Genomic DNA, 115,343 nt, shown 5'->3' with positions numbered 1-115,343 from the left:
GGTGACCTGCTGCTGTTCACCGACTGGCGCGGCGACGCGAGCCAGCGGGTCAGCAAGAACGGCCCCTCGATCGGCTCGGTGCTGTGCGCCGCCGCGGAGCGTGGGGTCCGCGTCAAGGGCCTCATCTGGCGTTCGCACTGGAACGCGCTGCAGTTCAGCGCGGCGGAGAACCGGCGCTTCGCCAGGAAGATCGAGGCCGCCGGCGGCGAGTGCCTGCGCGACATGCGGGTCCGCGTCGGCGGCTCGCACCACCAGAAGCTCGTCGTGCTGCGCCACCCCGGCCGCCCGTCGCTCGATCGGGCGTATGTCGGCGGCATCGACCTCTGCCACGGCCGCCGCGACACCCCGGCACACGAGGGCGACCCGCAGGCCGTGGAGATCACCCCCAAGTACGGCAAGCGGCCGCCCTGGCACGACGTGCAGCTGGAGCTGCGCGGGCCGGTGGTCGGCCAGGTCGAGGCCACGTTCCGGGAGCGCTGGGAGGACCCGTCGGCGCTGTCCCGCAACCCGCTGCACTGGTTTCAGGGCAAGGTCGAGGACGAGAACCTGGATCCCGACCGGCTGCCGCCGCAGCAGCCCGACCCCGCTCCGGCCGGCGAACTGAGCGTGCAGCTGCTGCGGACGTATCCCTACCGCCGCGGCGGCTACCCGTTCGCCCCGGACGGCGAGTTCAGCGTCGCTCGCGGCTACGGCAAGGCGGTCCGGCGGGCCCAGCGGCTGATCTACCTGGAGGACCAGTACCTCTGGTCGCCGAAGGTCGCCAGCTGCTTCGCCGACGCACTGCGGGAGCACCCCGAGGTGCACCTGGTCGCCGTCGTGCCGCGCCATCCCGACCGGCCCGGCACGTTCGGCAGCATGCCGCAGCTGTACGGCCGTTCCCGCGCACTCGCCATGCTCCGCGAGGCGGGCGGCGACCGGCTGCACGTCTTCAGCCCGGAGAACGCCGCTGGAACCCCCATCTACGTGCACGCCAAGGTCTGCGTCGTCGACGACACCTGGGTCACGACCGGCTCCGACAACGTGTCGCTGCGCTCGTGGACCCACGACTCGGAGCTCACCTGCGCGATCCTCGACCCCTCGGGCACCTACCCCCGAGCCCTGCGCGAACGGCTCTGCCGGGAGCACCTCGAGCTCGACGAACTCCCCGAGGGCCCGATCGAAGAGATCTTCGACGCGTCCGCCAAGGCGCTGCAGGCCTGGCACGACAGCGGTCGGATCGGCCCACGCCCGCCCGGCCGGCTCCTGCCCTACCGTCCGCCCCGGGTCCCCCGCCGCACCGCGACCTGGGCCCGTGTGGTCTACAACACCATCCACGACCCCGATGGCAGGCCACGGGGGCTGCGCCGGGCGGGTGCCTTCTGAGCGTTTTGCGCCGTTCACCAACCCGCCTTGTCCGCGTGGTCGGATAGCGCGATGACAGCGTGGCAGCTCGCCTGCATCGACATGGCGGGGACGACGGTGCGGGACGACGGCCTGGTCGAGCAGGCCTTCACGGTCGCTTTCGCGGGCGAGGGCGTGGCGCCCGGCACCCCGCAGCACGACCGGATGCTCGCCGTCGTGCGCAAGACGATGGGGCAGAGCCGCATCGAGGTCTTCCGGCTGCTGCTCGACGGCGACGAGCGCCGCGCCCAGGCCGCCAACGACACCTTCGAGGAGGCGTACGGCCTGCTCGTCGACGAAGGTGCGGTGCTGCCCATCCCGGGCGCCCTGGAGGCGATCAAGACACTGCGGACCGCCGGGATCAAGGTCGCCCTGACGACCGGATTCGCCCGTGCCACCCAGGAGGCGATCATGGACGCCCTCGGCTGGTGGGGGCAGGTCGACCTGGTCCTCTCCCCCGCCGACGCCGGACGCGGCCGCCCCTTCCCGGACTTCATGCTGGTCGCCGCGCTGAAACTCGGCGTCGAGGACGTGCGCCGCATGGTCGTCGTGGGCGACACGCCGCTGGACCTGATCGCCGGCCAGCGCGCCGGCGCCGGCCTCCTCGTCGGCGTCCTCACCGGCGCCGGGGACCGCCAGGCCCTCCAGGCGTCCGGCGCCCACGAGGTGATCGGCTCGATCGGCTCCCTCCCCCGCCTCCTGGGCCTGGAGTAGCCGCGCCCGCACGGGAGATCTCGCACGGCGAAGGTCACACGCCGGACGGCGATCCTCGCTGCGCGGAGTTCCACGCGGTCGCGCCGATTACTGGCAGGACCCGCACCAAGGCCTGACGATCTTTGGTCGCTTGATCGAAGGCGCCGGGTGGTCGCGTGTGGGCGACCACGGCGCTCTTTCGATCATGAGCGGGGCGGGAGATCGCCGTTTCGACGCGGGGACCGACTGTGCCGTCAATCCGCAACAGCCTCCCGGACAGAGCCTTTTATCCGGTTTGCCCGGCCCAAAGTTGGATCTTCCCGGTGACCGAAGTCGCGGGCCGGCCGTCCACGCAGTCGGCACGCGACTTCGATCACCGACATGACGGTGCCGACGCTGGAACGCGTCCGGCACAACGGACGGAACGGCACCGTCGCGGCCCTGGCGACGGTGCCGTTCCGGATCACGAGAAGCGCGACGGTGGCTACGCCAGGTTCGATGAGCGCGGGTAGGCGTCCTCGGGGTCGGTGAGCACGTTGACCAGGTAGGGCACGCCCGAGGCGAACGCCCGGTCGAACGCGCCCGCGAGGTCGCCCGGCTTCTCGACCGTCTCGCCGGCGCCGCCGAGTGCCTTGACGACATCGTCGTAGCGCAGGCCCGGCTGGAGGTCGGCGGCGACGTCGTAGCCGTAGATGTTGCGCATCGGGTGCTTCTCCAGGCCCCAGATGCCGTTGTTGCCGACCACGATCACGACCGGCAGCTGCTGGCGGACCAGCGACTCGACGTCCATCAGCGAGAAGCCGGCGGCGCCGTCGCCCATGAGGACGCAGATCTGGCGGTCCGGATACGTCACCCGCGCGCCCATCGCGTAGCCCATGCCGGTGCCGAGGCAGCCATACGGGCCCGGGTCCAGCCACGTCCCGGGCTGCGACGGCTCGAGGTACTTGCCGGCGTAGGAGACGAAGTCGCCGCCGTCGCCGATCGTGACCGCGTCCTCGGCGAGGACCTTGCGCAGCTCGCCATAGACGCGGCTCGGCTTGATCGGGTCGGTGTCGGCCTCCAGGGCCTGCTGCTCCCGGGCCCGGCCGGCGTCCTCCGCGGCCCGCAGTGCCTCGATCCACTCCTCGTGGTCGGCGACCAGGCCGGTGTACGACGCGAACGCCGCCAGGATCGCCCGCAGGTCACCCGACGGCGCGGCGGCCGGCGTGACGTGCCCGGCCCGCTGCGACGGGGCGTCGGTGACGTGCACGACCTGGGCGCCGCCGAAGTCGCCGAAGCCGAGCCGGAAGTCCAGCGGGGTGCCGACGACGGCGATCACGTCCGCGCCGCCGAACGCCGCCTTGCGGGCCCGGGAGAACGCGAGCGCGTGCGACGGCGGGAGCGTGCCGCGGCCCATGCCGTTGGCGAACACCGGCACGCGCAGCGCCTCGGCCGCCTCTCGCAGGGCGGCGGTGGCGTGCCCGGCCCACACGTCGGAGCCGGCGATGATCACGGGCCGCTGGGCGGCGGCGAGCAGCTGCACCGCCCGCGCGACCTCGTCCGGGTCCGCCTCCTCGTGCGGCACGGCCGGCGCTGGGGTCGCGTCGACGCCGTCGGCCTGCGAGAACACCACTTCCAGCGGCAGGTCGACGAAGACCGGGCCGCGGTGCGGGGTGAGCGCGGCGAGGGCCGCCGCCTGCATCCTGGAATACACCTCGTCGGTGGCGAAGATGGTCTCCGCGTGCTTGGTGACGGCGCGGACGATCGGCAGGTGGTCCATCTCCTGCAGGCTGCCCGATCCCCAGCGGAACTGCGGCGCCCGCCCGCCGATCACGACCACCGGCGCCCCGTTGAACGAGGCGCTGGTCAGGCCGGACACGCCGTTGGTGACGCCGGGGCCGGCGGTCAGGACGGCCAGCCCGGGGCGGCGCTGCAGCTTGGCGACGGCCTCAGCGGCGAAGACCGCGGACTGCTCGTGCCGCACGTCGACGATGCGCACGCCGTTCTTGTGGGCGGCGTCATACAGCGGGAAGACGTGGGCCCCGGAGAGCGTGAACAGCTCCTCGACCCCGAAGCCCCGCAGCGCCGCGAGCGCCAGGTCCCCGCCGTGCCCGTCGATCTGCGTCATGCACCCTCCTCGATCAGCTCCGGCCGACGCGAATGTTACTCACTTTCACCCGGTTGCGGCGCCTTCACCGCGCATTCGAGTCGAACCACGTGCTGGGCGGCGGAGGCCAACGATCGGCGGTGAAGTAGAAGGAGACATATCCGGCGGCGACCGGGGTCACGATCAGCAGCACGAGCACCAGCAGGGTGAGCATCGCCCGGGCGAACGGCCCCCGCCGCCTGGTCCCGCCACCCGGCCGCCGCTCGTCGGTCCCCTGAGCGGGACGCCCCTGCCCCGGCCGCTGCTGATACGCGGGGCGCTGCTGGGCGCCGCCCTGACGGCTGGGGTTGCCGAACTCGTCATGGCGGGTCGCCGGCTCCACGGGCGGCGCCGGGCTGATCGGCACCCCGCCGCTCGACCTGAAGATCTGCCCCGCCGCCCGGTTCGGCGGCGCGGAGACCGGCGGCCCCCCGTAGTTCGCCGGCGGACCCGACATCGGCTGGTTGTAGCCGGCCGGCGGCCCGGACATCGGCTGGTTGTAGTTCGGCGGCGCCGTCGAAGGCTGGTTGAAGTTCGCCGGCGGCGCCGACGACGGCTGGTTGAAGTTCGCCGGTGGCACCGACACCGGCGGGCCGTAGTTCACCGGCTGGCCGGTGGCCGGCACGCCATAGCCGCCCTGCTGGCTCGTCGCCTGGCTCCCGGCATAGTTCCCCGGCGGCGCCGACGCCGGATAGGCCGGATATCCACCGCTGACGGGAGGCGACGAGACCGGCGGCGCCGACATCGGCACCCCGGACATCGGCGCGGCACTCGCGGCCGACTCCGTGGCGAACGTCCCCGCCTCCGGCCACAACGGCGCGTCCGCCCCGCCCTGCCCCACGGCAGCCTGCTGCCCCGCCCCGGCCTGCTGCGCCACGGCCGGCTGCTGTGCCACGGGAGGCCGCTGGGCGCCGGCCGGCTGCTGCGCCGCGCCGAACTGCCCGGCACCGGGCTGCGGGCCGCCGGACGTCGGGGCCGGTGGCTGCCAGTCGAAGCCCGGCACCCGCGGGATCACCCCCGTCGCCGGCCCCGGGGCAGGAGCCGCCGTCGCCGGGATCTCGGTCGACCCGGTCAGCATGCTGCCCTCGGCGACCACCAGCTCGGGCTGCTCGATCACCACCGGCGCGGTGCCCAGCGCCCGGTGCAGCAGCGTGCCGACCAGCGGCATCCGGCTGGACCCACCGACCAGGAACACGCCGGCGACGCTGCCCTCGCTCAGCTGCGCCCACCGCATGACGCCCTGCGTGACGCGGACCGTCTGCTCCAGCAGCGGCTGCGCGAGCCGCTCCAGCTCGTCGCGGGTGAGGTGCACGTCGATGTTGAGCAGCGGCACCGTCAGGTCCGACGCCGGCTGGCGGGACAGGCGCTCCTTCGCCACCCGGGCGTCGTCGAACAGCAGCCGCCGGGCCCGCCGGTCCTCGACCGTCTGCGGGCTCATCAGCCGCTGCCACTCCTGCGGTGCCTGCGGCTCACAGATCGCGCCGATGTGCGCCACGATCGCGTTGTCGACGTCGATGCCGCCGATGTCGTCGCGGCCGTCGACGGCCAGGACCTCGAAGCCGTCCCTGGTGCGGGCGACCACGCTGGCGTCGAAGGTGCCGGCACCGAAGTCGTGGACCACCACGACGGAGCCGACCGGCACGTCCTTGCCGAGCACCTGGGTGAAGTAGGCGGCGGCCGCGACGGGCTCCGGCACCAGCCGGACCCGGCCGAGCCCTGCGGCGGCCGCGGCATCGGCGACGGCGAGCCGCCGGGTGGCGCCCCACGACGCCGGGAACGTCACCGTCACCTCGGACGCCACGTCGCCGACGGTGCGGGTCCACTCGTCGCGGACCCGCCGCAGCACGGTGGCGACCAGGTCGTTGACCGGGATCTCCCGGTCGCCGAGCAGGACCGTGCCGTCGTCGATGCGGCGCTTCGGGTTGGGCTCGAAGCGGGCCGGCTCCAGCCGGGCGCTGTGCACGGCGTCCCGGCCGACGATGACGGTGCCGCTGGGCTCGGCATAGACGGCGGAGGGCAGCAGCGGAGACCCGTCGAACAGCAGCGCGCGGGACCGCCCGTCCGGCCACCGCACCACGGCGACGGTGTTGGAGGTGCCGAAGTCGACACCGAGCCGGATCCCTGGCGTTGGCATGCCCCGAAGTCTAGGCGCCGGGTACGACCATTCTCACGCCTCGGCGGCTCCGGTCGCGTTGCCGACTGACGGAGACGCCGGCGGCGGGCCGAGCGGCCGGACCCAGGCCCGCGCGCTGGGCAGCAGGAGCAGCAGCGCGGACCCGAGGTAGACCGCGGTGACCGCGAGCCAGGCCGGCTGGTCCGAATCCGCGGCGGTGTACGCGCCCCCGACGGCGAGGAAACCGCACAGCGCCATCGGATACCACAGGTGGCCGTTGCTGCCCCGCCGCAACCGCCGGGCACCGTGCATGAACAGCACCGCGAGCGCGAGGGAGGCGATCGTGGCGTACAGCACGAAATTCCAGTCCGCGTCAGGCATCCCGAGTTCGGACTGCGGCAGCTTGGACACGACGAGCACCACCACGGCGACGGCGGTGAAGATGGCGGAGAGCACGCCGTACAGCTTCAGGAAGCCCGCCGGCCAGCGGATCGCACCAGGCGCGAAACGGCGCATCGGCGGCGGCACGGGTGGCATGACGTATTGCGGCACGTAGACGACCGCCGGCGGGGGCGGCTGGTAGAAGACCGGACGTGGGGGCGGATACGCCATCGGCGGTGGCGGCGGCATCCGGCGTACCGGTGGCACGGGGTTGAACGGCACCGGACTGACCGGCACCGCCCCGGGCGACACCGGCGCCCGCCCACCGGAAACCGGCGCGATCCCGCCCGAAACAGGTGCAATCCCACCCGAAACCGGTGCAGCCCCACCCGAGACGGGTGCGGTCCCACCAGAGACCGGCGCGATCCCACCAGCGGGTGAAACGGGCGACCCGGGCGGGGCGACGCCACCGGAGGCGGGCTCGGCCGGCGCCGGAGCCACGGCACTCCCGGCGGTGACCGGCCAGCCACCACCCGCCGGCACACCGCCGGGCCGGGCGCTGCCCCGTACACCACCCGGAGGCTGACGAGGCACGGCAGCGACCGCACCCGACGGTTTGTCGACCCTCGCGCCGACGAGCACGCTGCCCTCGGCGACCACCATCTCCGGCTGCTCGATCGTCACCGGCGGCTTGCCGAACGCGCGGTGCAACTCGGTCGCGACGAGCGGGATCTGGCTCGCCCCGCCGACCAGGAAGATCCCGGCGACCTGCTCGGCCGTGACCCGCGACAGCCGGACCGTCTCGGTCAGCACCCGCACGGAGCGCTCCACCAGCGGGCGGGCCGCCGCGTCGAACTCCTCCCGGGTGAGCTGCACGTCGACGTCCAGCAGCGGGACCAGGACGGTGACGGCGGAGGTGCGGGACAGCCGCTCCTTGGCCTCGCGAACCTCGTCCCGCAGCGTCCGGGCGGCGCGCGCCTCCTCGACCGTCGAGGGGGCGATCAGCCGCTGCCACCGCTCCGGCGGCAGGGTCCGGCCGATCATCGCCAGGACGACCTCGTCGAAGTCGAGCCCGCCGAGATCGTCCCGGCCGTCGACGGCGAGGACCTCGAAACCCTCGTTGGTGCGGGCCACGACGCTGCCGTCGAACGTGCCGGCGCCCAGGTCGTACACCACCACGGCGGAGCCGACCGGCACCAGGTGGCGCAGCACCCGCACGAAGTAGGTCGCGGCCGCCACCGGCTCCGGCACCAGGGTCGCGTCGGGGAGTTCGGCCGCCCGCACCGCCGCGGCGAGGGCCTTGCGCCGGGTCGAGGCCCAGTTGGCCGGGTGGGTGACGGTGATCGTGGCGGGTGGTCCGCCGGCGGTCCGGATGAACTCGGCGCGCACCCGCTGGAAGACGGCGACGAGGAGGTCGTGGACCGGCACCTCCCGATCGCCGAGGAACACCTGCCCGTCGTCGATGCGGCGCTTCGGGTTGGGCTCGAAGCTGGCCGGCGCGCGGCGGGCGCTGTGCACGGCGTCGCGGCCGACGACGACCTCGCCGTCTTCGAAGAACGTCGCGGACGGCAGCAGCGGCGTGCCGTCGAAGAGCAGGGGGCGGGCCCGGCCGTCGGGCCACCGCGCCACGGCGACGGTGTGCGACGTGCCGAAGTCCACGCCCAGGGCCACCATGCCCGGAATCCTAAGGGTTAGGCGGACTGCTCGACCGCCCGCTGTAAGGCTCGGTAGATCTGACCGAATTTCGGCGAGTCGGTGGTCGAGTAGATCATCGACTCGCCGGACCGGGTCCGGACCCAGATCTCGTGCACGCCCTTGCCGTGGTCGTGCGCCCGGTCGAGCAGGTCGAGCAGGCCTTCGACGCTGAACGCGACGATCCCGCCGATCACGATGATGCCGAGAATCCCGCCGGCGATGTACATCGTGGAGTCCGGCCCGTCGAAGTCGATCCGCCGCGCCGCGATGCCGGCGGCGATGAGCAACCCGATGATCAGCAGCACCGCACCGCCCCGGGTGGCGAGCATGTAGGCGCCCCGCACCAGCCGACCGGATCGACGGTGCCAGATGTAGCTGAGGGTCTCCAGCGGATACCACGTGTCATCGACGCGCACACCGTCGGAGCTGATGTGCACCACGTGGTCGCGGTAGTACGTGGTTGCCATGGCACCTCAGACGGTACGCCGGAATACGCTGCGGGCAACGACAACGACGTTGAGGAGACACTGTGGGCGACAGCAGGCTGGTCCGGCTGGAGATCGAAGATGGTATCGGCACGATCCGGCTGGACCGTCCGCCGGTCAACGCGCTGAACATCCAGATCCAGGAGGAGCTGCGCGAGGCGGCCGCCGCCGCGACGGCGGACCCCGATGTGCGGGTCGTCATCCTGTACGGGGGAGACAAGGTCTTCGCGGCCGGCGCCGACATCAAGGAGATGGCCGGCATGGGCTACTCCCAGATGGCCGCCCGGGCCACCGCGCTCACCGGCGCGTTCGACGCGGTCGCCCGCATCCCGAAGCCGGTCGTCGCGGCGATCAACGGGTATGCGCTCGGCGGCGGCTGCGAGCTCGCGCTGACCGCGGACTGGCGCGTCGCCGCCGAGGACGCGACCCTGGGCCAGCCGGAGATCACTCTCGGCATCATCCCCGGGGCGGGCGGCACGCAGCGGCTGGCGCGGCTCGTCGGGCCGGCCCGGGCCAAGGACCTGATCATGTCCGGACGGTTCGTCAAGGCCCCCGAGGCGCTGTCGATCGGCCTGGTCGACAGGGTTGTCCCGCCGTCGGAGGTGTACGCGGCTGCGAAGGCCATGGTCGAGCCGTACGTACGCGGACCGGCGCACGCGCTGCGGGCCGCAAAGCTCGCCGTCGACGGCGGCCTCGACATGGATCTCGCCTCCGGCCTGGCGTGGGAGAGCCAGCTGTTCGCGGCGCTGTTCGCCACCGAGGACAAGACCGAGGGCATGGCCGCGTTCGTGGAGAAGCGCAAGCCGAACTTCGCCTGACGCCACCGTGGACGGCCGCTACGCCGCCTGGGCGTGGTAGCGGCCGTCCACGATCGACAGTCGCAGCGGGAGACCGAACGCCTTGGACAGGTTCTCCGCCGTCACGGTGTCCCTGAGCAGGCCCTGCGCCACGATGCCACCGTCGCGCATCAGCAGCGCGTGGGTGAACTCCGGCGGGATCTCCTCGACGTGGTGCGTGACGAGCACGATCGCCGGCGAGTCAGGGTCGGCGGCCAGCTCCGACAGCCGCCGGACGAGGTCCTCGCGGGCGCCGAGGTCCAGCCCCGCGGTCGGCTCGTCGAGCAGCAGCAGCTCCGGGTCGACCATCAGGGACCGGGCGATCTGGACCCGCTTGCGCTCCCCCTCGGACAGGGTGCCGTAGAGCCGGTCGGCGAGCGCGCCGACACCGAACTGCTCCAGCAGCGCCTGCGCCCGGGACTCGTCCATCCGGTCGTACCGCTCGGTGAAGCGCCCCACGACCGCCCACGAGGCGGTGACGACGACGTCACGGACCGTCTCGTCGGCCGGCAGCTGCAGCCCCGCGGAGGAGAACCCGAGCCGGGTCTTCAGCTCGTTGATGTTGGTGCGGCCGAGCCGCTCCCCCAGCACGGTCACCGTGCCGCGGGTCGGATACAGCCTGGCCCCGGCGAGGTTGAGCAGCGTGGTCTTGCCGGCGCCGTTGGGGCCGAGCACGACCCAGCGCTCGTCGAGCTCGACCTGCCAGCTCACCGATCGGATGAGGTCGGACCGGTTGCGGGTCACCGTCGCTTTGTCGACCGCGATGACAAGGTCATCAGACACGGCCCAATCCAACCATGTCCCTGCCCTGGCACGGGCCCGGCCCCCCACTCCATGGACAAAAGCCGTATCGTGCGCGGGGATGAGTGCCGTACTGGAAATCGCCGGTCTGGTGAAGACCTACCAGACACTGTTCGGCAAGCCGCGGATCGCACTGGACCACCTCGACATGGAGGTCCACCAGGGCCAGATCCACGGGTTCCTCGGACCCAACGGATCCGGCAAGAGCACGACGCTCAAGACGCTGCTCGGCCTGTTGCGCGCCGACTCGGGGCACATGCGCATCCTCGGCCAGCCGGTCCCGAGGGCGTTGCCGCAGGTCGTGTCGCGGGTCGGCGCGATCGTCGAGGCACCGGCGTTCTTCGGCAACTTCACCGGCCACAAGACGCTCCTGCTGCTCGCCAAGGCGGGCGGTGTGCCGAAGCAGCGCGTCGACGTGGTGCTGGACCAGGTCGGCCTCGCCAACCGCGCCGAGGACATGGTCAAGACCTACTCCCTCGGCATGAAGCAGCGCCTCGCGGTGGCCTCGGCCCTGCTGAAGGACCCCGAGCTGCTGATCCTCGACGAGCCGAGCAACGGCCTCGACCCGGCCGGCATCCGCGAGATGCGCGACCTGCTCCGCGAGCAGGCCGACCGCGGCGCGACCGTGGTCATCTCCAGCCACATCCTCGCCGAGATCCAGCAGATCTGCGACTCGGTCACGATCATCTCCCGGGGTCGCCGGGTCGCCGCCGGGCCGGTGTCGGAGGTGCTCGCCGCCAACGACCGCGGCACCTACCGGGTCCGCGTCGACGACCTGCAGCGGGCCGCGCAGATCCTCGCCGACGCCGGCGCGCAGATCACGGTCTCCGGCGACCAGATCGTCGTGCACGACCTCGCCGATCCGGCCTGGATCTCCCGCGCCCTCGGCCTGCACGATCTGTGGGTCCGCGAGCTGGCACCCGTCGCGCAGCTGGAGGACGCGTTCCTCACCCTGACCGGCGGCGGCCCGCGGCGCGGGCAGTTCCGGCCGGTCGACAACTCAGAGTGGCCACGCCATGACGAGGCTCCGCGTCATGGCGGGCCTCCGCGTCATGGCGGGCCGCCGCTTCATGACGGGCCGCACCGGCCCATCGAGGTCACCGGCCAGATCATCGAGAACGGACGGCAGGCATGACCGCGCTGCTGCGGGCCGAGTGGACCCGCCTGTTCAGCCGCCGGGTCACGCTGGTGACCCTCGTGCTCATCGCGACGCTGCTCGCGTTCCTGACGTTCGGCTTCACACTGACCCGCAGCGACCCGACGGCCGAGGAGATCCGCGTCGCCGGCGAACGCGCCCAGGCCGCCGCGGTCCTCTACGACCGCAACGTCGAGCTGTGCGAGGCCGTGCAGAGCGGCACGCAGGCCGCGCCGGCCGGCGTGGACTTCCCGCGCGGCTGCGACTACGGCCCCCGGCCCACCGCCGACTCACTGCTCGAATTCGGCTTCTCGTTCGCCCGCCAGTGGCCGCAGCTGTTCACGACCGCGGCGATCGTGCTCACGGTCGCCGGCTTCGTGCTCGGCGCGTCGTTCGTGGGTGTGGAGTGGAGCTCCGGTGGCATGCTCAACCTGCTCCTCTGGGCGCCCCGCCGCTGGGCGGTGCTGGCCGGCAAACTGATCGCCGTCTGCGCCGGGATCGCGCTGGTGTCGGTGGTGTACCTGGCTGCCTGGACCGGCGCGTTCATGGCCGTCGACGCCATCGGTGACTCGGTCAGCGTCATGACGTTCGGGGACTGGACATCGCTGCTGATCACCGCGGTCCGCGTGGCGCTGCTGGCGATGGCCGGCACCGCCCTGGGCTTCGCGATCGCCTCGATGGGCCGGCACACGTCGACCGCGCTCGGGGTCGGGATCGCCTACCTGCTCATCTACGAGCTGGGCGGCATCATCCTCTTCCAGCTGATCGGTGGCACCGACTACTCGGCGAGGTACCGGCTGTCCAGCTGGGTGTCGGCCTGGATGAACAAGTCGTACGCGTTCGAGAGCAACCCGGCGTACTGCGACGACAAGGGCTGCGTGGCGGCCTCCACCACGCAGCTGGGCAGCTGGCCGCAGGCCGGTGTGGTCATCGCGCTGGTGGTGGCGATCCTGCTGGCGGGCGCGTTCGCGTCGATGCGGCGGCGCGACACCAACTGACCCCGACCTCATGATCCGGAAGAGCCTGTGTACCCAGGGGTGCACAGGCTCTTCCGGATCATGGGCGTATCAGGCCGTGTCGCCGAACACCTCTTCGCGGACGGCGTCGAGGCCGGTGAGGATCGCGCCGTTGAGGACCGGCTCGCTGGAGACCTCGGTGGCGACGACCCGCGGCGACACCACGGCGATCGCGGCGACCTCGTGCTGCACCCGCTGCGCCAGGTCGGCGCCGCCGGCCTGGCCGATCTCGCCGGCCAGGACGACCAGCTCCGGGTCGAGCACCAGCCCGACCGACGCCACCCCGAGGGAGATCCGGCGGGCCAGCTCGTCCAGGAAGGGGCTGCCGGCCGTCCCGGCGGCGATGGCCGCCCTGATCGCCTCGCCGGCACCCGCGGCCTTGAACCCGTGGGACCTGGCGACCGTCTTGACCGCCGCGGCGTCGGTGAGCATCCGGAAGCCGCTCTTCGCCCGGCGCGACGCGTCGCGGCTCACCTGCGTGCCCGCCACCGGCAGGTAGCCGATCTCACCGGCCGCGCCGACGCTGCCCCGGTGCAGCCGGCCGCCGAGGACGACGGCGGTGCCGACGCCACGGTCCAGCCAGACCAGCACGAAGTCCTTCGCGCCGAGCGCGGCGCCGCTGTGCTGCTCGGCGATGGCGGCGAGGTTCACGTCGTTCTCGAAGGCGACGGGGCGCCCGAGGTCCTCCCGCAGCGCCGTGAGCAGGCCCCGATGCCAGCGCGGCAGGTCCCAGGCGAACGTGATCTCGCCGCTCTTCGGATCGACCAGGCCGGGCGTGCCGAGCACGATCCGGCGGATGCGGTCGATCGGCGCGCCAGCCTCGCCGGCCGCCTCGACGACGGCGGCGTGCACGACCTTGACCGGGTCGTCGCCCTCGCCGATCGAGACGTCGGTGCGCCCGACGATCCTGCCCGTGATGTCCGCCACGCCGGCCACGACGTGCTGCGGGCCGGCCTCGACGCCGACGACGTATGCGGTCGCGGGGACCACGGCGTACATCTGGGCGTTGGGTCCCCGGCCGCCGGCCTGCTCGCCGACGCGCTCCACGAGCCCCCGCTCCTCGAGGCGCTCCACCAGCTGGGATGCGGTGACCTTGGACAGTCCGGTCAGCTCTCCGAGCTGAGCGCGGGTCAGCGGACCCTTGCTGAGCAGCAGCTCGAGCGCGGCGCGGTCGTTGAGCGCGCGCAGCAATCTAGGGGTGCCGGGAAGACGAGCAGAACTCATGGTGACGTACACCCCTAGTATTTAAGAAACTTTCCTATTAGATTGCCTCGGGCAACGTATACCGGAAAGCGTACGGTCACACCACCCATACGACCTACGCACAACTGGTCAAGATGCTCTTACGATCGTGGATAGCGCATCCGACGAGTGTCCAACACTGGTCACGCGCTGAGGGGGGAACACCGTGTCGAACGATCCAGGACTCCGCCGGCTGGCGCTGGGCACGCTGCTCGGCGCATTCCCGGGCGCACAGGCCCCGGCCTGGGCCGTCGACCTGGTCGCCGAGGGGATGGCCGGACACCTGCTGTTCGGCTACAACATCGTGGACCGTGACCAGGTCGCCGCGCTCACCGCCGGCCTGCACGCGGCCCGTGACGGCGTCCTCATCGCCATCGACGAGGAGGGCGGCGACGTCACCCGCCTGGCGCACCGGCTCGGCAGCCCGTACCCGGGCAATGCCGCCCTCGGCGCGCTCGGCGATCCGGCGATCACCCGCCGGGTGTATCGCACCATCGGCGCCGAGCTCGACCAGCTGGGGCTCAACCTCAACCTGGCACCCACGGTCGACGTCAACACCGCCGACGACAACCCGATCATCGGCACCCGCAGCTTCGGCGCCGACCCGCAGCTCGTCGCCGCGCACACCGCCGCCGCCGTGCTCGGCCTGCAGAGCGCCCGGGTGGCCGCCTGCGCCAAGCACTTCCCCGGCCACGGCGCCACGCTCGCCGACTCCCACCTCGAGCTGCCGACGGTCGACATCTCCGTCGACGAGCTCCGCGGCCGCGAGCTGCCACCCTTCGCCGCCGCCGTCGAGGCGGGCGCCAAGTCGATCATGAGCGCGCACATCCGCGTGCCCACCCTGACCGGCGACGCTCCGGCGACCTTCAGCAAGGCCGTCCTCGTCGACCTGCTCCGGACCGAGCTCGGCTTCACCGGCGTCGTCGTCACCGACGCCCTGGAGATGCTCGGCGCCGCCCGCTACGCCGGCAGCACCCAGGCCGGCGCCGTCCTCGCCCTCGCCGCCGGCGCCGACCTGCTGTGCATCGGCGCCGATGTCGACGAGAAGCTCACGCTCGCCTGCGTCGACGAGATCGTCACCGCCGTCCAGGACGGCCGGCTGCCGCTCGCCCGCCTGGAGGAGGCCGTCGCCCGCGTCCAGGCCCTGTCCGACTGGACCCGCCAGGGCGACCGCACCGACCGGGAGGAGCCCGGGCTCGGGTACCCGGCCGCGCTGAGCGCCGTGCGCGTCGAGGGCTCGGTCGACCGCTCCTCCGCTCCGCTCATCGTCCAGCTGGAGTCGGAGTCGTCGATCGCCGCCGGCCGCGTCCCGTGGGGCCTCGGCCCGCACGTCAACGGCACCGAGCAGATCCGCGTGGTGGCCGAGCAGGCCGCGCCGGACGAGCTGCGCACCCGGGCCGGCATCCGCCCGATCGTCGTCGTGGGCCGCAACGTCCACCGCCTGCCGGGCGCCCGCAACCTGGTCGACGCCCTGGCCGCCACCCACCCCGTCACCGTCGTCGAGATGGGCTGGCCGTCCTCCTGGCGCCCCACGGGCGCCCGCGCCTTCATCACCACCTGGGGCGCCAGCCACGCCAACGGCCGCGCCGCCGCCGAAACCCTCGGCCTGGCCGCCTAGCCCCGCTCTCCTTCTCATGATCCGGAAGAGGTTGGGTGGCTATGGGTGCACGGGGTCTTCGGGATCATGGAAGACGTGGCGGAGCTGCCGGCCGGCCGGGCAACCCGGGCGGCGGCAGGGCTGGAGGCGGCCCTTCCAGCCACCGGCGCGGAGCGTGCGAGCGACCTGGATCGCCGTCGCGCACGGGGTCGCGACGTCGGCCCAGCCGTAGCGAAGGGTCCGCTGACCGCCGGCTGCGGTGGCGTTGTCGCGCCGCTGATCCTGGCGGCGCAACTCCTCCGGGTGGTAAGCCCGGCCGTCGAGCTCGACCACGGTGGCGAACGGCCGGTATTCGACGTCCCGGTAACGGGTCGCGCCGGCCTGCCGGACCCGCGCCTGGCGCCGGCCGGCGGGAAGGCCGTGACCCCGCTCGACGTCCCGGAGATACCGCAGCTCCAGCACCGAACGAGCACCTGCTGCGGCATCGCCGACCGTCGACTCCGGCAACCGTCGCCAGCGCATCTTCCTGCGCCGCCGCAACGCGGTCGCCAGCCGATCCGGTGTGGTCAGGCCCCGGCCGCATGCCGTGGTCAGCCAGCCGATCGCCGACTCCAGCCTTCGCTCCAGCTCGGCGAGGTCGAGCGTGGTGTCCTCGACCCGCGTGCGCCGCAACGCGGGTCCCGGTTGGACGGTGGCGGCGAGCCGGGCCCGGTGATGCACCACCACGCCCGGCAACGGCCGCATCCGCCGGTGGCCGGGGATGGTGACGTGCACCAGGTCGGACGGCTGGTCCACGAGCCCGTGCAGCTCGGCCGCGGTGTCATGGCTCAGCGCCGCACCGGGTCCGGCCCGGAGCAGCACCGCCCAGCACGACGCCCGGCGGCTCACGTCGCCGGTGAACGTCCGGAACACCCCGTCGAACATCGGCACCCACCGGCCGGCCTCGACGTGCGACCGGATCGTGCCGAGACTCACCCCTGCCTCGACGGCCTGCCGCCGTGTCACGACGCCGGCCTGCAGTTCCAACAGCTCTTCAAGCACCCGACCAGCCTGGGCACTGCCCGCGCCGGCGGACAGCCCGAATCCCCGCCTGTGGATAACTCCGCCCGGCCGCCCGTGATCCGGAAGAGTCTGTGCACCCAGGGGTACACGAGGTCTTCCGGATCACGGAGGGGTCAGGCGGCGGAGGCTCGGACCAGGGTGCGGATCTGGCGGAGGAGGACGGAGAGGGCGGCGAGGTCGCCGGGGGACTCGCCGAACTCGCCGATGGCGTTGCGGGTGCGGGCGATCGACGTGGCGTTGCTCTGCTCCCACTCGTCGACGCGGGCCTCGGCGTCGTCGGAGGGGGCGGTGCCGTTGAGCACCTCGGCGGTCAGGGCCGCGAGCGCCGCATACAGGTCGTAGCGCAGCGCCATGCGGGCCAGGGTCTGCCAGCGGTCCTCGCGGGGCAGGTCGGAGATCTTCGACAGCAGGTCGTCGATGCGGAAGCGCTCGGACAGCACGTAGTAGACCGTGGCGACCTCGTTGACGTCGCGGCCGGTCTGGGAGGCGACCTCGACGATGTCGAGCAGGCCGAAGCCATACATGATGCGGGTGGTGAGCTCGGCCAGCTCGTCGGGGAGGCCGAGCTCGCGCAGCTGGACGGTGTTGGCGTGCAGGGCCTCCCGCTCGCGGCCCCGGAAGAGGGTGTCCAGCTCCCCGAGCAGGCGCGAGATGCCGGGGCGCAGCCGGGCGATCTCGCCGGGCACGTCGATCGGCAGGCGCCGGTTGGAGACCAGCCAGCGCACCGCGCGGTCGAGCAGTCGGCGGATCTCCAGATAGACCTCGGTCTGCGACTCGGTCGGGATCTGGTTGTCCAGGACCTCGACGGCGGTGCGCAGCGCGTTGAGCCCGTAGACCTCGCGGATGACGACGGAGGCGCGCAGGACGTCGGCCGAGCCGGCGCCGGTCTCCTCCGACGCGCGGTGGAAGAAGGACGTGCCGCCCCGGTTGACGGCCTCGTTGACGACGGCCGTGGTGACGATCTCGCGGCGCAGCGGGTGCTCGGCCATCGCCTCGACGAACCGGTCGCGCAGGGCGGTCGGGAAGTAGGCGACCAGCACCTCGTTGGTCCACTCCTCGTCGGGCAGGCCGGAGTCGAGGATCTCGTGCTCGAGGACGATCTTCACGTAGGACAACATGACCGCGAACTCGGGTGAGGTCAGGCCGACGCCGAGCGCGGCGCGGGAGTCGAACTCCTCGTCGGTCGGCAGCCCCTCCAGGGCCCGGTCGATCAGCCCGCGCTTCTCGAGATCCGCGATGAGCCGCTTGTGCACCGGCAGCAGCGACCGGGACTGGGCGCGGGCGTTGCCCAGCGCGGTGGCCTGGTCGTAGTTGTCGCGCAGGACCAGGTCGCCGACCTCGTCGGTCATCTGGGCCAGCAGCGGGTTGCGGTCGGCCTGCTCGAGCTGGCCGGCGGCGACGGCCCGGTCGAGCAGGATCTTGATGTTGACCTCGTGGTCGGAGCAGTCGACACCGGCGGAGTTGTCGATGAAGTCGGTGGCGATGCGGCCGCCGCCGAGCGCGAACTCGATCCGGCCGCGCTGGGTCAGGCCGAGGTTGCCGCCCTCGCCGACGACCTTGACGCGCAGCTCCCGCCCGTTGACCCGCAGGTAGTCGTTGGCCTTGTCGCCGACGTCGGCGTGCGACTCGCCGGTGGCCTTCACGTAGGTGCCGATGCCGCCGTTCCAGAACAGGTCGACGGGGGCGGCGAGGATCGCGTGCATCAGCTCGTTGGGCGTCAGCGAGATCACCGAGGACGGGATGCCCAGGGCCGCCTTCGCCTCCGACGTGAGCTGGATCGACTTCGCCGTCCGTGGATAGACCCCGCCACCGGCGGAGATGATCGACCTGTCGTAGTCGTCCCAGGACGAGCGTGGCAGGTCGAAGAGCCGCTGCCGCTCCTCGAACGACGCCGCCCGGTCCGGGGTGGGGTCGATGAAGATGTGCCGGTGGTCGAAGGCCGCGACCAGCAGGATGTGCCGCGAGAGCAGCATCCCGTTGCCGAAGACGTCGCCGGACATGTCGCCGACGCCGACGACGGTGAAGTCGGTCGTCTGCGTGTTGACGCCCAGCTCGCGGAAGTGCCGCTTCACCGACTCCCAGGCGCCCTTGGCGGTGATGCCCATCTTCTTGTGGTCGTAGCCGGCCGAGCCGCCCGAGGCGAACGCGTCGCCGAGCCAGAACCCGTACTTCACCGAGATCTCGTTGGCGATGTCGGAGAACGTGGCGGTGCCCTTGTCCGCGGCGACGACGAGATACGGGTCGTCGGGATCGTGCCGGACCACGTCGGCCGGGGCCACGACCTTGCCGCCGTCGAGGTTGTCGGTGACGTCGAGCAGGGCCGAGATGAACAGCTGGTAGCAGGCGACGGCCTCGTCACGGTCGCCCGGCACCTGCTTGAGCACGAAGCCGCCCTTGGCGCCGGTCGGCACGATCACGGCGTTCTTCACCATCTGCGCCTTGACCAGGCCGAGGATCTCGGTGCGGAAGTCCTCGCGCCGGTCGGACCAGCGCAGGCCGCCCCGGGCGACCGCGCCGAAGCGCAGGTGCACACCCTCGAACCTCGGCGAGTACACGAAGATCTCGAACTTCGGCCGCGGCGCCGGCAGGTCGGGGATCGACTGCGGATCGAGCTTGAACGCCGTGTAGGACTTCGGCCGGCCGGCCTCGCCCCGCTGGAAGAACGACGTGCGCAGCGTCGCCTGGATCAGCATCAGGAACGAGCGCAGGATCCGGTCCTGGTCGAGACTGGTCACCTCGTCGAGGTCGGCGTGGATGGCCGTGACCAGCTCCCTGGTCTGCACCGCCCGGCTGTCCTCGGACAGCTGCAGCCGCGGGTCGAACCGGGCCGCGAACAGCGCGACGAGCTTGGAGGCGATCGCCGGATACTGCAGGAGGGTCGACTCCATGTAGTCCTGCGAGAACACCGTGCCGGCCTGGCGCAGGTATTTCGCGTAGGCCCGGAGCACGACCACCTCACGCCAGGTGAGACCGGCCTTGATGACCAGGGTGTTGAACCCGTCGACCTCGGCCTCGCCGCGCCAGGTGGCGGAGAACGCGTTCTCCAGGTGCGGCCGGACCTCGGCGATCGCCCTCGAGTCGGCGGGCAGTTGCAGGCCGAAGTCGTAGAGGTAGATGGTGCCGTCGACGCGGTGCATCTCATACGGCCGCTCGTCGGTGACCCGCACGCCGAGGGAGTGCAGCACCGGCAGGACGGCGGAGAGGATCATCGGCTCGCCGTAGCGATACACCTTGAACCGGATGTCCGACTCGTCCTGGCGGCGCCGGTAGACGTGCATGACGAGCTGGCCGGGCTCGTCGAGCAGCTCCAGCTTCGCGACGTCCTTCACCGCCTCATACGGCGTGTGCTCGTCCTTGTACGTCTCCGAGATCGCGCCGCCGTAGCGCTGGTAGAGCAGCTTCGCCTGGTGCTCGTCGTCGAGCTTGCGCTCCAGGACGAGGCGGAAGTCGTCGTCCCAGAGGCGGGTGGCCTCGGCGAGCCGCTCGGTCAGGTCGTCGACGTCGACGTCGCCGGGCGGGTTGCCGGGCTCGGTGCGCACGATGAAGTGGACCCGCGCGAACTTCGACTCGCTGACCCGGGTCGTGTAGTCGACGCCGATGCCGTTGAGCTCCGCGAGGAGGATCTGCTGGATGCGCAGCCGGTTGGCCGTGGTGAACCGGTCCCGGGGCAGGTAGACCAGGCACGAGATGAAGCGGCCATAGGCGTCGCGGCGCAGGAACAGCCGCAGCTGCCGCCGCCCGGCCAGGCGCAGCACGCTCATCGCGGAGCGATACAGCTCATCGGTGGTGATCTGGAACAGCTCGTCGCGCGGATAGGTCTCCAGCGTCTCCATCAGGTCCTTGCCGGAGTGGGAGCGCGGCGAGAGGCCCGAGCGCTCCACCACCTCGGCGACCTTGCGCTTGACCACCGGCAGGTCCCGCACGCTGGTGCGGTAGGCCGCGGACGAGAACAGCCCCAGGAAGCGCTTCTCGCCGGTCACGTTGCCGTCGGCGTCGAACTGCTTGAAGCCGATGTAGTCCAGATAGGCCGAGCGGTGCACGGTGGCCCTGGAGTTGGCCTTGGTGATGATCAGCAGCCGCTTCTCGAGGGCCTTGGCATACGCCTCGGCGGTCATCGAGCTCAGCACCCGCGGGTGCGGCTGGTCGGCGCGCAGGATGCCCAGGCCGGTGCCGAGGACGGCCTGCAGCAGGTCTTCGCCGCCGTCGCCCTTGATCAGCTTGTATTGCCGGAAGCCCAGGAACGTGAAGTGGTCGTCGGCGAGCCACCGCAGCAGCTCGACGGAGTCGGTGATGTCCTTGTCCGGCACCGGCAGCTGCGCGCTGCCCAGCTCGTCGGCGAGCGCGAGTGCCTGGGTGCGCATCTTCGGCCAGTCCTCGACCGCTTCGCGCACGTCGTTGAGCACGCGGGCCAGGTCTGTGCGGACCGTCTCCAGGTCCTGCTCGTCGCGGATGCGGTCGATCTCGATGCGGATCCAGCTCTCGACGATGTCGCCGGGGCCGGCGTCCTCGGGCTCGAGGCCGACCCGGACCCCCTCCAGGGCGCCCAGCGGCTGCCGGCGCACCACGACGAGCGGGTGGACGAGCAGGTTGACGTCGAGATTGCGCGCCGACAGGGCGCTGGTCACGGAGTCGACCAGGAATGGCATGTCGTCGGTGACGATCTCCAGAGATGTGCCGCCGGTCACACTGAGCCCCAGCCGGAGCTTCAGCTCCCCCGGGACCCGCTGGTCGGCGAGCTCCAGGTGCGACGCCGTGGCCGCGACCATCTTCGACACCTGGCAGCTGGCCAGCTCCTCGTCGGGGACGAGGCGCCAGTAGTGCGCGACCAACTCGGGATCGACGTCCTGCGCTGCGGCCAGGACCACCGCTTCGGCGACGAGGTGCTCAGCGTTGGGCACTGGCTGCGCTAACTCGTCGTCCTCGATCGTTGGCTCGGCGACCGCAGTGCGCACCGTTGCCGTGGGCCGGTTCATCGGTCTGTTCTCCCCTCACCCACGACGCTGTGGGTTGTCCCGCACAGCCTAAGACGTACCCCCGACATTTCTGATCGGCGCATACCCCGGTAACCGGTTCAGCAGCGTCGGTTACCCGATCGACCAGTACGCCCATATACCAATTGTCCAACTTTTCCGATCTTGGGGCGTGCGGATCGTGGCTTTCATGACGCAGAATCGCCCCCATGGCCGTTTCATTTCGTCGCATGATCGCCCTCCTCGCCGGGCTGACGCTGCTGGGTGCCCTGCCAGCCTGCTCCAGCAAGCCACCGGACGACGCGCTGAAGACGTTCCTCGCCGCGTGGGAGCAGGGCAACATCGCCGGGATGAAGTTCGTGGGCACGGACGGCAAAGCGCTCAGTGGCGACGCGGCGCAGAAGCTGTGGACCACGGTCGCCGGTGACCTCGCCGCGACGCCGCCCAAGCTGGCGATCAAGGGCGCGCCCGCCGTCAAGAAGGACGAGGCCAGCGCCGTGGTGACGGTCAAGTGGCCGGTCGCCGGATCGACCTGGGAGTACGACACCACGGTCAACGCCAGGCGCATCGACAAGCAGTGGACCGTCGTCTGGGGCGTCAAGACCATCAACCCGACGCTGGAGGCCACCGACAAGATCGCCGTGCGCAAGTCGGCGGGTCCCCGCGGCAGCATTCTCGACGGCTCCGGCCAGCCGATCGTGAGCAGCAAGCCCGTGGTCATCATCGGCGTGCAGCCACGCTCGGTCACCGACATCAACATCGTGGTGAAGAACCTCGGTGACGCGTTCACCGCGGCGAAGGTCCAGGTCGACCTGTCCGGCCTGCCGAACAAGGTGAAGGCCGCGAAGCCCGACGCGTTCGTCGAGGTCGTGACGCTGCGCAAGGAGGTCTACGACCAGATTGCCAACAAGCTCAACTCGACCCCGGGCGTCGTCACCCGCAACTCGACGCAGACCCTCGGTCCCTCGGCCCAGTTCGCCCGTGCCCTGATCGGCACGTCCGGCGAGGTGACCAAGGAGATCATGGACAAGAACCCCGGCAAGTACAAGGTCGGCGACGTCGTCGGCCTGTCCGGGCTGCAGCAGCGGTACGACACGGCCCTGCAGGGCAAACCGGGCGTCTCCGTCGTGGTGCCGATGCCCACCGGTACCCCGGACAAGAAGCTCTTCACCACCGAGGCGGCACCGGGCGCGGCGATCAAGCTCACCCTCGACGTCAACATCCAGAACGCGGCCGAGGCGGCCCTCGCCCTCGACACCCGCCGTTCCGCCCTCGTCGCGATCCGCGTCAGCGACAACTCGATCGTCGCGGTCGCCAACGGCCCCGGCGCGGCCGGCAACAACTTCGCGCTGGTCGGGCAGACCCCGCCCGGCTCCACGTTCAAGACGATCACCGCGCTCGGCGTGCTCGACAAGGGCACGACCGGCGAGACCGTGGTCCCCTGCCCGAAGAACCTCACCGTCGACGGCCGCACGTTCAAGAACTCCCACGACATGGAGCTCGGCAACGTCCCGTTCCGGGTCGACTTCGCGAAGTCGTGCAACACCGCGTTCGCGTCCCTCGCCCCGCAGCTCGCCCCGGACGGCCTCGCCAAGACCGCGCAGAGCGTCGGCATCGGCATCCCGTGGGACCTCGGCGTCGACGTCTTCACCGGCAAGGTCTCCGCGAACGGCTCCAAGTCCGAGCAGGCCGCGGCCGCGTTCGGGCAGGGCACCACGCTCTCCTCGCCGGTCGCGCTCGCCGGCGCCGCCGCCGCGATCGCCCGCGGCCAGTGGAAGCAGCCGCAGCTCGTGCTCGACCCCGCCCCGAAGAGCCCGGCGGCCGACGGCCCGCAGCTCAACCAGGCCTCCCTGGACGCGTTGCGGCAGATGATGCGCGAGGTCGTCACCTCCGGCACCGCCGACCAGCTCAAGAACCTCCCCGGCGACCTGCGGGGCAAGACCGGCACCGCCGAATACGACAACGACCCGGCGCACACGCACTCCTGGTTCATGGGGTACCGCGGCGACATCGCCTTCTGCGTCTTCGTCGAGAACGGCGGCGCCAGCACCGCGGCGGCCGTCCCGATCGCCGGGAAGTTCTTCCAGACCATCGGCTGACCCACAGCACGCGGCCCCACCCGCCGTCGGCGGGTGGGGCCGTTTTCATCGCTGTTTCGGTGTCCGCTCTTCGTCCGGTGTACGCGCGGCAGGCACCACATCCGTCAACGGCGACTCTGGCGGCTCCACCGGCTCACGGGGTGTCCGGCTCTGCGCCGGCACGAACGGCACGGCACCATCCCGGTCCTGGCCGGGCGCGTCGTCCGGCGCGTCGGCGCGGCGGGCGAGGCGACCCGAGGCCGGCGGTGCCGAGGTCGGCGCGAGCGTCAACGCCAGCCGGGGCGCCCGGCGGCTCTTGCGCCCGGGGCGCCCGAACGGTAGCGCCGCACCACCACCCTCGGCGGCGGCAGCCAGCTCGGCGGCGGGCTGGTCGGCGGGCTGGTCGGCGGGCTGGTCCGGGCCGGCGGGCGGCTCGCCCACCGCGTCCGGCCCGCCGACGGTGACCCAGCCGTCGTCCGCAGGACCGGCGGACGCCACCTCGTCGAGGTCGATCGGCTTGCGGGTGGTGATGCCGATCACAGCGCCACGGCTGTACGCGGGAAGCCGGGGCGTCTCGGCCTGCCCCGCCCGGCCGGCGCCCCGGTCCGCGGCGAGGTCGACCACCGCACCGGTCCGCACATCGACCCAGGCGACCGGCGGCAGCTCCAGCTCGTGATCCTCGGCGGCACCGCCCGGTGCGCTGCCGGCGGGCGAGGCGCCCGCGGAGGCATCGACCAACGGCTCGGTGAGATCGGGGAACGCCGCCAGGTCATCGGCCGGGTCATCCGCCGGCTCGTCCTGCGGCTCACCCGGACCGTCAGCAACGCCGTCCGGCAGGCCGCCAGGAAGGCCGCCAGCAGCGTCGGCAGAAAGGCCTGCTCCGGCGTCGGCAGCAAGACCCGCTCCGGCGTCGGCAGGAAGCGCTTCCGGATCGACGGGCTCGCCCTGCGAGGGGGCATCGGAGCCGGCCGCCGCATCGGTGACCTGGCCGGCCGGGTCGTCGCCGACCGGACCAGCGGCCCATTCGACGTCGGCATCGTCGGCCGGAGGGTCGGAACCGTCGACCGGAGCGTCGGGAGAGTCACCGGCCGGGTCGTCGACGGCAGCGCCGGCCGCCACGGCAGCCGCCTCGTCCGCCTGCTCCCCGACCGGCTCGGACACCGGCGCGGAGACAGCCTCCGACACCGGCGCAGGCTCGAACACCGGCGCGGACGCCGGCTCCGGCACCTGCACGGGCTCGAACACCGGCACCGGCGCGGACGCCGGCTCCGGCACCGGCACCGGCTCGAACACCGGCGGGCGCGCGAACGCCGGCCCGCCGGTGGCCGGTGCCTGCACCGGCGGGGCGGACACCACCGGGGTGAGGTCGGCGGCGGCCAGGGCGGAGGACGTCACGAGGGGCTCGAGGCCGGCGACGAGGACGTCGGTGACCTCCCGGGCGTACTGCCCGTCGGGGTCGTAGTCGGGGTCGAAGACGGTGACCTGGACACCCACGCAGCGCGGGTCGCTGACCAGCCCGCTGAGCAGGATCTCCAGCTCCCGGTAGGCGATCCCGCCGACGTCGGGGGCGTCGACCGCCGGCATGACCGCCGGGTCGAGCACGTCGACGTCGACGTGGACCCAGAAGCCGGCGCAGTCGCGCAGCTGGTCGCGGGCCCACTGCGCGGAGCGGGCGGCGCCGTGGGAGCGCAGCTCCGGCACCGCGCGGGCGACGATGCCGGCGGCCTGCAGGTCGAGGCGGTATTCGTCGTGGGTGCGGATGCCGAGCAGGACCACGTCGACGTCGCGGAAGTAGGGCCGGCGCTGCTCGATCGAGGCGAGGTTGCTCTGCCCGCGGCCGGTGGCCAGCGCCAGGGCCTCCCCGCCGGCGGCCCCGACATACGACGCGTTGCCCTCGTGGCGGAAGTCGGAGTGGCCGTCGACGTAGACCAGGCCGACCCGGCCGGCGAGATCGGCGGAGTACCGCCGCATCGCCAGCCCGGCACCGAGCAGGATCGAGCAGTCGCCGCCGAGGATGACCGGGAAGTCGCCGGCGGCGAGGACCGAGCCGATCCGGTCGGCCAGCCGGCGGACGAACACCGCGATCTCGTCGGCCTGGGCGACGCCGTCGCCGGGCTGCCAGCCGGCCGGGTCGTAGCGCGGCGGGGTGATGCACCCCGCGTCGCGGGCGCCCAGCCGGGCCAGCAGGCCGCTGTCGCGCAGAGCGCCGGGGGCTTTCGCGCAGCCGGGGACCGAGGTTGCGGTCGGTGGCCGCAACCCCAGGTTGCTCGGTGCGTCGACGACGGCGATCCGGCGCATCCCGCCCCGGCTCAGAAGAGCGCGCTCGCCAGCGCCCGGCGGGCCTTGGCGACCGCGGGGTCGTCGGGCCCCGCGACGGTGAACAGCGAGACGAGGTGTTTGCGCACCGTCTCGCGTTCGTCGCCGGGGGTGCGGCGGACAAGGTCGATGAGGCGCTTGTAGGCGAGGTCGGCCTGGCCGGTCAGCACCTCGATGTCGGCGGCGAGCAGCTGGGAGGGGACGTCATCCCCGGCCGCCGCCAGGACGGCCGCGGGGTCCAGCCCCGAGGTCCGGCGCAGCAGGGCGACCTGGGCGAGGCCGGACTCGGCGATCGGGTCCGCCGGCGTGTCGGCCAGGATCTGCTTGTATGCCAGCTCGGCACCGTCGAGGTCGCCGTCCATGAGGGAGTCGTCGGCGGCCAGCAGGCGCGGGTCGTCGCCGCGCTGGACCTCGACGCCGGCGGCCTTGAGGACCGCGTCGATCCACTGGCGCAGGTGATTCTCGGGCAGCATCTGGTTGAACGCGTCGACGGGCTGCCCGCCGACGATCGCGACGACGAACGGGATGCCCTGGATGCGGAACATCTGGGCAAGCCGCGGATTGGCCTCGATGTCGACGCGGCCGAGCAGCCAGGTGCCCTCACCGTCGCCGGCGAGCTTCTCCAGCAGCGGCGAGAACTGCTGGTGCGGCTGGCTGCCCTCCACGTAGAAGTCGAGGACGACCGGGGTGTTGACCGAACGCTGCAGGACGGCGTCCTGGAAGTTGGTCTCGGTGACGTCGAACACGAACGCGGAGCTCGGCGCGGCGGCAGGCTGAGCAGATCGCTGCGCCGCGGCCTGATTGCTCCGGGCCAGGGCGCCGAGGTCCACCGCCCCGCGGGTGAAGATCGACTGGGTCTGCCTTGGGTCGCTCATGGAGCTAGTTTTGCACGTGCCCCAAGTGGTCCGCCGCAAGTGACCGGTCGGATCCACCCGCCACCAGTGTGACGGCGCCGTCGATGTGCTCGACGGTGAAGAGGGTGCCGGGCGGGAAGTCGCCGAGGACCTCGGGCGGCAGCTGGACGGTGCCGTCCCCGGCGACCACGGCGAAGTCCTGGCCGTCGCGGCCTTCGGCGCCGACGCGGCCGTCGCGGATGGTCACGGCGCGGCCGAGGCGGGTGCCGACGTCGCCGTCGTGCGTGACGACGACGATCGTGGTGTTGCGCTCCTGGTTGACCGTTTCGAGGGCCTCGAGGACCTCGTCGCGGCCGGCGGTGTCGAGCTGGCTGGTCGGCTCGTCGACGAGCAGCAGGCCGGGTCCGGCGGCGATGCCGACGGCGAGCGCGGCGCGCTGGCGGGCGCCGGGAGCGAGCTCCTCGATGCGGGAGCGGCCGAGGCCGGGCAGTCCCACCAGGTCGAGGATGCGGTCCGGGTCGTCGAGCTTGATGCCCTCGGTGCGGGCGGCGCGCCGCTGGGCCAGCCAGATGTTGCGGTGCAGCGTCGCGTAGGGCAGCAGGTTGCGGGCGGCGCCCTGCAGCACCACGCCGATCTCGGTGCCGCGGAGGCGGGCGATCTCACCGTCGGACAGCTTGCCCATGTCGTACGTGCCGATGTTGACCCGGCCGGCCGACGGGCGCATGAGCCCGGCGAGCAGCGCGATCAGCGTCGACTTGCCGGAGCCGGACGGCCCGACCAGGGCCAGGGTCTCCCCCGGCCCGATCGACAGGTCGACACCGGCGAGCGCCACGACGTCGCCCGCCTCGGCCCGGTAGATGTGCACGACCCGCCGGCAGGCCACCGCCAACCCGTTCATGAGCAGTCCCCTTTTATCGCTGTCTGGTCGCGGCACGGAGTCGGGCGCCGGCTAGGAGGGCCACGCCGGCGAGGGTCAGCACGGCCGCCGCCCAGGCGACGGCCACCGGGAGCGGCGACGGCCAGATCGGCACCGGGAAGGTGTCGGGGTCGTCGGTGAACACCGGAAGATGTTCGCGCACCAGGAGCCAGCTTGCCAGAGCGGCGAAGGGCCCGATGACCGCCGCGGTGCCGACCAGCGCCAGGTAGCCGTTGGCGGACGCGTCCCGGCGGGCCACGCCCTGCGCCCGCAGGGCCCGCAGCTCGCCGCCGCGGCGCTGCCGGTCCAGGGCGGTGACGAGCCACATCGCGCCGCCGGCGAGCAGGACGGCGAGGCCGGCCGCGAGCTCGTGGAAGCGCAGCGCGACCGCCGGGCCCTGCTCGTCGAGGGCGGCCCGCAGCGGGCCGATCCGCTGGTCGGTCATGACGTGCAGGCCCTGCGCCTCGACCCGGTCGAGGATGTCGGCGGGCGCCTTCGCGTTCAGCCAGATCTGCGGGCTGATCGTGTCCGCGCCGCCGGAGGAGAGCCGCTCGGCGTAGTCGAGGTCGACGATGCCGCCCTTGGATCCCATGCGGGGGATCTGGCCGGCCTCGCCGACGGTCTTGGCGACGATCCTGGACCCGTCGAAGCCGGCCATGTGGTCGCCCATGCTGGCAGCCCGGGCCATGACGACCGGCATCGGCGACGGCGCATCCGTCGGCATGAGCGTGAACGCGACGTCGGCGCCCTTGTAACCGGACACGTTCATGCGCAGCCCGCCGTCGGCGGAGGTGAGCTCGGGCACCATCAGCACGGGCCCGGGGGTCTCCGGGACCCGCCACTGCTCGCCGTCGCTGAAGTCGGTGATGGTCTCGCCCCGCTGGGCCATGGAGTGCAGGGTGATCGTGGCGTCGAAGCCGCGGTCCTCCGGCTGCCTGATCCGCAGCGCGGCGAGGCGGCACTTGTTCACGCACATCGGGAGGTTCCTGATGTACGTGCGGCGGCCCAGCTGCGGCGCGCCGAAGTCGACCTCGCCCGCGGCCGACCCGTCCAGCGGGATCACGACCATGACGAACCTGACCCGGAACGCGTCGACGAGCTTGTTGACGGTGATGTCGAGGGTCACGTCCTTGTTGTCCACGATGATGCTGTCCCGGGGGACGTCGGGCCGCAGCAGGGCGGCGGCCTCGGCGGCGGTGAGTCGGGAGTCGTTCCACAGCGCGACCTTGGCGAGGCGTTCGCTGTCGACGCCGAGCACCCGCGGGACCGCCGGGTCCTCGGCCTTCGGCAGCATCGCCGTGGCCATGGCGAAGTCGCCGGCGGGGTCCAGCGCCCGGACCTTGCTGAGCAGCTCGGTGCGGCTGACCGGCTCGACGGTGAGGACCCGGTCGGCCCCGAGCTCGACCCGGATCCGCAGGTCACGGTTGTCGTCGGAGGCGGTTGCCGCGGTCGCCGCGAAGCAGGCGAGGGCGATCGCGATCACGAACAGGGCGAGGGTGCGCTGGCTGCCCGGGCGGCGGGCCATCGCATACGCGGCGAGCGTCGGCCCGATCCGGCCACGGCGCAGGGCCCGCCGGCCGTTGCGTTCGGCGAGTGGCAGCACACCGCGGGCGGCGAGCAGCCCGAACGCGATGACCACCAGCGACGGCCCGAAGATCGCGAAGCCGGTGAGCCCGCTGTCGCCCTCCCGCAGTTGCAGCACCGCGACGACGGCGAGGACCACCACGGCCACCTCGAACACCGGCGCGCCCCAGCGGGACAGCCGGCTGGGCACGTTGCGCAGCAGGTCGATGGTCTTCTTGGCGAGCTCGGCCCGCTGGGCGAGGGCCGCCGCGCTCACGGCACCGGCGAGGGCGATGAGGGCCCACAGGTTGGCGCCCTCAGAGAGCGGCACGTCGCCGCTGGAGCCCAGCAGCAGCCAGGCGGCGAGCCGGACGAGGTAGTGGCCGAGGACGTAGCCGGCGGCGGCGCCGAGGAGGATCGGCACGATGCTCTCGCCCGCGGCGAGCCACCAGCGGCGCGGGAAGGTGACCCCGCGCAGGGACATCAGGCCGAGCTCGAGCCGGCGTTCGGCGGTCGCCGAGGCGACGGCGACGAACAGCACGAACCAGCACAGCAGCACGAGCGGCACCGCGCCGACCGGCACGACCTGGGCGACCAGGCTCCGGTCGTGCTCGATGCGGCCCAGCAGGTGCGGCAGGTCCGCCTTGACCGTCGGCGACCCGGACAGGCCGGCGAGCTGGGCCCGGCCGCTCTCGATGGCGCCGTTGATCGCGAGGAGGCTGTCCCCGGTGATCGCGGCGTGGTCGATGACGACGTCGAGGGCCTGGCGCTCGGTCATCCGCTCGATCGACTCCAGCGAGAGCCGGTTGGCGAGGACCGGGGCGGTGACCCGCCGGGCGGACGGCCGGTCGTCGAAGTAGCCGAAGTCCGCCCAGTACTGCTCGGCCGCGTCGATCGGCTCGTACGCGCCGACGACCGACATCGACGTGGGCTTGCCGAGCGGCACCCACTCCTGGCCCTCGGCGTCGAACGTGGCCCAGTCGACGCCCAGGACGGCGCCTACCTTGATCTTGAGCTGGTCGAGTGTGGGCTTGCTGAGGATGATCTCGCTCTGGCTGATGAAGCAGCGGCCCTCGACGACCCGGACGTGCCCGCACGCGTCGTCGCGATACACGAACCGCGGCGCGATCGCTTCGACGCCCTCCACCGGGCTCTGCAGGTAGGCGTTGGTCTCGGCGCTGAAGACGGTGGAGAAGCCGGGGAAGACGAAGACCTTCGGCGCGAGGTCCTCGAAGGCCCGGTCGCCGGCGTTCGTCTCGCGGCGGGCCTGCACGACCAGCTCGTTGACGGGCGCTGCGGCGACCTCGCTCGCGACCACGGCACGGTCGGCGGTGGTGATGTAGACGGGCGCGCTCACCGCGGCCGCCATGGCGAGCATGGCCAGGACGAACGCGGTGACGGCCTGCCCGGGCCGGGCCCGGATCATCGACAGCACGAGCCCGATCATGGCGTCTTCCATCCATCTGCGAAGTACGGCAGGACGTCACCGATGTAGGTGCGGATGAGCACGACGAGCAGCAGTCCGACGACGATCGAGACGCCGACGAGAATGAGGTACCCCTCGGCGGCCACCCGCTGCACGACGCGGGCGGGTGCACCCTGGATCCGCAGCGCGTTGAGCTCCGCCGCCCTGGGCCGGCGCTCAACGGCGGCGACCACCGAGGCGGAGCCGATCGCGAGCGCGATCCCGATCACCGCCGACAGCAGCATGAACTGCAGGGTCAGCGGCGGCCCGAAGGAGGCGTACCGGGCGGCGACGGTGTCGATGGACTCCTCGCCCTGCACGATCAGCCCCTGCTGCCGCAGCCGGTCGACGATGTCGCGTGGCGCGCCGGGCGCGAGCCAGACCTGTAGCGACTCGCCCGCGCCGAAGTCGGCGCCGAGCCGGTCGGCGTACTCGAGGTCGACGAGCACGCCCTGGTCGCCGAGGCGGGGCAGGCGCGTCGCCGTGCCCACGATGCGCTCGGAGATCGACGCCGAGCCGTAGGTGACCCGCTGATCGCCGGCGATGCGCTGCTGCAGCCGCTTGGCCCGGATCGTGGCGATCGGCGCGGGCGTGTCGATCGGGTAGACGCCGGCGTCGGACGCCGGGCCGGGCCGGATCGGCGCGACCCGCAGCATCAGCCCGGCGGCGGTCGGCGTGACGATGAGGTTGGGTGGCGCCGGCGAGACGGCGAGACGCCATCGGGCCCGGTCGGCCAGGGCGTCGGCGCCGAGGACCGGCGACCCGGCCGTCACCCCCCGGACGGTGACGTCGATGCCGGGGCGCGCGGCGAAGAACACCTTCTGCTCGAGGGTGCTCTGGGTGATCGCCAGCGAGCTCAGCCGGCACCCCGGCGCCGTGGCGCAGGCGGGCACCGGGGTCTTCAGCACCGCGGCGCCCTCCACGAGCGGGCCGACCCGGGCCACCAGCCGGTCGCCGCCCGGTTCGGCGAGCACTGCCTCGAAGAAGAGGGTCCGGCCGGACTCCGGCTTGGTCATCCGCACGTCGAGGTCGAACGTCAGCTCGCCGCCGGTGACCATGACCGGGGCCGGCGCCTCGGGGTGCAGTGCGGCGGCGGCCTGCTCGGCGGTCATCCCGTACTCGGGGCGCCAGGTGGCCACGGCGGGCAGGCGCGGGCTGTCCACGAGCAGCACCCGGTCCTGGCCGGAGCGCAGCGACTGCACGACCGCCATCGCCTGCCGGCCGGACGGGTCGGCGGCGCGGACCGCGTTGAGCAGGGCGAGCCGGTTCTCGGCGCGGACGGTGAGCACCCGGTCGGCGCCGACCTCCAGCTCGGCCCGGGTGCGCCCGGCGCGCTGCCCGGCGTCCCAGGTGAGGAACGACGTGCCGAGCAGCGCGACCGTCACGATCATGAGCGCCGCGAGCCGGTGCACACCGGGGCGGCGGGCCAGGTAGATGGCGGTGAGCGCGCGGGCCGGTCGGCCGTGCCGCAGCGCGCCCTCGACCAGCCGGCCGGCGACCGCCGTGATCGCCCGGGACGCGACCAGCGCGCAGGCGAGCGCGGCGAGGCCGGGTGCCAGCAGGGCGAGCCCGGCCGTGTCCCCGGAGGCACGGTGCTTCACCTGGTACACGGCGATGCCCGCGACGATCACCAGCACCAGGTCGAACAGGTCCCGCCACGCACGGGCCCTGCCGGGGGCCTGCCGCAGCAGTTCGGCGACCGTCGCACCCAGCGAGCGCCGCTCGGCGAGCAGCGCGGCCAGCAGCGCGCCGACCACGGCGACGGCCACCGCGCCGACGGACAGCGACGCGGCCTGCGAGACGACCGCGGGGTCGTCGATCGCGCCGGTGACCGCGGTCGCCACCAGATACCCGAGCGGGAGCCCGAGCACCGCCCCGGCCAGCATCGGCACCGCGCTCTGGCCGCCGACGAGCGCCCAGGTGCGGCCGCGGGTCGCGCCGCGCAGCTTGACCAGCCCGACGTCCGGGCGGCGCTCGTCGCCGGTGTACTTCACCGCCAGGTACAGCGCGAACCAGCACAGCAGGAGCAGCTGGAACGCGCCCACGGGGACACCGAGGCTGAGCAGCTGCCGGTCCCGCTCGACCCGCTCGACGGTGGAGTAGATGCTGGTGTACATCGTGAGCCGGTTGTTGGCCGCCTTGACCGTCGCCGCGTCGAGGAACGCGCGGACCTCCGAGGGGGAGTTGTCGACGAAGAGCTTCGGCTCGGCGACCATGTCGACGACGAAGCGCAGCTTCTCGGGCTTCATCTGGTCGAAGACGGCAGGGCCGGCCAGGATCGCGTCGTCGACCGGCTCGGTGATCTCCGGCGGCGCGCCGGTGGGCAGGTCGGCCGCGATCAGCTGGGCGTTGCTGCTCCAGAACGGGTCGGCCGGGTCGACCGGCCGGTAGATCCCGACGACGGTGAACTGGGCCGTGCCGAGGACGTCGGTCGCCTCGAAGGAGACCGTGTCGCCCGGTTTGGCGCCCAGCCAGTGGGCGGTGCGGTAGCTGAGCATCACCTCGTTCGCGGCGGTGGCGCAGCGCCCCTCGATCGTGGCGTGCTCGCACGCGCCGGTGCGCAGCGTCAGCGGCGAGTCGGTCTCGCGCCTCGCGCCGACGTTGCGGCCGTCGCCCGGTGGCGCCGCGGCCAGCAGCGAGCCGACCAGGTACGCCTGCGTGTAGGTGGTGAACCCGCCCAGCTCCACGACCGACTGGGTGAGCAGGGCGTTGGCCTCCAGGTGCGCCGCGACGGAGCCACCCTCGATCGCACCCTCGCCGACGGTCTCGAGGGCCCGCTCCTGGATCGGCGCGGACTCCACATGGCGGGTGGCGATGCGTTCGGTGGACGCCAGGACGTACCAGGGCGCGGCGGCCGCGGCGGCCGCGGCGAGCGTGCTCAGCAGCAGCAACGTCATCGCCTGCGTCCGCCGGGCCCGCAGCGCTGCGAGCACGAGTGCCAGCAAGGCCCCTCCCCCGTGGTCAAGGTCGTTCGTAGGAAGACCAACCGGGGAGGGGGCCGGTTGCATCTCGATTCGGTAACCGGCTTGCTAGAACCGCGCTGGTTCGCGGTAGATGCCCCATTCGTCCTTCAGTGCGCCGCAGATCTCGCCGAGGGTTGCCTCGGCCCGGCACGCGTCCAGCATCGAAGGGATCATGTTGCCGCCCGTGCGCGCGACCGCCACCATCTCGGCGAGCCGCTGCTCCACCAGGGCGTTGTCGCGTCCGGCCCGGCGCGCCCCGAGCAGCTTGTTCTGCTCGATCTCGACCTCGTGCGAGACCCGCAGGATGTCCAGCTCCCGGGTCAGCGAGCCGGTGTGCACGTTGACGCCGACGACCCGCTTGTCGCCCTTCTCGACGGCCTGCTGGTAAACGAAGGCACTGTCGGCGATCTCCGACATGAACCAGCCGTCCTCGATGCCGCGCAGGATGCCGGCGGTGATGGTGCCGTCGCCGCCCATATCGCGGATGCGCTGGAAGATCGCCTCGGCCTCGGCCTCGATGCGGTCGGTGAGGTCCTCGACATACCAGGAGCCGCCGAGCGGGTCGGCGACGTTGGTGATGCCTGTCTCCTCCATCAGCACCTGCTGGGTCCGCAGGGCGATCTCGGCGGCCTCGTCGGTGGGCAGCGCCAGGGTCTCGTCCAGGGCGTTGGTGTGCAGCGACTGGGTGCCGCCGAGGACCGCGCTGAGCGCCTCGACCGCGGTGCGGACCACGTTGTTGTACGGCTGCTGCGCGGTGAGCGACACCCCGGCGGTCTGCGTGTGGAACTTGAGCCAGAGCGCCTTCTCGCTGGTGGCGCCGTACACGTCGCGCAGCCAGCGGGCCCAGATCCGGCGCGCGGCGCGGAACTTCGCGATCTCCTCGAAGAAGTCGATGTGCGCGTCGAAGAAGAAGCTGAGGCCGGGCGCGAACGTGTTGACGTCCAGCCCACGCGACTGGCCGAGCTCCACGTATCCGAAGCCGTCGGCGAGGGTGTACGCGAGCTCCTGCGCGGCGGTCGAGCCGGCCTCACGGATGTGGTAGCCGGAGACGGACAGCGGCTTGTAGCGCGGGATCTCCTTGCCGCAGAACTCCATCAGGTCGCCGATGAGGCGCAGGTGCGGCTCGGGCGGGAAGAGCCACTCCTTCTGCGCGATGTACTCCTTGAAGATGTCCGTCTGCAGGGTGCCGTCCAGCACCCGCAGGTCGGCGCCCTGGCGCTCGGCGGCCACCAGATACATGCAGAACACCGGGACGGCCGGCCCGGAGATGGTCATGCTGGTGGTGACGTCCGCGAGGGGGATGCCGTCGAACAGCACGTCCATGTCGGCGGCCGAGTCGATGGCGACGCCGCAGTGGCCGACCTCGCCGAGCGACTGCGGCTCGTCGGAGTCGCGGCCCATCAGGGTCGGCATGTCGAAGGCGACGGACAGCCCGCCGCCGCCCGCGCCGAGCAGCATCTTGTAGCGGGCGTTGGTCTGCTGGGCGTTGCCGAAGCCGGAGAACTGCCGGATCGTCCAGGTGCGGCCGCGGTACCCGGTCGGGTGCAGCCCCCGCGTGTAGGGGAACTCACCGGGCCAGCCGATGCGCTCGAAGCCCGGCACGTCGGCACCCTCGGGCGGCCCGTAGACCGGGTCGACCGGGGTCCCGGACAGGGTGGTGAAGTCGGCGTCGCGCTTGCGGGCCTCGTCATAGCGGCGCTGCCAGCGGGCGCGGCCCTCGGCGATGTCGTGGGCGTCCATCGGGTGTCGGCGCTCCTCGAATGCTCGGTGTGATCGGGGTGTCCGTCTCACCGTCGATGGTATGCGCTTCCTGAACGATCGCTAAGGAGGGTGGGTGAACTCCCACCCTCCTTCCCGCGACGAGTCGTGACGGGCCCGACCTGACCTAGGCCGCCGACGCCTCGACGGACTCGGGCAGCTTGTCGCTGACGTGCACGTCGTCCACGACGATGTCGACCGAGGTGACCTCGAGCCCCAGCAGGTTCTCCACCGCGCCGATGACGTTCGCGCGGACCTTCTCGGCCACGGAGTACAGCACGAAGCCGTACTCGATCACGAGCGTGACCCGCACGGCGGCGGAGGTGCCCTCGAGCCGGACGCTCACACCTCGGTTGCCCTGCTCGCGCTCGTCGTCGCCGAGGCCGATCCGGTCCCGGACGGAGGCGAAGACGCGGGCGACGTCGCCGCCCAGGTCATACACGCCGGGCACCTCGCGGGCGGCGATGCCGGCGATCTTCTCGACCACCTCGTCGGCGATGGTGGTGGTGCCCCGCTCGGCGGCGAGCTCGGCGTTGTTGCGCAGCCGGTCGACGACCTGCGAGGCGATCCGGCCGGACGCGGCGGCGGTCGTCGAGGCGAACTCCCCGACCCGGTCGGCCGTGGTCGAGGCGAACTCGCCGACCCGCTCGGCGGTGTCGGAGGCGAACGCGCTGACCCGCTCGCCGGTGGTGGCGGCGGTGCCTGCCACGGAGCCCGGGGCGGCCGGCTCGATCGAGAGCGCGTCGCCGGTCATGTCCGGGTCGTCCACGTCGGTGCGCTGCGCGGGGAGGCCCGCGGTCACGTCGGTCATGTCAAAAACTCCCCTAGGTCGGTGGCCGAGCGCGAGCGTACTCGCGCCCGGCCAACGCGGGGATAGTGCTTTCGTGCGCAGCATGGGGGGTGTGGGGTGGGAACCCCCCACGGAACCGCGGCCCGCCAGGGCCGGGGAGCTGGAAACTGTCTAACGGACCAGTTGGGCGACCCCGTCGGAGAGGTGCAGCTCGCGGTCGCAGGCGGCGGCCGCCTCCGGGTCGTGGGTGGCGAAGACGACCGCCGCGCCGCGGCGGGCCTCCTCCTGCAGGAGCTCCATGACCTTCTGCCGGTTGGTGGAGTCCAGCTCGCTGGTCACCTCGTCGGCGAGCACTACGGCGCCGTGCAGGGCCAGCCCGCGCGCGATCGCGGTGCGCTGCTGCTGGCCGCCGGAGAGCTCCTCGACCAGCTGGTCGGCCTGGCCGGCGAGGCCGAGCCGCTCCAGCGACGACACGGTCGCCCGCCGGGCGTCGGCCGGGGCCGACCCACCGGCGATCATCGCCACCTGGATGTTCTCCTGCGCGGTGAGGATCGCGGCGAGCCCGTTGTCCTGCGGGATCAGCACGACCTTCTCGGCCACGGCGTGGTCACGGTCGCGCAGCGGCGTGCTGTCCACGGCCACGACCCCGGCCGCCGGCTTCAGCAGCCCCGCCATCGCCCACAGCAGCGTCGTCTTGCCGGCCCCGGACGGGCCGGTGACGGCGAGGATCTGCCCCGGGGAGACGACCACGGACACGTCGCGCAGCACCGGGTGGTCCCGCTCGTACGCCACCGTGACGCTGTCGACCGTCAACGTCTTCACTGCATGTCCTCCAACATCTGCGACGACAACCCGGACCTGGCCGGCACCAGCAGCACCGTGCCGTCGGGCTGCGGCTCGACCCCGACCAGCGAACCGGGCGGCAGCAGGCGCAGCGCCTCCTGCGGCAGGTGCACCGTACCGTCGCGACCGACCACCGCGTAGTCCTCTCCGCGCCGACCCTCGGCGCCGACCCGGCCGTCCCGGATGGTGACGGTGCGACCCATCCGCTGGCCGACGTCCGGGTCGTGCGTCACGACGACCACCGTCGTGCCGGCCCGGCGGACCGCGTCCAGGGCGTGGAGCACCTCGTCGCGGGCGTGCGTGTCGAGCTGGCTGGTGGGCTCGTCGGCGAGCAGCAGTCCCGGCCGGGCGGCCAGCCCGACGGCGAGCGCCAACCGTTGACGCTCACCAGGAGAGAGTCGCTGCGGCCGCTGCCGGTTGCGTCCCCGCCCGTTGAGGCCGACCACGGCGAGCACCTCACGCGGGTCCGGGAGCTGCCGGCGCCGTCCGCCGGCGATGCCGCGCTGGGCGAAGCGCACGTTCTGCTCGGCGGTCAGGTAGGGCAGCAGGTTGCGCGAGGCACCCTGCAGCACCACCCCGACGTCGGTGGCCCGCAGCTGCTGCAGCTCCGCCGGGGTGGCCCGGGCCAGGTCGTGCGCGCCCACGCTGACCCGGCCCGCCGACGGCGGCAGGAGCCCGGCCAGCAGCGACAGCAGCGTCGACTTGCCCGACCCGGACGGGCCGAGCAGGGCGACCGACTCGCCCGGGGAGATGTCGAGGTCGACCCCCGAGAGGGCCACGACGTCGTAGCCCTCGAGACGGTAGATGTACACCAACCCACGGCACGTCACGGACAAACCGGTCACTGGGCACCGTCCCGCAGTCGTTCCGGCGTGGCGCGGCCCATCAGGCGCAGCACCATCAGCACCGCCGCCAGAAGACCGACCACGATGACGGCGACCGCCACGGGCAACGCGCCCATGCCGAGCCGCAGGGTGAAGGGCTCGGCGACCCCGACCGTGACGAGCGGGATGCCGGGCAGCATCACCATGGCGCCCACCAGCCCGGCCGCGAGACCGACGACGAGCGGCAGGCCGAGCAGCGCGCGGTACTCCCGGAACACCGCCCGGCGCAGCTGCCCCGCGCGCACCCCGGCCACCCGCAGGGCGGCCAGCTCGTAGAGGCGGGCCCGGACCCCGACGTAGGCGGTGAGCAGCACCACGCCGATCGCGAGGAGGATCGCCGCACCACCGGCGAGCAGGTAGAGCCACAGCCCGAGCGCCGGCGCGCGGCGGGCCAGCTGCGCGAGCTGCCCGTCGATGGTCTCGGTGCGCAGCACCTGCACGCCCGCCGCGGCGAGCCGCCGGTCGAGGTCCGCGGGTGCGGCGGCGGAGGCCCACACCTCGTAGCGCAGGGTGGCGTTGTCGGCGAGGCTGGCGCCGCGCTCGGCCATCCGGGTGGCGTAGTCGAGGTCGAAGAGCACCCCGCGGTGGCCGGCCCGGGGCAGCCCCGTGGCGTGCGCCGCGACCGTGAACGGCTGCGGCTGGTCGGAGAATCCGGGCAGCTTGAACGTCGCCGCGGCCGCGTCGTCGGTGGGCGCGCCACCGGCGAGGACGGCGGGCAGCGCCTCGGGCGTGTCGACGTGCTCCACGACGGCGTCGGCCGGGTCGCTGCCGGAGACGTCGACGCCGAGCGCCGCGCCGGACCGGACGGCGACCTGCGCGCCGCCGGTGGAGGGCCGGGGCCGCCAGCGGCCGGCGAGGTCGAAGCCGGCCGTGAGGGGCGCGCCGTCGGTGCTCAGTGCGCGGACGGCGACGCTGACCGCGAAGGGTTCGCTGCCCCCGGCGGCCCGCCCGATGGCCAGGCCGACCAGCCGGCAGCCGGTCGCGCAGCCGGTGAGGGCCGCATGGTAGGACTTCGTGCCCTTCCCCAGCCCGCCGAGCGGCACCGTGCGGGGCGGCTGCCCCGGCGCGGCGACGATCGCGGCGACCCGCAGCGCCGGTTTGGCCGGCAGCGCGTCGACGGAGATCTCGGCGGCGAGGTCCTTGCCGACCCGTAGCGGCGCGGCGACGTTCGGGTGCAGCCGCGCGGCCAGGTCGCCGACCTCGGCCCGGGAGTGCCCGCGCCACACGGCGATGTCCGCGAGCCGGCCGGACTGCACCCCGATCAGCTCGACGGGAGCGTTGTCGAAGCGCTGGCTGGCCCGCACGACGGCCATGGCGTGCCCGCCGGGGTCGGCCTTGTCGACCGCGGCCTCCAGCGCGGCGGGGTGGTCGGCGGCGACGGTGAGGACCCGCTGCGCGCCGACGGTGTCGTCGGCGGCGTCGCGACGGGCCTGCGCGGCGGCGTCCCACGCGGTCGCGGCGAACGTCAGCAGCGCCACCGCGACCGTGACCACGACGACCAGCCGCTGGCCGCCGGGGCGGCGGGACAGCTGCGCTGCGGACAGCAGCGGCACGATCCGGCCGCGCCGGCGGGCGATCCGCAGCCGGGCCTGCGACCACAGGCCGAGCAGCCGGGCGGCGGCGATGCCGAGGACGACGGCGAGCAGCGGCGGCGCCAGCAGCGCCAGGGGCGAGCCGCGGTCGTTCACGGCGGCGGCCAGGCTGGCCGCGGCGAGCGCCACGACGACGCCGTCCGCGACGCCGGCCCGCCAGCCACCCCGCTCGGGGACGCGCCGCAACAGCCCCAGGACCGGCCGGGCCAGGGTCTGCCGGCCGGCCAGGACGGCGGCGGCGAGGCCCGCGACCAGGGCCAGGCCCGCGGCGGCGAACACCGGCCAGCGCACCTCGACCCGGACCCCGTCGGCGAGCAGCGCCCCGGCGGCGGCCTGCACGAGCAGCAGTCCGGCGGCGATCCCGACGGGCACCGCCGCCGTGGTCAGCAGCAGCACCTCACCCAGGCCGAACCTCGCGGCCCGCCCGGCCGGATAGCCACGGAGCTTCGCCAGCGCGATTTCCGGCGCCCGCTCCTCGGTCAGCGACGCCACGAGCAAAAAGAGCACAAACCAACACAAAAGCAGCAATGGTACGGCGATGACCGGCGCTGTCCGTCCGATGCTGGACTGGTCGGTGTCGATGTCACGAAGGACCGCCGGGAGGGTGGTGGTCACCTCGAGCTCCTCGCCCCGCAGCCGGTCGCCCAGGGTCTGGATGCCGTCGCGGAGCCCGGCGACGTCGTCGAGCCGGACCCGGTCCGCGCGCAGCGGGTACTCCAGGCGGGTCGTCAGGGTCGCCGCGCGCTCCAGGCGCAGGTCGTCCTCGGTCATCGAGAACAGGGCGTCGGCCGTGGTCTCGCTGCCGCTGAAGTAGGAGGTGCGGCCCCAGTACGCGGCGCCGCCGTCCTTCGGGGTGTAGACGCCCCGGATCGTGAAGGTCTTGTCGTGCCCGCCGGTCGCCGGTCCCATGCGGACGGTGAGCCGGTCGCCGACCTTCAGGTTCTGGGCCGTGGCGGTGCGCCGGCTGACCGCGATCTCGCCCGGGTTGTCCGGGCAGTCGCCGTCGATGGTCAGGTGGTAGCAGGCGTTGTCGCGGAACGCGAGCTTGGCGCTCACGTCACCCAACGCGATCTCGGTGTCGATGGCCGCGACCGGCAGGTCGAGCCGGTCGGCGAGCAGCTGGTCCTTGGCGAGCGCGGTGTTCATGGCCAGCCGGATCTCGGCGAGGTCCTTGAACGCGGCGCTGTCTGCGGTGCCCTTTGCCCCGACGGTCAGCCCGGTCGCGTCGGTGGACGCGGCGGACAGGCCGTCGGTGAGCACGGACTGCTGCGCGGCACGGCTGTACGCGGGTGCGAGCACGGCCGCCGTGGTCGCCGTCACGGCGAGGAGGAAGACCACGAACGACCGGCCGGCCCGGTATCTGATGCCACGCAGCATGACGGTCCAGGCCGTCAAGATGTGCCCCCTGTGCTGGTCGAGCTGAAGGTTGACCCGCAGACCTTAGCGGCCGTTCGGCGCTTCGGTCATGGTCACCAGCTCTCCTGCCGCGGTGTGCGGATCCAGATCACCGTCCGCGACCTGCCGCGCCAGGTCCGCCAGCACCGCACCCTCCCTGAGGGCTTCCATCCGGGCACGCAGCGTGCCCAGGGCGATCGCCTCGATCTCGGCGGCGGCCCGGCGCTCCCGCCGTTTCCGGAGCTCGCCCGTGTCCTGCAGGTGCTCCCGGTGCTCGGTGATCGCCGCCACGATCTCCTCGACGCCCTCGGCCCGGGCGGCGACGGCGCGCAGCACCTTGGGCCGCCACTGGCCGGGGGCCCGCTCGCCGAGGCCGATCATGCCCTGGATGTCGCGGTACGTGGCGTCGGCGCCGTCCCGGTCCGCCTTGTTGACCACGAAGATGTCGGCGATCTCCAGGACCCCGGCCTTGGCCGCCTGGATCGAGTCGCCCATGCCCGGGGCGAGCAACACGAGGGTGGTGTCGGCGAGCCCGGCGATCTCGACCTCGGCCTGGCCGACGCCGACCGTCTCCACGATCACCGGGTCGCAGCCGGCACCATCGAGCACCCGCACCGCCTGCGGGGTCGCCGCCGACAGCCCGCCCAGGTGACCCCGGCTGGACATCGAGCGGATGTAGACGCCGGGGTCGGTGGCGTGGTCCTGCATCCGGACCCGGTCGCCGAGGATGGCCCCGCCGGTGAACGGGCTGGACGGGTCGACGGCGAGCACCCCGACCCGTTTCTGCTGCTTCCGGAACACCCGGACCAGTTCGTTGGTGGTGGTCGACTTGCCCACGCCGGGCGAGCCGGTCAGCCCGATGACGTGGGCGTCGCCGGCGAACGGCGCGAGGGCCGCCGCGACCTGCGGCAGCACCCCGTCGCCGTCCTCGACCAGCGACACCAGACGCGCGACGGCGCGGGGGTCACCCTCCCGCGCCCTCGTGACCAGCTCTGGAACGTCCCGCGATCGGCGGATACCTGTCATGTGTTGAATGATCGCCGGTTCAGGACTTCGGCACCCGGAGCAGGAGGGCGTCACCCTGCCCGCCGCCACCGCACAGGGCCGCCGCCCCGAGGCCGCCGCCGCGGCGGCGCAGCTCCAGCGCGAGCGTCAGGGCCAGCCGGGCGCCGGACATGCCGATCGGGTGGCCGAGCGCGATGGCACCGCCGTTGACGTTGACGATCGCGGGGTCGATGCCCAGGTCGGCGGTCGACTGCACGCCCACCGCCGCGAACGCCTCGTTGATCTCCACGAGATCGAGGTCGGCGGTGGTCAGGCCGGCCTTGCCCAGGGCGTGCTTGATCGCGTTGGACGGCTGGCTGGTCAGCGAGTTGTCGGGGCCGGCGACGTTACCGTGCGCGCCGATCTCGGCCAGCCAGGTCAGCCCGAGCTCCTCCGCCTTCGCCCGGCTCATGACGACGACCGCGCAGGCCCCGTCGGAGATCGGCGAGGAGGTCGCGGCGGTGATCGTGCCGTCCTTGCTGAACGCGGGCCGCAGCTTGGCCAGGGTCTCGACCGTGGTCTCCGGCCGGATCTGCTCGTCGTCGGTGACCAGCAGCGGGTCACCCTTGCGCTGCGGGATCTCCACCGGGACGATCTCCTCGGCGAAGCGCCCGTCCTTCTGCGCGGCGGCGGCCTTCTGGTGGCTGGCCGCGCCGAACGCGTCCTGGGCCTCGCGGGTGATCCCGAGCCGGGCGACGTGCCGCTCGGTCGACTCACCCATCGACACCTGGTCGTAGGCGTCGGTCAGGCCGTCCAGGGCCATGTGGTCCCGGATGACGACGTCGCCGTACTTGTAGCCCTGACGCTGCCCGACCAGCAGGTGCGGGGCGTTGGTCATCGACTCCATGCCGCCGGCGACCACGATGTCGAACTCGCCGGCCCGGATGAGCTGGTCGGCGAGGGCGATCGCGTCGAGGCCGGACAGGCAGACCTTGTTGACGGTCAGCGCCGGCACCGACATCGGGATGCCGGCGTCGATGGCGGCCTGGCGGGCCGGGATCTGACCGGCGCCGGCGGTCAGCACCTGCCCCATGATCACGTACTGCACCTGCTCGGGCGCGACGCCCGAGCGCTCGAGCGCCGCCTTGATGGCGACGCCGCCGAGCTTGGTGGCGGGAAAGTCCTTGAGCGCACCGAGCAGTCGTCCCATCGGCGTGCGGGCGCCGTTGACGATCACCGATTGAGTCATCGGGAGGCCTTCCGAGAGATGGTTCACATCGCACCGTCGCGACTGAACGATTACTAGGGTTCAGACTATCGCCATGACCTCCTCCGACCCGCAGTTGGATATCTCACCCGTCGGCATCCTGCGCATCGACCACGTCGGTATCGCGGTCGCGGATCTCGACGTGGCGATCGAGTTCTACGCCCGCGTCTTCGGCATGCGCGTCGTGCATGAGGAGACCAATGAGGAGCAGGGGGTGCGCGAGGCGATGCTGTCCGTCGGGCCCACCGACGAAGGTAGCCGCCTCCAGCTGCTCGCCCCGCTGAGCCCGGCCTCGACCATCGCGAAGTTCCTGGACCGCAGCGGTCCGGGCCTCCAGCAGCTCGCGTACACGGTGACGGACATCGATGCCACAAGTGCCGAACTGCGCGCCCGTGGCGTGCGGCTGCTCTACGACGAACCGCGCCGCGGCACGTCGGATTCGCGCATCAATTTCGTGCACCCGAAAGACGCCGGAGGCGTACTCGTGGAGCTGGTGGAGCCGTTCCGAGCAGCTTCGAGCAACCACTCCTGAACTGCTCAGTGGACTTCTTCACAGGCCGGTTCCTGATTTAGCTACCGTTCAGTAACGTCCGGGTCAGGGCATCGAGATGTGTTGCCGATCCCCATAGGCACCCCGCTTTCCGGGGTCTCACCCTTGATGCCTTCATCCCTGACGTTAGGAGCCATCGGTGCAGCAGATCCTCGACGCGATCATGCAGGCGGAAGGTGCCGCGGACCCGGCGGCCGAGCTGCGCGCCGTGGCCGGCCTGCCGGTGCCCTCCTCATACCGCGGCGTGGTCGTGCGCGCCGACGAGACCGACATGTTCGACGGCCTCGCCACCCGCGACAAGGACCCCCGCAAGTCCCTGCACGTGCAGGAGGTCCCCACCCCCGAGGTCGGCCCCGGCGAGGCGCTGATCGCGGTCATGGGCAGCGCGGTCAACTACAACACCGTCTGGACCTCGATCTTCGAGCCCGTCTCGACGTTCGGCTTCCTGCAGCGGTACGGCCGGCTCAACGACCTGTCGAAGCGCCACGACCTGCCCTATCACGTGGTCGGCTCGGACGCCGCCGGTGTGGTGCTCAAGGTCGGCCCGGGCGTGAGCAAGTGGAAGCCGGGCGACGAGGTGGTCGCGCACTGCCTGAGCGTCGAGCTCGAGGACGCCACCGGCCACGACGACACGATGCTCGACCCGCAGCAGCGGATCTGGGGCTTCGAGACCAACTTCGGCGGCCTCGCCGAGCTGGCCCTGGTCAAGGCCAACCAGCTCATGCCGAAGCCCGCCCACCTGTCCTGGGAGGAGGCGGCCTGCCCCGGACTGGTCAACTCCACCGCCTACCGGCAGCTGGTCTCCCACCACGGCGCGCAGATGAAGCAGGGCGACACCGTCCTCATCTGGGGCGCGTCCGGCGGTCTCGGCTCCTACGCCACGCAGTTCGCCCTCAACGGCGGCGCGACCCCGATCTGCGTGGTGTCCAGCCCGCAGAAGGCCGACCTGTGCCGGGCCATGGGCGCGGAACTGGTGATCGACCGCTCGTCGTTCACCTTCTGGAAGGACGAGCACACCCAGGACACCGCGGAGTGGCGCCGGTTCGGCGCCGAGATCCGCGCCCTGACCGGCGGCGACGACCCGGACATCGTGTTCGAGCACCCCGGCCGCGAGACCTTCGGCGTGAGCGTCTACGTCGCCAAGCGCGGCGGCACCATCGTCACCTGCGCCTCGACCTCCGGGTTCATGCACCAGTACGACAACCGCTACCTCTGGATGAACCTCAAACGCATCGTCGGCTCCCACTTCGCCAACTACCGCGAGGCGTGGGAGGCGAACCGGCTCATCGCCCTCGGGCGGATTCACCCGACGCTGTCGCGCACGTATTCGCTGGACCAGACCGGCCAGGCCGCCCACGACGTGCACCGCAACGCCCACCAGGGCAAGGTCGGCGTGCTCTGCCTGGCCCCGGCCGAGGGCCTCGGCGTCCGCGACCCCGACCTGCGCGCCCGGCACGAGCAGGCCATCAACCGCTTCCGCGATCAGTGACCGACTCCTGATCGCTGCCGAAGACCCCGCGGCGGGACGGTCACAATGACGTGACCCTCCCGGCGCGGTTTTTATTGCCCGGAACCGGCAGAACGCCCACGTCACCCCGGGTGAAACCGGTCTCCACCGGCTCACCGTTCGGTGACCTTGAAGTGGCCGGACGGCCAGTCGACACGCCGACAAAGCGTGACAAAAACGTGGCGTGTCCTGCCACGGCGAAGTTGACCTTGTGACCATCTCGGATGAGTGCGGCTGCACCCTTGCGAAAGCCCCCCCGTGGTCTGCAAGTATGTGCCAATGCCCCAGCAGCAGTCCTCGGTTGACTTCTTTCAGAACGGCTCGGATCACGAAGAGCTGAGTGTCGTCCTGCGCGGTTACGACCGTGCGCAGGTCGACGCCAAGCTGCAGCGGATCAACGCGCAGCTCCAGCAGGCCAACCAGGCTCGCGAAGAGGCCGAGGGTCGCCTCGCCGAGTCCCAGCGGCGCATCCGTCAGACCGAGCAGCGGCTCGGCACGATGGAGCAGAAGCTGAGCGACACGAACAAGCAGCTGGAGGAGAACAACCGGCCGACGCTGTCGGGGCTGGGCACCCGGGTCGAGCAGATCCTGCGGCTCGCCGAGGAGCAGGCCAACGACCACCGGGGCGAGGCCAAGCGGGAGACCGAGGGCATCATCTCCGCCGCCCGGCTCGAGGCTCGCGAGATCACCGACAAGGCGCGGGCCGAGTCCGCCGCCATGAAGGCGACCGCTGAGCGCGAAGCCGGCAACCTGCGCACCGCCGCCGAGCGCGAGGCCGCCGAGGTCCGGGTCCAGGCCCGGCGAGAGGCCGACACGCTGCGCGCCGACGCGGAGCGCGAGACCAAGCAGCTGCGCACGGCCACGGCGCACGAGGTGGCCGAGCTGAAGGCGACCGTCGAGCGCGAGGTGGCGACGCTGCGGGCCACCGCCGAGCGGGAGATCACCCAGCTGCGGGCCAAGGCCGCGCGGGAGGCCGAGGAGAAGCGCGCCGAGGCGACCAAGCTGCTGACCGACGCCCGGGACAAGCGCGACAAGGACCTGCAGTCCCTCGCGCTGGAGATCGCCGAGCGGCAGGAGAAGGCCGAGCGGGACGAGTCCTCCCGCCACGCCTCCGCGGTCGCCGCGACCCAGAAGCTCGTCAACGAGGCCGAGAGCCGCGCCCGGGCCGCCGAGGACCGGGCCAAGGAGATCGAGCAGCGGGCCGAGGCGCGCCGGGTCGAGTCCGAGCGCAGCGCCGCCGAGACCCTCGACAAGGCCAAGAACCTGTCGGAGAAGACGGTCAACGAGGCCCGCGCCGAGGCGCACCGCCAGCTCAGCGAGGCTCGCGCCGAGGCCGAGGAGACCACCCAGCGGGCCCGGCGCGAGGTCGAGGACCTCACCCGCCAGAAGGACGCGGTCACGTCGCAGCTCGGTCAGATGCTCTCCGGCCTCGCCGGGATCATGCCGTCGGTCCAGCCGCCGCAGCAGGGTGGCCCGGCCGACGCCAAGAAGGCCAAGTCCGGAGACGGCGACAAGGTTTCCGCCTGACGCTCGCGGGGCGCGGTGATCAGGCCGCTTCTCGATCATTCACGGGGAGTTCGATCGCACGTCCCGTCATGCGCGGTGGGTAATTGCGCGTGGCGGGACGTTGCGTGTGAGGATGGGTGTTATGTCAGACGGCGACCTCTTCGACACGGGCCCGGGCGGCGTCTCGTCAGAGCCCGACTTCGAGACCGCACTGCGTGGCTACAACCGCGGCCAGGTCGACAAGTACTGGACTCAGTCAGAGAACGAGATCCATGCCCTGAAGCTGGAGAACGAAGAGGTCTGGGGTCAGGTCCAGGCGCTCGCGTCACAGGTCCAGGACCTGCAGATGGAGCTCGCCGACCTGCGTCGGCGCGGCCCGGTGGGCGACGTCTCGTTCCGGCATCTGGGTGCCCGGGTCGAGCAGATCCTCGGCCTCGCCGAGGACCAGGCCGAGTCGATCCGCGCCAATGCCGTCCAGGACATCTCCGGCCTGCGCGCCGAGGCCGAGCGGCTGCTCTCCGACGCCCGTGGCCGCGCCGCCAAGGCCAACGAGGACTTCGAGCTCGCGCTCGGCGCCCGCCGTGCGGAGGAGGAGCGCGCGGTCACGGAGCGTCGCGCCGCCCTGGAGGCGGAGACCCGGGCGATCGAGGAGCGGGCCGCCGCGGGACGCGCCGAGGCCGAGCGGATCGTCGCGCACGCCCACGCCGAGGCGCAGCGCATCACCGCCGACGTCACCGCCCAGCTCGAGCAGGCCCGCCTCCAGGCGGAGCAGGAGCTGCAGGCGCTGCGGGCCGGCGCCGAGCAGCACTCGACGCAGGTCCGGGCCCAGGCCGACCAGCACGCCGCCGCCGCACAGCAGCACGCGACGGCCGTCACGACCCAGGCGCAGCAGGAGGCCGCCACGCTCCTCGCGCAGGCGCAGGAGCAGGCCGCCACCGTCACCGCCCAGGCCCGGCAGGAGGCCGAGTCGGTGGGCGCGCAGGCCCAGCAGGCCGCCGCGGCCGTCGCGGCCAAGGCGCAGGAGGCCGCGGCCACCGTCGCCGCACAGGCCGAGGAGCACGCCGCCGCCGTCAGCGCCCAGGCGCGGGAGGCGGCCGCGACCGTCGCCGCGCAGGCGGAGCAGGCCGCGACCGCCGTCACCGAGCAGGCCGCCGCGCAGGCGAAGGCCATCGCCGACGCTGCGGTGTCGAAGGCCGAGGCCGCCGCCGCCGAGGCGCACGCCGCCGCCACCGAGGCCCACCAGAAGAGCACCGACGAGGCGGCCCAGAAGGCCGGCGCCGAGGCCGCGCAGCAGGCGGCCGCCGCCCGCGCCGCGATCGAGCAGGAGCTCGCCGACCTGCGCGCCGCCCACGACGCCGAGCTCGCCGAGCTGCGCGCCACGGCGGAGCGGGAGCTCGCCGAGGCCGGCACCGCGGCGAAGGCCGAGGCCGATCAGCTCCGCGCCACCGCGAAGCGCGAGGCGGACGCGTTGCGGACCGAGGCCGCCGACGCCGTGACCGCCGCCGAGGCCGCCGTCACGAAGGCCACCGCCGACGCCACGAAGACCGCAGACGCCACCAAGGCCGCCGACGCCACCGCGGCGGCCGTCACGGCGAAGCTCGCCGAGGCGGAGGCCCGGCTGGCCGAGGTCCAGTCGCAGGAGGCCACCCTCCGCGAGCGGCTCAAGGACGCCACCGCGGCCGAGGCCCGCCTCGCCGAGCTGCGCGAGCAGGAGACGGCGCTGACCGAGCGGCTCGCCGCGACCGCCGCCGCCCAGGACGGCCAGGAGCAGCGCGAGCGGGACGTCACCGCCGCCGAGGCCCGCCTCGCGGAGCTGCGGGAGCAGGAGACGGCACTGACCCGGCAGCTCGCGGAGCTGACCGAGCGGGCGGAGGAGGCCGCCGGCGCCGAGGCGCGGCTGGCCGAGCTGCGGACGCAGGAGACGGCGCTGCAGGGGCGGCTCACCGAGGCCGCGGCCCAGGAGGCCGAGCTGCGGCGGCGGGTGAAGGAGTCCGCGGCCACCGAGGCCCGCCTGGCCGAGCTGCGGGAGCAGGAGACCGCGCTCACCAGCAAGGTCTCCCAGGCCGAGGCGGCGCTGAGCGCCGAGCTGGCCGGGCTGCGGTCGCAGGAGACGGATCTGACCACGCAGGTCGCGGCCGCCGAGGCCCGCCTGGCCGAGCTGCGGCAGCAGACCGTCGACGCCGAGGCGCTGAGCGAGAAGGTCGCCGCGGCCGAGGAGCGGCTGCGCCAGGCCGAGGAGCGCGCCGAGGCGGCGCAGCGGCGGGCCGAGGAGATCGACGAGCTCGCGACCGCCGCCGGGACCGAGGCCACCGAGCAGGCCGCCGAGACCATCCGGGAAACCGCCCGCCGCGACGCGGAGGCCACGCCGGCGGCAAGCACAACCAACGGCAACGGCAAGGTGAAGGTCTCCGCGGAGTAGTCGAAAGCCCCTGTGCACCAGGTGCGGAAAGCCGACACTCGGGTTGAGGACGTGGTGACAGATCACGTATCGTCCGCAAGTCTGCGCGGCGAGTCACGTACAGGGGGAGCAGTGTGAGCAGCACGGAGCAGGTGCAACGAGACCGCCCCGGACGCCACACCGCCCCACCTCCCCGGCCACGCCGGCTCACCGGTCGCGTCGTCGCGATCGGTGTGGCGGGCGTGCTCGTGCTGGGCGCCGGCATCTTCGCGGTCGTGCAGTACACGTCGGGCGGGTCACAGAGCCAGCCGGGCACCGCCGACGAGAAGGCCACCGTCATCAGCACCGACGGTGCCGTCGTCGACGGGCAGCAGCTGACCACGGCGCTGCACATCAAGGCGAACAACGTCAAGGTGATCAACTCGACCGTGCGGCACAAGGGCACGGTGGCGATCCGGGTGCTCCCCGGCGTCAGCGGCACCGTCGTGCAGAACACCGAGGTGTTCTGCGAGGGCAAGAACATGGTCGGCGTCGGCAACGGCGGTTACACCGCGACGAAGGTGCGGGTGCACGGCTGCGGCACCGGCTTCCAGCACTACGCGGGCGCGCCGGCGGTGGTCACGGACTCGACGGTCGACGACCAGCCCTACAAGGCGAGCTACGCCTTCTCGGAATCCGGCAAGAAACACCCGACGACCGGCGCCGGTCTGGTCGCGGGCCCGGTCAAGGCCACGAAGCCCTGGCCCGGCCCCGACAACACCGGGGTGCCGGCCGGGACGGAACTCACGCCGTACACGGGGAGCTACGTGATCACGGAGCCCGACACGGTCATCGACGGAAAGATCCTCACCGACTGCGTCGAGATCAAGGCGAAGAACGTCACGATCAAGCGCTCGAAGATCAACTGCAAGAACGAGGGCGGCATGATCATCCGGGTGTTCGACGAGCTCGTGACCGACGCGAGCCTGCTCGTCGAGGACAGCGAGATCACCGGTGACGGCGAGGGGCTCGGCGTCGGCTTCGGCCACTACACGCTGCGCCGCGTCAACATGCACAACCTCAACGAGGGCCCCCGGGTCTCCGACGGCGCGTTGATCGAGGACAGCTGGATTCACGGTCTGGTCTTCACCGACGAGAAGGACCACCAGGACGTCCTGCAGACGACCGGCGGCACCGGCATGATCGTGCGGCACAACACGCTCGAGGCGTTCAGCCCGACGACCAACGACCCGTTCAACGCGGGCTTCCAGCTCGGCTCGGAGACCGCCCCGAAGCTCAGCGACCTCCTGGTGGAGGACAACCTGTTCACCGGCGGCAACTACACGGTGAACCTGCGCCCGGACACCAAGGCGGAGAAGGTCGTGTTCCGCAACAACGTGTTCGTGCAGAACAGCCGCTACGGGCCGGCCTCCAACGAGGACCTCCCAGGCGTCACCTGGGAGGCCAGCAACGTGTACCTCGACGGCGGCAAGCCCGTCACGCACTGAGCCTCAGAAGGTCACCACGGACTTGGTCACGGTGTACGCCTCGGCGTAGTGGGACCGGCACTCCATGCCGCGGATCCGGGCCAGACCGAGGAACACCTCGTCGTCCCACCAGTCGCGGGCCTTCTGCGACGGGAAGTGCTCGTGCAGCAGCGCGACCTTGCGCCGGCCCTGCTCGAGCGTGAGCGGCACGTAGGTGGTGCGGCGGGACAGGTCGCCGTCCCACTTCGGGATCTCGTAGTGCATGACGAGCGAGTCCCGGAACGCGGTCGAGGCAAGTGAACCGAGCAGCCGGTGGTCCTGGTGCGCGTCGTCGGTCGACGGCGCGAGGACCAGGTCCGGGACGCCGAGGCGGGCCGCCGCCTCGACGATCTCCTTGGTCGCGTTCCAGTGCGCGGGCAACCGCCCGTCGGGCAGATCATGCAGATGGAACGCGACCGTGCCCTGCGCCAGGAACGCGGTCGCGGCCGCGCGCGCCTCGTCCTGGCGGGCCGGCACCCCGGTCGCCAGGACGTAGTCGACGCGCACCCCCGCGGGCAGGGACAGCAGCAGCCCGCCGGCGGCGATCTCGATGTCGTCCGGGTGGGCCCCCAGGGCGACAACGGACCGCACGCCGGCCAGCGAGAACTCGATCATTCGACCTCCGCTTCGCTCCGGCCGCCTGATCCAGACCTGAGCCCCTGATGCTCGGCCCTCCCGCTCCGCTCCGGGCCGATCATGCGCGCTGCGTCGGGACCAGGGACGGGCGGCGGGTCGAGTCCCACAGCATCCACGGGCAGTTGCCGTGGTTGTAGGCCTCCTCCATCTCCGCGCGGTCCTTGAACGTGTCGACCGCGCGCCAGAACCCGTCGTACTGCTGGGCCAGCAGCTTCCGGTCCGGGATGAGCCGGTCGAAGGCGTGCGGCACCATGTCCTCGCCGTCGCGCAGGACGTCGAAGATCTCCGGCCGCATGATGAAGTAGCCGCCGTTCTCCCAGGTCATCAGGTCGCGGAAGTCCCGGACCCGCGACACCGACCCGTCATCGGACATCTCCAGGATGTGGTGCGTGGAGACCGGCGGCACGGCGAGCATGCTGACCGCCGCGGCGGAGTCCCGGAAACGCTCCACCATCTCCGGCAGCGGCGCGTCGGTCAGCGTGTCGGCATAGTTGGCCAGGAACATCGGCTCGTCCTCGACGTACTTGCGCACGCGCATGAGCCGCTCACCGATCGTGGCCTTGAGGCCCGTGTCGATGAACGTGATGTTCCAGTCGGTGATGTCGGTCGAGAACAGCTGCACGTCGCCGTTGCCGCCGACGAGGGTGAAGTCGTTGGACAGGGTCTCGTCGTAGTGCAGGAAGTAGTCCTTGACGACGGCCGCGCCGTAGCCCAGGGCGAGGACGAAGTCGGTGTGTCCGAAGTGGGCGTAGTAGCGCATGACGTGCCACAGCAGCGGACGGTCGCCGATCATCGCCATCGGCTTGGGCACGTTGCTGGTGCCCTCGCGCATCCGCATGCCGAGACCACCGCAGAACAGGACGACCTTCACGACAACCTACTCCTCGACGTCGAGTGCCGGGATCGGGTAGACCAGCTTGCCGCCCCACTCACGCACGTAGGACAGCTGCGCGCTGATCTCGGTGCGCAGATTCCACGGCAGGACCAGGACGTAGTCGGGCCGGTCGGCGGCGATGCGCTCCGGCGCGTGGATCGGGATGTGGGTGCCCGGCAGGAACATGCCCTGCTTGTGCGGCGACCGGTCGACCGTGTATTCGAGCAGGTCCTCGCGGATGCCGCAGTGGTTGAGCAGCGTGTTGCCCTTGCCCGGGGCGCCGTAGCCGACGACCCGCTTGCCCTCGGCGCGCGCCTTCATGAGGAAGTCGAGCAGGTCGCGCTTGATGGTGAAGACCTCGTCGGCGAAGCCCTGGTGCCCCTCGAACGTGTGCAGGCCGGCCTGGGCCTCCGCGTCGAGCACGGCCTTGACGGCCACCGAAGGTTCACCCGCCGTCTCACTCCGCTGGGCGTGCACGCGCAGCGACCCGCCATGGGTGCCGAGCTCCTCCACGTCGACAACGGTCAGCCCGCCCTTGGCGAGCGCCCGCGACGCGGTGAGCAGCGACAGGTACTGGTAGTGCTCGTGGTAGATGGTGTCGAACTGCCGGCGCTCGATCAGGCGGAGCAGGTGCGGGAACTCCAGCGTGACCAATCCGTCCGGTTTGACCAGATTCGCCAATCCCTGACTGAAGCCAATAATGTCCGGAATGTGGGCATAGACGTTATTTGCCGCAACCAGATCCGCCCGACCGTATTGCGCCGCGACCGATTCGCCGGTTTCCGGCCCGAGAAAGCAGACCTCGGTGCGGATCCCCTTTTCGCGGGCCACTGCCGCGACATTTCCGGCTGGCTCAACGCCGATCACGGGAATACCCGCGGCCACAAAGTGCTGCAGAAGGTACCCGTCATTACTGGCCACTTCGGCGACCAGGCTCTCGGCCGTTAGGTTGAGCTTCTCGATCATCGCGACCGAGTACTGCCGTGCGTGCTCCACCCAGGATGATGAATAGGAGGAGAAGTAGAGGTAGTCGGAAAAGATCTCCTCACCCGCGACGTACGCCGGGAGCTGCACCAACAGACACTCAGCGCAGGTGCGCACGTGCAGCGGGTAGAACGTTTCCGGAGCATCGACCCGGTCTGCGGGCACGTAGCTCTCACACAAAGGTGACATACCGAGGTCGACGAAGGTCTCAGTCAGCTCGGCGCCACAGAGCCGGCACGAGACAACGGGCATGCGTCCCCCCAAAATAATCGTTGGCGCTAGGCTCCCAGCTATACCGCGGGAGCATGATGTGGACGCGTCAGCCTAAGGCAGAATCCAAGCCAAGAAGCTAGCGGTCACAGATGACTGCGGTTCAACGTCAGAGTAAGAAGTCCGACACACCACTGAGGGCACTTTCGGTCCCTCTTAGACTCTCCTTCCACCCGCCGAGCGTTCGGGAGCTTTGCCATGCGCGTACTCGTCACCGGTCACGACGGATACATCGGCAGCGTGCTGGTGCCGATACTCCGGCAGGCCGGGCACGAGGTGGTCGGTCTGGACACGGGGTTGTTCGCGGACTGTGTGCTCGGGCCGGCGCCGGAGGAGGTCAAGACGCTGCGCGTCGACCTCCGCGACGTCGAGCCGTCCCACGTCACCGGGTTCGACGCGGTCATGCACCTCGCGGCGCTGTGCAACGACCCGCTGGGCAACCTCAACCCGGACCTGACGTATGACGTCAACCACCGCTCCACGATCCGCCTGGCGAAGGCCGCGAAGGCGGCCGGGGTGCAGCGGTTCCTCTTCTCGTCGTCCTGCTCGCTCTACGGCAAGGGCGCCGACGACACCCCGCTGGACGAGACGGCCGGCTTCCAGCCGGTGACGCCCTACGGCGAGTCGAAGATCCTCTCGGAGCAGGGCCTGCTGGAGCTCGCCGACGACGACTTCTCGCCGGTGTTCCTGCGCAACTCCACGGCCTACGGGTTCTCCCCCCGGCTGCGCGGCGACCTGGTCGTCAACGACCTCGCCGCGCACGCGCTGCTCACCGGGCAGGTCCGGCTGCTGTCGGACGGCAAGGCCTGGCGGCCCCTGGTCCACATCGAGGACATCTCCGCCGCGTTCCTGGCGCTGCTGGAGGTCGACCGGGACCGGGTGCACGCCAAGGCGTACAACATCGGCAAGAGCACCGAGAACTACCTGATCCGCGACGTGGCCACGCTCGTGTCGGAGGTGGTCCCGGGCAGCGAGGTCACCTTCGCCGAGGGCGCCGGCACCGACCTGCGCAACTACCGGGTCACCTGCGACCTCATCGCCGCCGAGGTGCCCGAGTTCCAGCCGAAGTGGACCGTCAAGCTCGGCGTCGAGCAGCTGATCGAGCAGTACCAGCGGCACGGCCTGACGATCGAGCAGTTCGGCAGCGAGACCCACCAGCGGATCAAGCGGATCAAGGCGCTGATGGCCGCCGGCAAGCTCGACAACAACCTGCGGTGGACCGCATGAGCGAGGGTCGCCTGTGTGACGCATGCGGCGAGGAGCGGCTCGTCCCGTTCGCCGACCTCGGCGACATCCCGGTCCTGTGCGGGGTGCACTGGGAGGCGCACGGCGACGCCGTCGCGTCCCCGGTCGGCAAGATGGAGCTGGCGCACTGCCCGCGCTGCGCCTACGTGCGCAACATCGCGTTCGAGCCGGACAAACTCGTCTACGACACGACGATGGACACCAACCTGCACTTCTCCCCCGCCTTCCAGCGGTTCTCCGCGGACCTGGTGCAGAGCCTCAGCGAGCGCTACGACCTGAGCGGCAAGCTCGTGCTCGACATCGGCTGCGGCCAGGGCGAGTTCCTCAAGGAGCTCACCCACGTCGGCGGTGCCACGGGCGTGGGCTACGACGCGATGTACGCGGGCGAGACCGGCACCAGCGGCGCGACCACGTTCCACAGCGGGCTCGCCCCGCGCGGCAAGGGCCTGCCGGCGTACGACTTCTTCACCTCGCGGCACTGGTTCGAGCACCTCGACGACCCGCACGAGTTCCTGGTCGACCTGCGGGAGCAGGCGAAGGGGCGCGAGGTCTTCGGTTACGTCGAGGTCCCCGACGCGGTCTACGACCTCGCAACCGCCGGCTGGGAAGTCATCTACCCGCACGTGTCCTACTTCGACGCATACTCCCTCGCCAGCATCTTCGGCCGGGCGGGCTGGACGGTCGAGTCGACGGGGACGCTGTTCTCGGGGATGTTCCGCTACATCGAGGTGTCGGCCAACCGGCCCCGGGCCGGCGGTCACGTCGCGCACACCGGCGAGCTGCCGTCGATGCGGGCCCGGGACAAGCAGCTCGCGGCGATCGCCGGGTTCGCGGAGCGGCACCACGCCGAGCGGGAGCGCTGGCGCACCACGATCGCGCAGCTCAACGCCGACGGCGCCCGGCCGGTGCTGTGGGGCGCGGGCTCGCGCGGTGTGCAGTTCCTGACCCTCGCCGACCGTGAGCTGGGCCTGCACGGCGTCGTCGACCTCAACCCGCGCAAGTGGGGCCGGTTTCTGCCGGTCACCGGGCACCGGGTGGACCCGCCGTCGACACTGACCACGCTGCAGCCGAAGGCCGTGGTGATCACCAACCCGGCGTACAAGGAAGAGATCGCCAAGTCCCTCGCCGACCTCGGCGTGACCGCAGAGATCCTGGTGGCCTGACGATGTCTGAACCACGGCCCAGAGTGTCCATCGGCATGACGACGTACAACGTCGAGAAGTACCTGCCCCTGGCGATCGAGTCGATGCTGGCGCAGGACTACCCGGACTTCGAGATCGTCGTGTGCGACAACCTGTCGACCGACGGCACCTGGGAGATCCTGGAGCGCTACGCCGCCAAGGACCAGCGGGTCCGGGTGTACCGCAACCCGGAGAACCTCGGCGAGGCCGGCAACTTCCGGCGGGTCGTGCAGCTGGCCCGCGGCGAGCTGTTCCGGCTCGCCGCGCACGACGACCTCGCCGCGCCGACGCTGATCAGCCGGTGCGTGGAGGCGCTCGACGCGCACCCCGAGGCGATCCTGGCCTTCCCGCAGACGGTGCTGATCGACAGCGACGGCAACGAGATCGGCCCGTGGGACGACGCCATGGACACGTCCACGCTGCGCTCGCGCGGCCGGGTCAGCTGGTATGCGCGGAAGTGGAACCTCTGCAACGAGGTCTTCGGCGTGATCCGCACCGACGTGCTGCGCAAGACCCGGCTGCTCGGGCCGTTCCTGTCCAGCGACGTGCGGATGCTGCACGAGCTGGCGCTGCGCGGCGAGTTCGTGCAGGTGCCGCAGCGGCTGTTCTTCCGCCGGATGCACGCGACCAACACGTTCGGCGCCCAGCGCGACACCGACGAGGTGCTCGAATGGCTGGAGCCGGGTGCGGCCAAGGGCAAGACCCGCAAGCGCAAGCCCGCCTCGGACCAGAGCCACCACACCAGGATGACCTGGGAGATCACCAAGGCGCTGATGAGCAACGAGCTGCCGGTGACCGAGCGGGCGGTGGCGACGGGGGCGTTCCTGACCTCGTGGGGCACCCGCCGGGGCCGGGCCAAGTTGGGCCGGATCCGCCGCTCGATCACCCGCACGCCGATCGCCCCGCCGCCGTGGGAACAGCCGCAGCAGCAGCCGACCGACCAGCAGCCGCAGGACTAGGAGTCCGCATGAGTCAGAGCGTCGACAACACCGTCGACCCGCTCGACCGCACCGTCGATCTTGACCGTACCGCCGAGATCAACGCTCTGACACCACCGGCCGTCCTGTCGGACGACGTCGAGGAGGCGCCGCGCAAGCGGCTCAAGTCGGCGATCTTCTGGTCGTACGCGCTGACGGCCGGCCGCCTGGGCACCACCACCGTCGTCACGTTCGTGCTCGCGGCCATGCTGGGACCGCACGCGTTCGGTGTCGTCGGCACCGCGCTGCTGTTCGTGATGATCACGCAGATGCTGCTCCAGCAGACGCTGCTGACCACGATCATCCAGCGGGAGAAGCTCGAGGGCGACCACCTGGACGCCGGGTTCTGGCTCGTCATCATCGGCAGCGTCGTCCTGACGGGCGTGGCCGCCGGCACGGCCCAGTGGTGGGCGGCGTTCAACAACCAGCCCGAGGTCACCCTGATCTGCGTGGCGCTGACCCCGATGATCCTGCTGCAAGGGCTGACCGTGGTCCCCGAGGCGATCATGCGGCGGCAGATGACGTTCCGGCCGCTGGCCATCCGGACCCTGATCGCCAACGTCATCGGCGGCGTCATCGGGATCGCCATGGCGGTCGCCGGTTACGAGGCCTGGGCCCTGGTCGCGCAGCAGCTGGTGACCGGCGGCGTCGGCGCGGTCGTGCTGTGGTCGGTCACCGACTGGCGCCCCCGCTGGAGGCTCCCCCGGCAGGCGATCAAGGACCTGTGGGGGTTCTCCGCCCAGTCCGCGCTCGGCGGCATCGGCGTCTTCCTGGCCATCCGCATCGACCTGCTGGTCCTGGCCAAGTTCTTCGGGCCGGTCGCGGTCGGTCTGTACCGCATCGCGCAGCGCCTGCCCGACATGCTGACCGAGGTGACCAGCCGGTCGCTGCAGCAGGTGTCGCTGCCGGAGCTGGCCCGCCTGCAGCGCAAGCCGGTGGAGCTCGGTGACCGGCTCGCCAAGATGCTGCACGTCTCCGCCGTCGCCGGCCTGCCGGCCCTGGGTATCCTCGCCGCCGTCGCGAAGCCGCTGGTCGCGCTGCTCGGCCCGGAGTGGTCGCCGGCCGGCACCGGCATGCAGCTGCTGTGCATCGTCGGCGTCGTCAACGTCTACGGGGTGCTGCTCGGCCCCGCCCTCCAGGCGGTCGGGCGGCCCGGCATCAACACCGCGCTGTCGTGGTTCCAGCTAGCGGTCGGGGTCGGCACGTTCTACCTCATCGGCCGGTGGCTCAACGGATCAACCGACGACCGGGCCCAGGTCGCCGCGATCGCGCTCGGCATGTCCGCGGTCGAGCTGTCGGTCACGATCCTGATGATGTACATCACCTTCGTGCGGGTGCTGAAGGTCAGTTCCTGGCAGATCCTCGGTCCGACGATCCCGGCGTTCATCGCCGGCGCCGCGGGCTTCCTGGTGCCGTTCCTGATCGATCGGGCCGACCTGCTCGGCAACGGCCCGTGGCTGCTGAAACTGGTGGTTTACGGCGTGCTGGCCACGGGCATCTCCGGCGGTCTACTGCTCGCCCTGGACACGCGTACACGGGGCATGGTCATGCGAAAGCTCGGAAAGAAGAAGTAGGAGCGGTCTTGCTGTTCGACGAGTCCAACCGCCTGCGCCCCCTGGCGCACGCGGCGATCCCCGGTGGCGCACATACCTACGCGAAGGGCGACGACCAGTTCCCCGAGGAGGCACCGGGCTTCATCGTCCGGGGCAGCGGGTGCCACGTCTGGGACGCCGACGGCAACGAGTTCATCGAGTACGGGATGGGGCTGCGCTCGGTTACGCTCGGCCACGGGTACGCGTCCGTCGTCGAGGCCGCGGCCCGGCAGATGGCGGACGGGCTGAACTTCAGCCGCCCGGCGACGATCGAACTGGCCGCCGCGGAGCGGCTGCGGGCCGCGCTCGGCGTGCCCGACCGGATGGTGAAGTTCGCGAAGAACGGCTCGGACGTGACGAGCGCCGCGGTGAAGCTCGCCCGCGCGTTCACCGGGCGGGACCTCGTCGCGATCTGCGCCGACCATCCGTTCTTCTCCACCGACGACTGGTTCATCGGCACGACCGGCATGCCCGGCGGCATTCCCGGCGCGATCCGGGATCTGACCGTCCGGTACCGCTACAACGACCTGGCGAGCGTCGAGGCGCTGATCGCCGAGCACCCGGGGAAGATCGCCTGCTTCGTGCAGGAGGTCGAGACGACCGAGCCGCCCGCGCCGGGCTTCCTCGCCGGCCTGCGGGCGCTGTGCGACCGGCACGGCATCGTGCTGATCATCGACGAGATCATCACCGGGTTCCGCTGGCACCTGCGCGGCGCGTCGCACGTGCACGGCGTCCAGGCGGACCTGACCAGCTACGGCAAGGCGCTCGGCAACGGCTTCGCGGTCGCCGCCCTCGTCGGCCGGGCCGACATCATGGCGCTCGGCGGCCTGCAGACGGATCAGGAGCGGGTGTTCCTGCTGTCCACCACGTACGGTGCCGACACGCACACCCTGGCCGCGACGATGGCGGTCCTCGACGTGTACGAGCGGGAACCGGTCATCGAGCACCTGCACCGGCAGGGGCGGCGGCTCGCCGAGGGGGTCACGGCGGCGGCCGCGGCGCACGGGGTCCAGGACTTCGTCGGTGTGGCGGGCCGCGACAGCAACCTCATCTACGTGACCAAGGACGCCGACGGCGAGCGGTCCCAGCCGTTCCGGACCCTGTTCCTGCAGGAGCTGATCCGCCGCGGCGTGATCGCCCCCTCGTTCGTGGTCAGCTACTCGCACACCGACGCCGACATCGACCGCACCGTCGAGGCGGTCGACGGCGCCCTGGCCGTCTACGCGAAGGCGCTGAGCGACGGCGTCGAGGCGTACCTGGTCGGCCGAGCCGTGAAGCCCGTCTTCCGCCCTTACGTCTGAGGGGTACCACCGTGGTCGCAGTCGTCGAAGAACGGGAAGCAGAGGTCAGGGGCGGCATCCGCCCACCGGTGAAGGCCGCCCTCGTCGTGGGTGCCCTGGTCGCCGGGACGGTCGCCTCGATCCTGCGGCAGCCGGGGCCCGGCGCGCTGGACACGATCTGGGCCGAGGACGGCGAGATCTTCCTGACCCAGGCCGTGCGCGACGGCGCCGGGGCGTTCACCACGTCCTACGCCGGCTACTACCACCTCGTCGCCCGCCTCGTCGCCGGCGTCGCCGCGCTGCTGCCGCCCTCGCAGGCCGCGGCCGCGCTCGCCATCGGCGCGGCGTTCGTCACGACGGTCTTCGCGGTCGCCGCGTACGCCCTCAGCGGGGAGTACATCCCCTCGACCGTGGGCCGGCTGGCGGTGTCGGTGCCGGTCGTGGCGCTGCCGATGGCGCAGGGCGACGTGCTGAACTCCCCCGCGAACCTGCACTGGACCGGCCTGTACGTGCTGTTCTGGTTCCTGCTGTGCCGGCCCACCTCGACGGCCGGGAAGGTGCTCAGCTGCGCCGGGATCGTGCTCGTGGTCGGCAGCGACATCCTCACCGGCGTCTACCTGCCGCTCGTGGCGTTCGTCCTGTGGTTCCACCGGGACCGCTACGCGGTGGCGAAGGCGGTCGCGTTCGTGGTGCCCTTCGCGGTGCAGGTGCTCGGGCTGCTGACCGGGGCGAGCGAGCGGGAGGGCCTGGCGCCGGACCCGGTGCGGGCGGTGACCGGATTGGTGCTGCGCGCGGTGCCGACGGCCCTGTTCGGCGAGCGGTGGGTCGGCCAGTCGATCAACACCCGTGGCCTGCTCTTCGGCGCGCTCGCGTGGCTGCTCATCGGCGCCGTGCTGATCCTGGCGCTGCGCAAGGTCGTGCGTCCACGGTGGACGCTGGCGATCGCGGCCGGGGTGCACTGCGCGCTGGTTTACCTCGCGCCGGTCGCGCTGAGCGGCATCGCCACCCCCCGCTACAACGTGGCGCCGGCGCTGCTGCTGCTGGTGACCCTCGTCGCGCTGCTCAACGACGTGATCGGGGTGCGGGTCCTCGCTGCGCTGCTGCTCGTGGTCTGTGCGGTGAACTTCCGGGTGGACAACGCCCGAGCGGACGGGCCGGACTGGCACACCGGGTTACAAAAGGCAGAGGCGGCCTGTGCGGCCGATCCCGCCGGCACCGCGACGGTCGAGGTGACCCCGCTCGCAGCGCCCGGATGGCATGTTGCGCTGCCGTGTGACTATGTCGACAGAAAATGACCCCGTAGCAATACGGGCATCGTCGGACAAGCAATTATCAGGCGAACTATGATCCACTCCAGAGTTAAAGCCTGAATTTCCTCGACCGTTCGGCCAGGGTTGCCTGGCGGAACGACGGAGGTCACTGCACCACGGAACGAGATTCATGTTTCGTAGGCCACAGGTACGCTGAGCTGCGAAACAGGAGATCACTTCTGTCCGTTTCGCAACATTAGTACCATATTTGTATTTTGTGTTTTTTGTTGTTGTTGAACGCGCGAAACGGCATTTCATGTTCCGTTAAAAGAGGCATGTAAAGAATGCGACACGGCGAGATTGCCAGTGCCCACTTGCCTCCTACGCGCGTTATCCGCCAGTGTCGCTAGGCGACTGCCTGAGGGGGCGCCGCGATGATTATTCTCCGGGAGCAGGGTCGGTCATGAAGGTTGGCGTCATCGGCTGTGGTTACTGGGGAGCGAAGCACGTCAGGGTGCTCTCATCGCTCCCCGAGGTGTCACTGGTCGTCGCTATCGACGCGCAGACGGAGCGGATCGAGCCGTTGCGCCGGATGTATCCGAGCGCGCTCTGCGTCACCAGCCTCGACGAGGTGATCGACCTCATCGACGCCGCGATCATCGCCACGCCGCCGCGCTCGCACGCCCCGCTCGCCAAGCGGCTGCTCGCCGCCGGCAAGCACGTCATGGTCGAGAAGCCGATGACGGCCTCGACCGAGGAGGCCCGCGAGCTCGTCGCGATGGCCGACGAGGCCGGGCTGACGCTCGCCACCGGGCACACCTTCGAGCACAACGCAGTGGTCAAGCACCTGCGCGACATGGTCGCCGCCGAGGAGCTCGGCAAGATCTACTACATCGACACCGCGCGGCTGAACCTCGGCCTCTACCAGCCCGACGTCAACGTCGTCTGGGACCTGGCGCCGCACGACATCTCGATCATCAACATGGTGCTGGACAGCACGCCGACCGCGGTGAGCGCCTGGGGCGCCAGCCACGCCGGCACGCCCTTCGAGGACGTCGCCTACCTGCGGCTGGAATACGGCGCGATCGGCGCCACCGCGAACATCCACGTCAGCTGGCTCGACCCGTCGAAGGTGCGCCGCGTGACGGTGGTCGGCAGCCAGCGCATGGCGGTCTACGACGACATGCTCGACGAGGGCCGGCTGCGCATCTACGACAAGGGCGTCCAGGGCGCCCCGCTCGACGGCACCGTGCCGATGTCGTACCGCTACGGCGGCATCACCGCGCCGCACATCCCGATGACCGAGCCCCTCGGCGAGGTCGACCGCGACTTCGTCCAGTCGGCGCTGACCGGCCGCACCCCGCAGGTCGACGGCCGCCGTGGCCTCGCCGTCGTGGAGGTGCTCGAGGCCGCGGCCGAGTCGATGGCCACCGGCCGCACGGTCGAGATCTCCCAGCCCGCCAACGTCTGACCCGTCTTCCTCGAACGCCTCTCGAAACGAAAGGACCCCACGTCCGTGCGCATCCCGTTCAATGACCTCGCCACACCGCACGCGTCGATCGTCGAGGACGTCGTCGCGGAGGTGCGCGCGCTGGCCGGCAGCTCCCGCTTCATCGGCGGGCCGGCCGTCGAGGCCTTCGAGCAGGACTTCGCGGCGTACTGCCGCACCACGCACGCCGTGGGGGTCGCCAACGGCACTGACGCGATCGAGCTGACGCTGCGGGCGCTCGGCATCGGCGGCGGCGACGAGGTCCTGGTCCCGGCCAACACGTTCATCGCGACCGCATCGGCCGTCGCGGCCACCGGCGCCACCCCCGTCTTCGTCGACGTGGACCCGGTGAGCCTCCTCGTCACGCCCGCCTCGCTGGAGGCCGGCAAGACCGAGCGGACCGCCGCGGTGATCCCGGTGCACCTCTACGGGCACATGGTGCCGCCGGCCGACGTGCTGCCGTTCGCGGCCAAGTACGGGCTCGCCGTGATCGAGGATTCCGCGCAGGCGCACGGCGCCAACGCGCCTGCTGCCGCCCAGAATGAGGCTCTGGATGAGAAGGCGCGGGCCGGGTCCTACGGCGTTGCCGGAACCTTTAGTTTTTATCCGGGCAAGAACCTCGGCGCCTGGGGCGACGGCGGAGCGGTCGTGACCGACGACGCGCAGCTCGCCTCCCGGATCCGGTCACTGGCCAACCACGGACGGTCCGAGGGCACCGATCACTACGAACACCGCTACATCGGGCGCAACAGCCGGCTCGACGCGTTGCAGGCAACCATCCTGCGCCGCAAGCTGGCCGACCTGGACTCAGCCACCGGGCAGCGCCGGCGCGTCGCGTCGGTCTACGCGGAGGCACTCGCCGCGCACGGCATCCCGCTGGTGGCACCGCTGCCCGGGGTGGACAGCGCATGGCACCTGCTCGTCGCGCGGGTGCCGGGGCGCGAGACGGTCCGGCGCCTGCTGGACGAGGCCGGGATCGGCACCGGGGTCCATTACCCGGTTCCGTGCCACCGGCAGCACGCATACGCTACCGACCAGACCGTCAGCCTTCCGGCGGCCGAGCAGGCCGCCGCCGAGATCCTCTCCCTTCCCTTCTTCCCACACCTGCGGGACGAAGAGGTCGCCTACGTCGCAGACCACCTCGCCAAGGCGATCACCGCGCTCTGATTTTCGTCAGCTCGCTCGTTCGTTGTCGCACCAACGCACAGTGAGGAGGTGCCGCCGTTGACCGCGCCACAGGCCATCGACGCTGCACTGAACACCACACCGCCCGCAGTGGAGGAGGCGTCCGATGACGCCACCGTCGTGATCTCGTCACTGCCCCAACCGGACACCGCGCCCATCGGCGGCGCGCTCGAGGTCTCCGACGACGCCACCGTCGAGATCCCGATGCCGCAGCGGGTCCTGCGCAAGGTCGGCAGCGGCTGGGGCCTGATCCAGGGGCACCGCGAGGGCCGTTCGCTCATCCCGAAGCGGTCCCTGCGGCAGTTCGTGGAGGGCCTCGTCGCCCTGGCGATCCTCGCCGCGCTGTCGCCGGTGCTGCTCGTGGTCGCGCTCGCGGTCAAGTGGACCAGCGAGGGACCGATGCTGTTCCGGCAGGAGCGCCTCGGCCTGCACCGCAGCACGTTCAAGATCATCAAGTTCCGCACGATGAGCAACAAGAACAGCGACGCGCAGCACCGCGAGTTCGTCAAGAAGATGCTCACCTCCGACGACGACGTCGACGGTGGCGAGCAGGGCGTCTACAAGCTGGTCAACGACCCGCGGATCACGCCCATCGGCGGCTTCCTGCGGCGCACCAGCATCGACGAGCTGCCCCAGCTGTGGAACGTCGTGCGCGGCGAGATGTCCCTCGTCGGCCCGCGCCCGGTCCTCGCCTGGGAGGCGGACCTGTTCCCGCCGGAGGCGGAGCGGCGCTTCGCGTGCCGGCCCGGCATGACCGGCCTGTGGCAGGTGTCCGGCCGCAGCACCCTGGACTTCAAGGCCGCCCTCGAACTCGACGTCATGTACGTCGAGAAGAAGTCGGTCTGGTATGACATCTCGATCCTCTGGCGGACCGTCGGGGTCGTCTTCAACCGATCGGTGGCACGGTGAGCGGTCCGGAGCGCAGCGGAGGATCCGCTCACCGTCAAGGCAAAGGCAGCCCAGTGAGCGGTCCGGAGCGCAGCGGAGGATCCGCTCACCGTCAAGGCAAAGGCAGCCCAGTGAGCGGTCCGGAGCGCAGCGGAGGATCCGCTCACCGTCAAGGCAAAGGCGGCCCAGTGAGCGGTCCAGTCGTCGATCGTCGTAAGGGCAGGGTGGCTCAGTGAAGGATCCACGACTCCACGTCGTGATCGCCGTGGCGAATCTGCCGGTCGAGCGTGACCGGCGGGTCATCCGCGAGGTCAAGGCCCTCGAGGCGGCGGGTTACCGGGTCACGGTGATCTGCCCGCGGGGCGTCTCGAAGATCACGCAGGTGCCGGGCACCGTCGACGCCAAGGTCCGCTCGTACAAGATGTACGAGTCCTCCGGCGGCGCGGTCTCCTTCGCCGTCGAGTTCGCCTGGTCGTTCGTGTGCATCGGCTGGCACCTGATGGCCGCGGTGATCCGCGACAAGGCCGTCGCCGCCCAGGTCTGCAACCCGCCGGACGTCTTCTTCCCGCTCGCGCTGCTGATGCGGATGCTGGGCCGGCCCTGGGTCTTCGACCACCACGACCTGTCCCCCGAGGTCTACCAGGCCCGCGGCGGCCGCCCCGGCTCGCTGCTGGACAAGGTGCTGCTGCGCTTCGAGAAGTGGTCGCAGCGCGCCGCCTCGGCGGTCGTGTCGACCAACGAGTCCTACCGTGAGCTCGCGATCAGCCGCGGCGGCTGCGACCCCTCCCGGGTGGTGGTGGTGCGCAACGGGCCGTCGGCGTCCGAGGTCAAGCCGGTCGCCTCCGCTCCCGCCGAGATCGACGACCACACCATCGTCTACCTGGGCGTCCTCGGCGCGCAGGACGGCGTCGACAACGCGATCCTGGCCGCCGAGCGGCTGGTGGACCTGCGCGGCCGGCTCGGCTGGCGCCTCGTCGTCGCCGGTGACGGCGAGTGCCTGGAGAGCCTCAAGGCGCTGACCGTGGAGCGCAAGCTCGAGGACGTCGTGGAGTTCACTGGCTGGCTCGGCGTCGAGGAGATCGACCGGCTGCTGCGCACCGCTTCCGTCGGATTACAGCCAGATCCTCGCAGCGCGCACGCCGAGGTGTCGACAATGGCCAAGACCGTCGAATACCTCGCCCGGGGACTGCCGGTCGTCGGTGTGGACATGCGGGAGACCCGGCGCAGCGCCGGGGACGCCGGGGTCTACGTCGAGCACGGCACCCCCGAGGAGTTCGCCGGCGCCCTGCACCGACTGCTGGACGACCCGGTGGCACGTGCGTCGATGCGCAATGTCGCGCTCGCGCGGTTCCGCAACACCTTGGCCTGGGAACACCAGGCGGCGGCTTATGTCCGGCTATGGGACGAGTTGCTGTCTACCCGCCGTGAGAGGTACAAAGCGGGATCGGCGATCATTCGACAAGCCGCACCCGCAGACGTCAGTCAGGCAGAGCAACGACAGTGATGCGCGCAAATGAATACCGCCCGACCGGCGACCGCGCTTGTGTGAGGGGATGACGTGGACCTCTGGGATCTCGCCAAGCTGATGGGTCGACGCTGGTATCTCATGGCGCCGATGATCATCTTGACCCTTGCCGCGACCAGCTGGGCGCTGCTCACCATCAAGCCCGACTACACGTCGACCGGTCAGATCATGCTGATCCCCCCGGCCGACCGCACCCCGTTGACACCTGCCGAGCTGCAGTTGACCAACACCTGGGTCGAGGTCGGCGAGGACATCATGGCCAAGGCCCTGTCGATCTCGCTGAACACCAACCAGACCCACAAGGAGATCGAGGGCGAGGGCTTCTCGTCGACCTTCGAGGTCGCCGCCGAGGACCGCTCCAGCATCCTCACCGTGACCGCGACCGCGACCACCGCCGCCGCCGCACAGGCGACCGTGCAGCGACTGCAGAAGCAGATCACCCGCGAGGTCGAGGAGATGCAGGCGCGCTACAAGCCCAAGGCGGGCCGCGCGATCAGCACCCAGGTCCTCGACGCCGGCGACACCATCGAGGTCGTCTCCTCGAAGGTCAAGCGCGCCGCCGTCGTCATCATCGGCGTCGGGCTGCTGCTCACCGCCGCGGTGACCATCGTCGGTGACAACATCCTGCGCCGCCGGGCCCGCGCCCAGGCACTGCGCCGCCGGCAGGGCGGCGACCTCGAGTCCGGCGACGACGGCGACGTCATAGCCGACACCGACCGGTCGCCCGGTGGTCGCGTCAACGGGACGGGCAAGACGGCCAACGGCAACGAAGTCGTCGCGAAGCAGGACGAGACGGCCGTGATCACCGTCGGCCGGATCAAGAGCACCGTGGCGAGCAACAACGGCAATGCCAATGCCAACGCCGCGGGGCCCGGCCTCACGGTGGCATACCGGCAGGCCGAGGTCGCCCCGGACGACGACCGGCGCGGGGTCGAGCCCGACGACGCGACGATCATCCTGCCGCTGGGCAACACGCCGTGGGCCGGCCGGGAGGGTCGCGACAAGGACGCTGAGGCGCGCAACCGTTGACCTCCAGCACCGTGGCGGGCGAGAGCCGCACGCGCAGTCAGGCGCCACCCGCCGCGGTGGCGCCTGACGACCTGCGGATCTTCAAGCGCAAGCCGAAGCGGAAGCGGGTCCAGGGTTACCGCCCGTCGCCCGACCTGCTGCCGGTCCTGGTCGACGAGGGCACCTACGCCTCGCGCCGGCGGCGCAGCCACATCGACGCCGCGTCGCTGCTCGTCCTGGTCGTGATCCTGATCCAGCTGCTGCCATCGCGCCTGGTCGTGCCGGACCTGACCTCGGTCGGCCGGCCCGGCCTGCTGATCGGCCTGCTGCTGGCCGTCTGGTGGATGCTGTCCAAGCTGCACCCGCGCCTGGCCATGATCGGCCCGCAGCCGATGCGGTGGGCGTTCGTGGTCTACGCACTGACGCTGCTGCTGTCCTACGCGGCCGGCCAGTTCCGTGGCCTGCCCGTGCTGGAGGCCAACTCCGCCGACCGGGCCCTGCTCGGCGCCCTGGCGTTCATGGGCATCGTCTTCATGACCGCCGACGGCGTGCCGACCCGCGATCGCCTCGACGACGTGCAGCGGGTCCTGGTGTACTGCACCGCGATCAACGCCGTGCTCGGCATCCTGCAGTTCGTCACCAAGAAAGACCTGACGCAGAGCATCGTCATCCCCGGCCTGACCCTGCAGGGGGAGCTGGTCGGCCTCGCCGACCGCGGCGGCGGCGGCCTCATCCGGGTCGCCGGCACCACCGGGCACTACATCGAGTTCAGCGTGGTCATGGCGTTCGCGGTGCCGCTGGGCATCCACTACGCCCGCTACGCCAAGACGAAACTCGAGCGCCGGATCTTCCTCATCTCGACGCTGCTGATCGCCGGCTCGATCCCCCTGGCCCTGTCCCGCACCGGCATCCTCGCCGTCGGCATCGCCCTGCTGTGCATGTGGCCGGCGTGGAACTGGCGCTTCCGCTTCAACGTCGCGGTCATCAGCATGGGCCTGCTGGGCGTGCTGTCCGTGGTCCGGCCCGGCCTGCTGGGCACGCTGCGGTCCCTGTTCAGCAACGCCGAGGACGACCCGAGCATCAAGGGCCGCACCGACGACTACGCCATCGTCTTCCAGTACGCCTCCGAGCGGCCCTGGCTGGGCCGGGGCACCGGCACGTTCATCCCCGAGCTGTACCGCTACCTGGACAACCAGTGGCTGATGACGCTCATGAACAACGGCTACCTCGGCATCGCCGGGATGGTGGTGCTGCACTTCTCCGGCGTGTTCCTCGCGATCATCGCGTTCCGCCGGGCGGAGAATGAGGTCGACCGCCACCTGTGCGCGGCCATCTCGGCCGTCCCGCTCATCGCGGCGCTCACCGGCCTCACGTTCGACTCGTTCTCGTTCAGCACCTTCGTGGTCGTGCTCGCCCTCCAGCTCGGTGCCGCCGGCGCGATGTGGCGCTTCACGCACCCGGCCCGCACCACCCGCGGCGCCGCCGTCGGCGCTCTCCAACGCTGAATCTGGAGTTTTTCGGTGATTTCAGTCGTCATCGCCGCCCACAACGAGGCGGCGGTCATCGGACGCTGCCTCGACGGCATCCTCGCCCCCGACATCGACATCACCGTCGTGGCCAACGGGTGCAGCGACGACACGGCCGCGATCGCCGCGAGCCGCCCCGGCGTCCGCGTCATCGACCGCCCCGAGCCGGGCAAGTCGGGCGCCCTGAACGCCGGCGACGCGGTCGCCACCGGCTTCCCCCGCATCTACCTGGACGCCGACATCCCGCTGACCGCGCACGACCTCCGGACGCTGGCGGCGTTCCTGTCCGAGACGCCCGGTCTGCTCGCCGCCACCGCGCGCCGGACCCTCGACACCCGCCGGCGCCCGCTGCTGGTGAAGGCGCACAGCGCGATCAACGGCCGGCTCCCCGCATACCGCGACGCCCTCTACGGCCGTGGCGTCATCGCCCTGTCCGCTGCCGGCCGGGCGAGGTTCGACACCTTCCCCGAGGTGGTCGCCGACGACCTGTTCCTGGACGGCCTCTTCGGCCCCGGCGAGAAGGCCGAGACGCCGGCGGTCGTCGCCGTCGTCGAGACGCCCCGCCGCACTTCCGATCTCGTGAAGCGTTTGGCCAGGGTACGAGCGGGTAACGCGGCTCTGCGCGCCGCGGGTGCCGCCCGTCCGGCGGCGCGCTCCTCGTGGTTGCGCGACGTGGTGGTTCCGAGGCCCTGGCTTCTGCCGGCGGCGGTGGGCTACGTTGCGCTGACCGTCGCCGCGTCGCGCGCCGCCCGCCGTCGCGACGTCGGCTGGGGCCACGACACGTCCACCCGCGGAGCAGTCGGAGCGCAGCAGTGAGCCTTGAGCCAGTCGTCAGCGTCGTCCTCGTCTCGTACAACACCCGCGAGTTGACGCTCAAGAACCTCGCGGGTCTGCAGGCGGGCACCGCCGTGCCGATCGAGATCATCGTGGTCGACAACGCCTCGACCGACAACTCGGCGGCCGCGATCGGCCACGCCTACCCCGAGGTGCGCGTCCTGCGCCAGCCGGTGAACCTGGGCTTCGGCAACGCGGTCAACCTCGGCGCCGCACAGGCCACCGGCCGCTGGATCCTGCTGATCAACCCGGACACCGAGCCGGTCGGCGACGTGATCCGCACCCTGGTCGAGTTCGCCGGCAGCCACCCCGAGAACCGGATCTACACCGGCCGGACGCTGCGCGCCGACCACACCGACGACGGCCACTCCGTGCACGCGCTGCCCAGCCTGTGGGGCTACGTCTGCTTCGCCACCGGCCTGTCGTCGCTGCGCCGGCAGTCGTCGCTGTTCAACCCCGACGAGCTGCCCGGCCTCGACCGGGCCATCGGCGGCGAGGTGCCGGCCGTGTCCGGTTGCCTGCTGCTCATCGACCGGCCCCTCTGGCAGCAACTGGGCGGCTTCACCCCGGACTACTTCATGTACAGCGAGGACATCGACCTCAGCGCCCGCGCCCGCGACCTGGGCGCCCGCCCGGTCCTCGTCCCGGAGGCGCAGCTGCTGCACGTCGGCGGCGCCGCCTCCAGCACGGTCAACAAGCGGATCATGGTGCTGCGGGGCAAGACCACGTTCGTCCGCCTGCGCTGGTCGCCCGGCCGGGCGAAGGTTGCCCGGCTGCTCATTTCCGCCGGGGTAATGCTCCGCGCCGCCGCCGGGGCGAGCTGGCGCGAGGTGTGGCGCCAGCGGGCGACGTGGCTGGACGGCTGGCCCGCGCCGGGCGGCGCCGCGGTCATCCCCGCGCAGGCCGCGCCGTCCGAACCGGCAGCCACCCGGTCGGGTTCTCAGCCGTAACGCGGGGCGCTGCGGCTGCGCTGGATGTTGGGGGTGCGCCGCTCGCGGGCGCGCCAGCAGCCGGTGTGCCAGTGCCGGCGGTCGGCGAGGTCGCCACGGCCGTCGGCGGGCCAGGACACCAGGTGCGGCACGCCGGGCGCGATCTCCTGGTCGCAGCCGGGGCAGCGGTACGCCTTCGTCGCGGCGCTGGCCGGGATGTTGCGGACCTGCCACTCGCCGTCACTCCACGTCTGCACCCCCTCGACGCCGCGCTTGACCCGTTCGAGATCGATCGGCTCAGGGGCGGCGTCGCGACGGGGGTGGTTGCGACGAGGGCTCACACCGCCACCTCCGCTGCGCTCCGGCGTCGGCGCGAGCTTAACCCTGTTCCCATGGTTCGCAGCCTTCCGCTGCGCTCCGGCCCGCTCACCCTTCCAGCGTACCGATGATCACCGCTTCGAGTAGTCGCGGAAGCCCCGGCCCACCTTCCGGCCCAGGTAGCCGGCGGTCACCAGGTGCTCCAGCAGCGGCGCGGGCGCGAAGCCGGGCTCGCGCAGCTCCAGGTACAACTCCCGCTGGATGGCGAGCGAGACGTCCAGACCGACCACGTCGAGCAGCTCGAACGGCCCCATCGGGTAGCCACAGCCGAGCTTCATCGCGTAGTCGATGTCGTCCGCGGTCGAGTACGACGCCTCGACCATCTTCACCGCGTCGTTGAGGTACGGGAACAGCAGCGCGTTGACCACGAACCCGGACCGGTCGGCGCACACCACCGCGTGCTTGGCCAGGGCCCGGCACACCTCGGTCGCGGTGTTCACGGTCGGGTCCGACGTCCGGATCGTGCGGACCACCTCGACCAGCCCCATGACCGGCGCCGGGTTGAAGAAGTGCAGCCCGATCACGTCGGCGGGGCGCTCGGTCGCAACCGCGCACTCGATCACCGGCAGGCTCGACGTCGTCGTGGCGAGCACGACCCCCGGCTTGCAGATCTCGTCGAGCGAGGCGAACAGCGCCTTCTTCACCGACAGCTCCTCGACCACCGCCTCGACCACCAGGTCGACGTCATTGAGGTGATCGATCGTCGCCGACCACGTGACCCGGCCGATCGCGGCGTCCCGGTCCTGCTCGGTGAGCTTGCCCCGCACCACGCCCTTGTTGAGGCTGGTCTTGAGCCGCTCGCACACCTTTGCGGACTTCTCCGCGCCCCGGGTCACGGACACGACCTCGAACCCGGCCTTCGCGAACACCTCGATGATGCCGGTCGCCATCGTGCCGGAGCCGACCACGCCCACCTTCGCGATGTGCTTCACGGTTTCGCCGGTGTCCTTTTGCATCGGCGTGGCCTCGTCGGCGACGACGACCGGTGACCCCGGCTTCTCGTACGTGTAGAACCCCCGCCCCGACTTCCGCCCGAGCAGCCCGGCCGTCACCATCTGCTTGATCAGCGGCACCGGCGCGTGCCTGCGGTCCCGGCCGCCGCGCCGGTACATGGTGTCGAGGATCTCGTACGCCGTGTCGAGCCCGATCAGGTCCATCAGCGCGAGCGGCCCCATCGGCAGCCCGCACCCGAGCTTCATGGCCGCGTCGATGTCCTCACGGGTCGCGTATCGCGCCTCGACCATGGAGACGGCCTGGTTGAGGTACCCGAACAGCAGCGCGTTGGCGATGAACCCGGCCCGGTCCGTGATCGTCACGTCCACCTTGCCGAGCCGCTCGCACAGCGCCTCGATGTCGGTGACCACGTCCTGCGACGTCACCACCGTGCGCACCACCTCGACCAGTTTCATGATCGGCGCCGGGTTGAAGAAGTGCATGCCGATGACCTGGTTCGGCCTGCTCGTGGCCACCGAGATCTCCGTGACCGACAGGCTGGAGGTGTTGGTCGCGAGAATCGCCTCGGGCTTGCAGACCCGATCCAGCTCGGCGAAGATCCGCTGCTTGAGGTCCAGGTGCTCGGGCACCGCCTCGATCGCCAGGTCCACCTCGTGCAACGCGTCCAGCCCGACCGCGAACGTGACCCGCCCGAGCAGCGCGTCCCGCTCATCGGCGGAGAGTTTGCCCTTGGCAACGGCCCGGTCGAGCGACCCGCGCATCGTCTGCTCACCCCGGTGCAGCGCCACGTCACTGATCTCGACCGCGGTGACGGCCACCCCGCTGCGGGCGAAGACCTCGACGATGCCGGCGCCCATGGTGCCCAGCCCGACCACACCCACGGAACCAAACTCGCGCCCCATCGCACGACCTCCCTAACGACCGCTCAGGTTACTGGCGAGTCTCCCATGCCACCCCCACCCAGCGCCCTGTGGGATTTCTGGCTGTGCCGGCTGGGTCACGGCTGGCGCCGCGACCCGGCGGGGGGCTGCGCCACCCCGCGCCCCCCATGCTCGCTGCGCTCGCACTCAAGCCTGTTTCTTCCGCGGCGGCCTTCGGCCGGAAGAGCAGTGGGGGATTCTCACCCCACACCCCAATGCTCGCTTCGCTCGCACAGCCGCGCGTTCCGCGCTGGCTGGGATGGCGCATACGCGCCCATCCCGTGGTCGGCCTCCGCGGTCCACCAACCATCACGCCCCGCCCCACGGTCCGCACCCGTTGCAGGCGTCCCCGCTGGGCAGGCCGTTGTGATCGAAGGGCACGCTGGTCTCCCGACGACCACAACGCGACTTCGATCAGGGGACCATGATCAAGGCGGGGTAAGCGCGGCCCTTGAAACCGGCGGGCGGACCGGCGTCGAGGCGGTGCAGGCCCTTGGCCGTGTCGGGGGTGGCCTGGCCGCGGAGCCTGGCTGGGACCTTGCTGGCACCTGGCCAATTCGCGTTGCCTGCCTGACCGCGGTGGTCGAATTCCGGCTTATCGGGTGCCGCTCGGGTCTCACGGGGCGTACCTCTGTCATCGAAGGAGCGCGCTGGTCGCCCGGGAGCCTGTTGCGTTTTGGCGGAAACCGTCTCGTCGACGGTCGCCGATCGGCCGCGACCGGCCCGCACAGCCGTATTTCTCTCAGCACCGAACGTGAGCCGGCCATTTCGCAACAGGCTCCTGGACGACCGTGGGGCGGCTTCGATCAAAGGCTCCACGATCAAGTGGAGCGGAAGCGGCGCGTGGGGTGGGTGGGGGTCAGGTCCAGCGGATGGTGGCGCGGTCGCGCCAGAGGGCCAGGACGACGGGGTCGCCGTGGACGTGGAGGTCGGTGGTGGTGCGGCGGTTCCAGAGGGCGAGATACAGGTCGCTGGCGGGGCCGCGGAGGGTGCAGTCGGCGGTGGTCGGGGTGCCGCGGGTGATCTCGGCGCCGGTGGGGCCCATGCGGACGGTCCAGGAGTGGGGGGCGTCGGCGGCTTCGACGGCGAGGACGGCGGGCTCGTCGCAGCGCAGGCGGCGGCCGCGGGCCGCGTAGAAGGCCATGAGCAGCTCGTCGATGCCGTCGACCCCGAGGTCGCGGGCGACGCTGTCGGGTTGGCCGACGGCTGCGTGGAGGTCGGCGCGGTGGATGATCGTCTCGTGGGCCTGGCGGCGGGCCCAGAAGGAGAGCGGGGAGTCGGCCGGGAGGAAGTGCCAGCAGCTCAGGTCGGTGGGGGCGGCGCGGAGCTGGTCGACGAGGGCGACGTGGCCGGCCTGGAACCACGGGACGAGGTCGGGGTCGGCGGGCATCGGGCCGACGGCGCCCTCCTCCTCGTCGTCGGTGAGGACGGCGGGGCGGGCGTCGCGGATGTAGGCGGTCGCCCAGCGGTGCACGTAGCCCACGTGCTGGACGAGGTCGCGGACCGTCCAGTCGGGGCAGGTCGGGACGGCGGCGTCGAGGCCCGCCTTCTCCGCCGCGTCGACGAAGTCGAGCCCGGCACGCTCCAGCGCATCGATGTGCTGCCCGATTTCCATGCCGTCATGCTAAGCCGACCCCCTGACAAAAACGGCCAGGGCGGAAGCGGGTCAGGCGACGAGCAGGCCGCCGATCCAGATGCCGGCGATGACCAGGGCGGTGGCGAGCTCGATCAGCATCGAGACGCCGGCGGCCTTGAGGGCGTGCTTGGTGGACTGCCAGGCGCGGGTGTTGTCGTTCTGGCGGATGCGTTCGACGACGAAGACGCCGAGGACGAAGCCGAGGACCAGGCCGACGACCGGGATGAGGAAGAAGCCGATGATGCCGACGACGCCGCCGAGGAACAGGGTCAGGTTGGGCACCCCGGCGCGTTTCAGGTTGCGGCCCGGGACGAGGTACTTGGCGGCGAAGCCGACGGCGAGCACCAGGGTGGCGGCGACGGCGACGGTCCAGCCGGTGCCGCCGTGACCGCCGAAGAGCGCCCACACCATGACCCCGGCCCAGCACAGGAGCAGGCCGGGAAGCATGGGGATCAGGACGCCGACGACTCCGATCAGCACCGCGGCACCAGCGATGAAGGCCACCAGGCCCGAGCTATCGGTCACATCCACGACGATGAGGCTAGGCGGACGCGACCACCTCCGCCAATTTCGCGGCGAACTCCGTGGGGCGTTCCACGTGCGGGGAGTGGCCGCAGCCTTCGTAGACGATTTCGGTGTACGGGCCGTACGCGGCGAGCACGGCCCTGGTCTGCCCGATCATCGGCTGGGGCGGGCAGGCCTCCTCGCCGGGCCAGCCGGGGACGAGGCCGAGCTTGCCGAGCTGGGCCAGGTCGAAGAACGAGGCGTCGGACACGATGGCGTCCTGATCGCCCCGGATCCACGTGATCGGGGGCTTGACCGGCAGGTCGACGATGCCGGAGAGGTTGAGCCAGCGCGGTGACAGGGTGTTGAGCACCCCGCGCGAGCCGGGGCCGACGCCCGGCCAGTTCTCGCTGGTCGAGCCGGTGCCGGGGTAGTTGTCGTCGCCGACAGCGGTGGAGAGCATGGTGTCCAGCAGCAGTTCCTCGTCGTCACCCAGCGAGGACGGTGCGGCGACGTAGAAGGCGCGCATGACGTTGCGCGGCGAGGCCTGTTCGTCGGTGCCGCGGTCCGCCGCCGCGAGGAGCCGCACGAACTCAGGGTTGGCCGATCCGCCGCCGGTACCGGCAAAGTCCGGCGTCGTGGGGGTACCCACCAGATCACGGGTGCCGCCGAAGCCGTACGGGGAGACCGGCGCCTCCAGCACCAGCGCCGCGATCGACGAAGGGTGGTCGAGCAGCAGCTGCAGCGCGACGCCACCGCCGAGCGAGTGCCCGACGACGACCGGCGGCCGGTCGAACCCGGCCAGCAGCGGCGCGATGTCGTCGGCGAAGTCGCGCAGCCCCCGGGTGGCGTCGACGCCGAGCGCCGGGCTGCCGCCGTACCCGCGCAGGTCTGGCGCGACGATCCGCCAGTCCTGCGGCAGGTGACGCAGCAGGGGCTCCCAGAACCCGGACGATGAGCAGTTGCCGTGGATGAGCAGAACCGGAGGGCCGTCGACCGGGCCACGGGTGGTGACGTGCATCACCGCATCGTGACACTCCGGATCGGTCGGTCACATGTTGTCGGCCCACATGTTCCGGTCGTACTTGGTGAGGGCCCAGATGACTGCGATGTCCGCCGCGATGATGAGCATCGACCACAGCGGGTAGTACGGCAGGAACAGGAAGTTGGCGACGGCACTGATCGCGGCCAGCACGATGCCGAGCACTCTGGCCCAGACCTGGCCGGCGAGCACCCCGACGCCGCCCGCGGCGACCACCACCCCGAGCGCCAGGTGGATCCAGCCCCAGGTCTGCACGTCGAAGCCGAAGAGGTAGTTGTCGGTGAGCACGTAGAAGGTGTCTTCGAAGATCGCGGTCAGGCCGACCACGATCTGGAAGATGCCGATGACGACCATCATGCTGCCGCCGAAGACGGCGAAGCCCGTGACCCAGCCGGATTGGCGGCCCGTTGTCGATGTCGTACTCATGCGGCCCACCGTGTGCCGCCCAAAGGTGAAGCACGCTCACCCGACAGGGATGCAGGTAGTGCTTGACGCTTCAAGTACCAAGGCCGCACTATGTACTTGAAGATTAAAACACTTAGCGGAAGGAAGCCATGAACATCGTTCTGTGGATCCTGCAGGGCCTGCTCGGGGCGGCGTTCATCGCGACCGGGTTGATGAAGGCGACCCAGCCCAAGGAGAAGCTGCCGGCGAACATGACCTGGACCCAGCGCTACAGCGCCGGCACGATCAAGTTCATCGGCGTCGCCGAGCTGCTCGGCGGCCTCGGGCTGATCCTGCCCTGGGCCACCGACATCGCCCCGGTGCTGACACCCCTCGCCGCCGTCGGACTGCTCGTGGTGATGCTGCTCGCAATCGTCGACCACGTGCGCGCCAAGGAGTACAACGTGCTGCCGATCAACCTGGTGCTCGGCGCGCTCGCGCTGGTCATCGCGATCGGCCGGTTCTGACGCGTATCGGACGTGGCGTTGGCCGCGATGCACGGGCGCCAGGCACCATGGACGGCATGAACGACGAGACACGATGGCTGAACGACACCGAGCGGCGCGCTTGGATGTCGCTGCTGGCCGTCGTGCTCGTCGGCTTCCCCGAGCTGGAGCGCACGTTCCGCCCGCACGGGCTGGTGCACGTGGAGTACGGGCTGCTGGCCGCGCTCAGCAACGAGGACGAGGGGCTGCGCCTGTCGGAGCTGGCGGCGCAGATGAACATGTCACAGAGCCGGCTCAGCCACCGCATGCGCAAACTGGTCGACCTCGGCTACGTGGAGGTGAGCGGCGACGCGTGCGACGGTCGGGTCAGCATCGCCCGGGTCACCGAGGCCGGCCGCCGCTTCGCCGAGCAGGTCTCCCCCGCCCACGTCGCCGACGTGCGGCGGCTCATCTTCGACCACCTCGACGAGGCACAGACCGCGGCGCTCGCCGACGCGCTCGGCGCGGTCGCCGACCGGCTCGGCTCGACCTGTCCCGGCGCTCCGAAGGGCCCGCCGGTGCCGAAGGCGCGCGCCTGAAACACAATCCGACCTGCAACCGGAAAGCCGTCACCGCATCGGGACCACAGAGCCTGTCGGCGCGTGGTCGGACAGGAATAGAGTGACCGCATGCGTGCCGTCGTGATCACCGGGGTGTCCCGCGGCCTGGGTGCCGCCCTCTTCGATGTGTGCAACGCGCGCGGCGATCGGGTCCTGGCGGTCGGCCGGCACTTCACCCCAGAACAGCGCCAGGGCCGGGACGACCGGCCCGGCGACATCACTCTCTTCTCCACCGACGTCGCCGACGCGCACTGGCTGCCCGACCACGACACGCTGCGGGCGTTCCTGCGCGACGCGGACGAGGCGGTGCTGCTGCACAACGCCGCCGTGGTCGACCCGATCGGCGCCGTCGGCAAGCTCAGCACCGAGGCGATCACGCACGCGATCGCGGTCAACCTGACCGCGCCGGTGGTGCTGACCAACAGCTTCCTGCGCGCGGCCCCCCGCGACGCGCGGCTCCGGGTGCTGTTCATCTCCTCCGGCGCCGCGCACCGGATCATCGACGGCTGGTCGCTGTACTGCACCACGAAGGCCGGCGGCGAGACCTTCTTCGAGGCGGTCGCCTCCCAGGTCGCCGACGACGAGCGGATCACCGTCGCCAGCGTCGACCCCGGGCAGATGGACACCGGCATGCAGGACAACATCCGCCGCGCGGCCTCGTCCGGCACCTACTTCCCCGGCCAGCAGCGGTGGATCGACGCGCACGCCGAGGGGCGGCTCGCCGATCCGATGACCGTCGCAGAGCGGATCCTGAAGGAGCACGCGCCGTAACGCGCTAGGCCGCCAGCACCTCACGCAGCCGCGGCGCGAACGCGGCGGCGTTGCCGTGCCCGCCGTGCCCGCCGGGGAACTCCGCGACCTCGACGCCGAGCCGCGACGCCAGTTCCTCGCCGGCGCGGTGCGGCGCCTCGCCCGCGCTGGCGGCGCCGACCGCCGGCACGATCCGGGCGGTGCCGGCCCGCAGGGCGTCGAGGTCCGGCACCCACACGCCGAAGGGCGGCACCTCGTACCCCACGAAAAACGGCAAATTCCCCTGCATCCGAGCCAATGCCTCAGCCGATGGCAGGTCCCCCGGCGCGGGCGTCTCGTCCGACGGCGACATCTCCACACCCGCGGCGAAGACGCCCATCGCCGCCTCCCAGCCGTCGTGGTGGAAGGTGTCCTCCACCCGCTTGATCAGGTCACGGAAGTGCGGGGCGTCGGCGAGCAGCTCGAACGTCGGCGGCTCGTGCGCCACCACCGTCCGGACCAGCTCGGGGTGCGGGGCCGCGAGCTCCAGGGCGATCTCGGCGCCGGAGCTGTTGCCGAACACGTCGGCCGGTTCGTCCTCGGTGACCCCGACGGCGGCGAGCAGCCGGTACGCGTCGTCGCCGTGCTCGTCGACCGACTGCACCGCGGGTGGGCCGTCGAGCCGGCTGCGCGAGTTGCCCCGCCGGTCGTACGTGACGACGGTCCGATCCCCGGCGAGCGCCTCGGCGAGGCCCGTGAACCCCTCGGCGTCGTACACGCCGCCGCAGATGAGCAACACGACCGGTCCGCTGCCACGGACCTCGTAGTGCAGCGTGGCCCCGGGCACCGTCAGCGTCTCGACCTTCATGATTCCTCCGGTTCCCTGCGTGGATTTCGGGGCTACTCGTGAGTAATTTCCGGGTTTACACTCGCGCCATGACCGCCACGCGAACTCCCGGCGTCCCCGCCATCGACGAGGGCTCGCTGATCTCGACCAGCCCGGCCAGCGGCGAAGAGGTCGGCCGCTTCCCGGTGGCCTCCCCCGATCATGTCACCGACGCGGTCGCCCGGGCCCGGGACGCGGCGGGTTGGTGGGCCGGACTCGGCTTCACCGGCCGGAGCAAGCGGCTCCTCGCGTTCCGCAGCGTGCTCACCAACCGCCTTGAGGAGCTCGCCGAGCTGATGCACCGCGAGGGCGGCAAGCCCACCGCGGACGCCCTGGTCGAGGCGATCGCCGCGATCGACCACGTGGCCTGGGCCGCGAAGCACGCCCGCAAGGTCCTCGGGCGGCGCAAGGTCGGCTCGTCGATCCTGCTCGCCGAGCACAGCTCATACCTGGAGTACCTGCCGTTCGGCGTCGTCGGCGTCATCGGACCCTGGAACTACCCGGTGCTGACGCCGATGGGTTCGATCGGGTACGCCCTCGCGGCCGGCAACGCCGTGGTCTTCAAGCCGAGCGAGTACACGCCCGCGGTGGGCCAGTGGGTCGTCGACCGGTTCGCCGAGGTCGTGCCGGAGCACCCCGTCCTGCAGATCGTGCACGGCATGGGCGACGTCGGCGGGGCCCTGTGCCGCTCCGGCGTCGACAAGATCGCGTTCACCGGCTCGACCGCCACCGGCAAGAAGGTCATGGCCGCCGCCGCCGAGACACTGACCCCGGTCCTGCTGGAATGCGGCGGCAAGGACGCCATGATCGTCGCTGCCGACGCCGACCTCGACGCCGCCGCCGATGCGTGCGTCTGGGGCGGCCTGACCAACGCGGGCCAGACCTGTGTCGGCATCGAGCGGGTGTACGTCGCCGACGCCGTCTACGACGAGTTCCTCGGCCGCGTGGTCGCCCGTGCGGCGAAGCTCACCGTCGGCGAGGAGGGCACCGCCGACATCGGGCCGATCACCATGCCGTCGCAGATCGACATCATCCGGCGGCACATCGAGGACGCCCTGACCCGCGGTGGCCGTGCCGTCCTGGGCGGCGCCGAGGCGGTCCGCCCACCGTTCGTCAGCCCCACGATCCTGGTCGACGTGCCGGAGGACGCCGCCGCCGTGCAGGAGGAGACCTTCGGCCCCACGCTCACCGTCGCCCGGGTCAAGAACGCCGGCGAGGCTGTCGCGCTGGCCAACGGCACCGGCTACGGCCTGGGCGGCTCGATCTTCTCCAAGTCCCACGGCCTGGAGCTGGCCCGCGGCGTCCGCTCCGGCATGACGTCGGTCAACTCGGCCCTCACCTTCGCCGGCATGCCGTCCCTGCCGTTCGGCGGCGTCGGCGGCTCCGGCTTCGGCCGCATCCACGGCGAGGACGGCCTGCGCGAGTTCACCCGCGCGAAGGCCATCGTGAAGCGCCGCGCCCCGACCCTGCTGGCGCTCACGACCTTCGACCGCACCCCGAAGACCATGAAGCAGGCCCTGAAGTTGGTAAAGCTCGTCCACGGCCGCTCCAAGTAGCCCGGCCGGCACAGCGCCGCACCTGCCACGTGCGGCGCTGTGCCCCTTTCGCGCGAAATGCCCGCCTAGCGCGCACCGAACTCCCGCCGCCGGGCCGCCACACCCCGTGATCAAGGCCACCCACCGGCCGCCCAGACGACCACCCAACGACTTCGATCAACCCCCGCATGATCAAAGCCGCCGCCCTGCAAGGCGGCAAGAGACCAGGCCCGAACAGGCAACCCGGAAACCCCGCCACGCACCGCAAGCACGGCGCATCACAGCGGCCCCACCCCACTCCAACCAGTAAAGACACCGACCGAGACGGCCTGGGGAAGCGCAGCGCCCGATCTCACCACACGGGCTGGTTACGAGAGTGCGGCCGCGCAGCGGACGCATGGGGGCCGCGGGTGGGAACCCCCGCCGCCGCGCCACAGGCGCGGCAGCTAGCACAGCGCGGCAGCTAGCACAGCGCGGCAGCTAGCACAGCAGCTAGAACAGCGTCAGTTCGTCCTTCACCATGCCGCGCAGGACGTTGTAGTCCAGGACGACGCAGCGGATGCCGCGGTCCTCGGCCAGGACTCTGGCCTGCGGCTTGATCTCCTGGGCGGCGAAGATGCCGCGGACCGGGGCGAGCAGGGGGTCGCGGCCCAGCAGCTCCAGGTAGCGGGTGAGCTGTTCGACGCCGTCGATCTCGCCGCGGCGTTTGATCTCGACGGCGACGGAGGCGCCCTGGGCGTCCTTGCACAGCAGGTCGACGGGGCCGATGGCGGTCATGTACTCGCGGCGGACCAGGGTGTAGCCCTCGCCGAGGGTCTGCGGGTGGGCGGCGAGCAGGACCTGCAGGTGGGCCTCGACACCGTCCTTGACCAGGCCGGGATCGATGCCGAGGGAGTGGGCGCTGTCGTGCAGGATCTCCTCGACGGTGATCTGCAGCTCCTCACCGCCCTTGTTGACGACCCTCCACAGGCCTTCGGACTCGTCCAGGCGGCAGGGCGGGGTCATCCACATCAGCGGCTTGTAGCCACCGGTGTCGGAGTGCACCAGCACGGAGCCGTCGGACTTGACCATGATGAGGCGGATGGCGGGCGGCAGGTGGGCCGTGAGCCGGCCGATGTAGTCGACCGAGCACTTGGCGATGACGAGACGCACGCGCGACAGCCTAGCCGCAGCGACCGGTGATGCCGGACTGACACCCGGTGCTCAGCGCCGGGGTGGCGCGTCGATGTCATGCTAGGGGCGTGCTGGAGTCATTGACGGGCCTCGGCCTGGCCACGTCGGCCGGGCTCAACGCCTACATCCCGTTGCTCTTGATCGGCGTGCTGGGGAGGTATACCGATCTCATCACGCTGCCCGAGAACTGGAAGTGGATGGAGAACGGGTGGACCCTGGCGATCGTCGTGGCGCTGCTGGCGGTCGAGTTCGTCGCTGACAAGGTTCCGGTGGTCGACCATGTCAACGACGTGATCCAGACGTTCGTGCGGCCGACCGCGGGTGGTCTCGCCTTCGGTGCGGCGTCGAGTTCCGAGACGGTGACCGTGACCGATCCGGGTTCGTTCTTCAGCAGCCATCAGTGGGTGCCGATCGTGGCCGGCGGGGCGATCTCGCTGGGCGTGCACGGAATGAAGGCGGCGTCGAGACCGGTGATCAACGCCAGCACGGCGGGCTTCGGCGCGCCGGTGGTGAGCATCATCGAGGACATCGCGAGTGTCTTCATGTCGCTGGTGGCGATCATCCTGCCGGTGCTGGTGCTGCTGTTCGTCGTGCTGCTGGGGCTGGTGTTCTGGTGGATGATGCGCCGGCGCAAGCGCCGCAAGGAGGAGAAGGCGGCCGCCAGGTGGGCGCAGTCCCAGGGGTACCGGCCCACCTGACGATTGGTCAGCCCACGTGCCCGGCCAGGACGGAGATGATCGGGATCACCTGGCTGAGCTGGATCGGCAGCTCCGGCTGATGCGGGGGTTCCGTGGGGGCGCCGGTCTGGTTGGTGACCAGGATCGAGACCGGCCGGCCGCCGGGCTTGACGCACCGGACCTCCCAGCCCGGCCTGGTCAGCCCCAGCTCAGGGCGGACCGCGACGTCGTCGACCCGGCCACAGGAGATGCCGCCCGACGGGTCGGTCATGATCGTGCAGGACTGGAGGCCGGCGCAGCCGGTGGCGGCGTCCACGCCGTGCGGCCAGACCGTCACCACCACGGTGCCCTGGCGGCCGGCGACGTCCACCCGGGACCGCGCCGAGGTCGCGGCACCGCCGTCGGGCGGCAGCACGATCTGCGGTGGCAGGTCGAGCCACCGCACCCGCTGCGGCAGCAGGCTGCGCATCGAGTCGTCGAAGAACCGGTTGATGTCCGGCGGGTCGGACCCGCGGCCCGAAGGACCCGCGGAGAAATCGATGGCCGGATCCGTGGACGGACCGGCGACGGGCGCGCCCCCAGCGGGCAGCAACGCGACCGCGCCCACCACCGCTGCCGCGGACCCGCTCAGCGCCGCCCGCCGCAGCCACCGCAGGCCGGTCCGGCGCCGCACGATCCCGTCCACGTCCACGGTGGACGGCGGCGGGGTGCCGATCAACTCGTCGAAGAGCTGGTGCGTCATCGTTGGTCCCCCGATGCGGCGAGTTGGCGCAACGCGGCCAGGGCGCGCGCGGACTGGCTCTTGACCGTTCCCGTGGAGATGCCGAGCAGGTCGGCGGTCTCCTCGACCGAGCAGTTGAGGTAGAAGCGCAGCACCAGCACGGCCCGCTGGCGCTTGCCGAGCGACCCGAGCAGGTCGTCGAGCGTGGCGCGGTCGTCGACCCGGTCGTGCGGGCGGTGGGCCGGCTCGGGCAGGTGCGCGCTGGCCCGCTCCCGGGACCAGGGCCGGCGGCGTTCGTCGAGCCAGGTCCGGGTCAGCACCCGCTGGGCGAACGCGTCCGGATTGTCGGCCCGGCGCACCTTCGCCCAGTGCCAGTAGAGCTTGCCCACCATGATCGACACCAGGTCGTCGGCGGCGTGCCAGTCACGGCAGAGCAGGAACGCGGTGCGCCGCCACCGGTCCATCCGTGTGGCGACGAACTCGCGGAACTCGTCGTCCTGCGACATCGAACACCCCCTTTTCTCCGCGCTACGACGGCGCGAACCGGAGAAAGGTTGCCCGGGGATCAGGGAAGTTTGTGCGCCTCCCGCACGACGGTGACGAGTTCGTCGACGACGTCGGTGATCGCGAAGTCCTTCGGCGTGAAGACCCGGGCGACACCCGAGGCCCGCAACGCCTGCGCGTCATCGGGCGGAATGATGCCGCCGACCACGACCGGCAGGTCGTCGAGCCCCTCGGCCCGGAGCCCGGCCAGCACCGACGCCACCGCTGCCAGATGAGAACCGGACAGGACCGAGAGGCCGACGAGGTCCACGTCCTCCTCGACCGCCGCCGCGACGATCTGCGCCGGGGTGAGGCGGATCCCCTGGTACACCACCTCGAAGCCGGCGTCGCGGGCGCGGACGGCGATCTGTTCGGCCCCGTTGGAGTGCCCGTCGAGGCCGGGCTTGCCGACCAGCATCCGCAGCCGGCCGGCGCCGAGTTCCTCCGCGGTGCGCCGGACCCGCTCGCGCACGGCCACCAGCGCGGTGCCGGGAACTGCTGCGGACACGGCGCCGGTGAGGCCGGTGGGCGCGCGGTACTCGCCGAAGACGTCCCGGAGCACGGACGCCCACTCGCCGGTCGTCACGCCCGCGCGGACGCAGTCGAGGGTGGCCTCCATGAGGTTGCCCGTGCCGCCGGCGACCTCCCGCAGCCGCGCGAGCGCCGCGTCGACCTCGCCGGCCGCGCGGGTGGCGCGCCAGGACGCCAGGGACTCCACGGCCGCCGCCTCGACCGCCGGGTCGATCTGCTCGATCGCCGCAGCACCGGCGGCGACCAGCGGGGACGGCTCGGTCTCGGGGAAGCGGTTGACGCCGACCACGACGTCCTCGCCGCGTTCCATCCGCCCGCGCCGCTCGGCGAGCGAGGCGACGAGCGCGCTCTTGAGGTATCCGGACTCGACGGCGGCCACGACGCCGCCCATCGCCAGGACGCGGTCGAGCTCGGCGGTCGCCCCGGCGACGAGGTCGTCCACCAGGGCGGTCATGACGTGCGAGCCCTCGAACAGGTCGGGGTATTCCAGCAGATCGGACTCGAAGGCGAGGACCTGCTGCATGCGCAGGGACCACTGCTGGTCCCACGGTCGCGGCAGGCCGAGTGCTTCATTCCACGCCGGCAGTTGTACGGCACGTGCCCGGGCGTCCCGGGACAGTGTGACGCCCAGCATCTCCAGCACGATGCGCTGCACGTTGTTCTCGGGCTGCGACTCGGTGAGGCCGAGGCTGTTGACCTGCACGCCGTACCGGAACCGCTTTGCCGACTTATCCGAAATTTCGTATCTTTCTGTCAACAGGCGGTCCCACAGCAGGCCGAAGGCGCGCATCTTCGCGGTCTCCTCGACGAAGCGGACCGACGCGTTGACGAAGAACGAGATCCTTGCCGCGACGGCGGCGAAGTCGGCCACCTGCCCCGAGTCGCGCACCGAGTCAAGGACGGCGATCGCGGTGGCCAGGGCGAAGGCGAGCTCCTGCACCGGCGTCGCGCCGGCCTCCTGCAAGTGATACGAGCAGATGTTGACCGGGTTCCACTTCGGGCAGTTCGCCACCGTCCACGCGATCGTGTCGGTGGTCAGGCGCAGCGACGGCCCCGGCGGGAAGATGTGCGTGCCCCGGGACAGGTACTCCTTGACGATGTCGTTCTGCGTCGTGCCCGCCAACGAGGCAAGCGGCGCGCCCTGCTCCCGCGCGACCGTCACGTAGAGGCTCAGCAGCCACATGGCTGTGGCGTTGATGGTCATCGACGTGTTGGCGAGCCCGAGGTCGATGCCGTCGAAGAGGGTCCTCATGTCGCCGAGGTGCGAGATCGGCACGCCGACCCGGCCGACCTCACCGCGCGCCAGCTCGGCGTCGGGGTCGTAGCCGGTCTGCGTGGGCAGGTCGAACGCCACCGACAGGCCGGTCTGCCCCTTGCCCAGATTGCGCCGGAACAGCGCGTTGGACGCGGCCGCCGATGAGTGGCCGGCATAGGTGCGCATGACCCATGGGCGGTCGCGTTCGGGAAGCTTCGCCATACGAGCACCTTACTGAACGGTAATTTATCCAGGCCGGTGAAAATCCTCACCGGTGCCTGGTGCCATAGTGGTCGCCGTGACGGAAGCGATCACCGTGCGCGGGCTACACAAGCGGTACAAGGGGCATGTCGCCGTCGACGGCGTCGACCTCGATGTCCACCGCGGTGAGGTGTTCGCCCTGCTGGGCCCGAACGGTGCGGGCAAGACCACGACCGTGGAGATCCTCGAGGGATTCCGCAAGCGCACGGCCGGGGAGGCGACGGTCCTCGGCGTCGACCCGCAGGACGCCGACGGGGCCTGGCGGCAGCGGGTCGGCATCGTGCTGCAGAGCACCGGCGAGTTCGACGACCTGACCGTCCGCGAGGTCGTGCACCACTTCGCGCGGTACTACCGCAACGCCGACGACCCGGACGCCGTCATCGAACGGGTCGGGCTCGCCGACAAGCGCGGCGCCCGGACCCGGGTCCTGTCCGGCGGGCAGAAGCGCCGCCTCGACGTGGCGCTCGGCATCATCGGCCGGCCGGAGCTGCTGTTCCTGGACGAGCCGACGACCGGCTTCGACCCGGAGGCACGCCGCGAGTTCTGGGGCCTGATCCGGCAGCTCGCCGCCGGCGGCACCACGATCCTGCTCACCACGCACTACCTGGACGAGGCCGAGACCCTCGCCGACCGGGTCGGCGTGCTCGTCGGCGGCAAGCTCGTCGCCGTCGACACCCCGTCGCGGCTGGGCAACCGGGGCACCGCCGCCGCGACCGTCGGCTGGCACACCCCCGACGGCCCCCGGCAGGAGCAGACCGACACCCCGACCACGGTCGTGGCCAGGCTCGCCGAGCAGTTCGGCGGCGAGGTCCCCGGCCTGACCGTGACCAGACCCAGCCTCGAGGACGTGTACCTGCGGATGATCGGTGCCGGCGAATGACGACGTTGCGGCTCGGGTTCGCCCGTGGCGGGCTGGAGATCAAGCAGTTCCTGCGCAGCCGGGAGTCGGTGATCTTCACCCTCGTCTTCCCGCTCCTGCTGCTGGTCATCTTCGGGTCGGTCTTCGATGCCGAGATCGCCCCGGGTGTGTCGTTCACCCAGTACTTCGCCGCCGGCATCATCGCCGCCGGGCTGCTGACCACGGGATTCCAGTCCCTGGCCATCCAGATCCCGATGGAGCGCGAGAAGGGCATCCTCAAGCGGCTGCGGGGCACGCCGATGCCGCGCACCGCGTACTTCATCGGCAAGGTCGTCATGGTCCTCGCCATCGGCGCGGCGGAGACCGTGGTGCTGGTGGCGACCGCCGCGGCCTTCTACGACCTGCCGGTGCCCTCGACCGCCGCGAAGTGGGCGACGTTCGGCTGGGTGTCGCTGCTCGGCATCAGCGCGTGCACGCTGTGCGGGATCGCCTTCTCCTCCCTCGCCCGGACCGGGCGCGGCGCGCCGGCGATCGTCACCCCCGTCGCACTGGTGCTGCAGTTCATCTCGGGCGTCTTCTTCCAGTACACGAGCATCCCCGACTGGATGCGTACCATCGCCTCGCTGTTCCCGCTGAAGTGGATGACGCAGGGCATGCGTTCGGTGTTCCTGCCGGACTCGTTCGCGGCGCAGGAGGTCGGCGGCGGCTGGCAGCTCGGATACGTCGCGATCGCGCTGGGCGCGTGGGTCGTCATCGGCCTGGCGTTGTGCGTGTTCACGTTCCGCTGGACCGACCGGGGGTAATTGCTTAAAGCCCGCTGCCGCGGCGCCGATCAGGGCAAGGTGATGGGTCGGCTGGGCAGGGCGGTCCGGCATGCCGGCACGGTCGGCATCCTGGCGATCCTGCTCGTTCTCGCCCTCGGCCTGGCGGCGTCCTGGAACGCCGCCGGCTCGCTGCGCCACAACCAGCAGGCGCGCGCCAACGCGGTCATGGACCGGGACACCTCGCTCGCCGAGGCCGCCGTCCGCACGGAGATCCATCGGTACCTGGATGCCCTGCGTACCGTCGCGGCGGCGGTCGGGGCGCACGAGACGCTGACCTTCGACGACTTCGCCACCACCACCGCCCCGCTGCGGGACGCCGGGCTGCCGGGCGCCACATCGCTGGTCTTCGTCGTGCCCGCGGAGGACTCGCAGCTGGACGACGTGGAGCGGTTCTGGCGCGACCGCGGCGTCACCAACCTCGACCTGACCGCCAAGGGCAGCGGCCGGGAGCACCTGTTCGTCATCTTCTCCCGCCCGCTGGACGGGGCGCCCAGCACCGTCGCCGGCACCGACCTGTCCCAGTCCGCCGAGCCGACCGCCGCGCTCAACGAGGCCCGCCGCGCCGGCGGGCCTACCGTCTCCGACACCTACGTGCTGCTGCGCGACCGCGCACTGCTGGTGGCGCGGCAGCAGCTGTCGTTCGCGATCGCGGCCCCGGTGTACGGCAACCCGACGGCGTCGGGCAGCAAGACGTTCAAGGGCTGGGTCGTCTTCGGCCTGCGCGGGCAGAACTTCGTCGGCGGCGTGCTGGACGAGGCCACCCAGGGCAAGGTCGACGCCGCCCTGTGGGCCGACAACGGCGGCGGCCAGGACACCCGCGTGGCGTACCTGCACCGCGTCGCCGACGCGGACCTGGGCCGGCAGGTGACCATCCCGATCGCCAACCGGCAATGGCGGCTGATCCTGACCGCCGACTCCGGCCGGCTCGCCGGGCTGACCGGCCCGGCCAACACCGCGCCCCTCGCGATCGGCGCCGGCGGCACGATGCTGACGCTCCTGGTCGTGGTCATGCTGTGGGCCCTGGCGGGCGGCCGGGCCCGCGCCGAGGCCCGGGTCATCGCGGCCACCGCCGAGCTGCGCGAGGCCGAGCGCACCGCGCACCGGCAGGTCGCGCTGCTCAACGGCATCCTCGACCGGATCAGCGACGGCGTCGGCGTGGTCGACGAGCAGGGCGACTTCCTGGTGCACAACCCCGCGGCCAAGGCGATGCTCGGCGTGGAGGCCACCGCGAACGGCGTCGGCGACTGGCCGCAGCACTACGGCATCTACCGCCCCGACGGCAGGACCGAGTTCCCGGTCGAGGAGCTGCCGCTGGTCCGGGCACTGGCCGGGGAGTCCACCGACCGGATCGAGATGGTCATCCGCAACGCCGCCCGGCCCGAGGGCACCCTGCTGTCCGTCAGCGGCCGCCCGCTCGACGTCGACGGGCGGCGCGGCGCCATCGCGGTGTTCCACGACATCACCGAGGTCCGCGAGCGCGAGGGGGACCTGACCGCGTTCGCCGGCATCGTCGCGCACGACCTCAAGAACCCGCTGACGGTGATCGCGGCGCATGCCGAGATGGCGCACGACGCGCTCGAGCCGGCCGCGCCGCACTCGCGGGAGGCCCGGGAGGCCACCGCCAGCATCGCCCGGGTCAGCGCCGGGGTCGTGCGGATGCGGCGGCTCATCGACGACCTGCTCGCCTACACCACCGCCCGCGACGCGGCGCTGAAACCGCAGCCGCTGGACCTCAGCACGCTCGTCGGCGAGGTCGTCGCCGAACGGGTCAACCACCTGACCGTCCGCCCCGACATCTACGTCGGCCCGCTGCCCTGGGTCGAGGCGGACCCCGCCCTGCTGCGGCACGTGCTGGACAACCTCATCGGCAACGCCCTCAAGTACGTGCAGGCCGGCCGCACCCCGAAGGTCGACGTCAGCGCGTCGGCGGCCGGACCGGGCTGGGTCCGCATCGAGGTGGCCGACCGGGGCATCGGCGTGCCCGACGCCGACAAGCCCTACGTCTTCGAGTCGTTCCACCGGGCCCACGCCGGCCAGTCCTACGGCGGGACCGGCCTCGGCCTGGCGATCTGCCGCCGCGTCATCGACCGGCACGGCGGCACGATCTTCGTCGTGGACAACCCGGGCGGCGGCAGCCGCTTCAGCTTCACCGTGCCGGCGGCGCCGGTGCCCGTGCCGGCGGTCGTCACCGCTCACGAATACGTGTAGAACCCCTTCCCCGACTTGCGCCCCAGGTCACCCGCGATGACCATGCGCGCCAGCAGCTCCGGCGGGAAGAACTTCGGGTCGGCGGTGTCCGTGTGGATGTTCTTGGCGGCGTGGTACAGCACGTCCACGCCCGTCAGGTCGGTGGTGGCAAGGGGCCCCATCGCGTGGCCGAAGCCCAGCTTGCAGGCCAGGTCCAGGTCCTCGGCGCTCACCACGCCGCTCTCGACCAGCTGCACCGCCTCGACGACCAGCGCGGCGATCAGCCGGGTGGTGACGAACCCGGCGACGTCCCGGTTGACCACGATGCAGGTCTTGCCGATCTCCTCCGCGAAGCTCCTGGCGGTCGCGAGGGTCGCGTCGCTGGTCTTGTACCCGCGTACCAGCTCGCACAGCTTCATCACCGGCACGGGGCTGAAGAAGTGCGTCCCCACGACCTGCTCGGGCCGTTGCGTCGCGGTCGCGATCTGCGTCACGGGGATCGCGGAGGTGTTGGTCGCCAGCACCGCGTCGGCCCGGCAGATCTTGTCCAGCGTGCCGAACAGCTCCTGCTTCACGTCCAGCCGCTCGAACACCGCCTCGACCACGATGTCCGCCTCGCCCGCCGCGTCGAGGTCCGTGGTGGTCGTGATCCGCGCGAGGGTTTCCTGCACATCACCCTCGGCGATCACGCCCTTGCTCGCGAACTTGGTCAGCGACTTCTCGATCCCGTCGACGCCGCGCCGGACCGCCTCATCGGTCAGGTCCCGCAGCGTCACCTCCCACCCGGCCTGCGCGGCGACCTGGGCGATGCCCGACCCCATCAGCCCCGCTCCGATGACCGCCAACCGACCCGCCATGTGACACCCCTTCGTATCGTCTCGACCCGCTGACCTTATCCGGCTCCGGAGAGTGATCATCTAGTGGCAGACTGTCGAGGTGCCCCTCATGTACCTCGCAGGATGGGCGGCCTCGGCCGGTGCACTCGCCACCCTCATCCTGATCATCCGGCTGCTCCGCTTCGGCGAACGCAGGGCCGCACCACCCCGCGGCCTCCACCCGTCCAGCCTGGACACCACCCTCGACTACGGGCTGCTGCGGTCGGTGTCGCTGATCGGCGACCTGGCGTTCGCCCGCGACGTCCGCGACCGCCTGCGCCACAACGGCGTCCGAGCCACCACCGCCACCGGCCACGACGGCATGGTCCGCGTCCTGGTCTTCGCCGACGAGTACGACCGCGCCAGACTCCTCCTGGCCCCCTGACCCAACCATCGGTACGCAGGACGCCGGGGCATAAAACAGCGGCCTCCACCGGATGCCGCGTGAGCGGATCCCAGCCAGCGCGCCAGCGCGGCTGTGCGAGCGCAGCGAGCATTGGGGGTCCGGGGTGAGAATCCCCCGGCGGGACCCGCCGCGAAGCGGTGGGGCAGCGAGCCTATGGCGAAGCCACAGGCGGGAAACAGCTATCAGAAGTCGAACTGGTCCGGGGGTGCGGCGGCGCGTTCGACCTCGACGCCGAGGCCGCGCAGGTCGGATTCGAAGCTCGGATACCCACGGTCGATGTGGTGCACGTGGCGGATCTCGGTGACCCCGTCGGCGCACAGCCCCGCGATCGCCAGCCCCGCGCCGGCGCGGATGTCGGTCGCCGTGACCGGGGCACCCGAGAGGCGCTCGACGCCGCGGACGACGGCGTGGTGGCCGTCGGTGCGGATGTCGGCGCCGAGGCGGGACATCTCGTTGATGAACATGAACCGGCCGTCGAAGATGTTCTCGGTGACGAGGGACGAGCCCTCGCTGACCGAGGCGAGACCGACCGCCATCGGGAGCAGGTCGGTGGCGAAGCCGGGGAACGGCAGGGTGACCACGTCGACCGCGCGCGGGCGGTCGGTCATCCGGACCCGGAAGGAGTCCGCGGCGGTGTCGACCTGGCCGCCGGCGGTGGCGACCTTGTCCAGCGCGATCTCCAGGAAGCCCGGGTCGATGCCGTGCACGGTGACGTCGCCGCGGGTCATGGCGGCGGCGAAGGCCCAGGTGCCGGCGACGATGCGGTCGCCGACGGTGCGGTGCTCGACGGGGCGCAGCTCCGCGACGCCGTCCACGACGAGGCGGGAGGAGCCGGCGCCGGAGATCTCGGCGCCCATGTCGGTGAGCATGCGGCAGATGTCGACGATCTCGGGCTCGCGGGCCGCGTTGTCGATCTCGGTGCGGCCGTTGGCCAGGACCGCCGCCATGAGGAGGTTCTCGGTGGCGCCGACGCTGGGGAAGTCGAGCCAGATGGTGGCGCCGTGCAGCTTCGGGGCGGTGGCGATCACGAAGCCGTGCTCGCCGGAGATGTCGGCGCCCATCCGGCGCAGGCCCTCCACGTGCATGTCGAGGCCCCGCGAGCCGATCGCGTCGCCGCCGGGGTGGGCCACGCGGACGTGGCCGCAGCGGGCCAGCAGCGGGCCCAGCACGCAGATGGAGGCGCGCAGCCTGCGCACGAGGTCGTAGTCGGCCTCGGTGCCGAGGCGTTCGGGCACGTCGATGATGACGCGGTCCTCGTCCTGCTCGACCTCGCAGCCGAGCCGGCGCAGCACCTCCGCCATGATGGCGATGTCGGTGATGCGGGGCACGTTGGTGAGCACCGACCGCCCGGTGGCCAGCAGCGCGGCCGCCATGAGCTTGAGTGCGGAATTCTTGGCGCCGACGACCGACACGTCACCGGCGAGCCTGGCGCCGCCCATCACACGGATCACGTCCACGTCGGTCATCGTAGGGGCATTCCGTACCGTGCAAACCATGGCCATTCACCTCACCCGCATCTACACGAAGACCGGTGACACCGGCACGACCGGATTGGGCGACTTCTCCCGGGTCCCGAAGACCCATCCGCGGATCGGTGCGTACGCCGACGTGGACGAGGCCAACGCCGCGCTCGGCGTCGCCGTGGCCATGGGTGACCTGGCCGAGGAGCTGCGGACGGTGCTGCACGTGGTGCAGAACGACCTGTTCGACGTCGGCGCCGACCTGTGCAACCCGATCACCGAAGCGCCGGAGTACCCACCGCTGCGGGTGACGGAGGAGTACCTGACGCGGCTGGAGGGCTGGTGCGACGCGTTCAACGAGCGGCTGCCGAAGCTCGACTCGTTCATCCTTCCGGGCGGCACCCCGGGCGCGGCGCTGCTCAACGTGGCGCGGACGGTGACGCGCCGGGCCGAGCGCAGCGCGTGGGCGCTGATGGAGCTCGACCCGGAGCACACGAACGAGCTGGCGGTGAAGTACCTGAACCGGCTGTCGGACCTGCTGTTCATCCTCGGCCGGGTGGCCAACCCCGACGGTGACGTGAAATGGGTGCCGGGCGCGAACCGTTAAAGACCGTAGACCCCCAGGCCTTCGCCGGTGTGGATGAGCACGCGGCCGTCGGCGACGACCGGCCCCGAGGTCGCACCCTCAGGGCCGGTCCACCGGACCTGGCGGGTGGCCGGGTCCATGGCGAGGACCCGGCCGAGGTTGACGTACAGGACGCCGTTGGCCAGGACCGGAGTCGCACTGAAGAAGCTGTTGTTGATGGCGGGACCGGCCTGGCTGAAGGTCCACCGGTCCGTGCCGGTCGCCGCGTCGATCGCGCGCAGGGCTGGCGGCGTCACGGAGAAATCGACGCCGTACAGGGTCGAGTCCAGCACGGCGGGGAAGCTGAAGGCGCCGCCCCGGTTCCACAGCAGCCGCCCGGTGGCTCCGTCGTAGGCGACCAGGGCGCCGGCCAGGAACACCCGGCCGCCAGCGGCCACCGGGGCGAACTGCAGCTGCGTCACCGTCACCGGCACCGACCACAGGACGGCGCCCGTGCCCGCGTCGACGGCGCTCAGCAGGCCCGAGTTGCCACCGGCGAGGTAGAGCCGCCCGCTGTCGTAGGTCAGGGTGGCCTGGGTGTAGCCGGTGAGCTCGCGGGTCCAGCGGACCGCGCCGGTGGCGGCGTTGAAGGCGTAGATGAGCGTGTTGTCGCCCTGGGCGTCGCCCTTGGCGTAGAGGGTGTCACCGACCAGGATCGGCGCGTGGAACAGCTGGTTGCCGTCGATCCTGACGGCCCACCGTTCCGCGCCGGTGGCGGTGTCGTACGCGCGGACCCAGCCGGTCAGCGTCCCGCCGAAGGCGAGGCCGTTGCCGACGGTCGCCGGGGTGGTGAACCGCAGCGCAAACTCGCTCGACGCCGGCGACGTCCAGCGCACCGCGCCGGTGGCCAGGTCGACGGCCGCGAGCTGTCCGGCGCCGATCACCCCGTAGGCGGAGCCGTCGGCGGCGACCGGGGAGTCGATGTTGCCCGCGGTCAGGCGCAGCCGGTGCAGGCCCGCCACGTTGGCGTTGCCCAGGGTCCGCTCGCCCGCGTTGACCCCCGCGTGTCCCGGCCCGCCGCCCCAGGTCGGCCAGGCCGCCGAGGTGGTCGGGGGCACCACCGTCGGGTACACCTCGAGCTCGAACAACGAGTAGCCGTACCGGGTGGCCCGGGTCAGCCCCGTCATGCGCACGAATCGGGCGGGTGTGGCGCTGGTGACGTCGATCGTCTGGGTTCCGCCGGTACCGGTGGCGGCCGGCACCAGGTCGAACCAGGAACCGGCGGCCCCGGTGGCGGAACCCTGCAGCGTGAAGGTGCGCGCGAAGGCGGCCTCCCAGCGCAGGGTGACCCGGCACAGCTGCTGGGCGGTGCCGAGGTCGACCTGCAGCCACTGCGGGTCGCTGAAGGCGCTGGACCAGCGGGTCCCGGTGTTGCCGTCGAACGCCTTCGCCGGCAGCAGGCTGCCGTTCTCCGAGGAGGACGCGGTGGCGGGACGGTTGAGCGCGATGTTGGTGCCGCCGCAGGTGACGGCGGCGGTCGCGGCGGGGGTGGGCACCGCGAACAGGACCGCCGTGGTGAGAACCAGGGCAGCAAGCATTCTGGGCAGCAAGGGATGCTCCTAGGGGTGGACGGCGGGCCACTTGGAGAGCGCTCTCAGGCCGCGCCAGTCTCCCCTAGGTGAGAGACGGTCGTCAATTTCTGACTAGTTTGTGCGATACCGGTACGGCCGGGTCTCCGGGGTCGACTCACCCGGAGGCGCCGCCTCCACCCATGACAGGAACCCGGTCAGCGCCCGCTCCGCCATCGCGATCTCGACCGGCGACTGGCGGCTGATGCACCGCACGATCACCCAGTCGGGCGGGAGGACGAGCAGCTCGGCCGGGTCCGGGCTGCGCCGGCGGTCGACGGAGAGCCCACGCCGGGAAAGCACCCGGCGTGGGCCGGGCCAGAAACTGAAGATGCGATACCACCGCAGGTCGTCGCCGGCGAAGCGGGCCAGGCCCGCGGACCAGCCCCGGCCGGGCACCATGGTGCTCAGCCGGACGCCCAGCTCGATCGTGCCGCCCTGGCGGGCGATGACGACGCGGCGCAGGAACAGCAGCGCCAGCGCGGCGAGCAGGATGAGGACCCCGATGCCGATTCCCTCGACGATCCTCACCGACGCCGCCCGCGTGTCAGTGCGCGGCTTGCGCGGATGCGGGGGTGCAACTCTCGGCGAGCACCGTCACCCCGGTCGCCGTGACGGAGAGGAACCCGCCCGAGACGTCGAAGACGATCTCCTGCCCACCGGAGTGCTTGATGCGCACCTGGCCCGGCTCGGCCAGCTGACCGAGGAGCGGCGCGTGGCCGGGAAGCACACCGAGGTCGCCCTCCGTCGTGCGCGCCATGACGATGTCGGCGTCACCGGACCAGACTTTTTCCTCGACGGCTACGAGCTCGACGTGCAGCTGCCTCGCCACGCTAGTTACTCCTCGTGTGCGCGATTCGGTTTTGCCGAGTGTAGTCAATGATCCGACGAGGCGAGCAGTGGGCCTCGCCACGTTGGCACAACTCATGAAATGCGGGTGAAGTGGCGGGCACGAATCGGCTGGAGGTAGGTATCCGACACTTCAGAGCGTGACGCACGTCACCCTGTCACGGTGGGCCCTTCACTGAAAAAGACGGAGGTGATTTTCATGCGAGGAAGGATCACCGCGGCCACGGTCCTGATCGCGGCGGCCGTTGCGGTCCCCCAGCAGGCCCATGCCGACGTCCCCGCCGCCGAGATCTCGTTCAGCGGCGGGGAGGTCGTCTACGTGGCGGCCCCCGGCCAGGCAAACGTGGTGGTGCTGACGTCGGTGGGCGTCAACCTGTACCGCATCGACGACGTCGTGCCCATCACGTCGGACGAGGACGACTGCGTCTACCCGGTCCTCGGCGACGACACCGTCATGGAGTGCGAACGCATCCTGAGCTTCTGGGACGTCGATCTCGGCGACCTGAACGACTTCCTCGACAACCAGACGACCCGGCCGGGGCACCTCAACCTCGGCGCCGGCAACGACGTCGTGCGCACGGGCGGCACCGGCGGCTCGAACCAGGAGGTCGCGGGCGGCGACGGCGACGACCTCGTCTACTCCGGCCCGGGCAACGACTGGATCGCCGGAGGCGCCGGCAGCGACACGGTGTCCTACGAGGGGCGCATCGGCGCCGTGGTGGCCGCAGTGGCGACCGGAGGGGCCGAGGACACCTACGTGAGCGGGGTGGAGAACCTCACCGGCGGCGCCGGTGGCGACACGCTCACCGGCAACGCGTCGGCCAACGTCCTGGACGGCGGCACCGGCGACATCTGCCTGTTCATGGTGTGCTTCCCGACCTCCGGCAACGACACCCTGCGCGGCGGCAACGGCAACGACACGCTGCGCGGGCAGGGCGGCAACGACAGCCTGTACGGCGAAGGCGGCGTCGACACGCTCCGCGGCGGGGCCGGCTTCGACGCCCTGGACGGCGGCGCGGGCTCCGACTGGTGCTACACCGAGGCCGACGGCGGCACCACGGTGAACTGCGGCCTGGTCGTCACCCCGTAGGGCCCGCTCCACAAGGAGGCCCTGGACGCAGCGAGGGCGTCCCCTGGAACCAGGGGACGCCCTCGTGATACGCCGGAGCGTCAGTCCTTCATGAGCTCGTGCGCGTTGCGCTCGAGGTCCTCGAGACCGCCGCACATGAAGAAGGCCTGCTCGGGGAAGTGGTCGTACTCACCCTCGGAGATCTTCTTGAATGACTCGATCGTCTCCTTGAGCGGGACGGTCGAACCGGGGACGTTGGTGAACTGCTCCGCCGCGTAGGTGTTCTGCGACAGGAACCGCTCGATGCGCCGGGCCCGGCCCACCGTGACCTTGTCCTCTTCGGACAGCTCGTCCATACCAAGGATGGCGATGATGTCCTGCAGGTCCTTGTACTTCTGCAGGATCCGCTGCACCTCACGGGCGACCGTGTAGTGCTCGAGGCCGACATACTCCGGCGCGAGGATCCGCGAGGAGGACGCCAGCGGGTCGACGGCCGGGTAGATGCCCTTGTCCGAGATCGACCGCTCGAGGTTGGTCGTCGCGTCCAGGTGGGCGAACGTGGTGGCCGGCGCCGGGTCGGTGTAGTCGTCGGCGGGCACGTAGATCGCCTGGAGCGAGGTGATGGCCTTGCCCCGCACGGAGGTGATGCGCTCCTGGAGCTGGCCCATCTCGTCGGCCAGGGTCGGCTGGTAACCGACGGCGCTCGGCATACGGCCGAGCAGGGTGGAGACCTCCGAGCCGGCCTGCGTGAACCGGAAGATGTTGTCGATGAAGAGCAGCACCTCCTGGTTCTGCACGTCACGGAAGTACTCCGCCATGGTCAGCGCGGCCAGGGCGACCCGCAGACGGGTGCCCGGCGGCTCGTCCATCTGGCCGAAGACCAGCGCGGTCTTGTCCAGGACGTTGCCCTCGGCCATCTCCAGGATGAGGTCGTTGCCCTCACGGGTGCGCTCGCCGACGCCGGCGAACACCGAGGTGCCACCGAAGTTCCGGGCGACCCGGATGATCATCTCCTGGATGAGGACCGTCTTGCCGACGCCGGCACCGCCGAACAGGCCGATCTTGCCACCACGCACGTACGGCGCGAGCAGGTCGAGGACCTTGATGCCGGTCTCCAGCATCTCCGTCTTCGGCTCGAGCTCGGCGAACGCGGGCGCCTTGCGGTGGATCTCCCAGCGCTCGTTGATCTCGAGCTTCGACTCGTCGGCGTTGAGCACCTCGCCGAGGGCGTTGAACACGTGGCCCTTGGTGATGTCGCCGACCGGCACCGAGATGCCGGATCCGGTGTCGCGCACCTCGGCGCCGCGGACGAGACCGTCCGTGGGCTGCATGGAGATGGCACGCACCATGTTGTCACCGAGGTGCTGGGCAACCTCGAGCGTCAGCTTCTTGGTGCCCTCGGAGAGGGTCACCTCGACGTTGAGCGCGTTGTAGATCTCGGGCATGGCGTCGCGCGGGAACTCGGCGTCGACGACCGGGCCGATGACCCGGACGACGCGGCCGACCGCGGTCTTGGCTGGTGCAGTCATCACACATCACTTCCCGCCGCCGCCAGCGCGTTGGCGCCGCCGACGATCTCACTGATCTCCTGGGTGATCGCCGCCTGCCGAGCGGAGTTCATCTCGCGGGTGTACCGCTTCAGCAGGTCGTCGGCGTTGTCTGAGGCGCTCTTCATGGCGCGCCGGCGGGCCGCCGACTCACTCGCCGCCGAGTCCAGCAACGCCGCGAAGATCCGCGTGTTGATGTACTTCGGCAGGAGCGCCTCGAGCAGCTCCTCGGCCTCCGGCTCGAACTCGTACGCCGGCAGCGGTCCGGAGACCTCCTGCTCCTCGACCTCCATCGGAGCGACGATGCGCGCGACGGGGGCCTGCGTCATGAGCGAGCGGAACTCGGTGTGGACCATGTACAGCTCGTCGACACCGTAGATGCCGTCCGGGCCGGGACCGTCGACCGTGTCGTCCGCGCCGTTCACGAAGGCCTGGATCAGCGTCTCGCCGATCTCCCGCGCGTTCTCGAACCGCGGCTGCTCGGAGAAGCCGGTCCAGCTGCCCGCGATCTCGCGACCGCGGAACCGGTAGTAGGCCACGCCCTTGCGCCCGGAGACGTAGAGCGCGACCTGCTTGCCGTCGGCGCGCAGGCGAGCGATGAGCTGCTCGGTCTGGCGGATCGCGTTGGCGTTGTAGCCGCCGCAGAGTCCGCGGTCGCTGGTGACCAGCAGCACCCCGGCCCGGCGGACCGGGTTGCGCGGCACCAGCAGCGGGTGATCGACGTTGGTGTTGGTCGCCAGTGCCGTCAGCACGCCCGTGATCGCCTCGGCGTAGGGGCGCGACGCGGCGACCCGCTCCTGCGCCTTACCGATGCGGCTCGTGGCGACGAGCTCCTGCGCCTTGGTGATCTTCTTGGTCGACTTGACCGTGCGGATCCTCCGGCGCAGTGCCTGTACCTGACCGGCCATGGCTCAGCCCGACTTCCGGACCTGGCGGGTGACGGTCTCGCGAGCCTGCTCACCCTGCAACGCCTTGGCCGGGGCCTCGTTGACCGGAGCCTCGGCACCCTTGACCATGAAGACCTGCTTGAAGCTCTTGATCGCGTCGGTCAGACCGTCGATCGCGTCCTGGGGCAGCTTCTTGGACTCGGCGATGCCGCCGATCAGGTCCTTGCGGTTGCTGTGCAGGTACTGCAGGAACTCGCCCTCGAAGCGACGGATCTCGCTGACCGGGATGTCGTCGAGCTGACCGGTGGTGCCGGCCCACACGGAGACGATCTGGTCCTCGACCGCGAACGGGGAGAACTGCGGCTGCTTGAGCAGCTCGACCAGGCGGGCGCCCTTGTCCAGCTGGGCCCGCGACGCCTTGTCCAGGTCGGACGCGAACGCCGAGAAGGCCTCCAGCTCGCGATACTGCGCGAGGTCCAGCCGGAGCCGGCCGGCGACGTCCTTCATGCCCTTGACCTGGGCCGAGCCGCCGACGCGGGACACCGAGGTGCCGACGTTGATGGCGGGACGCACACCCTGGTTGAACAGGTCGGACTCGAGGAAGACCTGACCGTCGGTGATCGAGATGACGTTGGTCGGGATGTAGGCCGAGATGTCGTTGGCCTTGGTCTCGATGATCGGCAGACCGGTCATCGAGCCGCCACCGAGCTCCTCGGACAGCTTCGCGCAGCGCTCCAGCAGCCGGGAGTGCAAGTAGAAGACGTCACCCGGGTAGGCCTCACGGCCCGGCGGGCGGCGCAGCAGCAGCGACACGGCGCGGTAGGCCTCGGCCTGCTTCGTCAGGTCGTCGAAGACGATCAGGACGTGCTTGCCGCCATACATCCAGTGCTGGCCGATGGCCGAGCCGGCGTAGGGGGCCAGGTACTTGAAGCCGGCCGGGTCGGACGCCGGGGAGGCCACGATGGTCGTGTACTCCATCGCGCCCTGCTCCTCGAGAACACCGCGGGTGGCGGCGATCGTCGAGGCCTTCTGGCCGATGGCGACGTAGATGCAGCGGACCTGCTTCTTCGGGTCGCCGGACTTCCAGTTGTCCCGCTGGTTGATGATCGTGTCGAGGGCGACCGTGGTCTTGCCCGTCTTCCGGTCACCGATGATCAGCTGGCGCTGGCCCCGGCCGATGGCGGTCATGGCGTCGATCGCCTTGATGCCGGTCTGCAGGGGCTCCTTGACGGGCTGGCGGGCCATGACGTTGGGCGCCTGGAGCTCGAGCTCGCGGAAGCCCTCGTTGGCGATCTCGCCGCGGTCGTCGATCGGCTCGCCGAGCGGGTTGACCACGCGGCCCAGGAAGGCGTCGCCGACCGGGACCGAGAGCACCCGGCCGGTCCGCTTGACCTGCTGACCTTCCTCGATGCCCTCGAAGTCGCCGAGGACGACGACACCGATCTCGCGGACGTCAAGGTTGAGCGAGACGCCGAGCGTGCCGTCCTCGAACTCGAGCAGCTCGTTGGCCATCGTCGAGGGCAGACCCTCGACCTGGGCGATGCCGTCGCCGGCGTACGAGACGACGCCGACCTCCTCGCGGGAGATCCGTGAATCAACGGACGACACGTAGCGCTCGAGTGCGCCCCGAATGTCGTCCGAGGAGATGGTCAGCTCGGCCATTCCTCAACCTTCTATCTAGGATAAATCAAGCTTCGGGGATTATTTGGCGAGCGCCGTCTTCGCCTCGGCGAGACGACGGGAGACCGTGCCGTCATAGAGGTCCGAACCGACCTTGACCCGCATGCCTCCGATGATGCGCGGATCGACGTCGATCTTCAGGGAGACCTCTCGACCGTACAGCTCGGCGAGACGGGCGGCCAGGCGCTGCTCCTCGGCGTCGCTGAGGACGACGGCCGTGGTCACGTAGGCCACCGAGTGGTCGCGCTGCTTCGCGGCCAGCTCGACGAGGCGGATCAACGAGCTCTCAAAGCCCCGGCCGCCGAACCCGGCGACCGCCAGGTGCGCCAGCCGGACCGTGGCCGGCTTGGCCTTGCCGGTCAGCAGGTCGTCGATCAGCTGCCGGCGGGTCTCGACCGGCACCGACGAGTCGGCGAGCGCCGCGGCCAGGCGCGGGTCGCCCGAGGCGACCTGGCCGAACCGGAACAGCTCGTCCTCGACGTCGGCGAGGTCGCCACCGCGGTCGGCACCGGACAGCAGGGCGATGACGCCGAGCTGCTCGAAGCCGTCCAGCAGCGCCCCCGGACCCGACCAGCGGCCGGTGACCAGGGTCGCGAGCAGGCCGACGGTTTCGTCGCTGACCTTGCCCGCCAGCACCGACCGCAGCAGCTCGGCGTGGTCCGCGCCGGAGCGGCCAGGGTCGGCCAGGGCCCGGCGCAGCCGCGGCTCGCGCCGCAGCAGGTCGGCCACCGCGAGGATGTCCTCGGCGACCGCACCGATCCGCTGAACGTCAGCGCTCGCCGCGAACGCGGCGAGCTCGTCGGCAGCGGCCCCGTAGGCCTCGCGGTTGATGTTCTCCATCAACGCCGCCCGGCGGTGCCGGCGGCACCGTCGCCGATCTCGTCGAGGAACCGCTCGACCGTGCCACGGCGGCGGGCCTCTTCCTCGAGGGACTCCCCGACGATCCGACCGGCGAGGTCGACGGCGAGGGAGCCGATCTCGGCGCGCAGCTGGCGGACGATGGTCTGCCGCTCGGTCTGCAGGGCCTCGCGGCCCGCCGCGATGATGCGGTCGCTCTCCTCCCGGGCCTTCGTGAGGATGTCCTCACGGATGCCCTGGGCGTCGGCGCGTGCCTCGTCCCGGATGCTGGCCGCCTCGGTGCGGGCCTCGGCGAGCTGCTGCTTGTACTGCTCCAGCAGCCGGTTTGCCTCGGCCTGCGCCTCCTCGGCGCGCTTGATGCCACCCTCGATCGCGTCCACCCGTGCGCGGAAGGTCTCCTCCATGCGGGGGAAGACGAACTTCATCAGCACGTAGCAGAGGATGGCGAAGGCGATGAAGCCGACGAGCATCTCCTGCCAGATCGGAAAGATCGGGTTGTGTTCAGCTCCCTCTTCAGCCAGGAACTGCAGCATGGGAAACCTCCCGCTTCAGATGTTGGTGGAGGCGGGAGGCTTACTTGAAGACGAAGCCGAAGGCGATGCCCAGCAGGGCGAGCGCCTCGACCACGGCGAAGCCGAGGAACATGTACGTACGGGTCAGACCGGCCGACTCGGGCTGGCGGGCGGTCGACTGGATGTAGGACGCGAAGATGATGCCGACGCCGATACCGGGGCCGATGGCGGCGAGGCCGTAGCCGACGGCGCTGAGGCTGCCTACAACTGCTGCCTGGTCCATGTGGAATTCCTCCTGAGATCTCGCGTGACGCTCACGCGGGACAACTGAAAAAAGGTGGTGCGTTCGCTTTCGAATATCGAAGCGGGGGGGTGCGGCTCAGTGCTCCTCGGCGAGCGTGCCGGCGAGGTAGTTGGCCGTCAGTAGAACGAACACGTAGGCCTGCAGGGCGGCGATCAGCAGCTCGAAGAAGGTGAGCGCGATCGTCATCGCCCACGAGACCAGCGAGATTGGCTTGAGGAAGAAGCTCTCCGCGTTGAGCAGCGCGAAGCCGCCGAGCGTAAAGACCAGCAGCAGCATGTGCCCGGCGAACATGTTGGCGAACAGACGCAGGGCGAGCGTGACCGGCTGGAGGACGAAGGCCTGCAGCGCCTCGATCGGGATCAGCAGGAACTGCATGTACCACGGGGCGGGCAGGAAGACGGCGTGCTTGATGTAACCGGCGAAGCCGTGCTTCTTGAAGCCCTGGTAGAGGTAGAGCACGTAGGTGCAGATCGCCAGGACCGCCGGGAACGCGATGTGCGCATTCGGTGAGACCTGGATGAACGGCACGATCGAGAAGACGTTGCCGACCAGGATGAAGCAGAACAGCGAGGCCAGGTAGGGCGCGAACTTCAGCCCGTGGTGGCCGATGACGTCTTTCGCGACGCCTTCCCGCACGAATCCGTAGATCGACTCGGCGAGCCACTGCTTCTTCGTCGGCACGATCTTGGGCGAGCGGTAGGACACCAGGAAGTAGACGAGCACCACCGCGACGGCCAGCCACAGGAACAGGCTGAACTTCGTCAACCAGGGCGCCGCCTCCCAGAGACTGGGGGGGAAGATGTCGTCCACGCTGGGCGGAAAAGGCGCCTCCGCCAAAACCAGACCGCTCACCACGTCCCTCTCGTTATCGATACAACTGGGTGTCAGGCGCCGAGGCGCTTGACGACCAGGTAGATGCCGCCAGCGGCGCCGAGCACGCACCCGATCGCCGTGATGATGCCTCCGGCGTTGAGCCACTCGTCGATCAGCCAGCCGACGAAGCCCCACACGGCAATGCCCGAGATGAGGTATCCGACGGCGGCCCAACCTTCGTTGGCGCCACCCGCTCCGGACTGCTTGGGTGTCTGGTTATCGGCCATGACGCGGTGACCATATCAGCCTGCCGGGAGCACCCGTGCATCGACCCCCGCGTGCTCATCGCGCGGGGGTTGCTCTAGGGGCCGGATGCATCAACCGACGGCCGTCAACGTTACTACGCCTAACGCTTGGCAAACGTCAACTACACGACTGCCGCGTGAGTGAATGTTGCGCACGGTCACCCCCAGAGGGTTAGCTGGAGGCTCAGCGTAACAATGAGTGTTGGGGTGACGACCTTGCGCAACACCGTCATCGCGTTTTTCTTGATCCTCGCCGCGATCGTGGTCACCAAGACCGGCACGGGCAGCACGCCCAGGGCGGCGTCGAGCGGCGGCACCGTCGCCGTGCTGTGCTCCGTTTCACCGCAGCGGCCGGTGAAGAAGGACGGCCGGATCGTCGCCACGGCGCAGTTCCGCTGTGACTCCCCCGGGCCCGACGGGCTCACCGTCACGGTCCAGCTCCAGCGCAACGACGGCGGCACCTGGACCACGGTGGCCAAGGAGTCGTTCGCCAGCAAATCGGTCGACACGACCCGCGAGGTCTCCGCGGCGGCCAGGACCCGTCAGGTCAGCACCGCCTGCGCGGCCGGCACGTTCCGCACCCTGGTCGAGGGCTCGGTCGTCGACAACAAGCGCACGAAGAAGCTGTCCCAGACCAGCGGCGAGCGCCGGAACCCCTGCTAAGAGGGCTCGATCTCGACGTAGGGGATCTTGGCCCGCCAGACCCAGACGGCCTGTGCGGCGACCCAGATCAAGGTCGCGGCGATCACCAGCGCGCCCAGCCACGGCAGCCCGCCCCAGTCGGTGCTCGCGATGATCCACATGACCACGCCGATGAGCGTGAACTTCAACATGTAGGTGCTCATCGCCACCGGCACCAGCAGGTGCCTGGCCCGCAGGTCGGTCACCGCGATGATCAGGCTCGACAGTGTGTAGCTCAGCGCGACCAGGCCCGCACCGGCGAGGGCGCCGAGCGCGCCGTCGGCGCCGTCGCGCCAACCGGCCAGTGGCGCGGCGACCACGAGCAGGACGCCCATCGCGATCAACGCGGTCGGGAGGTGCTGCAGCCGCTTCTTCACAAGGGACGAGGATACGCGGGGAACCGCCCGACGAGGTCGGTCACCCGGTCACCGACCTGCTCACCACGGATCGCCGCGCCGATCAGCGCCGCGATCTCGGCCATCTCCGGCTCCCCCATCCCCTGCGTCGTCACCGACGGGGTGCCGACCCGCACGCCGGAGGCGGTCATCGGCTTCTCCGGGTCGTACGGGATGGCGTTCTTGTTGAGCGTGATGCCCGCCGCGTCGCAGCGCTCCTCCGCGTCGCGGCCGGTGATGCCCAGCCCGCGCAGGTCGATCAGGGCCAGGTGGGTGTCGGTGCCACCGGACACCGGCCGCATCCCCTGATCCGAGAGGCCGGCGGCGAGGGCCCGGGCGTTGCGCACGACCTGACCCGCGTAGTCGGCGAACGCCGGCTGGGCGGCCTCGTGCAGCGCGACCGCCTTCGCCGCGACCGCGTGCATGAGCGGGCCGCCCTGGGTGAACGGGAAGACCGCCTTGTCGACGCGCTGCGCGAGCGTCTCCCGGCACAGCAGCATGCCGCCGCGGGGGCCGCGCAGCACCTTGTGCGTGGTGCAGCTGACCACGTCGGCATACGCGACCGGCGACGGGATCGCCTTGCCGGCCACCAGGCCGATGAAGTGCGCCGCGTCGACCATGAGGTAGGCGCCGACCTCGTCGGCGATCTCGCGGAAGCGGGCGAAGTCGATCAGCCGCGGATACGCGGTCGCCCCGCAGATGATCATTGCCGGCCGGTGCGTGAGGGCGAGCTCGCGCACCTCGTCGTAGTCGATCAGCTCGTCGTCGCGGCGGACCGGGTAGCCGACGGTGTTGAACCACTTGCCGGAGAAGTTGACCTTGCTGCCGTGGGTCAGGTGCCCGCCGTGCGGCAGCTCCATCGCCAGGACGGTGTCGCCGGGCATGAGCAGCGCGGCGTACGCGGCCAGGTTGGCGCTCGCACCGCTGTGCGGCTGCACGTTGGCGTGCTCGGCCCCGAACAGCGCCTTGGCCCGCTCGATCGCGAGCTCCTCGGCCCGGTCGACGGCGGCGCAACCACCGTAGTAGCGGCGGCCCGGGTAGCCCTCCGCGTACTTGTTGGTCAGGGTCGAGCCCAGCGCGGCGAGCACCGCCGGGGACGTGAAGTTCTCACTCGCGATGAGCTGCAGTCCGCCGCGCAGGCGTTGCAGCTCATCCAGGACGACGTCGGCGATCTGCGGATCCGTCTCGCGGAGCGCGTCGAAGTCCGGCCCCCAGTAGGTCTCGGCCATGAAACGAGTCTAGGGCGCATCAGCGCAGGGTAAGCATGAAGTCATGCGATGCCTCGTGACCGGCGCGACCGGATATGTCGGCGGACGGCTGGTGCCCCGCCTCCTCACCGCCGGGCACGAGGTGCGCTGCCTCACCCGCGATCCACGGCGGCTGCGGGACGTGCCGTGGGCGGGCCGGGTCGAGGTGGCCACCGGCGACGTCGCCCGGGACGAGGGCCTCGCCGAGGCGATGCGCGACGTCGACGTCGTCTACTACCTGGTCCACGCGCTCGGCCAGGCGTCCTTCGAGGACGTCGACCGGCTCAGCGCGCTCAACCTCGCCGTCGCCGCCCTCGACGCCGGCGTGCGGCGGATCGTGTATCTCGGCGGACCCGAGCCGGACGAGCGCGCCTCCGCGCACCTGCGCTCCCGGGGCGAGGTCGCCGGCATCTTCCTGCGCAGCGGCGTGCCGACCGTGGTGCTGCGCGCCGCCGTCATCATCGGCTCGGGCTCGGCGTCGTTCGAGATGCTGCGGTACCTCACCGAACGGCTGCCGGTCATGGTCACGCCCAGGTGGGTGCGCAACCGGATCCAGCCGATCGCGATCCGCGACGTCCTGCGCTACCTGGTCGCCGCCGCGACGGTCTTCCCCGTGCAGCTCAACCGCGCGTTCGACATCGGCGGCCCCGACGTGCTCACCTACGCCGACATGATGCGCCGCTACGCGCGGGTCGCCGGCCTCCCCCACCGGGTCCTGCTGCCGGTGCGGCCGCTCACACCGTGGCTGTCCTCGCACTGGGTCGGCCTGGTGACGCCGGTGCCCAACCGGATCGCCCGGCCGCTCGTCGGCAGCCTCATCCATGAGGCGGTCTGCCGGGAGCACGACATCGCCGCGTTCGTGCCCGACCCGCACGACGGGCTCACCGGCTTCGACCTCGCGGTCCGGCTCGCCCTGCGCAAGATCCGCGACGCGGACGTGGAGACCCGCTGGGCCGACGCGGTGCTGCCCGGGGCGCCCAGCGACCCGCTGCCCTCGGATCCGTCCTGGTCCGGCGGCACCGTGTACCACGACGAGCGCACCCGCCGGGTCGACGCCTCGCCGGACCGGCTGTGGCGGGTGATCGAGGCGATCGGCGGCGAGAACGGCTGGCACTCGTTCCCCCTCGCCTGGTCCGTCCGCGGCTGGCTGGACCGGCTCGCCGGCGGCGTCGGACCGGGCCGCGGCCGCCGGGACCCCGAGCGCCTGTCCGTCGGCGAGGCTCTGGATTTCTGGCGGGTCGAGGAGATCGTGCCGGGCGAGCTGCTGCGGTTGCGGGCCGAGATGAAACTCCCCGGGAGGGCCTGGCTGGAGATGCGAGCCGCTCAGGACGAGCAGGGGCACGCGGTGTACGAGCAGCGCGCCGTCTTCCTGCCCCGCGGGCTGGCCGGTCACCTGTACTGGCTGGGCGTGGCACCCTTCCACGCGTTCATCTTCGGCGGCATGGCGCGCAACATCGCCCGCACCGCCGAGCGGCAGCCGGCCCTGGCGACGGTCAGCGGCTGAGCAGCGCCCTGGCCAGGGGCCGGGTCAGAGCCTGGACCTGATCGGCGACGATGCCGAAGAAGTCGTCGGGGCGGCCCCACGGGTCGGCGAGGTCGTCCTCGTCGAGCACCTCGTCGCGGGCCTTGTCCACCAGGTCGACCAGCGCGACCCCGCGGGCATGGATCGAGTCCGCGTCACGGCCCGCAGCCGGCAGGTCGGCGGTCACCGCCGGCAGCAGCCGGGCGAACTGCCCCCAGACGAAGGTCCTGGCCGCCGCGTCGGGGCGCAGCGACACGACGAAGTCGACCTGTTCGGCGGTCGCGGTCAGCACCAGATCCGAGGCGTCGACGTGCTCCGCCAGCAACCTGCGGGCCTTGAAGCCCTTCGTGTCCCCGCCGCGCGCGAGGACCTGCCGGGCCGCCTGCGGGTCCATCGGCTCCCCCGCGTGCCAGCCGCCGGTGCCGGCGCCGTGGACATAGACCAGGTCGGGCTCCGCGCCGAGGGCGGCCAGGTCGGCGACCAGCAGCCGCTCGGCCATCGGCGACCGGCAGATGTTGCCCATGCAGACGCACAGGACGCTGAACGGCGCCATCTGGCTATTCGCCGATGCCGATGAGGCCCGGCACGACCTCGCGGAGCTTCTCGATCGGGATCGCGCCGGCCCGCAGCACCCGGTGCTCGCTGTTGGTCACCGAGATGATCGTGCTGGCGACCGGCTCGGGGCACGGGCCGCCCTCCAGGTAGACGCTCACCGAGTAGCCAAGCTGGTCGCGCGCCTCGGCTGCGGTCTCCGCCGCCGGCTGGCCCTGCTTGTTGGCCGACGACACGGCCATCGGGCCGGTCTCGCGCAGGACCTCGAGGGCGATCGGGTGCAGCGGCATGCGCACCGCGACCGTGCCGTCGCCACCGCCGAGGTCCCACTGCAGGCTCGGCGCGTGCTCCACGACGATCGTGAGCGCGCCGGGCCAGAACGCGTCGACGAGGTCCCGCGCCGCCTGTGGCAGCCCGAAGACGAGCCCGTCGAGGGTGTGCCGCGACCCGACGAGCACCGGCACGGGCGCGGAACTGCCCTTGGCGTTGTTGAGCGCGGTGACCGACCAGGACTTGAAGGCGTCGGCGCCGATGCCGTAAACCGTGTCGGTCGGCAGGACCACCAGGTCGCCGCGGCCCACCGCCTCGATCGCGGCGGCGATCCCGCGGTCGCGCTCGGCAAGCTGGCTGCAGTCGTAGAGCATCACGCGGCTAGTCTGCCATTCGCCGGGCGGTGACATATCGCGGGCGCCCGGCCAGATCATGGTGGTCGATCACTTCGGCGAAGTGCCCGGTCGCCCGGATCAGCGCCGGCAGCGACTCGCCCTGCGTGTCGTCGTGCTCGATCCCCAGCCATCCGCCGGGTCGCAGCAGGTCCGCGGCCCGCCGGACGAGCCCCGGCATGAGCGCGAGACCGTCCGCACCGGCGAACACGGCGTCGTGCGGGTCGTGCACCGCCACCTCGACGTCGACCGGTGCGCCCTCCGGCACGTACGGCGGGTTGCTCAGCACCAGGTCCACCGTCCCGTCGAGGTCGCGCAGGACGGCCGGGTCCGTGACGTCGCCGTCGACCACCCGGACGTCCGGCGCCAGGCGCGCCACGTTGCGCCGCAGCCAGACCAGCGCCGCGTCGCTCTTCTCCACGCAGTACACCTCTGTGTGTTCGTTTTTTACGGCGACCGCGATCGCACCCGACCCTCCACAGAGGTCGACGATTCGCGTTCTGCTCGTGGGTACGCGCAGCAGCGCCCACTCCACCAGCAGCTCCGTCTCGAACCGTGGGATGAACACCCCTGGACCGACCTCGAGCTCGAACCCGTGGAACGGCGCCGTGCCGGTCAGGTGCTGCAACGGAATCCGCGCCGCTCGTTTCGTGGTCAGTCGCTCGATCTCGGCGCTTTGTCCCGGATCCGGCGGCGGCGCCGTCAGCAGCCGTGACCTGGGCATCCCGAGCACGTGCGCGGCGAGCAGCTCCGCGTCAACCCTCGGCGATGCCACCCCGGCGCCTTGCAGCACCCGGGTCGCGGCCGCGATCACCATGGAAAGCGTGGGCAACTGGGGTCCGGGCATGTCATGTTCGGTGCTGTGCACCCCATAATCATGGGGCGCGCGAAAGGAGGGTCCGATGGCGGTGGCAGACCGCACGTCGGAGCTGACCCGCGCCCGACGGATGATCTTCGACGACCAGCTCGGCGAGGCGATGACGGTCATCGACCGCGTCCTGGCCGACGACCAGTCGCCGCATGACCGCGTCGAGGCGCTCACGCTGCGGCTCATCGCACTGATCAACATGGGCCGCGCCGACGACTACCCCGCGGCGCTCGACGCGGGCCTCGCCGCCGCCCGCCAGGTCCAGGACCCCGCGCAGTACGGCGAGCTGCAGGCCCTCGCGGCGATCGTCGCCCTGCGCGCCGGCTCCCTCGACCGCTGCGTCCGCGCCCTCGTGCACGGTTCCCGCGCGCTCGGCGCCGTCGAGCTCTTCGACGAGGCCACCGCGTGGGGCTGGCACAACCTGGCGATGGCGTACTCGTACACCGGCTTCCACGAACACGCCAACGCGGCGATGGAGAAGGCCAGGGAGGTCGCCGCCGAGGTCGGGGTCGAGACCGCCAACACCGATTTCGCCACCCCCCAGATCCGGCTCCTGCACGCCGTCGAGCTCGACCACCGCGGCGACAGCGAGGGCTGCCAGCGCATCCTCCGCGACGTCGTCATGGACCTGGAGCGCAAGCACAAGGACAACGACCTCGACAACCTGCGCCCCATCGCCCGCGGCGCCCTCGGCTACGCGGTCCTGCGCCTCGGCACCCTCGGCATCCAGGGCCTCGTCACCGACGTCGACCCGTGGCCGCTGCTGGAGTCCGCCGGCATGTCGACCCGGGCCCGCGACCTGCGCACCCTCGGCGCCGTGTGCAAAGCGATCGCCGAGCGCCGCCCGATCGAGGCCGTCGCCCGCCTGGAGACCGCCCACGTCAGCGACGACTCCCTCGGCCCCGCCGAGCAGCACCGCCTGCGGGCCCTGGCGCACCTGGGCACCGGCGACTACCGCGCCGCCTATCACGCCGACCGCAACGCGTTCCGGGTGGCCAACATCCAGCCGGACCGGCTCCGCGACCTCTTCGTGGAAGGTGTCGCCGCGCTCCTGGACCACGAGGACCTCGTCCGGCGGGTCGACTTCCACCGGGGCGAGGCGCAGACCGACCCGCTCACCGGCCTGCCCAACCGCCGCTACCTGGAGGAGCACGTCACCAAGCTGTTCACCGCCGGCGGGCACGCCGCCCTCGGCGTCTGCGACCTGGACGGCTTCAAGCAGGTCAACACCCGCCACGGCCACCTCTCCGGCGACCTGGTCCTGCAGCGGGTCGCCGGCGTGCTCAACCGTGTGATGCGCAAGGGGGACTTCGTCGCGCGCTACGGCGGCGACGAGTTCGTCGTCGTCCTGCCCACCACGTCGGCCGCCGAGGCCCGCGAGATCCAGCGCCGCATCACGGCCGCGGTCGCCGCCGAGGACTGGCAGGCCCTGGTCCCCGGCACGCCGGTGGGGGTGACGATCGGCTGGGCCGGGCTGTCGGGCGAGGACTTCCAGTCGGTCGCCGAGGCCTTCGAGGCCGCCGACCACGCGATGCTGCGCGCGAAGACCCCCCGCCCGCGCGCCGCCTCCTGACCGACCCCCCACCGACCGGGCGACTTCGATCACACCAGGCTCACGACCCTCGACGCCCAGGCCGCCACAGGCCCCGCCGTGATCGAAGTCGCAGGTTGGTCGCCTCGATGACCACGGGGCGCCTTTGATCAACCGGGCATGATCCAAGATGCGGGGGCTGGCTGGACGGAGCGTCCGAAGGGTCGTCGGCACGACCGCTGACGCCAGTTGATCACTGAAGCGCGCGAGCGCCGGTCACCTGCGACATGGGTGACGGCGGTTACAGAACAGGCCATGTCCGACATTTCGGACTGTGCCCGTTCCAGGCTTGCCGACTGCCTTGACCTGCTCGCGCGGGGCTGGTCGGCGACGGAAGGCCGGTCAGCGGACGGCGAGCAGGATCCGCGCGTTCTCCTCGCGGATGCGGGCGCGCTCCTGGTCGGCGCAGACGGCCGCCCACGCGTTCGCCTTCGCGGTCGGGACGCGGTCCGCGCCCAGCATCGACAGGCCGACCTTGTAGATCAGGTCGGCTGCGGTGCCGACCACCACGCGCGGGGCTGCGGACAGGTCGACGGTCGACGATGGCATGGCGTCCCTCCGAAAGGTCGGGTCGGCAGCGGTGATCACGATCGGTAAGCTCGTTCGGGTCGAAACGCTACCTGAATCCAGGCTGCCCGTGCATCGTTTCCGCTGTGTGACGTCTGCGTTAGACCCGCGTCACCCTCGGCTGAGCTGGTCGTCACCCGCGAGACGGGCCTTGCGGTCGGCGTCGGCCAGGGCGTCCAGGACGCTGTCGAGGTCGCCGGCCAGGGCCAGGTCCAGGTTGTACGCCGTGTAACCGATCCGGTGGTCGGAGATCCGGTTCTGCGGGTAGTTGTAGGTCCGGATGCGTTCGGAGCGGTCGACGGTGCGCACCTGCGAGCGGCGGGCGTCGCCGGCCGCGGCGGCCGCCTGCTCCTCCGCGAGGGCGGCCAGCTTGACCTTGAGCATCCGCATCGCGCGGTCCTTGTTCTGCAGCTGGGAGCGCTCGTTCTGGCAGGAGACGACGATGCCGGTCGGCAGGTGGGTGATCCGGACGGCCGAGTCGGTGGTGTTGACGCTCTGGCCGCCCGGGCCGGACGAGCGGAACACGTCGATGCGCAGGTCCCCGGCGTCGACCTCGATCTCACCGGCCTCCTCGATCTCGGGCGTCACCAGCACACCGGCCGCACTGGTGTGGATGCGGCCCTGGGACTCGGTGGCCGGCACGCGCTGGACGCGGTGGACGCCACCCTCCCACTTGAGCCTGGACCAGACGCCGTTGCCGCCCTCCGGGATGCCCTTGGTCTTGATCGAGACGGCGACGTCCTTGAAGCCGCCCAGGTCGGACTCCTGCGAGTCGAGCAGCTCGGTCTGCCAGCCGTGCCGCTCGGCGTAGCGCATGTACATCCGCAGCAGGTCGCCGGCGAACAGCGCGGACTCCTCGCCGCCCTCGCCCGCCTTGACCTCCAGGATGATGTCCTTGGCGTCGTTGGGGTCGCGCGGGGCGAGCAGCTCGGCGAGACGCTCCTCCAGGTGCGGGATCCGCGCCTCCAGCTCGTCGGCCTCGCCCGTGAACGCGGAGTCCTCGGCGGCCAGCTCACGGGCGGCCGAGAGGTCCTCCCGCGCGGCGTCGAGCTCGCCTGACATCTTCGCGATCGGGGACAGCTCGGCGAAACGCCGGCCCGTCTTGCGGGCCAGGTTCTGGTCGGCGTGGATGCTCGGGTCGGCGAGCTTCTGCTCGAGCTCCTGGTATTCGGCGAGCAGGGCCCGCAGCCGCTGTCCGGAGGAGGTGTCGGTGCTCATGTCTCGCGCCCCAAACGAAGAACCAAAGGAAAAAACCAGCAGAAGAAACCAGCGGAAGAAAAACCCGGCCAAAGACGAAGTCGGCGCCCGCACCGAACCCCGTCGAGCGGGATGGTGCGGGCGCCGGACGTGCAGCTACTTGGCGGTTTCGGCCTTCTTGGCCGCAGCCTTCGCGTACTTCTGCTGGAACTTCGCGACCCGGCCGGCGGTGTCGAGCACGCGCTGCTTGCCCGTGTAGAACGGGTGGCAGACGGAGCACGTCTCCACGTGGATCGTGCCGCCCTTGGCGGTGCTGCGGGTGGTGAACGCGTTACCGCAGGAACAGGTGACCTCGGTGGTCGCATACTGCGGGTGGATGTCCGGCTTCATGGCCGCGGTCCTTTCGTCGTGGTCGCCGGGTCGCCATATGGCGTGAACCGGAACCTGGTCTGGCCTTCGGTCAAGTCTGCCATGAGCGGGTCACAGCACCTCAACCGGAGTCTGTAACGCCGCTCCCACCACGGGCATTCCCGCCGGCGAACCTCCGCCGGCGAGCTTTCGCTGTCAGGCCGCGAGCAGCATCGCCTTGACGCGCTTGTGCACCTCGCACTCCTCCGCCAGGCCGAGGAGCGGAGAAGGAACGGGACATCCACGACGGCGCGCAGCAGCAGTTGGTGGCGCTGGCCGTACACCTCCAGAAAGCGGAGACACCGGCCGGGTCCGACGAGGCGAGGGCGGCGCTGGCGACCTGCCGGACCGCGTCGGCGCGGCGGGCGGCACGTGCACGATCGACGGCTCCGGGCCGGGGACCACGGTAACCGCGCTGCTCCCGTTATAGCGTCGCGGTTGCGAGCCAGGCTCACCTACGCTGGCCCGTGCTATGAGCCTCCACATCGATGCCCTGTGTGACCCGGCGCTGCTGGCCGAGATGGCCAGCGGCGGATACGTGCGCACCCAGCGCCACCCCACGCTGCCGCTGCTGATCCACAACTACACCGAGAAGGCGCAGTACGAGAACGTCTGGAACGCGGCGACCCTCGCGTGCCGGGGTCTCGTCGTGCACGCCGGGACCGGGATCGTGCTGGCCCGGCCGTTCACGAAGTTCTTCAACCACGGCCAGCCGGGCGTGCCGGAGATGGACTTCGACGGGCCGGTGCGCGTCACCGACAAGGCCGACGGCTCGCTGGGCATCATGTTCCCGGCGGCGGACGGCTGGGCGTTCGCGACCCGCGGCTCGTTCGACTCGGAGCAGGCGCGGCACGCGACGGCGGTGTTCCGGGACCGGTACGCCGCGCGCTTCACGCCGCCCGCGGGACTCACGGTCCTCGTGGAGATCATCTACCCGTCGAACCGGATCGTGCTGGACTACGGCGGCCTCGACGACCTCGTGCTCCTCGGCGCGGTCGACATCGTCACGGGTCGCAGCCACGGACCGGAAGCGGTGCCGGGCTGGCCGGGGCCGGTCGTCGACACGTTCGAGCACACCACGCTCGCCGCCGCGCTCGCCGCGCCGCCGCGGGACAACCGCGAGGGCCTGGTCGTGCACTTCACCGGCCCCGACACCCGACTGAAGATCAAGTATTCGGAGTACGTGCGGCTGCACCGGATCGTCACCGGCCTCAACGCCCGGGTGGTGTGGGAGGCGGTCGGCGACGGCACCCTGGACACACTGCTGGAGCCGTTGCCGGACGAGTTCCACGCGTGGGCCACGAAGATCGCCGACGGGTTGCGCGAGGAGGCCGCGGCGCTCGCCGCCGAGGTCGAGGCGGCCTACGAGGCGACCCTCGCGACCCTGCCGGAGGGCTGGGGCCGCAAGGAGTTCGCGATCGCGATCTCGAAGCACCCGGCGCGCAGCTGCCTGTTCCTGCGCCTCGACGACAAGGATTACCGGGGTCTGCTGTGGCAGCGGGTCCGGCCGAAGGTGACGGAGGAGGAGAGCTGATGGCGTCGCTGACCATCACCCGGGGCCTGCCGGCGTCGGGCAAGACCACCTGGGCGCGCGGGCAGGCCGGGCTGGTCCGGGTCAACCGCGACGACCTGCGCGGCATGATGCACGGCGGGCGGATCGACGACGACGCGCGGCGCGGCCGGGCCGAGAAGGAGGTCACCCAGGCGCACCACGCCGCCATCGACGCGCTGCTGCTCGGCGGCGCCGACGTCGTGTGCGACGACACCAACCTGCGGGGCCGGGTCGTGCGGGAGCTCGCCGAGCTGGCCGCGAAGCACGGCGCGGCGTTCACCGTGCGGGACTTCACCGACGTGCCGGTCGACGAGTGCGTGCGGCGCGACGCGCTGCGCGAGGGCCCCGGTCACGTCGGCGAGGACGCGATCCGGTCGATGCACCAGCGGTACCTGGCCGGACGCGCCCTGCCGTTGCCGCTGCCGCTGCTCGACACCGTGGGGGTCGTCTACGAGCCGCCGCCGGACGCGCCGCGGGTCGTGCTCGTCGACATCGACGGCACGGTCGCGCTGATCAACGACCGCAGCCCGTACGACGTCAGCCGGGTCCGCTTCGACCTGCCGAACGCGCCGGTGATCGCGGCGGTCCGGGCGATGCACGCGGCGGGGCACGAGATCGTGTTCTGCTCCGGCCGCACCGACGACTGCCGCGAGGACACCGCGGCGTGGCTGGACGAGCACGTGGGAGTGCCGTACACCGCGTTGTTCATGCGGGTCACCGGCGACCAGCGCCGCGACAGCATCGTGAAGCAGGAGATCTTCGACAAGGAGATCCGCAGCCGCTACCACGTGGTGGGCGTCTTCGACGACCGCCAGCAGGTGGTGCGGATGTGGCGGGCTCTGGGCCTGACCGTCTTCCAGGTCGCCGAGGGCAACTTCTAGCGCTTTCCATGATCCGGAAG

Annotated in this window: 97 protein-coding genes and 1 pseudogene (1 of these 98 running past the window's edge); 43 read left to right on the top strand and 55 right to left on the bottom strand. The window is 71.3% G+C overall.

The features are described from left to right. Both ACFPIJ_RS41570 and ACFPIJ_RS41565 read left to right on the top strand, forming a co-directional pair. On the top strand, window positions 1–1,362 hold the 3' portion of the coding sequence (locus ACFPIJ_RS41570) for a phospholipase D family protein (protein WP_380124050.1). 150 nt of this gene lie to the left of the window's left edge; only the last 1,362 of its 1,512 coding nucleotides appear in the window; the start codon falls outside the window, past its left edge; its stop codon occupies window positions 1,360–1,362. A 51-nt stretch (window positions 1,363–1,413) separates the two neighbouring features. Then, on the top strand, window positions 1,414–2,094 hold the full coding sequence (locus ACFPIJ_RS41565) for a phosphonatase-like hydrolase (RefSeq protein WP_203846363.1): 681 nt from the start codon (window positions 1,414–1,416) through the stop codon (window positions 2,092–2,094). 463 nt (window positions 2,095–2,557) lie between these two features. On the opposite strand, the gene ACFPIJ_RS41560 is transcribed toward ACFPIJ_RS41565, so the two are convergent. From ACFPIJ_RS41560 to ACFPIJ_RS41545, 4 genes are all read right to left on the bottom strand, one after another. Next, on the bottom strand, window positions 2,558–4,180 hold the full coding sequence (locus ACFPIJ_RS41560; protein ID WP_380124048.1) for an acetolactate synthase: 1,623 nt from the start codon (window positions 4,178–4,180) through the stop codon (window positions 2,558–2,560). Window positions 4,181–4,244: 64 nt separating this feature from the next. After that, window positions 4,245–6,332 (bottom strand): Hsp70 family protein, encoded by a 2,088-nt coding sequence (locus tag ACFPIJ_RS41555; protein ID WP_380124046.1) that lies wholly within the window; start codon window positions 6,330–6,332, stop codon window positions 4,245–4,247. A 33-nt stretch (window positions 6,333–6,365) separates the two neighbouring features. Beyond that, on the bottom strand, window positions 6,366–8,366 hold the full coding sequence (locus ACFPIJ_RS41550) for an Hsp70 family protein (protein WP_380124045.1): 2,001 nt from the start codon (window positions 8,364–8,366) through the stop codon (window positions 6,366–6,368). A 17-nt stretch (window positions 8,367–8,383) separates the two neighbouring features. Beyond that, window positions 8,384–8,854 (bottom strand): DUF6232 family protein, encoded by a 471-nt coding sequence (locus ACFPIJ_RS41545; RefSeq protein WP_380124043.1) that lies wholly within the window; start codon window positions 8,852–8,854, stop codon window positions 8,384–8,386. 62 nt (window positions 8,855–8,916) lie between these two features. Here ACFPIJ_RS41545 and ACFPIJ_RS41540 point away from each other — a divergent pair, with 62 nt between their 5' ends. Further along, window positions 8,917–9,690, top strand: a complete 774-nt coding sequence (locus ACFPIJ_RS41540) for an enoyl-CoA hydratase/isomerase family protein (RefSeq protein WP_380124041.1) — start codon at window positions 8,917–8,919, stop codon at window positions 9,688–9,690. Between the two features lie 18 nt (window positions 9,691–9,708). Here the strand turns inward: ACFPIJ_RS41540 and ACFPIJ_RS41535 are convergent, their stop codons facing one another. After that, on the bottom strand, window positions 9,709–10,539 hold the full coding sequence (locus ACFPIJ_RS41535) for an ABC transporter ATP-binding protein (RefSeq protein ID WP_380124039.1): 831 nt from the start codon (window positions 10,537–10,539) through the stop codon (window positions 9,709–9,711). A 31-nt stretch (window positions 10,540–10,570) separates the two neighbouring features. On the opposite strand from ACFPIJ_RS41535, the gene ACFPIJ_RS41530 reads away from it, so the two are divergent. Together ACFPIJ_RS41530 and ACFPIJ_RS41525 are read left to right on the top strand one after the other, a co-directional pair. Beyond that, entirely contained in the window at window positions 10,571–11,644 is a 1,074-nt protein-coding gene (locus ACFPIJ_RS41530; protein ID WP_380124037.1) for an ATP-binding cassette domain-containing protein, read from the top strand. After that, window positions 11,641–12,642: an ABC transporter permease subunit gene (locus ACFPIJ_RS41525; protein ID WP_380124035.1), complete on the top strand. Its 1,002-nt coding sequence runs from the start codon at window positions 11,641–11,643 to the stop codon at window positions 12,640–12,642. Before ACFPIJ_RS41530 ends, ACFPIJ_RS41525 begins: the two co-directional genes overlap by 4 nt. Window positions 12,643–12,711: 69 nt before the next feature. Here ACFPIJ_RS41525 and ACFPIJ_RS41520 read toward each other — a convergent pair whose 3' ends face one another. Then, complete coding sequence (locus ACFPIJ_RS41520) at window positions 12,712–13,884, bottom strand: ROK family transcriptional regulator (protein ID WP_380124033.1); 1,173 nt, start codon at window positions 13,882–13,884, stop codon at window positions 12,712–12,714. A 184-nt stretch (window positions 13,885–14,068) separates the two neighbouring features. Here ACFPIJ_RS41520 and ACFPIJ_RS41515 point away from each other — a divergent pair, with 184 nt between their 5' ends. Further along, on the top strand, window positions 14,069–15,520 hold the full coding sequence (locus tag ACFPIJ_RS41515; protein ID WP_380124031.1) for a glycoside hydrolase family 3 protein: 1,452 nt from the start codon (window positions 14,069–14,071) through the stop codon (window positions 15,518–15,520). A 39-nt stretch (window positions 15,521–15,559) separates the two neighbouring features. On the opposite strand, the gene ACFPIJ_RS41510 is transcribed toward ACFPIJ_RS41515, so the two are convergent. Both ACFPIJ_RS41510 and ACFPIJ_RS41505 read right to left on the bottom strand, forming a co-directional pair. After that, on the bottom strand, window positions 15,560–16,540 hold the full coding sequence (locus ACFPIJ_RS41510; protein ID WP_380124029.1) for a hypothetical protein: 981 nt from the start codon (window positions 16,538–16,540) through the stop codon (window positions 15,560–15,562). Between the two features lie 134 nt (window positions 16,541–16,674). After that, complete coding sequence (locus ACFPIJ_RS41505) at window positions 16,675–21,534, bottom strand: NAD-glutamate dehydrogenase (RefSeq protein ID WP_380124026.1); 4,860 nt, start codon at window positions 21,532–21,534, stop codon at window positions 16,675–16,677. A gap of 206 nt (window positions 21,535–21,740) precedes the next feature. Here ACFPIJ_RS41505 and ACFPIJ_RS41500 point away from each other — a divergent pair, with 206 nt between their 5' ends. Then, window positions 21,741–23,630: a penicillin-binding transpeptidase domain-containing protein gene (locus tag ACFPIJ_RS41500; protein WP_380124024.1), complete on the top strand. Its 1,890-nt coding sequence runs from the start codon at window positions 21,741–21,743 to the stop codon at window positions 23,628–23,630. 1,376 nt (window positions 23,631–25,006) lie between these two features. On the opposite strand, the pseudogene ACFPIJ_RS41495 reads toward ACFPIJ_RS41500, so the two are convergent. From ACFPIJ_RS41495 to ACFPIJ_RS41440, 12 genes and pseudogenes are all read right to left on the bottom strand, one after another. Next, window positions 25,007–25,907: pseudogene (locus ACFPIJ_RS41495) on the bottom strand (arginase family protein); the annotation flags it as partial. 11 nt (window positions 25,908–25,918) lie between these two features. Further along, complete coding sequence (locus ACFPIJ_RS41490) at window positions 25,919–26,800, bottom strand: tetratricopeptide repeat protein (protein WP_380124022.1); 882 nt, start codon at window positions 26,798–26,800, stop codon at window positions 25,919–25,921. A gap of 4 nt (window positions 26,801–26,804) precedes the next feature. Then, entirely contained in the window at window positions 26,805–27,677 is an 873-nt protein-coding gene (locus ACFPIJ_RS41485) for an ABC transporter ATP-binding protein (RefSeq protein ID WP_203846378.1), read from the bottom strand. Window positions 27,678–27,690: 13 nt separating this feature from the next. Then, window positions 27,691–30,705 (bottom strand): FtsX-like permease family protein, encoded by a 3,015-nt coding sequence (locus tag ACFPIJ_RS41480; protein WP_380124020.1) that lies wholly within the window; start codon window positions 30,703–30,705, stop codon window positions 27,691–27,693. Beyond that, the gene (locus ACFPIJ_RS41475) at window positions 30,702–33,668 is read right to left on the bottom strand and encodes an FtsX-like permease family protein (RefSeq protein WP_380124018.1); all 2,967 of its coding nucleotides are present in this window, start codon (window positions 33,666–33,668) and stop codon (window positions 30,702–30,704) included. The genes ACFPIJ_RS41480 and ACFPIJ_RS41475 overlap by 4 nt, the downstream gene beginning before the upstream one ends. A gap of 84 nt (window positions 33,669–33,752) precedes the next feature. After that, a complete protein-coding gene (locus ACFPIJ_RS41470) occupies window positions 33,753–35,426 on the bottom strand; it encodes an acyl-CoA mutase large subunit family protein (protein ID WP_380124016.1) in 1,674 nt (557 codons plus the stop codon). A gap of 145 nt (window positions 35,427–35,571) precedes the next feature. Continuing rightward, entirely contained in the window at window positions 35,572–36,255 is a 684-nt protein-coding gene (locus ACFPIJ_RS41465; protein WP_380124014.1) for an Asp23/Gls24 family envelope stress response protein, read from the bottom strand. Between the two features lie 150 nt (window positions 36,256–36,405). After that, the gene (locus tag ACFPIJ_RS41460) at window positions 36,406–37,056 is read right to left on the bottom strand and encodes an ATP-binding cassette domain-containing protein (protein ID WP_380124012.1); all 651 of its coding nucleotides are present in this window, start codon (window positions 37,054–37,056) and stop codon (window positions 36,406–36,408) included. After that, entirely contained in the window at window positions 37,053–37,892 is an 840-nt protein-coding gene (locus ACFPIJ_RS41455; protein ID WP_380124010.1) for an ABC transporter ATP-binding protein, read from the bottom strand. The genes ACFPIJ_RS41460 and ACFPIJ_RS41455 overlap by 4 nt, the downstream gene beginning before the upstream one ends. Before the next feature lie 26 nt (window positions 37,893–37,918). Then, window positions 37,919–40,948, bottom strand: coding sequence for an FtsX-like permease family protein (locus ACFPIJ_RS41450; RefSeq protein WP_380124008.1), 3,030 nt, complete (start codon window positions 40,946–40,948; stop codon window positions 37,919–37,921). Between the two features lie 45 nt (window positions 40,949–40,993). Next, on the bottom strand, window positions 40,994–41,974 hold the full coding sequence (gene meaB / locus ACFPIJ_RS41445; RefSeq protein WP_380124006.1) for a methylmalonyl Co-A mutase-associated GTPase MeaB: 981 nt from the start codon (window positions 41,972–41,974) through the stop codon (window positions 40,994–40,996). A gap of 19 nt (window positions 41,975–41,993) precedes the next feature. Further along, window positions 41,994–43,181, bottom strand: coding sequence for an acetyl-CoA C-acetyltransferase (locus ACFPIJ_RS41440; RefSeq protein WP_380124004.1), 1,188 nt, complete (start codon window positions 43,179–43,181; stop codon window positions 41,994–41,996). 73 nt (window positions 43,182–43,254) lie between these two features. On the opposite strand from ACFPIJ_RS41440, the gene mce reads away from it, so the two are divergent. The 5 genes from mce to ACFPIJ_RS41415 all read left to right on the top strand — a co-directional run bounded on the left by mce (window position 43,255) and on the right by ACFPIJ_RS41415 (window position 50,647). Beyond that, window positions 43,255–43,731 carry a methylmalonyl-CoA epimerase gene (mce, locus tag ACFPIJ_RS41435; protein WP_380124002.1) on the top strand — a complete coding sequence of 159 codons (477 nt, stop codon included), beginning with the start codon at window positions 43,255–43,257 and terminating at the stop codon, window positions 43,729–43,731. 157 nt (window positions 43,732–43,888) lie between these two features. Then, entirely contained in the window at window positions 43,889–45,238 is a 1,350-nt protein-coding gene (ccrA, locus tag ACFPIJ_RS41430; protein WP_380124000.1) for a crotonyl-CoA carboxylase/reductase, read from the top strand. Window positions 45,239–45,535: 297 nt separating this feature from the next. Then, window positions 45,536–46,783 carry a coiled-coil domain-containing protein gene (locus ACFPIJ_RS41425; protein WP_380123998.1) on the top strand — a complete coding sequence of 416 codons (1,248 nt, stop codon included), beginning with the start codon at window positions 45,536–45,538 and terminating at the stop codon, window positions 46,781–46,783. A 121-nt stretch (window positions 46,784–46,904) separates the two neighbouring features. Further along, window positions 46,905–49,181 carry a hypothetical protein gene (locus ACFPIJ_RS41420; protein ID WP_380123996.1) on the top strand — a complete coding sequence of 759 codons (2,277 nt, stop codon included), beginning with the start codon at window positions 46,905–46,907 and terminating at the stop codon, window positions 49,179–49,181. A 113-nt stretch (window positions 49,182–49,294) separates the two neighbouring features. After that, window positions 49,295–50,647, top strand: a complete 1,353-nt coding sequence (locus ACFPIJ_RS41415; RefSeq protein ID WP_380123994.1) for a hypothetical protein — start codon at window positions 49,295–49,297, stop codon at window positions 50,645–50,647. Between the two features lie 3 nt (window positions 50,648–50,650). On the opposite strand, the gene ACFPIJ_RS41410 is transcribed toward ACFPIJ_RS41415, so the two are convergent. The 3 genes from ACFPIJ_RS41410 to ACFPIJ_RS41400 form a co-directional block, all read right to left on the bottom strand. Beyond that, a complete protein-coding gene (locus ACFPIJ_RS41410; RefSeq protein ID WP_380123992.1) occupies window positions 50,651–51,280 on the bottom strand; it encodes a PIG-L deacetylase family protein in 630 nt (209 codons plus the stop codon). Between the two features lie 79 nt (window positions 51,281–51,359). Next, entirely contained in the window at window positions 51,360–52,172 is an 813-nt protein-coding gene (locus ACFPIJ_RS41405) for a glycosyltransferase family protein (RefSeq protein ID WP_380123990.1), read from the bottom strand. 6 nt (window positions 52,173–52,178) lie between these two features. Further along, window positions 52,179–53,411, bottom strand: coding sequence for a methyltransferase domain-containing protein (locus tag ACFPIJ_RS41400; RefSeq protein WP_380123988.1), 1,233 nt, complete (start codon window positions 53,409–53,411; stop codon window positions 52,179–52,181). A 216-nt stretch (window positions 53,412–53,627) separates the two neighbouring features. On the opposite strand from ACFPIJ_RS41400, the gene ACFPIJ_RS41395 reads away from it, so the two are divergent. From ACFPIJ_RS41395 to ACFPIJ_RS41330, 14 genes are all read left to right on the top strand, one after another. Beyond that, complete coding sequence (locus ACFPIJ_RS41395) at window positions 53,628–54,656, top strand: NAD-dependent epimerase/dehydratase family protein (RefSeq protein ID WP_380123986.1); 1,029 nt, start codon at window positions 53,628–53,630, stop codon at window positions 54,654–54,656. Further along, the gene (locus ACFPIJ_RS41390; RefSeq protein WP_380123984.1) at window positions 54,653–55,837 is read left to right on the top strand and encodes a class I SAM-dependent methyltransferase; all 1,185 of its coding nucleotides are present in this window, start codon (window positions 54,653–54,655) and stop codon (window positions 55,835–55,837) included. Before ACFPIJ_RS41395 ends, ACFPIJ_RS41390 begins: the two co-directional genes overlap by 4 nt. A gap of 2 nt (window positions 55,838–55,839) precedes the next feature. Continuing rightward, on the top strand, window positions 55,840–56,814 hold the full coding sequence (locus tag ACFPIJ_RS41385; protein WP_380123982.1) for a glycosyltransferase family 2 protein: 975 nt from the start codon (window positions 55,840–55,842) through the stop codon (window positions 56,812–56,814). Between the two features lie 8 nt (window positions 56,815–56,822). Further along, window positions 56,823–58,406 (top strand): lipopolysaccharide biosynthesis protein, encoded by a 1,584-nt coding sequence (locus tag ACFPIJ_RS41380; protein WP_380123980.1) that lies wholly within the window; start codon window positions 56,823–56,825, stop codon window positions 58,404–58,406. A gap of 8 nt (window positions 58,407–58,414) precedes the next feature. Next, the gene (locus ACFPIJ_RS41375; RefSeq protein WP_380123979.1) at window positions 58,415–59,725 is read left to right on the top strand and encodes a glutamate-1-semialdehyde 2,1-aminomutase; all 1,311 of its coding nucleotides are present in this window, start codon (window positions 58,415–58,417) and stop codon (window positions 59,723–59,725) included. 11 nt (window positions 59,726–59,736) lie between these two features. Next, a complete protein-coding gene (locus ACFPIJ_RS41370) occupies window positions 59,737–60,999 on the top strand; it encodes a hypothetical protein (protein WP_380123977.1) in 1,263 nt (420 codons plus the stop codon). 418 nt (window positions 61,000–61,417) lie between these two features. Next, window positions 61,418–62,425, top strand: a complete 1,008-nt coding sequence (locus tag ACFPIJ_RS41365; protein ID WP_380123975.1) for a Gfo/Idh/MocA family protein — start codon at window positions 61,418–61,420, stop codon at window positions 62,423–62,425. A gap of 45 nt (window positions 62,426–62,470) precedes the next feature. Next, the gene (locus ACFPIJ_RS41360) at window positions 62,471–63,610 is read left to right on the top strand and encodes a DegT/DnrJ/EryC1/StrS family aminotransferase (RefSeq protein WP_380123973.1); all 1,140 of its coding nucleotides are present in this window, start codon (window positions 62,471–62,473) and stop codon (window positions 63,608–63,610) included. A gap of 57 nt (window positions 63,611–63,667) precedes the next feature. Beyond that, window positions 63,668–64,537 (top strand): sugar transferase, encoded by an 870-nt coding sequence (locus ACFPIJ_RS41355; protein WP_380123971.1) that lies wholly within the window; start codon window positions 63,668–63,670, stop codon window positions 64,535–64,537. 211 nt (window positions 64,538–64,748) lie between these two features. Further along, on the top strand, window positions 64,749–66,020 hold the full coding sequence (locus ACFPIJ_RS41350) for a glycosyltransferase family 4 protein (RefSeq protein WP_203846404.1): 1,272 nt from the start codon (window positions 64,749–64,751) through the stop codon (window positions 66,018–66,020). 54 nt (window positions 66,021–66,074) lie between these two features. Then, window positions 66,075–67,070, top strand: a complete 996-nt coding sequence (locus ACFPIJ_RS41345) for a hypothetical protein (protein WP_380123969.1) — start codon at window positions 66,075–66,077, stop codon at window positions 67,068–67,070. Next, window positions 67,067–68,554, top strand: a complete 1,488-nt coding sequence (locus tag ACFPIJ_RS41340) for an O-antigen ligase family protein (protein ID WP_380123968.1) — start codon at window positions 67,067–67,069, stop codon at window positions 68,552–68,554. The genes ACFPIJ_RS41345 and ACFPIJ_RS41340 overlap by 4 nt, the downstream gene beginning before the upstream one ends. A 15-nt stretch (window positions 68,555–68,569) precedes the next feature. Next, entirely contained in the window at window positions 68,570–69,391 is an 822-nt protein-coding gene (locus ACFPIJ_RS41335; protein WP_380123966.1) for a glycosyltransferase family 2 protein, read from the top strand. Then, window positions 69,388–70,359 (top strand): glycosyltransferase family 2 protein, encoded by a 972-nt coding sequence (locus ACFPIJ_RS41330; RefSeq protein WP_380123964.1) that lies wholly within the window; start codon window positions 69,388–69,390, stop codon window positions 70,357–70,359. Before ACFPIJ_RS41335 ends, ACFPIJ_RS41330 begins: the two co-directional genes overlap by 4 nt. Here ACFPIJ_RS41330 and ACFPIJ_RS41325 read toward each other — a convergent pair. From ACFPIJ_RS41325 to ACFPIJ_RS41300, 6 genes are all read right to left on the bottom strand, one after another. After that, window positions 70,350–70,631 (bottom strand): hypothetical protein, encoded by a 282-nt coding sequence (locus ACFPIJ_RS41325; protein WP_373318773.1) that lies wholly within the window; start codon window positions 70,629–70,631, stop codon window positions 70,350–70,352. The two genes, ACFPIJ_RS41330 and ACFPIJ_RS41325, sit on opposite strands and share 10 nt — an antisense overlap. Before the next feature lie 156 nt (window positions 70,632–70,787). Further along, window positions 70,788–72,572 carry a 3-hydroxyacyl-CoA dehydrogenase family protein gene (locus ACFPIJ_RS41320; RefSeq protein WP_380123962.1) on the bottom strand — a complete coding sequence of 595 codons (1,785 nt, stop codon included), beginning with the start codon at window positions 72,570–72,572 and terminating at the stop codon, window positions 70,788–70,790. Window positions 72,573–73,449: 877 nt separating this feature from the next. Further along, the gene (locus ACFPIJ_RS41315; RefSeq protein WP_380123960.1) at window positions 73,450–74,205 is read right to left on the bottom strand and encodes a maleylpyruvate isomerase family mycothiol-dependent enzyme; all 756 of its coding nucleotides are present in this window, start codon (window positions 74,203–74,205) and stop codon (window positions 73,450–73,452) included. A 51-nt stretch (window positions 74,206–74,256) separates the two neighbouring features. Continuing rightward, the gene (locus ACFPIJ_RS41310; RefSeq protein WP_380123958.1) at window positions 74,257–74,757 is read right to left on the bottom strand and encodes a DUF456 domain-containing protein; all 501 of its coding nucleotides are present in this window, start codon (window positions 74,755–74,757) and stop codon (window positions 74,257–74,259) included. A 10-nt stretch (window positions 74,758–74,767) separates the two neighbouring features. Then, on the bottom strand, window positions 74,768–75,751 hold the full coding sequence (locus tag ACFPIJ_RS41305) for an alpha/beta hydrolase (protein ID WP_380123956.1): 984 nt from the start codon (window positions 75,749–75,751) through the stop codon (window positions 74,768–74,770). Window positions 75,752–75,781: 30 nt separating this feature from the next. Beyond that, a complete protein-coding gene (locus ACFPIJ_RS41300; RefSeq protein WP_380123954.1) occupies window positions 75,782–76,198 on the bottom strand; it encodes a DUF7144 family membrane protein in 417 nt (138 codons plus the stop codon). A 128-nt stretch (window positions 76,199–76,326) separates the two neighbouring features. Between ACFPIJ_RS41300 and ACFPIJ_RS41295 the strand changes: the two genes are divergently transcribed. The 3 genes from ACFPIJ_RS41295 to ACFPIJ_RS41285 all read left to right on the top strand — a co-directional run bounded on the left by ACFPIJ_RS41295 (window position 76,327) and on the right by ACFPIJ_RS41285 (window position 78,032). Beyond that, window positions 76,327–76,683: a DoxX family protein gene (locus tag ACFPIJ_RS41295; protein ID WP_380123952.1), complete on the top strand. Its 357-nt coding sequence runs from the start codon at window positions 76,327–76,329 to the stop codon at window positions 76,681–76,683. Between the two features lie 56 nt (window positions 76,684–76,739). After that, a complete protein-coding gene (locus ACFPIJ_RS41290; RefSeq protein WP_380123950.1) occupies window positions 76,740–77,240 on the top strand; it encodes a MarR family winged helix-turn-helix transcriptional regulator in 501 nt (166 codons plus the stop codon). 90 nt (window positions 77,241–77,330) lie between these two features. Beyond that, a complete protein-coding gene (locus tag ACFPIJ_RS41285) occupies window positions 77,331–78,032 on the top strand; it encodes an SDR family NAD(P)-dependent oxidoreductase (protein WP_380123948.1) in 702 nt (233 codons plus the stop codon). 4 nt (window positions 78,033–78,036) lie between these two features. Here ACFPIJ_RS41285 and ACFPIJ_RS41280 read toward each other — a convergent pair whose 3' ends face one another. Continuing rightward, window positions 78,037–78,858, bottom strand: a complete 822-nt coding sequence (locus ACFPIJ_RS41280) for an alpha/beta fold hydrolase (protein WP_380123946.1) — start codon at window positions 78,856–78,858, stop codon at window positions 78,037–78,039. 68 nt (window positions 78,859–78,926) lie between these two features. Between ACFPIJ_RS41280 and ACFPIJ_RS41275 the strand changes: the two genes are divergently transcribed. Further along, on the top strand, window positions 78,927–80,432 hold the full coding sequence (locus ACFPIJ_RS41275; protein WP_380123944.1) for an aldehyde dehydrogenase family protein: 1,506 nt from the start codon (window positions 78,927–78,929) through the stop codon (window positions 80,430–80,432). Between the two features lie 471 nt (window positions 80,433–80,903). On the opposite strand, the gene nucS is transcribed toward ACFPIJ_RS41275, so the two are convergent. Then, window positions 80,904–81,563 (bottom strand): endonuclease NucS, encoded by a 660-nt coding sequence (gene nucS, locus ACFPIJ_RS41270; RefSeq protein WP_380123942.1) that lies wholly within the window; start codon window positions 81,561–81,563, stop codon window positions 80,904–80,906. Between the two features lie 89 nt (window positions 81,564–81,652). Here nucS and ACFPIJ_RS41265 point away from each other — a divergent pair, with 89 nt between their 5' ends. Then, window positions 81,653–82,282, top strand: coding sequence for a DUF4126 domain-containing protein (locus ACFPIJ_RS41265; RefSeq protein WP_380124071.1), 630 nt, complete (start codon window positions 81,653–81,655; stop codon window positions 82,280–82,282). 7 nt (window positions 82,283–82,289) lie between these two features. Here the strand turns inward: ACFPIJ_RS41265 and ACFPIJ_RS41260 are convergent, their stop codons facing one another. From ACFPIJ_RS41260 to ACFPIJ_RS41250, 3 genes are read right to left on the bottom strand one after another with little or no spacing between them, the layout of a single operon-like run. Next, window positions 82,290–83,003, bottom strand: coding sequence for a hypothetical protein (locus ACFPIJ_RS41260; protein ID WP_380123940.1), 714 nt, complete (start codon window positions 83,001–83,003; stop codon window positions 82,290–82,292). After that, complete coding sequence (locus ACFPIJ_RS41255) at window positions 83,000–83,488, bottom strand: SigE family RNA polymerase sigma factor (protein WP_380123938.1); 489 nt, start codon at window positions 83,486–83,488, stop codon at window positions 83,000–83,002. The genes ACFPIJ_RS41260 and ACFPIJ_RS41255 overlap by 4 nt, the downstream gene beginning before the upstream one ends. 59 nt (window positions 83,489–83,547) lie before the next feature. Next, window positions 83,548–85,533 carry a protein meaA gene (locus tag ACFPIJ_RS41250; protein WP_380123937.1) on the bottom strand — a complete coding sequence of 662 codons (1,986 nt, stop codon included), beginning with the start codon at window positions 85,531–85,533 and terminating at the stop codon, window positions 83,548–83,550. 76 nt (window positions 85,534–85,609) lie between these two features. Here ACFPIJ_RS41250 and ACFPIJ_RS41245 point away from each other — a divergent pair, with 76 nt between their 5' ends. From ACFPIJ_RS41245 to ACFPIJ_RS41235, 3 genes are read left to right on the top strand one after another with little or no spacing between them, the layout of a single operon-like run. After that, window positions 85,610–86,452, top strand: a complete 843-nt coding sequence (locus ACFPIJ_RS41245) for an ABC transporter ATP-binding protein (protein ID WP_380123935.1) — start codon at window positions 85,610–85,612, stop codon at window positions 86,450–86,452. Further along, window positions 86,449–87,234 carry an ABC transporter permease gene (locus ACFPIJ_RS41240; RefSeq protein WP_380123932.1) on the top strand — a complete coding sequence of 262 codons (786 nt, stop codon included), beginning with the start codon at window positions 86,449–86,451 and terminating at the stop codon, window positions 87,232–87,234. The genes ACFPIJ_RS41245 and ACFPIJ_RS41240 overlap by 4 nt, the downstream gene beginning before the upstream one ends. A gap of 42 nt (window positions 87,235–87,276) precedes the next feature. Beyond that, window positions 87,277–89,463: an ATP-binding protein gene (locus tag ACFPIJ_RS41235; RefSeq protein WP_380124069.1), complete on the top strand. Its 2,187-nt coding sequence runs from the start codon at window positions 87,277–87,279 to the stop codon at window positions 89,461–89,463. Here the strand turns inward: ACFPIJ_RS41235 and ACFPIJ_RS41230 are convergent. Beyond that, window positions 89,448–90,299 carry a 3-hydroxyacyl-CoA dehydrogenase family protein gene (locus tag ACFPIJ_RS41230; protein WP_380123930.1) on the bottom strand — a complete coding sequence of 284 codons (852 nt, stop codon included), beginning with the start codon at window positions 90,297–90,299 and terminating at the stop codon, window positions 89,448–89,450. The two genes, ACFPIJ_RS41235 and ACFPIJ_RS41230, sit on opposite strands and share 16 nt — an antisense overlap. Window positions 90,300–90,387: 88 nt before the next feature. Here ACFPIJ_RS41230 and ACFPIJ_RS41225 point away from each other — a divergent pair, with 88 nt between their 5' ends. Beyond that, complete coding sequence (locus tag ACFPIJ_RS41225; protein WP_380123928.1) at window positions 90,388–90,702, top strand: hypothetical protein; 315 nt, start codon at window positions 90,388–90,390, stop codon at window positions 90,700–90,702. 203 nt (window positions 90,703–90,905) lie between these two features. Here the strand turns inward: ACFPIJ_RS41225 and murA are convergent, their stop codons facing one another. Continuing rightward, window positions 90,906–92,189 (bottom strand): UDP-N-acetylglucosamine 1-carboxyvinyltransferase, encoded by a 1,284-nt coding sequence (murA, locus tag ACFPIJ_RS41220; protein ID WP_380123926.1) that lies wholly within the window; start codon window positions 92,187–92,189, stop codon window positions 90,906–90,908. A gap of 28 nt (window positions 92,190–92,217) precedes the next feature. Between murA and ACFPIJ_RS41215 the strand changes: the two genes are divergently transcribed. Then, the gene (locus tag ACFPIJ_RS41215; RefSeq protein WP_380123924.1) at window positions 92,218–92,790 is read left to right on the top strand and encodes a cob(I)yrinic acid a,c-diamide adenosyltransferase; all 573 of its coding nucleotides are present in this window, start codon (window positions 92,218–92,220) and stop codon (window positions 92,788–92,790) included. On the opposite strand, the gene ACFPIJ_RS41210 is transcribed toward ACFPIJ_RS41215, so the two are convergent. The 3 genes from ACFPIJ_RS41210 to ACFPIJ_RS41200 form a co-directional block, all read right to left on the bottom strand. Next, window positions 92,787–94,346 carry an outer membrane protein assembly factor BamB family protein gene (locus ACFPIJ_RS41210; protein ID WP_380123922.1) on the bottom strand — a complete coding sequence of 520 codons (1,560 nt, stop codon included), beginning with the start codon at window positions 94,344–94,346 and terminating at the stop codon, window positions 92,787–92,789. The two genes, ACFPIJ_RS41215 and ACFPIJ_RS41210, sit on opposite strands and share 4 nt — an antisense overlap. Window positions 94,347–94,451: 105 nt before the next feature. Continuing rightward, window positions 94,452–94,907, bottom strand: a complete 456-nt coding sequence (locus ACFPIJ_RS41205; RefSeq protein WP_380123920.1) for a DUF2550 domain-containing protein — start codon at window positions 94,905–94,907, stop codon at window positions 94,452–94,454. Window positions 94,908–94,923: 16 nt separating this feature from the next. After that, on the bottom strand, window positions 94,924–95,208 hold the full coding sequence (locus ACFPIJ_RS41200) for a F0F1 ATP synthase subunit epsilon (RefSeq protein WP_380123918.1): 285 nt from the start codon (window positions 95,206–95,208) through the stop codon (window positions 94,924–94,926). A gap of 216 nt (window positions 95,209–95,424) precedes the next feature. Between ACFPIJ_RS41200 and ACFPIJ_RS41195 the strand changes: the two genes are divergently transcribed. Then, window positions 95,425–96,315 (top strand): calcium-binding protein, encoded by an 891-nt coding sequence (locus tag ACFPIJ_RS41195; RefSeq protein WP_380123916.1) that lies wholly within the window; start codon window positions 95,425–95,427, stop codon window positions 96,313–96,315. A gap of 80 nt (window positions 96,316–96,395) precedes the next feature. Here ACFPIJ_RS41195 and atpD read toward each other — a convergent pair whose 3' ends face one another. The 8 genes from atpD to ACFPIJ_RS41155 form a co-directional block, all read right to left on the bottom strand. Further along, complete coding sequence (atpD, locus tag ACFPIJ_RS41190) at window positions 96,396–97,823, bottom strand: F0F1 ATP synthase subunit beta (protein ID WP_380123914.1); 1,428 nt, start codon at window positions 97,821–97,823, stop codon at window positions 96,396–96,398. Continuing rightward, window positions 97,823–98,749 (bottom strand): F0F1 ATP synthase subunit gamma, encoded by a 927-nt coding sequence (locus ACFPIJ_RS41185; RefSeq protein WP_380123912.1) that lies wholly within the window; start codon window positions 98,747–98,749, stop codon window positions 97,823–97,825. Before ACFPIJ_RS41185 ends, atpD begins: the two co-directional genes overlap by 1 nt. 3 nt (window positions 98,750–98,752) lie before the next feature. Beyond that, a complete protein-coding gene (gene atpA / locus ACFPIJ_RS41180; protein ID WP_380123910.1) occupies window positions 98,753–100,390 on the bottom strand; it encodes a F0F1 ATP synthase subunit alpha in 1,638 nt (545 codons plus the stop codon). A gap of 39 nt (window positions 100,391–100,429) precedes the next feature. Continuing rightward, window positions 100,430–101,251 (bottom strand): F0F1 ATP synthase subunit delta, encoded by an 822-nt coding sequence (locus ACFPIJ_RS41175; protein ID WP_380123907.1) that lies wholly within the window; start codon window positions 101,249–101,251, stop codon window positions 100,430–100,432. Beyond that, a complete protein-coding gene (locus ACFPIJ_RS41170; RefSeq protein ID WP_380123905.1) occupies window positions 101,248–101,799 on the bottom strand; it encodes a F0F1 ATP synthase subunit B in 552 nt (183 codons plus the stop codon). The genes ACFPIJ_RS41175 and ACFPIJ_RS41170 overlap by 4 nt, the downstream gene beginning before the upstream one ends. A 40-nt stretch (window positions 101,800–101,839) precedes the next feature. Then, window positions 101,840–102,061, bottom strand: a complete 222-nt coding sequence (gene atpE, locus ACFPIJ_RS41165) for an ATP synthase F0 subunit C (protein ID WP_380123902.1) — start codon at window positions 102,059–102,061, stop codon at window positions 101,840–101,842. Window positions 102,062–102,157: 96 nt separating this feature from the next. Next, complete coding sequence (atpB, locus tag ACFPIJ_RS41160; protein ID WP_380124067.1) at window positions 102,158–102,934, bottom strand: F0F1 ATP synthase subunit A; 777 nt, start codon at window positions 102,932–102,934, stop codon at window positions 102,158–102,160. Window positions 102,935–102,966: 32 nt separating this feature from the next. Continuing rightward, window positions 102,967–103,182, bottom strand: coding sequence for an AtpZ/AtpI family protein (locus tag ACFPIJ_RS41155; RefSeq protein ID WP_380123899.1), 216 nt, complete (start codon window positions 103,180–103,182; stop codon window positions 102,967–102,969). 225 nt (window positions 103,183–103,407) lie between these two features. Here ACFPIJ_RS41155 and ACFPIJ_RS41150 point away from each other — a divergent pair, with 225 nt between their 5' ends. Continuing rightward, window positions 103,408–103,863, top strand: coding sequence for a hypothetical protein (locus ACFPIJ_RS41150; protein WP_380123897.1), 456 nt, complete (start codon window positions 103,408–103,410; stop codon window positions 103,861–103,863). On the opposite strand, the gene ACFPIJ_RS41145 is transcribed toward ACFPIJ_RS41150, so the two are convergent. Together ACFPIJ_RS41145 and ACFPIJ_RS41140 are read right to left on the bottom strand one after the other, a co-directional pair. Continuing rightward, window positions 103,860–104,258 (bottom strand): hypothetical protein, encoded by a 399-nt coding sequence (locus tag ACFPIJ_RS41145; RefSeq protein ID WP_380123895.1) that lies wholly within the window; start codon window positions 104,256–104,258, stop codon window positions 103,860–103,862. The two genes, ACFPIJ_RS41150 and ACFPIJ_RS41145, sit on opposite strands and share 4 nt — an antisense overlap. Beyond that, a complete protein-coding gene (locus ACFPIJ_RS41140) occupies window positions 104,255–105,505 on the bottom strand; it encodes a serine hydroxymethyltransferase (protein ID WP_380123893.1) in 1,251 nt (416 codons plus the stop codon). The genes ACFPIJ_RS41145 and ACFPIJ_RS41140 overlap by 4 nt, the downstream gene beginning before the upstream one ends. Before the next feature lie 43 nt (window positions 105,506–105,548). Between ACFPIJ_RS41140 and ACFPIJ_RS41135 the strand changes: the two genes are divergently transcribed. Next, window positions 105,549–107,027, top strand: coding sequence for an SDR family oxidoreductase (locus ACFPIJ_RS41135; RefSeq protein ID WP_380123891.1), 1,479 nt, complete (start codon window positions 105,549–105,551; stop codon window positions 107,025–107,027). Here ACFPIJ_RS41135 and ACFPIJ_RS41130 read toward each other — a convergent pair. Genes ACFPIJ_RS41130 through prmC form a run of 3 tightly spaced genes read right to left on the bottom strand, consistent with a single transcriptional unit; the run spans window position 107,017 to window position 109,127 of the window. Continuing rightward, window positions 107,017–107,598: an arsenate reductase/protein-tyrosine-phosphatase family protein gene (locus ACFPIJ_RS41130; protein ID WP_380123888.1), complete on the bottom strand. Its 582-nt coding sequence runs from the start codon at window positions 107,596–107,598 to the stop codon at window positions 107,017–107,019. The genes ACFPIJ_RS41135 and ACFPIJ_RS41130 overlap by 11 nt on opposite strands. 4 nt (window positions 107,599–107,602) lie before the next feature. Further along, window positions 107,603–108,241 carry an L-threonylcarbamoyladenylate synthase gene (locus ACFPIJ_RS41125; RefSeq protein WP_203854673.1) on the bottom strand — a complete coding sequence of 213 codons (639 nt, stop codon included), beginning with the start codon at window positions 108,239–108,241 and terminating at the stop codon, window positions 107,603–107,605. A gap of 7 nt (window positions 108,242–108,248) precedes the next feature. Continuing rightward, window positions 108,249–109,127 carry a peptide chain release factor N(5)-glutamine methyltransferase gene (prmC, locus tag ACFPIJ_RS41120; RefSeq protein WP_380123886.1) on the bottom strand — a complete coding sequence of 293 codons (879 nt, stop codon included), beginning with the start codon at window positions 109,125–109,127 and terminating at the stop codon, window positions 108,249–108,251. Window positions 109,128–109,161: 34 nt separating this feature from the next. Here prmC and ACFPIJ_RS41115 point away from each other — a divergent pair, with 34 nt between their 5' ends. Further along, entirely contained in the window at window positions 109,162–110,700 is a 1,539-nt protein-coding gene (locus tag ACFPIJ_RS41115; RefSeq protein WP_380123883.1) for a GGDEF domain-containing protein, read from the top strand. Between the two features lie 360 nt (window positions 110,701–111,060). Here ACFPIJ_RS41115 and ACFPIJ_RS41110 read toward each other — a convergent pair whose 3' ends face one another. The 3 genes from ACFPIJ_RS41110 to rpmE all read right to left on the bottom strand — a co-directional run bounded on the left by ACFPIJ_RS41110 (window position 111,061) and on the right by rpmE (window position 112,872). Then, entirely contained in the window at window positions 111,061–111,267 is a 207-nt protein-coding gene (locus ACFPIJ_RS41110; protein WP_380123881.1) for a hypothetical protein, read from the bottom strand. A gap of 129 nt (window positions 111,268–111,396) precedes the next feature. Next, window positions 111,397–112,503: a peptide chain release factor 1 gene (gene prfA, locus ACFPIJ_RS41105; RefSeq protein ID WP_380123879.1), complete on the bottom strand. Its 1,107-nt coding sequence runs from the start codon at window positions 112,501–112,503 to the stop codon at window positions 111,397–111,399. Between the two features lie 135 nt (window positions 112,504–112,638). Then, the gene (rpmE, locus tag ACFPIJ_RS41100) at window positions 112,639–112,872 is read right to left on the bottom strand and encodes a 50S ribosomal protein L31 (protein WP_327006026.1); all 234 of its coding nucleotides are present in this window, start codon (window positions 112,870–112,872) and stop codon (window positions 112,639–112,641) included. 257 nt (window positions 112,873–113,129) lie between these two features. Between rpmE and ACFPIJ_RS41095 the strand changes: the two genes are divergently transcribed. The 3 genes from ACFPIJ_RS41095 (at window position 113,130) to ACFPIJ_RS41085 (ending at window position 115,323) form a co-directional block, all read left to right on the top strand. After that, window positions 113,130–113,300, top strand: coding sequence for a hypothetical protein (locus ACFPIJ_RS41095; protein ID WP_380124065.1), 171 nt, complete (start codon window positions 113,130–113,132; stop codon window positions 113,298–113,300). 62 nt (window positions 113,301–113,362) lie between these two features. Then, complete coding sequence (locus ACFPIJ_RS41090; protein WP_380123877.1) at window positions 113,363–114,424, top strand: RNA ligase; 1,062 nt, start codon at window positions 113,363–113,365, stop codon at window positions 114,422–114,424. Then, entirely contained in the window at window positions 114,424–115,323 is a 900-nt protein-coding gene (locus tag ACFPIJ_RS41085; protein ID WP_380123875.1) for a phosphatase domain-containing protein, read from the top strand. Before ACFPIJ_RS41090 ends, ACFPIJ_RS41085 begins: the two co-directional genes overlap by 1 nt. The last annotated feature ends 20 nt before the right edge of the window (window positions 115,324–115,343 follow it).

Origin of the sequence: Dactylosporangium cerinum, from assembly GCF_042653625.1 — a bacterium.
Classification (GTDB): Bacteria; Actinomycetota; Actinomycetes; order Mycobacteriales; family Micromonosporaceae; genus Dactylosporangium; species Dactylosporangium cerinum.
This window is presented reverse-complemented; position numbering and strand designations above follow the sequence as displayed.

Bases quoted from the DNA above. Each gene is read 5' to 3' on its own strand.
- ACFPIJ_RS41565 (WP_203846363.1), top strand. From the start codon at position 1,414: ATGACAGCGTGGCAGCTCGCCTGCATCGACATGGCGGGGACGACGGTG.
- ACFPIJ_RS41560 (WP_380124048.1), bottom strand. From the start codon at position 4,180: ATGACGCAGATCGACGGGCACGGCGGGGACCTGGCGCTCGCGGCGCTG.
- ACFPIJ_RS41555 (WP_380124046.1), bottom strand. From the start codon at position 6,332: ATGCCAACGCCAGGGATCCGGCTCGGTGTCGACTTCGGCACCTCCAAC.
- ACFPIJ_RS41550 (WP_380124045.1), bottom strand. From the start codon at position 8,366: ATGGTGGCCCTGGGCGTGGACTTCGGCACGTCGCACACCGTCGCCGTG.
- ACFPIJ_RS41545 (WP_380124043.1), bottom strand. From the start codon at position 8,854: ATGGCAACCACGTACTACCGCGACCACGTGGTGCACATCAGCTCCGAC.
- ACFPIJ_RS41530 (WP_380124037.1), top strand. From the start codon at position 10,571: ATGAGTGCCGTACTGGAAATCGCCGGTCTGGTGAAGACCTACCAGACA.
- ACFPIJ_RS41525 (WP_380124035.1), top strand. From the start codon at position 11,641: ATGACCGCGCTGCTGCGGGCCGAGTGGACCCGCCTGTTCAGCCGCCGG.
- ACFPIJ_RS41520 (WP_380124033.1), bottom strand. From the start codon at position 13,884: ATGAGTTCTGCTCGTCTTCCCGGCACCCCTAGATTGCTGCGCGCGCTC.
- ACFPIJ_RS41505 (WP_380124026.1), bottom strand. From the start codon at position 21,534: ATGAACCGGCCCACGGCAACGGTGCGCACTGCGGTCGCCGAGCCAACG.
- ACFPIJ_RS41500 (WP_380124024.1), top strand. From the start codon at position 21,741: ATGGCCGTTTCATTTCGTCGCATGATCGCCCTCCTCGCCGGGCTGACG.
- ACFPIJ_RS41490 (WP_380124022.1), bottom strand. From the start codon at position 26,800: ATGAGCGACCCAAGGCAGACCCAGTCGATCTTCACCCGCGGGGCGGTG.
- ACFPIJ_RS41485 (WP_203846378.1), bottom strand. From the start codon at position 27,677: ATGAACGGGTTGGCGGTGGCCTGCCGGCGGGTCGTGCACATCTACCGG.
- ACFPIJ_RS41480 (WP_380124020.1), bottom strand. From the start codon at position 30,705: ATGATCGGGCTCGTGCTGTCGATGATCCGGGCCCGGCCCGGGCAGGCC.
- ACFPIJ_RS41470 (WP_380124016.1), bottom strand. From the start codon at position 35,426: ATGGACGCCCACGACATCGCCGAGGGCCGCGCCCGCTGGCAGCGCCGC.
- ACFPIJ_RS41465 (WP_380124014.1), bottom strand. From the start codon at position 36,255: ATGACCGACGTGACCGCGGGCCTCCCCGCGCAGCGCACCGACGTGGAC.
- meaB (WP_380124006.1), bottom strand. From the start codon at position 41,974: ATGACAGGTATCCGCCGATCGCGGGACGTTCCAGAGCTGGTCACGAGG.
- ACFPIJ_RS41440 (WP_380124004.1), bottom strand. From the start codon at position 43,181: ATGACTCAATCGGTGATCGTCAACGGCGCCCGCACGCCGATGGGACGA.
- mce (WP_380124002.1), top strand. From the start codon at position 43,255: ATGACCTCCTCCGACCCGCAGTTGGATATCTCACCCGTCGGCATCCTG.
- ACFPIJ_RS41425 (WP_380123998.1), top strand. From the start codon at position 45,536: ATGCCCCAGCAGCAGTCCTCGGTTGACTTCTTTCAGAACGGCTCGGAT.
- ACFPIJ_RS41420 (WP_380123996.1), top strand. From the start codon at position 46,905: ATGTCAGACGGCGACCTCTTCGACACGGGCCCGGGCGGCGTCTCGTCA.
- ACFPIJ_RS41410 (WP_380123992.1), bottom strand. From the start codon at position 51,280: ATGATCGAGTTCTCGCTGGCCGGCGTGCGGTCCGTTGTCGCCCTGGGG.
- ACFPIJ_RS41400 (WP_380123988.1), bottom strand. From the start codon at position 53,411: ATGCCCGTTGTCTCGTGCCGGCTCTGTGGCGCCGAGCTGACTGAGACC.
- ACFPIJ_RS41395 (WP_380123986.1), top strand. From the start codon at position 53,628: ATGCGCGTACTCGTCACCGGTCACGACGGATACATCGGCAGCGTGCTG.
- ACFPIJ_RS41390 (WP_380123984.1), top strand. From the start codon at position 54,653: ATGAGCGAGGGTCGCCTGTGTGACGCATGCGGCGAGGAGCGGCTCGTC.
- ACFPIJ_RS41385 (WP_380123982.1), top strand. From the start codon at position 55,840: ATGTCTGAACCACGGCCCAGAGTGTCCATCGGCATGACGACGTACAAC.
- ACFPIJ_RS41380 (WP_380123980.1), top strand. From the start codon at position 56,823: ATGAGTCAGAGCGTCGACAACACCGTCGACCCGCTCGACCGCACCGTC.
- ACFPIJ_RS41365 (WP_380123975.1), top strand. From the start codon at position 61,418: ATGAAGGTTGGCGTCATCGGCTGTGGTTACTGGGGAGCGAAGCACGTC.
- ACFPIJ_RS41320 (WP_380123962.1), bottom strand. From the start codon at position 72,572: ATGGGGCGCGAGTTTGGTTCCGTGGGTGTGGTCGGGCTGGGCACCATG.
- ACFPIJ_RS41315 (WP_380123960.1), bottom strand. From the start codon at position 74,205: ATGGAAATCGGGCAGCACATCGATGCGCTGGAGCGTGCCGGGCTCGAC.
- ACFPIJ_RS41305 (WP_380123956.1), bottom strand. From the start codon at position 75,751: ATGCACGTCACCACCCGTGGCCCGGTCGACGGCCCTCCGGTTCTGCTC.
- ACFPIJ_RS41300 (WP_380123954.1), bottom strand. From the start codon at position 76,198: ATGAGTACGACATCGACAACGGGCCGCCAATCCGGCTGGGTCACGGGC.
- ACFPIJ_RS41295 (WP_380123952.1), top strand. From the start codon at position 76,327: ATGAACATCGTTCTGTGGATCCTGCAGGGCCTGCTCGGGGCGGCGTTC.
- ACFPIJ_RS41290 (WP_380123950.1), top strand. From the start codon at position 76,740: ATGAACGACGAGACACGATGGCTGAACGACACCGAGCGGCGCGCTTGG.
- ACFPIJ_RS41285 (WP_380123948.1), top strand. From the start codon at position 77,331: ATGCGTGCCGTCGTGATCACCGGGGTGTCCCGCGGCCTGGGTGCCGCC.
- ACFPIJ_RS41280 (WP_380123946.1), bottom strand. From the start codon at position 78,858: ATGAAGGTCGAGACGCTGACGGTGCCCGGGGCCACGCTGCACTACGAG.
- ACFPIJ_RS41275 (WP_380123944.1), top strand. From the start codon at position 78,927: ATGACCGCCACGCGAACTCCCGGCGTCCCCGCCATCGACGAGGGCTCG.
- ACFPIJ_RS41260 (WP_380123940.1), bottom strand. From the start codon at position 83,003: ATGACGCACCAGCTCTTCGACGAGTTGATCGGCACCCCGCCGCCGTCC.
- ACFPIJ_RS41255 (WP_380123938.1), bottom strand. From the start codon at position 83,488: ATGTCGCAGGACGACGAGTTCCGCGAGTTCGTCGCCACACGGATGGAC.
- ACFPIJ_RS41250 (WP_380123937.1), bottom strand. From the start codon at position 85,533: ATGGCGAAGCTTCCCGAACGCGACCGCCCATGGGTCATGCGCACCTAT.
- ACFPIJ_RS41240 (WP_380123932.1), top strand. From the start codon at position 86,449: ATGACGACGTTGCGGCTCGGGTTCGCCCGTGGCGGGCTGGAGATCAAG.
- ACFPIJ_RS41235 (WP_380124069.1), top strand. From the start codon at position 87,277: ATGGGTCGGCTGGGCAGGGCGGTCCGGCATGCCGGCACGGTCGGCATC.
- ACFPIJ_RS41230 (WP_380123930.1), bottom strand. From the start codon at position 90,299: ATGGCGGGTCGGTTGGCGGTCATCGGAGCGGGGCTGATGGGGTCGGGC.
- ACFPIJ_RS41225 (WP_380123928.1), top strand. From the start codon at position 90,388: ATGTACCTCGCAGGATGGGCGGCCTCGGCCGGTGCACTCGCCACCCTC.
- murA (WP_380123926.1), bottom strand. From the start codon at position 92,189: ATGACCGACGTGGACGTGATCCGTGTGATGGGCGGCGCCAGGCTCGCC.
- ACFPIJ_RS41215 (WP_380123924.1), top strand. From the start codon at position 92,218: ATGGCCATTCACCTCACCCGCATCTACACGAAGACCGGTGACACCGGC.
- ACFPIJ_RS41210 (WP_380123922.1), bottom strand. From the start codon at position 94,346: ATGCTTGCTGCCCTGGTTCTCACCACGGCGGTCCTGTTCGCGGTGCCC.
- ACFPIJ_RS41195 (WP_380123916.1), top strand. From the start codon at position 95,425: ATGCGAGGAAGGATCACCGCGGCCACGGTCCTGATCGCGGCGGCCGTT.
- atpD (WP_380123914.1), bottom strand. From the start codon at position 97,823: ATGACTGCACCAGCCAAGACCGCGGTCGGCCGCGTCGTCCGGGTCATC.
- ACFPIJ_RS41185 (WP_380123912.1), bottom strand. From the start codon at position 98,749: ATGGCCGGTCAGGTACAGGCACTGCGCCGGAGGATCCGCACGGTCAAG.
- atpA (WP_380123910.1), bottom strand. From the start codon at position 100,390: ATGGCCGAGCTGACCATCTCCTCGGACGACATTCGGGGCGCACTCGAG.
- ACFPIJ_RS41170 (WP_380123905.1), bottom strand. From the start codon at position 101,799: ATGCTGCAGTTCCTGGCTGAAGAGGGAGCTGAACACAACCCGATCTTT.
- atpE (WP_380123902.1), bottom strand. From the start codon at position 102,061: ATGGACCAGGCAGCAGTTGTAGGCAGCCTCAGCGCCGTCGGCTACGGC.
- ACFPIJ_RS41155 (WP_380123899.1), bottom strand. From the start codon at position 103,182: ATGGCCGATAACCAGACACCCAAGCAGTCCGGAGCGGGTGGCGCCAAC.
- ACFPIJ_RS41140 (WP_380123893.1), bottom strand. From the start codon at position 105,505: ATGGCCGAGACCTACTGGGGGCCGGACTTCGACGCGCTCCGCGAGACG.
- ACFPIJ_RS41135 (WP_380123891.1), top strand. From the start codon at position 105,549: ATGCGATGCCTCGTGACCGGCGCGACCGGATATGTCGGCGGACGGCTG.
- ACFPIJ_RS41130 (WP_380123888.1), bottom strand. From the start codon at position 107,598: ATGGCGCCGTTCAGCGTCCTGTGCGTCTGCATGGGCAACATCTGCCGG.
- ACFPIJ_RS41125 (WP_203854673.1), bottom strand. From the start codon at position 108,241: ATGCTCTACGACTGCAGCCAGCTTGCCGAGCGCGACCGCGGGATCGCC.
- ACFPIJ_RS41115 (WP_380123883.1), top strand. From the start codon at position 109,162: ATGGCGGTGGCAGACCGCACGTCGGAGCTGACCCGCGCCCGACGGATG.
- ACFPIJ_RS41110 (WP_380123881.1), bottom strand. From the start codon at position 111,267: ATGCCATCGTCGACCGTCGACCTGTCCGCAGCCCCGCGCGTGGTGGTC.
- prfA (WP_380123879.1), bottom strand. From the start codon at position 112,503: ATGAGCACCGACACCTCCTCCGGACAGCGGCTGCGGGCCCTGCTCGCC.
- rpmE (WP_327006026.1), bottom strand. From the start codon at position 112,872: ATGAAGCCGGACATCCACCCGCAGTATGCGACCACCGAGGTCACCTGT.
- ACFPIJ_RS41090 (WP_380123877.1), top strand. From the start codon at position 113,363: ATGAGCCTCCACATCGATGCCCTGTGTGACCCGGCGCTGCTGGCCGAG.
- ACFPIJ_RS41085 (WP_380123875.1), top strand. From the start codon at position 114,424: ATGGCGTCGCTGACCATCACCCGGGGCCTGCCGGCGTCGGGCAAGACC.